The 114,618-nt window shown below is 46.1% G+C and carries 123 protein-coding genes, 1 pseudogene and 1 riboswitch (2 of these 125 running past the window's edge); of the genes and pseudogenes, 54 read left to right on the forward strand and 70 right to left on the reverse strand.

The genetic code is table 11. The annotated features are described in order from the left end of the window. The 4 genes from WH95_RS00820 to WH95_RS00830 all read left to right on the forward strand — a co-directional run. Nucleotides 1–252, forward strand: partial view of an amino acid ABC transporter ATP-binding protein gene (locus WH95_RS00820; protein WP_046501701.1) — the 3' end only. The gene continues 471 nt to the left of window position 1, outside the view; the window shows 252 of its 723 coding nt (coding positions 472–723); the start codon falls outside the window, past its left edge; it ends in the stop codon at nt 250–252. A 71-nt stretch (nt 253–323) separates the two neighbouring features. After that, entirely contained in the window at nt 324–1,220 is an 897-nt protein-coding gene (locus tag WH95_RS00825) for a dihydrodipicolinate synthase family protein (protein ID WP_046501704.1), read from the forward strand. A gap of 284 nt (nt 1,221–1,504) precedes the next feature. Beyond that, nucleotides 1,505–2,086: a hypothetical protein gene (locus WH95_RS21430; protein ID WP_204247645.1), complete on the forward strand. Its 582-nt coding sequence runs from the start codon at nt 1,505–1,507 to the stop codon at nt 2,084–2,086. After that, nucleotides 2,050–3,069 (forward strand): L-serine ammonia-lyase, iron-sulfur-dependent, subunit beta, encoded by a 1,020-nt coding sequence (locus WH95_RS00830; protein WP_204247647.1) that lies wholly within the window; start codon nt 2,050–2,052, stop codon nt 3,067–3,069. The genes WH95_RS21430 and WH95_RS00830 overlap by 37 nt, the downstream gene beginning before the upstream one ends. Before the next feature lie 31 nt (nt 3,070–3,100). Here WH95_RS00830 and WH95_RS00835 read toward each other — a convergent pair whose 3' ends face one another. The 4 genes from WH95_RS00835 to WH95_RS00850 form a co-directional block, all read right to left on the reverse strand. Next, nucleotides 3,101–3,508: a VOC family protein gene (locus WH95_RS00835; protein WP_046502138.1), complete on the reverse strand. Its 408-nt coding sequence runs from the start codon at nt 3,506–3,508 to the stop codon at nt 3,101–3,103. Between the two features lie 238 nt (nt 3,509–3,746). After that, on the reverse strand, nt 3,747–4,268 hold the full coding sequence (locus WH95_RS00840; protein WP_046501707.1) for a PAS domain-containing protein: 522 nt from the start codon (nt 4,266–4,268) through the stop codon (nt 3,747–3,749). A gap of 236 nt (nt 4,269–4,504) precedes the next feature. Beyond that, nucleotides 4,505–5,026: a PAS domain-containing protein gene (locus tag WH95_RS00845; protein ID WP_046501710.1), complete on the reverse strand. Its 522-nt coding sequence runs from the start codon at nt 5,024–5,026 to the stop codon at nt 4,505–4,507. A gap of 142 nt (nt 5,027–5,168) precedes the next feature. Beyond that, nucleotides 5,169–5,894, reverse strand: coding sequence for a hypothetical protein (locus tag WH95_RS00850; RefSeq protein WP_046501712.1), 726 nt, complete (start codon nt 5,892–5,894; stop codon nt 5,169–5,171). Between the two features lie 377 nt (nt 5,895–6,271). On the opposite strand from WH95_RS00850, the gene WH95_RS00855 reads away from it, so the two are divergent. Together WH95_RS00855 and WH95_RS00860 are read left to right on the forward strand one after the other, a co-directional pair. Then, nucleotides 6,272–6,820 (forward strand): DUF1190 domain-containing protein, encoded by a 549-nt coding sequence (locus WH95_RS00855; protein ID WP_046501715.1) that lies wholly within the window; start codon nt 6,272–6,274, stop codon nt 6,818–6,820. A gap of 60 nt (nt 6,821–6,880) precedes the next feature. Further along, nucleotides 6,881–8,050 carry a glutathionylspermidine synthase family protein gene (locus WH95_RS00860; RefSeq protein ID WP_046501717.1) on the forward strand — a complete coding sequence of 390 codons (1,170 nt, stop codon included), beginning with the start codon at nt 6,881–6,883 and terminating at the stop codon, nt 8,048–8,050. Nucleotides 8,051–8,141: 91 nt separating this feature from the next. Here the strand turns inward: WH95_RS00860 and WH95_RS00865 are convergent, their stop codons facing one another. Further along, on the reverse strand, nt 8,142–8,921 hold the full coding sequence (locus WH95_RS00865; RefSeq protein ID WP_046501720.1) for a HalD/BesD family halogenase: 780 nt from the start codon (nt 8,919–8,921) through the stop codon (nt 8,142–8,144). Nucleotides 8,922–9,213: 292 nt separating this feature from the next. Between WH95_RS00865 and WH95_RS00870 the strand changes: the two genes are divergently transcribed. Further along, nucleotides 9,214–9,789: a hypothetical protein gene (locus tag WH95_RS00870; RefSeq protein WP_046501722.1), complete on the forward strand. Its 576-nt coding sequence runs from the start codon at nt 9,214–9,216 to the stop codon at nt 9,787–9,789. Nucleotides 9,790–9,930: 141 nt separating this feature from the next. On the opposite strand, the gene WH95_RS20265 is transcribed toward WH95_RS00870, so the two are convergent. The 6 genes from WH95_RS20265 to WH95_RS00900 form a co-directional block, all read right to left on the reverse strand. After that, nucleotides 9,931–11,529: a sensor histidine kinase gene (locus WH95_RS20265; protein ID WP_052741670.1), complete on the reverse strand. Its 1,599-nt coding sequence runs from the start codon at nt 11,527–11,529 to the stop codon at nt 9,931–9,933. Between the two features lie 135 nt (nt 11,530–11,664). After that, nucleotides 11,665–13,080: a cryptochrome/photolyase family protein gene (locus WH95_RS00880; RefSeq protein ID WP_046501725.1), complete on the reverse strand. Its 1,416-nt coding sequence runs from the start codon at nt 13,078–13,080 to the stop codon at nt 11,665–11,667. Between the two features lie 257 nt (nt 13,081–13,337). After that, on the reverse strand, nt 13,338–13,619 hold the full coding sequence (locus WH95_RS00885; protein ID WP_046501727.1) for a hypothetical protein: 282 nt from the start codon (nt 13,617–13,619) through the stop codon (nt 13,338–13,340). 192 nt (nt 13,620–13,811) lie between these two features. Then, entirely contained in the window at nt 13,812–14,231 is a 420-nt protein-coding gene (locus tag WH95_RS00890; protein WP_046501729.1) for a hypothetical protein, read from the reverse strand. A gap of 164 nt (nt 14,232–14,395) precedes the next feature. Beyond that, a complete protein-coding gene (locus WH95_RS00895) occupies nt 14,396–14,860 on the reverse strand; it encodes a hypothetical protein (protein WP_046501732.1) in 465 nt (154 codons plus the stop codon). Nucleotides 14,861–15,027: 167 nt separating this feature from the next. Further along, nucleotides 15,028–19,113, reverse strand: a complete 4,086-nt coding sequence (locus WH95_RS00900; RefSeq protein ID WP_046501734.1) for a VCBS domain-containing protein — start codon at nt 19,111–19,113, stop codon at nt 15,028–15,030. A gap of 632 nt (nt 19,114–19,745) precedes the next feature. On the opposite strand from WH95_RS00900, the gene WH95_RS00905 reads away from it, so the two are divergent. Both WH95_RS00905 and WH95_RS00910 read left to right on the forward strand, forming a co-directional pair. Then, on the forward strand, nt 19,746–20,801 hold the full coding sequence (locus WH95_RS00905; RefSeq protein ID WP_046501737.1) for a hypothetical protein: 1,056 nt from the start codon (nt 19,746–19,748) through the stop codon (nt 20,799–20,801). Nucleotides 20,802–20,890: 89 nt separating this feature from the next. Next, nucleotides 20,891–21,619 carry a DNA/RNA non-specific endonuclease gene (locus tag WH95_RS00910; protein ID WP_046501740.1) on the forward strand — a complete coding sequence of 243 codons (729 nt, stop codon included), beginning with the start codon at nt 20,891–20,893 and terminating at the stop codon, nt 21,617–21,619. A gap of 92 nt (nt 21,620–21,711) precedes the next feature. Here the strand turns inward: WH95_RS00910 and WH95_RS00915 are convergent, their stop codons facing one another. Then, nucleotides 21,712–22,860, reverse strand: a complete 1,149-nt coding sequence (locus WH95_RS00915; RefSeq protein WP_046501742.1) for a helix-turn-helix transcriptional regulator — start codon at nt 22,858–22,860, stop codon at nt 21,712–21,714. A gap of 766 nt (nt 22,861–23,626) precedes the next feature. Here WH95_RS00915 and WH95_RS00920 point away from each other — a divergent pair. Continuing rightward, nucleotides 23,627–24,178 (forward strand): pyridoxamine 5'-phosphate oxidase family protein, encoded by a 552-nt coding sequence (locus tag WH95_RS00920; protein WP_046501746.1) that lies wholly within the window; start codon nt 23,627–23,629, stop codon nt 24,176–24,178. Nucleotides 24,179–24,193: 15 nt separating this feature from the next. On the opposite strand, the gene WH95_RS00925 is transcribed toward WH95_RS00920, so the two are convergent. Together WH95_RS00925 and WH95_RS21650 are read right to left on the reverse strand one after the other, a co-directional pair. Beyond that, complete coding sequence (locus WH95_RS00925) at nt 24,194–24,904, reverse strand: SDR family NAD(P)-dependent oxidoreductase (RefSeq protein WP_046501748.1); 711 nt, start codon at nt 24,902–24,904, stop codon at nt 24,194–24,196. Between the two features lie 36 nt (nt 24,905–24,940). Beyond that, nucleotides 24,941–25,786 (reverse strand): annotated as a pseudogene (locus tag WH95_RS21650) (fumarylacetoacetate hydrolase family protein). A gap of 548 nt (nt 25,787–26,334) precedes the next feature. Between WH95_RS21650 and WH95_RS00935 the strand changes: the two are divergent. Then, on the forward strand, nt 26,335–26,790 hold the full coding sequence (locus WH95_RS00935) for a MerC family mercury resistance protein (RefSeq protein WP_046501750.1): 456 nt from the start codon (nt 26,335–26,337) through the stop codon (nt 26,788–26,790). Between the two features lie 78 nt (nt 26,791–26,868). After that, nucleotides 26,869–28,155, forward strand: coding sequence for a threonine/serine exporter family protein (locus WH95_RS00940; protein WP_157845843.1), 1,287 nt, complete (start codon nt 26,869–26,871; stop codon nt 28,153–28,155). Between the two features lie 234 nt (nt 28,156–28,389). Here WH95_RS00940 and WH95_RS00945 read toward each other — a convergent pair whose 3' ends face one another. The 4 genes from WH95_RS00945 to WH95_RS00960 form a co-directional block, all read right to left on the reverse strand. Next, complete coding sequence (locus WH95_RS00945) at nt 28,390–29,307, reverse strand: manganese-dependent inorganic pyrophosphatase (RefSeq protein WP_046501754.1); 918 nt, start codon at nt 29,305–29,307, stop codon at nt 28,390–28,392. A 260-nt stretch (nt 29,308–29,567) separates the two neighbouring features. Then, on the reverse strand, nt 29,568–30,332 hold the full coding sequence (locus WH95_RS00950) for a substrate-binding periplasmic protein (RefSeq protein WP_052741671.1): 765 nt from the start codon (nt 30,330–30,332) through the stop codon (nt 29,568–29,570). Between the two features lie 370 nt (nt 30,333–30,702). Beyond that, nucleotides 30,703–30,960 (reverse strand): helix-turn-helix domain-containing protein, encoded by a 258-nt coding sequence (locus WH95_RS00955; RefSeq protein WP_455349744.1) that lies wholly within the window; start codon nt 30,958–30,960, stop codon nt 30,703–30,705. Next, nucleotides 30,944–31,477 carry a hypothetical protein gene (locus WH95_RS00960; protein ID WP_046501756.1) on the reverse strand — a complete coding sequence of 178 codons (534 nt, stop codon included), beginning with the start codon at nt 31,475–31,477 and terminating at the stop codon, nt 30,944–30,946. The genes WH95_RS00955 and WH95_RS00960 overlap by 17 nt, the downstream gene beginning before the upstream one ends. 306 nt (nt 31,478–31,783) lie before the next feature. On the opposite strand from WH95_RS00960, the gene WH95_RS20270 reads away from it, so the two are divergent. Next, nucleotides 31,784–32,284: a tetratricopeptide repeat protein gene (locus WH95_RS20270; protein ID WP_052741672.1), complete on the forward strand. Its 501-nt coding sequence runs from the start codon at nt 31,784–31,786 to the stop codon at nt 32,282–32,284. Between the two features lie 62 nt (nt 32,285–32,346). Here WH95_RS20270 and speE read toward each other — a convergent pair whose 3' ends face one another. The 3 genes from speE to WH95_RS00980 form a co-directional block, all read right to left on the reverse strand. Further along, a complete protein-coding gene (gene speE, locus WH95_RS00970) occupies nt 32,347–33,174 on the reverse strand; it encodes a polyamine aminopropyltransferase (protein ID WP_046501758.1) in 828 nt (275 codons plus the stop codon). A 108-nt stretch (nt 33,175–33,282) separates the two neighbouring features. Continuing rightward, entirely contained in the window at nt 33,283–34,608 is a 1,326-nt protein-coding gene (locus WH95_RS00975; protein ID WP_046501760.1) for a flavin monoamine oxidase family protein, read from the reverse strand. Next, entirely contained in the window at nt 34,601–35,308 is a 708-nt protein-coding gene (locus WH95_RS00980) for an ArsR/SmtB family transcription factor (protein ID WP_046501762.1), read from the reverse strand. The genes WH95_RS00975 and WH95_RS00980 overlap by 8 nt, the downstream gene beginning before the upstream one ends. A gap of 85 nt (nt 35,309–35,393) precedes the next feature. On the opposite strand from WH95_RS00980, the gene WH95_RS00985 reads away from it, so the two are divergent. Next, nucleotides 35,394–36,356, forward strand: coding sequence for a DMT family transporter (locus WH95_RS00985; RefSeq protein WP_162199366.1), 963 nt, complete (start codon nt 35,394–35,396; stop codon nt 36,354–36,356). Between the two features lie 139 nt (nt 36,357–36,495). On the opposite strand, the gene WH95_RS00990 is transcribed toward WH95_RS00985, so the two are convergent. The 3 genes from WH95_RS00990 to WH95_RS01000 all read right to left on the reverse strand — a co-directional run bounded on the left by WH95_RS00990 (nt 36,496) and on the right by WH95_RS01000 (nt 38,741). Next, on the reverse strand, nt 36,496–37,221 hold the full coding sequence (locus WH95_RS00990) for an anti-sigma factor (RefSeq protein WP_046501768.1): 726 nt from the start codon (nt 37,219–37,221) through the stop codon (nt 36,496–36,498). Next, nucleotides 37,218–37,760 (reverse strand): sigma-70 family RNA polymerase sigma factor, encoded by a 543-nt coding sequence (locus WH95_RS00995; protein WP_046501771.1) that lies wholly within the window; start codon nt 37,758–37,760, stop codon nt 37,218–37,220. The genes WH95_RS00990 and WH95_RS00995 overlap by 4 nt, the downstream gene beginning before the upstream one ends. A gap of 129 nt (nt 37,761–37,889) precedes the next feature. Next, nucleotides 37,890–38,741 (reverse strand): DUF4394 domain-containing protein, encoded by an 852-nt coding sequence (locus WH95_RS01000; protein WP_046501774.1) that lies wholly within the window; start codon nt 38,739–38,741, stop codon nt 37,890–37,892. A gap of 449 nt (nt 38,742–39,190) precedes the next feature. On the opposite strand from WH95_RS01000, the gene WH95_RS01005 reads away from it, so the two are divergent. Further along, nucleotides 39,191–39,934 (forward strand): 5'-methylthioadenosine/adenosylhomocysteine nucleosidase, encoded by a 744-nt coding sequence (locus WH95_RS01005; RefSeq protein WP_046501776.1) that lies wholly within the window; start codon nt 39,191–39,193, stop codon nt 39,932–39,934. A gap of 278 nt (nt 39,935–40,212) precedes the next feature. Here WH95_RS01005 and WH95_RS01010 read toward each other — a convergent pair whose 3' ends face one another. Next, on the reverse strand, nt 40,213–40,953 hold the full coding sequence (locus WH95_RS01010; protein WP_046501777.1) for an SDR family oxidoreductase: 741 nt from the start codon (nt 40,951–40,953) through the stop codon (nt 40,213–40,215). Between the two features lie 240 nt (nt 40,954–41,193). Between WH95_RS01010 and WH95_RS01015 the strand changes: the two genes are divergently transcribed. Both WH95_RS01015 and WH95_RS01020 read left to right on the forward strand, forming a co-directional pair. Beyond that, nucleotides 41,194–41,793, forward strand: a complete 600-nt coding sequence (locus WH95_RS01015; RefSeq protein ID WP_046501779.1) for a TetR/AcrR family transcriptional regulator — start codon at nt 41,194–41,196, stop codon at nt 41,791–41,793. A 95-nt stretch (nt 41,794–41,888) separates the two neighbouring features. After that, nucleotides 41,889–42,275 (forward strand): VOC family protein, encoded by a 387-nt coding sequence (locus WH95_RS01020; RefSeq protein ID WP_046501782.1) that lies wholly within the window; start codon nt 41,889–41,891, stop codon nt 42,273–42,275. 78 nt (nt 42,276–42,353) lie between these two features. Here WH95_RS01020 and WH95_RS01025 read toward each other — a convergent pair whose 3' ends face one another. Next, nucleotides 42,354–43,139 (reverse strand): substrate-binding periplasmic protein, encoded by a 786-nt coding sequence (locus WH95_RS01025; RefSeq protein ID WP_046501784.1) that lies wholly within the window; start codon nt 43,137–43,139, stop codon nt 42,354–42,356. 292 nt (nt 43,140–43,431) lie between these two features. Here WH95_RS01025 and WH95_RS01030 point away from each other — a divergent pair, with 292 nt between their 5' ends. Next, nucleotides 43,432–44,127: a substrate-binding periplasmic protein gene (locus WH95_RS01030; protein ID WP_157845844.1), complete on the forward strand. Its 696-nt coding sequence runs from the start codon at nt 43,432–43,434 to the stop codon at nt 44,125–44,127. A gap of 19 nt (nt 44,128–44,146) precedes the next feature. Here the strand turns inward: WH95_RS01030 and WH95_RS01035 are convergent, their stop codons facing one another. Further along, the gene (locus WH95_RS01035) at nt 44,147–44,788 is read right to left on the reverse strand and encodes a helix-turn-helix domain-containing protein (RefSeq protein WP_046501786.1); all 642 of its coding nucleotides are present in this window, start codon (nt 44,786–44,788) and stop codon (nt 44,147–44,149) included. Nucleotides 44,789–45,165: 377 nt separating this feature from the next. Here WH95_RS01035 and dctP point away from each other — a divergent pair, with 377 nt between their 5' ends. The 5 genes from dctP to WH95_RS01060 all read left to right on the forward strand — a co-directional run bounded on the left by dctP (nt 45,166) and on the right by WH95_RS01060 (nt 49,873). Continuing rightward, entirely contained in the window at nt 45,166–46,233 is a 1,068-nt protein-coding gene (dctP, locus tag WH95_RS01040) for a TRAP transporter substrate-binding protein DctP (protein WP_046501788.1), read from the forward strand. Nucleotides 46,234–46,366: 133 nt separating this feature from the next. After that, complete coding sequence (locus WH95_RS01045) at nt 46,367–46,936, forward strand: TRAP transporter small permease subunit (RefSeq protein ID WP_046501791.1); 570 nt, start codon at nt 46,367–46,369, stop codon at nt 46,934–46,936. After that, a complete protein-coding gene (locus WH95_RS01050; protein ID WP_046501793.1) occupies nt 46,933–48,249 on the forward strand; it encodes a TRAP transporter large permease in 1,317 nt (438 codons plus the stop codon). The genes WH95_RS01045 and WH95_RS01050 overlap by 4 nt, the downstream gene beginning before the upstream one ends. Before the next feature lie 396 nt (nt 48,250–48,645). Beyond that, on the forward strand, nt 48,646–49,182 hold the full coding sequence (locus WH95_RS01055) for a carboxymuconolactone decarboxylase family protein (RefSeq protein ID WP_046501795.1): 537 nt from the start codon (nt 48,646–48,648) through the stop codon (nt 49,180–49,182). 262 nt (nt 49,183–49,444) lie between these two features. Further along, entirely contained in the window at nt 49,445–49,873 is a 429-nt protein-coding gene (locus tag WH95_RS01060; RefSeq protein WP_046501798.1) for a hypothetical protein, read from the forward strand. 110 nt (nt 49,874–49,983) lie between these two features. Here WH95_RS01060 and WH95_RS01065 read toward each other — a convergent pair whose 3' ends face one another. The 3 genes from WH95_RS01065 to WH95_RS01075 all read right to left on the reverse strand — a co-directional run bounded on the left by WH95_RS01065 (nt 49,984) and on the right by WH95_RS01075 (nt 52,019). After that, nucleotides 49,984–50,616, reverse strand: a complete 633-nt coding sequence (locus WH95_RS01065; protein ID WP_052741674.1) for a LysE family translocator — start codon at nt 50,614–50,616, stop codon at nt 49,984–49,986. A 194-nt stretch (nt 50,617–50,810) separates the two neighbouring features. After that, the gene (locus WH95_RS01070; RefSeq protein ID WP_046501801.1) at nt 50,811–51,230 is read right to left on the reverse strand and encodes a VOC family protein; all 420 of its coding nucleotides are present in this window, start codon (nt 51,228–51,230) and stop codon (nt 50,811–50,813) included. A gap of 108 nt (nt 51,231–51,338) precedes the next feature. After that, the gene (locus WH95_RS01075; protein WP_204247657.1) at nt 51,339–52,019 is read right to left on the reverse strand and encodes a helix-turn-helix transcriptional regulator; all 681 of its coding nucleotides are present in this window, start codon (nt 52,017–52,019) and stop codon (nt 51,339–51,341) included. A 176-nt stretch (nt 52,020–52,195) separates the two neighbouring features. Here WH95_RS01075 and WH95_RS01080 point away from each other — a divergent pair, with 176 nt between their 5' ends. The 3 genes from WH95_RS01080 (at nt 52,196) to WH95_RS01090 (ending at nt 54,854) form a co-directional block, all read left to right on the forward strand. Then, on the forward strand, nt 52,196–52,831 hold the full coding sequence (locus tag WH95_RS01080) for a hypothetical protein (RefSeq protein ID WP_046501804.1): 636 nt from the start codon (nt 52,196–52,198) through the stop codon (nt 52,829–52,831). Nucleotides 52,832–53,071: 240 nt separating this feature from the next. Beyond that, the gene (tmpT, locus tag WH95_RS01085) at nt 53,072–53,707 is read left to right on the forward strand and encodes a thiopurine S-methyltransferase (protein WP_046501805.1); all 636 of its coding nucleotides are present in this window, start codon (nt 53,072–53,074) and stop codon (nt 53,705–53,707) included. A 220-nt stretch (nt 53,708–53,927) separates the two neighbouring features. Beyond that, nucleotides 53,928–54,854 (forward strand): RDD family protein, encoded by a 927-nt coding sequence (locus WH95_RS01090; protein WP_046501807.1) that lies wholly within the window; start codon nt 53,928–53,930, stop codon nt 54,852–54,854. A 9-nt stretch (nt 54,855–54,863) separates the two neighbouring features. Here WH95_RS01090 and WH95_RS01095 read toward each other — a convergent pair whose 3' ends face one another. Further along, nucleotides 54,864–55,355, reverse strand: a complete 492-nt coding sequence (locus WH95_RS01095; protein WP_046502159.1) for an AAA family ATPase — start codon at nt 55,353–55,355, stop codon at nt 54,864–54,866. A gap of 192 nt (nt 55,356–55,547) precedes the next feature. On the opposite strand from WH95_RS01095, the gene WH95_RS20275 reads away from it, so the two are divergent. Genes WH95_RS20275 through WH95_RS01115 form a run of 4 tightly spaced genes read left to right on the forward strand, consistent with a single transcriptional unit; the run spans nt 55,548 to nt 58,893 of the window. Beyond that, on the forward strand, nt 55,548–56,654 hold the full coding sequence (locus WH95_RS20275; protein ID WP_052741676.1) for a DUF2157 domain-containing protein: 1,107 nt from the start codon (nt 55,548–55,550) through the stop codon (nt 56,652–56,654). Beyond that, the gene (locus WH95_RS01105) at nt 56,647–57,819 is read left to right on the forward strand and encodes a DUF4401 domain-containing protein (RefSeq protein ID WP_046501809.1); all 1,173 of its coding nucleotides are present in this window, start codon (nt 56,647–56,649) and stop codon (nt 57,817–57,819) included. Before WH95_RS20275 ends, WH95_RS01105 begins: the two co-directional genes overlap by 8 nt. Then, the gene (locus WH95_RS01110; RefSeq protein ID WP_046501812.1) at nt 57,810–58,277 is read left to right on the forward strand and encodes a GDYXXLXY domain-containing protein; all 468 of its coding nucleotides are present in this window, start codon (nt 57,810–57,812) and stop codon (nt 58,275–58,277) included. The genes WH95_RS01105 and WH95_RS01110 overlap by 10 nt, the downstream gene beginning before the upstream one ends. 49 nt (nt 58,278–58,326) lie before the next feature. Further along, a complete protein-coding gene (locus WH95_RS01115; protein ID WP_046501815.1) occupies nt 58,327–58,893 on the forward strand; it encodes a hypothetical protein in 567 nt (188 codons plus the stop codon). Nucleotides 58,894–58,906: 13 nt separating this feature from the next. On the opposite strand, the gene WH95_RS01120 is transcribed toward WH95_RS01115, so the two are convergent. Then, on the reverse strand, nt 58,907–60,046 hold the full coding sequence (locus WH95_RS01120) for an alpha-hydroxy acid oxidase (RefSeq protein ID WP_046501817.1): 1,140 nt from the start codon (nt 60,044–60,046) through the stop codon (nt 58,907–58,909). A 132-nt stretch (nt 60,047–60,178) separates the two neighbouring features. On the opposite strand from WH95_RS01120, the gene WH95_RS01125 reads away from it, so the two are divergent. Then, nucleotides 60,179–60,982 (forward strand): FCD domain-containing protein, encoded by an 804-nt coding sequence (locus WH95_RS01125; RefSeq protein ID WP_046501820.1) that lies wholly within the window; start codon nt 60,179–60,181, stop codon nt 60,980–60,982. Nucleotides 60,983–61,036: 54 nt separating this feature from the next. Here the strand turns inward: WH95_RS01125 and WH95_RS20280 are convergent, their stop codons facing one another. Next, a complete protein-coding gene (locus WH95_RS20280) occupies nt 61,037–61,912 on the reverse strand; it encodes a LysR family transcriptional regulator (protein ID WP_052741677.1) in 876 nt (291 codons plus the stop codon). Between the two features lie 102 nt (nt 61,913–62,014). On the opposite strand from WH95_RS20280, the gene WH95_RS01135 reads away from it, so the two are divergent. After that, entirely contained in the window at nt 62,015–62,884 is an 870-nt protein-coding gene (locus tag WH95_RS01135) for a DMT family transporter (RefSeq protein WP_046501823.1), read from the forward strand. 37 nt (nt 62,885–62,921) lie between these two features. On the opposite strand, the gene WH95_RS01140 is transcribed toward WH95_RS01135, so the two are convergent. From WH95_RS01140 to WH95_RS01165, 6 genes are all read right to left on the reverse strand, one after another. Next, nucleotides 62,922–63,383, reverse strand: a complete 462-nt coding sequence (locus WH95_RS01140) for an RES family NAD+ phosphorylase (protein ID WP_046501826.1) — start codon at nt 63,381–63,383, stop codon at nt 62,922–62,924. Then, nucleotides 63,384–63,803 (reverse strand): type II RES/Xre toxin-antitoxin system antitoxin, encoded by a 420-nt coding sequence (gene parS / locus WH95_RS01145; RefSeq protein ID WP_046501828.1) that lies wholly within the window; start codon nt 63,801–63,803, stop codon nt 63,384–63,386. It abuts the gene before it with no gap. Nucleotides 63,804–63,930: 127 nt separating this feature from the next. Continuing rightward, entirely contained in the window at nt 63,931–64,749 is an 819-nt protein-coding gene (locus tag WH95_RS01150; protein WP_046501831.1) for a substrate-binding periplasmic protein, read from the reverse strand. Between the two features lie 196 nt (nt 64,750–64,945). Continuing rightward, nucleotides 64,946–65,479 carry a hypothetical protein gene (locus WH95_RS01155; protein WP_046501833.1) on the reverse strand — a complete coding sequence of 178 codons (534 nt, stop codon included), beginning with the start codon at nt 65,477–65,479 and terminating at the stop codon, nt 64,946–64,948. A 141-nt stretch (nt 65,480–65,620) separates the two neighbouring features. Continuing rightward, complete coding sequence (locus tag WH95_RS01160) at nt 65,621–66,169, reverse strand: hypothetical protein (RefSeq protein WP_046501835.1); 549 nt, start codon at nt 66,167–66,169, stop codon at nt 65,621–65,623. Nucleotides 66,170–66,252: 83 nt separating this feature from the next. After that, entirely contained in the window at nt 66,253–67,779 is a 1,527-nt protein-coding gene (locus tag WH95_RS01165) for an ABC-F family ATP-binding cassette domain-containing protein (protein WP_046502167.1), read from the reverse strand. Nucleotides 67,780–68,131: 352 nt separating this feature from the next. On the opposite strand from WH95_RS01165, the gene WH95_RS01170 reads away from it, so the two are divergent. Beyond that, nucleotides 68,132–68,776, forward strand: coding sequence for a hypothetical protein (locus WH95_RS01170; protein WP_046501838.1), 645 nt, complete (start codon nt 68,132–68,134; stop codon nt 68,774–68,776). A 27-nt stretch (nt 68,777–68,803) separates the two neighbouring features. On the opposite strand, the gene WH95_RS01175 is transcribed toward WH95_RS01170, so the two are convergent. Genes WH95_RS01175 through WH95_RS01190 form a run of 4 tightly spaced genes read right to left on the reverse strand, consistent with a single transcriptional unit; the run spans nt 68,804 to nt 72,525 of the window. Then, nucleotides 68,804–69,766 carry a Rossmann-fold NAD(P)-binding domain-containing protein gene (locus WH95_RS01175; RefSeq protein WP_046501840.1) on the reverse strand — a complete coding sequence of 321 codons (963 nt, stop codon included), beginning with the start codon at nt 69,764–69,766 and terminating at the stop codon, nt 68,804–68,806. Next, nucleotides 69,763–70,887 (reverse strand): aminotransferase class I/II-fold pyridoxal phosphate-dependent enzyme, encoded by a 1,125-nt coding sequence (locus WH95_RS01180; RefSeq protein ID WP_046501842.1) that lies wholly within the window; start codon nt 70,885–70,887, stop codon nt 69,763–69,765. Before WH95_RS01180 ends, WH95_RS01175 begins: the two co-directional genes overlap by 4 nt. Next, nucleotides 70,880–71,884 carry a threonine/serine dehydratase gene (locus WH95_RS01185; protein ID WP_046501845.1) on the reverse strand — a complete coding sequence of 335 codons (1,005 nt, stop codon included), beginning with the start codon at nt 71,882–71,884 and terminating at the stop codon, nt 70,880–70,882. The genes WH95_RS01180 and WH95_RS01185 overlap by 8 nt, the downstream gene beginning before the upstream one ends. After that, nucleotides 71,881–72,525 carry a helix-turn-helix transcriptional regulator gene (locus WH95_RS01190; RefSeq protein WP_046501849.1) on the reverse strand — a complete coding sequence of 215 codons (645 nt, stop codon included), beginning with the start codon at nt 72,523–72,525 and terminating at the stop codon, nt 71,881–71,883. The genes WH95_RS01185 and WH95_RS01190 overlap by 4 nt, the downstream gene beginning before the upstream one ends. A 346-nt stretch (nt 72,526–72,871) precedes the next feature. On the opposite strand from WH95_RS01190, the gene WH95_RS01195 reads away from it, so the two are divergent. Next, nucleotides 72,872–73,228, forward strand: coding sequence for a helix-turn-helix domain-containing protein (locus WH95_RS01195; RefSeq protein ID WP_046501852.1), 357 nt, complete (start codon nt 72,872–72,874; stop codon nt 73,226–73,228). Between the two features lie 27 nt (nt 73,229–73,255). Here the strand turns inward: WH95_RS01195 and WH95_RS01200 are convergent, their stop codons facing one another. Further along, nucleotides 73,256–73,957 carry a helix-turn-helix domain-containing protein gene (locus tag WH95_RS01200; RefSeq protein WP_046501855.1) on the reverse strand — a complete coding sequence of 234 codons (702 nt, stop codon included), beginning with the start codon at nt 73,955–73,957 and terminating at the stop codon, nt 73,256–73,258. A 9-nt stretch (nt 73,958–73,966) separates the two neighbouring features. Then, the gene (locus WH95_RS01205; protein WP_162199367.1) at nt 73,967–74,539 is read right to left on the reverse strand and encodes a GNAT family N-acetyltransferase; all 573 of its coding nucleotides are present in this window, start codon (nt 74,537–74,539) and stop codon (nt 73,967–73,969) included. Between the two features lie 1,071 nt (nt 74,540–75,610). Between WH95_RS01205 and WH95_RS20285 the strand changes: the two genes are divergently transcribed. Beyond that, nucleotides 75,611–76,204 carry a DUF6151 family protein gene (locus tag WH95_RS20285; RefSeq protein WP_052741678.1) on the forward strand — a complete coding sequence of 198 codons (594 nt, stop codon included), beginning with the start codon at nt 75,611–75,613 and terminating at the stop codon, nt 76,202–76,204. 382 nt (nt 76,205–76,586) lie between these two features. Here the strand turns inward: WH95_RS20285 and WH95_RS01215 are convergent, their stop codons facing one another. The 4 genes from WH95_RS01215 to WH95_RS01230 all read right to left on the reverse strand — a co-directional run bounded on the left by WH95_RS01215 (nt 76,587) and on the right by WH95_RS01230 (nt 81,044). Then, nucleotides 76,587–77,504 carry a hypothetical protein gene (locus tag WH95_RS01215; protein WP_157845845.1) on the reverse strand — a complete coding sequence of 306 codons (918 nt, stop codon included), beginning with the start codon at nt 77,502–77,504 and terminating at the stop codon, nt 76,587–76,589. A 426-nt stretch (nt 77,505–77,930) separates the two neighbouring features. Next, the gene (locus WH95_RS01220) at nt 77,931–79,616 is read right to left on the reverse strand and encodes a methyl-accepting chemotaxis protein (RefSeq protein WP_046501864.1); all 1,686 of its coding nucleotides are present in this window, start codon (nt 79,614–79,616) and stop codon (nt 77,931–77,933) included. A 51-nt stretch (nt 79,617–79,667) separates the two neighbouring features. Further along, a complete protein-coding gene (locus WH95_RS01225) occupies nt 79,668–80,333 on the reverse strand; it encodes a hypothetical protein (RefSeq protein WP_204247659.1) in 666 nt (221 codons plus the stop codon). Between the two features lie 201 nt (nt 80,334–80,534). Beyond that, complete coding sequence (locus WH95_RS01230) at nt 80,535–81,044, reverse strand: DUF1499 domain-containing protein (RefSeq protein ID WP_052741679.1); 510 nt, start codon at nt 81,042–81,044, stop codon at nt 80,535–80,537. Between the two features lie 269 nt (nt 81,045–81,313). Here WH95_RS01230 and WH95_RS20290 point away from each other — a divergent pair, with 269 nt between their 5' ends. Next, nucleotides 81,314–81,733 carry a hypothetical protein gene (locus tag WH95_RS20290; RefSeq protein WP_052741680.1) on the forward strand — a complete coding sequence of 140 codons (420 nt, stop codon included), beginning with the start codon at nt 81,314–81,316 and terminating at the stop codon, nt 81,731–81,733. Between the two features lie 58 nt (nt 81,734–81,791). Here the strand turns inward: WH95_RS20290 and WH95_RS01240 are convergent, their stop codons facing one another. Both WH95_RS01240 and WH95_RS01245 read right to left on the reverse strand, forming a co-directional pair. Further along, complete coding sequence (locus tag WH95_RS01240) at nt 81,792–82,064, reverse strand: hypothetical protein (RefSeq protein WP_046501867.1); 273 nt, start codon at nt 82,062–82,064, stop codon at nt 81,792–81,794. 103 nt (nt 82,065–82,167) lie between these two features. Beyond that, nucleotides 82,168–82,503, reverse strand: a complete 336-nt coding sequence (locus WH95_RS01245) for a DUF3969 family protein (RefSeq protein WP_046501868.1) — start codon at nt 82,501–82,503, stop codon at nt 82,168–82,170. Nucleotides 82,504–82,781: 278 nt separating this feature from the next. On the opposite strand from WH95_RS01245, the gene WH95_RS01250 reads away from it, so the two are divergent. Beyond that, complete coding sequence (locus tag WH95_RS01250) at nt 82,782–83,363, forward strand: NAD(P)H-dependent oxidoreductase (RefSeq protein ID WP_046501870.1); 582 nt, start codon at nt 82,782–82,784, stop codon at nt 83,361–83,363. Between the two features lie 82 nt (nt 83,364–83,445). Here WH95_RS01250 and WH95_RS01255 read toward each other — a convergent pair whose 3' ends face one another. Beyond that, the gene (locus WH95_RS01255) at nt 83,446–83,838 is read right to left on the reverse strand and encodes a helix-turn-helix domain-containing protein (RefSeq protein WP_046501873.1); all 393 of its coding nucleotides are present in this window, start codon (nt 83,836–83,838) and stop codon (nt 83,446–83,448) included. Between the two features lie 446 nt (nt 83,839–84,284). Here WH95_RS01255 and WH95_RS01265 point away from each other — a divergent pair, with 446 nt between their 5' ends. Then, nucleotides 84,285–85,817: a DEAD/DEAH box helicase gene (locus WH95_RS01265; protein ID WP_082113927.1), complete on the forward strand. Its 1,533-nt coding sequence runs from the start codon at nt 84,285–84,287 to the stop codon at nt 85,815–85,817. A gap of 91 nt (nt 85,818–85,908) precedes the next feature. Here the strand turns inward: WH95_RS01265 and WH95_RS01270 are convergent, their stop codons facing one another. Next, complete coding sequence (locus tag WH95_RS01270) at nt 85,909–86,211, reverse strand: hypothetical protein (RefSeq protein WP_157845846.1); 303 nt, start codon at nt 86,209–86,211, stop codon at nt 85,909–85,911. 166 nt (nt 86,212–86,377) lie between these two features. On the opposite strand from WH95_RS01270, the gene WH95_RS01275 reads away from it, so the two are divergent. The 3 genes from WH95_RS01275 (at nt 86,378) to WH95_RS01285 (ending at nt 89,582) form a co-directional block, all read left to right on the forward strand. After that, complete coding sequence (locus tag WH95_RS01275; RefSeq protein WP_046501880.1) at nt 86,378–87,409, forward strand: homoserine dehydrogenase; 1,032 nt, start codon at nt 86,378–86,380, stop codon at nt 87,407–87,409. Between the two features lie 13 nt (nt 87,410–87,422). Then, a complete protein-coding gene (locus tag WH95_RS01280) occupies nt 87,423–88,691 on the forward strand; it encodes an MFS transporter (RefSeq protein ID WP_052741681.1) in 1,269 nt (422 codons plus the stop codon). Nucleotides 88,692–88,916: 225 nt separating this feature from the next. Then, nucleotides 88,917–89,582, forward strand: a complete 666-nt coding sequence (locus tag WH95_RS01285) for a type 2 periplasmic-binding domain-containing protein (protein WP_157845847.1) — start codon at nt 88,917–88,919, stop codon at nt 89,580–89,582. A gap of 34 nt (nt 89,583–89,616) precedes the next feature. Here the strand turns inward: WH95_RS01285 and WH95_RS01290 are convergent, their stop codons facing one another. From WH95_RS01290 to hglS, 3 genes are all read right to left on the reverse strand, one after another. Beyond that, nucleotides 89,617–89,850, reverse strand: a complete 234-nt coding sequence (locus tag WH95_RS01290) for a hypothetical protein (RefSeq protein ID WP_046501886.1) — start codon at nt 89,848–89,850, stop codon at nt 89,617–89,619. 73 nt (nt 89,851–89,923) lie between these two features. Beyond that, entirely contained in the window at nt 89,924–91,402 is a 1,479-nt protein-coding gene (locus WH95_RS01295; protein ID WP_046501889.1) for an FAD-binding oxidoreductase, read from the reverse strand. Nucleotides 91,403–91,534: 132 nt separating this feature from the next. Then, on the reverse strand, nt 91,535–92,959 hold the full coding sequence (gene hglS / locus WH95_RS01300; protein ID WP_046501892.1) for a 2-oxoadipate dioxygenase/decarboxylase HglS: 1,425 nt from the start codon (nt 92,957–92,959) through the stop codon (nt 91,535–91,537). A gap of 307 nt (nt 92,960–93,266) precedes the next feature. Here hglS and WH95_RS01305 point away from each other — a divergent pair, with 307 nt between their 5' ends. Further along, on the forward strand, nt 93,267–93,668 hold the full coding sequence (locus tag WH95_RS01305) for a hypothetical protein (protein WP_046501894.1): 402 nt from the start codon (nt 93,267–93,269) through the stop codon (nt 93,666–93,668). Nucleotides 93,669–93,719: 51 nt separating this feature from the next. Then, nucleotides 93,720–93,965, forward strand: a complete 246-nt coding sequence (locus tag WH95_RS01310) for a DUF6434 domain-containing protein (protein ID WP_046501896.1) — start codon at nt 93,720–93,722, stop codon at nt 93,963–93,965. 427 nt (nt 93,966–94,392) lie between these two features. Here the strand turns inward: WH95_RS01310 and WH95_RS01315 are convergent, their stop codons facing one another. Beyond that, entirely contained in the window at nt 94,393–94,737 is a 345-nt protein-coding gene (locus WH95_RS01315; RefSeq protein WP_157845848.1) for a hypothetical protein, read from the reverse strand. A 79-nt stretch (nt 94,738–94,816) separates the two neighbouring features. On the opposite strand from WH95_RS01315, the gene WH95_RS01320 reads away from it, so the two are divergent. Beyond that, nucleotides 94,817–95,050: a hypothetical protein gene (locus WH95_RS01320; protein WP_046501902.1), complete on the forward strand. Its 234-nt coding sequence runs from the start codon at nt 94,817–94,819 to the stop codon at nt 95,048–95,050. 178 nt (nt 95,051–95,228) lie between these two features. Here WH95_RS01320 and WH95_RS01325 read toward each other — a convergent pair whose 3' ends face one another. Both WH95_RS01325 and WH95_RS01330 read right to left on the reverse strand, forming a co-directional pair. Next, nucleotides 95,229–95,750, reverse strand: coding sequence for a recombinase family protein (locus WH95_RS01325; protein WP_046501903.1), 522 nt, complete (start codon nt 95,748–95,750; stop codon nt 95,229–95,231). Between the two features lie 6 nt (nt 95,751–95,756). Beyond that, a complete protein-coding gene (locus WH95_RS01330; protein WP_052741682.1) occupies nt 95,757–96,305 on the reverse strand; it encodes a helix-turn-helix domain-containing protein in 549 nt (182 codons plus the stop codon). 200 nt (nt 96,306–96,505) lie between these two features. On the opposite strand from WH95_RS01330, the gene WH95_RS01335 reads away from it, so the two are divergent. The 5 genes from WH95_RS01335 to WH95_RS01355 all read left to right on the forward strand — a co-directional run bounded on the left by WH95_RS01335 (nt 96,506) and on the right by WH95_RS01355 (nt 99,992). Next, complete coding sequence (locus WH95_RS01335; RefSeq protein ID WP_204247661.1) at nt 96,506–97,321, forward strand: AzlC family ABC transporter permease; 816 nt, start codon at nt 96,506–96,508, stop codon at nt 97,319–97,321. Continuing rightward, nucleotides 97,314–97,610, forward strand: a complete 297-nt coding sequence (locus tag WH95_RS01340; RefSeq protein ID WP_046501908.1) for an AzlD family protein — start codon at nt 97,314–97,316, stop codon at nt 97,608–97,610. The genes WH95_RS01335 and WH95_RS01340 overlap by 8 nt, the downstream gene beginning before the upstream one ends. 117 nt (nt 97,611–97,727) lie before the next feature. Next, a complete protein-coding gene (locus tag WH95_RS01345) occupies nt 97,728–98,177 on the forward strand; it encodes a hypothetical protein (RefSeq protein WP_046501911.1) in 450 nt (149 codons plus the stop codon). A 17-nt stretch (nt 98,178–98,194) separates the two neighbouring features. Continuing rightward, on the forward strand, nt 98,195–98,896 hold the full coding sequence (locus WH95_RS01350; protein ID WP_046501916.1) for a hypothetical protein: 702 nt from the start codon (nt 98,195–98,197) through the stop codon (nt 98,894–98,896). Between the two features lie 196 nt (nt 98,897–99,092). Next, nucleotides 99,093–99,992, forward strand: a complete 900-nt coding sequence (locus WH95_RS01355) for a hypothetical protein (protein ID WP_046501918.1) — start codon at nt 99,093–99,095, stop codon at nt 99,990–99,992. Nucleotides 99,993–99,998: 6 nt separating this feature from the next. On the opposite strand, the gene WH95_RS20295 is transcribed toward WH95_RS01355, so the two are convergent. From WH95_RS20295 to WH95_RS01385, 6 genes are all read right to left on the reverse strand, one after another. Further along, complete coding sequence (locus WH95_RS20295) at nt 99,999–100,949, reverse strand: lysozyme inhibitor LprI family protein (protein WP_157845849.1); 951 nt, start codon at nt 100,947–100,949, stop codon at nt 99,999–100,001. Between the two features lie 158 nt (nt 100,950–101,107). Beyond that, nucleotides 101,108–101,401 (reverse strand): LysE family translocator, encoded by a 294-nt coding sequence (locus tag WH95_RS01365; protein ID WP_052741684.1) that lies wholly within the window; start codon nt 101,399–101,401, stop codon nt 101,108–101,110. Between the two features lie 122 nt (nt 101,402–101,523). Further along, nucleotides 101,524–103,248, reverse strand: a complete 1,725-nt coding sequence (locus tag WH95_RS20300; RefSeq protein WP_052741685.1) for a tetratricopeptide repeat protein — start codon at nt 103,246–103,248, stop codon at nt 101,524–101,526. 99 nt (nt 103,249–103,347) lie between these two features. Next, nucleotides 103,348–104,193, reverse strand: a complete 846-nt coding sequence (locus WH95_RS01375; protein WP_245622924.1) for an ABC transporter permease — start codon at nt 104,191–104,193, stop codon at nt 103,348–103,350. After that, nucleotides 104,186–104,953 carry an ABC transporter ATP-binding protein gene (locus WH95_RS01380; protein ID WP_046501922.1) on the reverse strand — a complete coding sequence of 256 codons (768 nt, stop codon included), beginning with the start codon at nt 104,951–104,953 and terminating at the stop codon, nt 104,186–104,188. Before WH95_RS01380 ends, WH95_RS01375 begins: the two co-directional genes overlap by 8 nt. Nucleotides 104,954–105,066: 113 nt before the next feature. Next, nucleotides 105,067–106,095 carry an ABC transporter substrate-binding protein gene (locus WH95_RS01385; RefSeq protein WP_046501926.1) on the reverse strand — a complete coding sequence of 343 codons (1,029 nt, stop codon included), beginning with the start codon at nt 106,093–106,095 and terminating at the stop codon, nt 105,067–105,069. 286 nt (nt 106,096–106,381) lie between these two features. Between WH95_RS01385 and WH95_RS01390 the strand changes: the two genes are divergently transcribed. After that, entirely contained in the window at nt 106,382–107,275 is an 894-nt protein-coding gene (locus WH95_RS01390; protein WP_046501929.1) for an NAD(P)-dependent oxidoreductase, read from the forward strand. Between the two features lie 45 nt (nt 107,276–107,320). On the opposite strand, the gene WH95_RS01395 is transcribed toward WH95_RS01390, so the two are convergent. Next, on the reverse strand, nt 107,321–108,211 hold the full coding sequence (locus WH95_RS01395) for a tetratricopeptide repeat protein (protein ID WP_157845850.1): 891 nt from the start codon (nt 108,209–108,211) through the stop codon (nt 107,321–107,323). 123 nt (nt 108,212–108,334) lie between these two features. Beyond that, nucleotides 108,335–108,553: riboswitch (cobalamin riboswitch) on the forward strand. Nucleotides 108,554–108,574: 21 nt separating this feature from the next. Between WH95_RS01395 and WH95_RS01400 the strand changes: the two genes are divergently transcribed. Further along, complete coding sequence (locus WH95_RS01400) at nt 108,575–108,898, forward strand: hypothetical protein (protein ID WP_082113928.1); 324 nt, start codon at nt 108,575–108,577, stop codon at nt 108,896–108,898. A 21-nt stretch (nt 108,899–108,919) separates the two neighbouring features. On the opposite strand, the gene WH95_RS01405 is transcribed toward WH95_RS01400, so the two are convergent. Next, nucleotides 108,920–109,171 carry a hypothetical protein gene (locus tag WH95_RS01405; protein WP_046501937.1) on the reverse strand — a complete coding sequence of 84 codons (252 nt, stop codon included), beginning with the start codon at nt 109,169–109,171 and terminating at the stop codon, nt 108,920–108,922. Here WH95_RS01405 and WH95_RS01410 point away from each other — a divergent pair. The 3 genes from WH95_RS01410 to WH95_RS01420 all read left to right on the forward strand — a co-directional run bounded on the left by WH95_RS01410 (nt 109,170) and on the right by WH95_RS01420 (nt 112,364). After that, complete coding sequence (locus WH95_RS01410) at nt 109,170–109,985, forward strand: ABC transporter ATP-binding protein (protein ID WP_046501939.1); 816 nt, start codon at nt 109,170–109,172, stop codon at nt 109,983–109,985. The two genes, WH95_RS01405 and WH95_RS01410, sit on opposite strands and share 2 nt — an antisense overlap. Nucleotides 109,986–110,041: 56 nt before the next feature. Continuing rightward, the gene (locus WH95_RS01415; protein WP_046501941.1) at nt 110,042–111,040 is read left to right on the forward strand and encodes an ABC transporter substrate-binding protein; all 999 of its coding nucleotides are present in this window, start codon (nt 110,042–110,044) and stop codon (nt 111,038–111,040) included. A 187-nt stretch (nt 111,041–111,227) separates the two neighbouring features. Next, the gene (locus tag WH95_RS01420; protein ID WP_204247663.1) at nt 111,228–112,364 is read left to right on the forward strand and encodes a FecCD family ABC transporter permease; all 1,137 of its coding nucleotides are present in this window, start codon (nt 111,228–111,230) and stop codon (nt 112,362–112,364) included. Between the two features lie 139 nt (nt 112,365–112,503). On the opposite strand, the gene WH95_RS01425 is transcribed toward WH95_RS01420, so the two are convergent. The 3 genes from WH95_RS01425 to WH95_RS01435 form a co-directional block, all read right to left on the reverse strand. Continuing rightward, nucleotides 112,504–113,100: an antibiotic biosynthesis monooxygenase gene (locus WH95_RS01425; protein ID WP_046501943.1), complete on the reverse strand. Its 597-nt coding sequence runs from the start codon at nt 113,098–113,100 to the stop codon at nt 112,504–112,506. Beyond that, nucleotides 113,097–114,098 carry a glutathione S-transferase family protein gene (locus tag WH95_RS01430; RefSeq protein WP_046501944.1) on the reverse strand — a complete coding sequence of 334 codons (1,002 nt, stop codon included), beginning with the start codon at nt 114,096–114,098 and terminating at the stop codon, nt 113,097–113,099. Before WH95_RS01430 ends, WH95_RS01425 begins: the two co-directional genes overlap by 4 nt. Nucleotides 114,099–114,385: 287 nt before the next feature. Next, nucleotides 114,386–114,618, reverse strand: the end of a protein-coding gene (locus WH95_RS01435; protein WP_052741686.1) for a VOC family protein. 556 nt of this gene lie beyond the right edge of the window; only the last 233 of its 789 coding nucleotides appear in the window; the start codon falls outside the window, past its right edge — the gene reads right to left on this strand; the stop codon is at nt 114,386–114,388.

Consider the following 114,618-nt stretch of genomic DNA (forward strand, 5'->3'; position numbering starts at 1 on the left):
ATGCTTTTTGACGAAGCAACTTCAGCACTGGACCCGGAATTGGTGGGCGAAGTGCTGGATACAATGCGACTTTTGGCCGAAGAAGGCATGACCATGATCTGTGTTACCCACGAAATGGGCTTTGCCCGTGATGTGTCAGATCGTGTTGCCTATTTTCATCAGGGCGTCATGGAAGAAGTGGGTCCACCAGAACAGATTTTTGGTGCCCCCCAGTCGGTTCATACACAAAAGTTTTTAGCAAACGTCCGATAAGAAGTATTCTTCTTTCGGATATCACACACGACCCCTTAACAGTTTTTTATAATCAGTACAGGAATAAGACCATGTGGAAAGGCGTTATCCCAGCCGTCACGACCAAATTCGATGAAAACGACAATCTGGATCATACAGAAATGAAACGCTGTTTTGATTATCAGATGGACGCAGGTTGTGATGGCCTGATCGTCGCAGGTTCTCTTGGCGAAGGTTCTATGCTTTCCAAGGAAGAGAAAATTGCTGTTCTTAAAACAGCAAAAGCGGCCACAGGTGACAAGCCTGCCATCATGACCATTAACGAAGCCGCAACCCGCGACGCCTGTGCCATGGCCCAGGCATCACAGGAAGCGGGCGCAGATGGAATCATGCTTGTCCCTAGCCCGATCTACCACACAGATCCGCGTGAGACTGTCGCCAGTATGCGTCAAGTTGCCGAAGCAAGTGATCTACCGATCATGATCTATTCAAACCGTGTAGCTTATCGTGTAGATGTCACACCGGAAATCATGGAAGAACTTGCCGACGAAAAGCGTTTTGTTGCGATCAAGGAAAGCTCTGATGATATTCGTCGCACGACTGAGATCATCAACAAATTCGGTGATCGTTTTGACGTTTTCACTGGCGTTGACAACCTGGGTTACGAAGCACTCAGCGTTGGTGCTATCGGTTGGGTCGCGGGCCTTGTCGTTGCTTTCCCGAAAGAAACCGTTGCCATCTATCGCCTGATGCAGGCTGGTCGTAACCAGGAAGCGCTTGAAATCTATCGTTGGTTCCGTCCTCTGCTTGATCTGGATGTTTCCACGTACCTTGTTCAGAACATCAAACTGGCTGAACAGATTGAAATCGGTTCCAACGATCGTTGCCGTATGCCGCGTATGCCATTGATCGGTGCCCAGCGTGAAAGAGCAGAAAAGATTATCCGCGACGCAATCGCTTGTCGTCCGGAACTTCCTGTTCTCGGGTAAAAATCTCTTACTCTCCGGGTTCTCCCTATCACTTGAAATACCTTGGTGAGAGTAACTTGGCTGGGCGAGTTCTGCTGGCCCGCCCAGCTCTTTTTATACATAAACGACAAAACCAAAACTGGAATAAGATCATACAAAATGATCATATAAAATAACCGCTATTTTTGCCCAGACTTTAAAGAAACTTCTGATTTTGAAGAAATTAAAGTCGCAACAAAATACAACCCAAATGTTTTGGGACAAATAATGGGCAACACAGGATCAGGTCAGAGACAGGTAATACCATGGATAACTATTTCCCCTCTATTCTCAATGATGCCATTGGCCCTGTAATGCGTGGTGCGTCCAGCTCGCATGTGGCCGCGGCCTATCGAATTGGCCGACTGGGCCGCGATTATATGGGGCTTGATCATAAAGGCGGCAATTTATCCAGAGTTCTCATTGAATACGATCCCAATGGATCGCTAGAACCCACCCATGACAGTCAAGGTTCAGACATGGGGCTTTTTACCGGTTTAATGGGGTGGGACATCACAGATGACCGTATGGTTGATGCCAGAAAACATCTTGAAGCTAACGGTACAGATGTTCAAATCGCCATAACAGACTATGGCGCGATACACCCGAACACTTATAAACTTACCCTGACGAGTGACACGGAAAGTTGCTGTATTCTGGCTATTTCAATTGGCGGCGGTATCGTCGAAATTATCGCGATTGACGACATCAAACCTCCCTCTTTGGCGATTACCACGAGACCTTTATCTGGAACGACGATCCCACCCTTGATCAACATCTTAAAGAACTTCCCTGCGTCGATAGCCTTCACGTGCATCACGGACTACAGGGGCGCGTCCTGCAAATAAAGGGACAAAAGAGACTATCGGCACAGGATCTGCCCGTCGGCATAGATATAAAGGCCTTTAAAAATCTCAAACCTGTTCTACCTGTTGGTAGCTCTACTAAAATGGATCTCCCCTTCACAATTAGTGAAGAGATGATGTCATATAACAAAGATAAAAATCTGTTGCTTTGGGAACTAGCCCTGAAATACGAAAGCGCCCGGGGCAACATCTCTGAAAAAGAGGTCCTCGAGAAAATGCGCGATATTGTACGTATACTCGAAAAATCAATTTCGGACGGCATCAAGGGCACGCAATACATGGATCGGATTTATCCGGCACAGGCCCCTGCCTTCAAAGAAAAACAAACGGGTAACAGTTTCCTTAATATGGGACTGTACAACGATGCAATTCTTGCCGTGACGGCCCTGATGGATGTCAAAAGCTCTATGGGTGTTATTGTTGCGGCACCAACCGCGGGTTCTTGTGGCACGCTTCCGGGAACTTGCCTTGGTGTCGCCACCGCCCTCAATATGACCGAAGATCAAAAGATCAAGGCCATGTTAGCCGCCGGGCTCATTGGCGTTTTCATTGCCCGCATGGCCACCTTTTCTGCGGAAATAGGCGGATGTCAGGCTGAAACAGGTTCCGGGTCTGGTATGGCAGCGGCCGGGCTGGTAACCTTACTGGATGGATCGCTGGATCAATGTATTGCCGCTGCGTCCATGGCCTTGCAAAACACCTTTGGCCTTATTTGTGATCCTGTTGCCAATCGCGTAGAAGCCCCATGCCTTGGCAAAAATGTAATGATGGCTGGCAACGCCCTGTCTGCTGCCAACATGGCACTGGTAGGCTTTGATCACCTTATCCCCCTTGATGAAGTCATCATCGCAATGCACAAGGTCGGGCAATCCCTTCCCTGTGAACTTCGCTGTACAGGCAAAGGCGGTTTGGCAATGACACCCACAGCAAAAGCGCTGGAACAGAAATTAACATCCCAGCCATAAGGGAATGGTGTCTTTAGTAACTTATAAAAGGCTAAACCTTAATGTTCCTTTTGTGCCATTCCTTATCCTCAAAATTCTGGATTTCAATTTTATACCCATGCGGGCTTTCGAACAGAGAACTATAGACCGAAAATTTTTCTGAATGCCCCGGGTTCTTGATGTACTTTACGCCCTTGGAAGTCAGAAATTCATACCAACCATCCACATCACTGGATACGATGGTGATCATCACCCCCACCTGTGATCGAGGCCGATCGGGCAAACAGCAGACCCCCAGAAAGCTCAAATCTGTCAGGCGATAGATATGGCAAGCCCCCTGATCGACAACAAACTCCAATTCCATGGTTTCGCGAAAAAACCTCGACGCAAGATCAAGATCGTCGCAGTAGGTAAAAACAATGGATTGATTGATCTCGGGGCGCGTAGGTGTCTTTTTCATTTTGTTGGCTTCTCGCTTTTTATCAATTTTTTTAATCATTTTTATCTGCTGGCAAACAAATTCTGTCAAACCTGTGATTAGCTTTACACCATCTGCGATTATAAACCTATAATCATCGACCAGAAACACGATGGCGCCTTAAACATAATTGAGAAAAAACAATAAATGCAAAGATTTGGGGTAAAATCAGTTCATCTGATCGTCACAAAAACTATCGAATAGTAAATTTGATTATCCATCACGCAATCTGGCTTCGGGATTTAATCTCCCAATGATGTCCTCTGAATTCCTGATCTATCCGATCTGCCCCTGAAAGACGTGATAACGCCCCGAAGATAAACTTAACATCCCCCTCATCATCAACCATCGGCAGATGAATAGCCTCTATCAATATTCTCTTCTGGCTGGACGAGTGAACTTCCTCTTGCGAGACATAGGCCATTCGTTTGGTCGCGGCCTCTTCATAATTGGCAAGAATAGTTGCAGCACTATCGCCAAAAGTACTTTCGTCAACGTATTTATCTGTAAAATGTTGCCCCAGCGAATAGTTCAAATAGGTTCCCTGTAAACGAACCAACGCAGAAAAAGGATTATATTCCAGCTGGACGAGAAAGATATGGGGTAAAAATTCTGACGGAATTCCAATAGGGTCAAGCGCTGATTTCATGGGCAATCCCTTACACTGGGGTAAAGATCGCCAATAGTCATAGATACCTTTAACAGGATCAGTCAGCTTGATTGGATTATTGGAACTTTCCACGACGCAACATCCTATAATCGCTTTCTATCTCAAAGTATGGAACACGATACTTTGAGATATGATTAACTATAAATCACATCCCATAATAATGAAAATTCCGTTACAAAAAAAACAGTGAATAAATACCTATCGCACATTCACTTTACAAATGGGAAGCACAGCCACAGCCCTCAACGCTATCACGCGTGACCACAACAACCTGATACCACGCCCAAAACGGCTGAATTTCATTCGGATTAAGCTATATTGCTAACCGCCTTTACATCCCAACGACGGCCTCTGAATTCATGGTCATGATTTGTCGCCCCGGAAATTCGCGACAGGGCACCAAGGAAATAATTAACATTACCCTCTTCATCTACCATCGGCAAATGAATGGCTTCGACAAGCATTATTTGCCCTGATATGCCATAGACCTCTTCATGGGAAACATAGGCAACGCGTTTCTGTGCAGCCTCTTCGTAGCCCGCAAGAATAGCCGTCGCGCTTTCCCCAAAGGTACTTTCATCAATATATTTATTCGTAAAATATTCACCAATAGAATGATTGATATAGGTCCCCTGCAACCGGATCAAAGCCGCAAAGGGATTTTCCTCCAACTGCACAAGAAAAACATGGGGCAGATGCTCGGTAGGTATATCAACGGGATCAAGAGAAGATTTTAACGGCAACCCCGCGCACTTCGGCAAAGTAAGCCAGTATTTATATACCCCCAGAACCGGAGGTGACAGATTATCCAGATCTGCATATTGTTCCACAATGAAACCCCATACCACCCAAAAATAGAATCACCATGAGAGTAATATAGGTAATAATTGGATTTTATAAAAGTTAAAATTCAACTATAGCGATACATACTTATTTATTGAAAAGACCTGTACTTCCGAACCAGACCTGATCCTAAATGATGTTTTGCAGTATTACCTTACGAACATCGTCTCTTTGCTGATCATCCGGGGAAATGTTTGGATCTTTACCACCTGCCAGGTTTTTATCATTCAATTCGCGTCCAAGATTGAGGTTCGCCTGTAGCTGATTGTTATCACCATTTTCGACATCAGTTTCATTTGCAGGGGTAAAGTTTTCTGCAACAGAATTCTTTACATTTTCATCGATTAACTTGGCGATTTTTTCTTCTATTTTTTTACGATCTTCCGGCGACATGTTTTTAAGATCTTCTTCGGTCAACCCAAGAGATCTCAATACCTGGGCGCGCATTCTCTCGCCCGGTGTCTGCCCGATAATATCCTTGAAAGCCGCAACAGATTTATCATATGCACCCTCTTCAGGTTCTACCGGGTTTAGATATTGACTAACGTCTGCGTCCGGTACCGCCGTAGCAATCTGTTGCGCGTAGAAAAGCGTTTGTGAGGTCTGTGTTCGCGCAAGGCTAATCGCGTCTGTTGTCGTCGAAACCGGATCGTTGGTGCCGTCGGCAATATTTTGAACGGTTAAGTCTTTATAGGATTCAGCAACGCTTTTTGCCGCACTCTCATTTGAAGAGTAGGCAGTTTTTGCCAGATTGTAATCTCTGGCCGCCTGCACCTTGGTCAGCTTCAGTTGCTCTTCAACCTGGCTAACCCGGCGGTTTGCTTCTATCACAGCGTTTGTTCGACTTACTAACATTGCTCTTATCCATCAGAATGAACAGAATACACAGGAATTAACAAGCAATTTATATGCCAATACATCAACCCAAGCAGTGTCAGTCGGCAAGCAAAAGCACAACATCTGGTGGAAACGGATCGATCAAAGGAGAAATATAGCCCTGAACATTCAGCAGAATAACCTTCAAACCAAAGGCCACCAGTACCCAGACTGGTGGCTAAACCAGTCGCCAAACTAGCTATGGTTAGATATCTTCTTTTTCATGAATGAACTTATCTCAAATTTCAGGTGCTTTGATCTATTTTATCCTTGCAACCTCGGCTGTAGATCCTAAATTGGCAGACATAAATAACAATAAATAACTCTTAGCTTAAAATTTTGCGGAATTTCGTTTCATGAAAAGATCAAAATCCCTGAAGCTTGCCCTGATGGGTGCAAGCGTTCTAGCCCTTAGTGCTTGTGAAGAACCCCAGGACGTGGCCATCTTTGAGAATGTGGATCAATGCTCTCAACAGGATGGTTTTGATCGAAATGCCTGTGAAGAAAACATGAAACTGGCCCAGCAAGAACATCTGAGAGTTTCCCCCAAATACACATCCGTCGAAGATTGCGAAGCTGACTTTGGATCAACGCAATGCGAAATTGCCCCTGTGCAAACATCTAGCGGCGGATCAGTTTTCATGCCCTTGATGATGGGGTATATGATGGGGAATATGCTGAGCGGCGGGTCACGTGTTGCGACACAGCCCCTGTATAGATCTTCGGATGATCCCAAAAACTTTAGAACTGGTGACAACCAAAAAGTTGCTGGAAAAACTGGTATTTCCAAAGTTCCGGCCAACGTTGCCAAGGCCCCGACGACAAAAACCAGCACCATTCGACGGGGCGGTTTCGGGGCAAGTGCGCCAAAGATGTCATCATCGCGTCGCAGCTTTGGCGGATAATCGCTCGTTCACGACAAACCTTATCCCCCAAATAAGACACTCCATTCAGACAGAGAATAAATGCAACGGATTTCACTGGAACAACGGGATGACTGGAAAGCACAGGCAGAAAGCATGGGCTTTAACTTTCACACAATTGATGATGCCCCCTATTGGGATGAAAGTGCCTGTTACCGTTTCAGCCTGGATCAAATCGAAAATGACATCGAAGATCCCAGTGAAGAGATTGAAAATCTGTGTTTCGAAGTCGTACAAAGGGCAATCAACTCTGAAGAGATCCTGACAAAACTCGCCATCCCCGAAGATTTTTGGGACTATATACGGGCAAGCTGGTTCAATCAGGAGAAGAACCTCTATGGACGTCTTGATTTTTCCTATGACGGACAAAGCCCGGCCAAACTGCTGGAATACAATGCCGACACACCGACATCACTTTATGAAAGCTCGGCCTTTCAGTGGTTATGGCTGGAACAGGCCATGGAACGCGACCTGATCCCCAAAGGATGTGATCAATTTAACTCCATTCACGAACGGCTTGTAGAAGCCTTTCAGAATATGCGCGTCAACAAAGACATTGATGGCAAGCTACATCTTGCATCATGTCAGAATACCCCCGAAGATGAAGGAACGGTCAGATACCTTGAAGAATGTGCCGTCCAGGCCGGATTGGAAACAAGCTTCCTTTATATGGAAGAAATTGGCATAGATGAAAACGGCCATTTCACCGATCTTGACGATATGGGCATTCGCACCCTGTTCAAACTCTATCCATGGGAATGGATCATGACGGACGAGTTTGGAAAATCAGTTCCCAAAAGTGGTGTGACCTTTATCGAACCGGCGTGGAAATCAATTCTTTCCAACAAAGGGCTTTTGCCTCTTTTATGGGAAATGTTCGAAGGGCACCCCAATCTTTTACCATCCTTTTTTGCCAATGATCCACGCGCTGCCGATCTTGATGGTGGTTACGTAAAAAAACCACTATTTTCCCGTGAAGGCAGCAATATTGAAATGGTCCGCGAAGGGGAACAGCCCCTTAAAATCGATGGTCCCTATGGGGAAGAAGGACACATTGTCCAGGCGTTACACCCCCTACCCGTTTTCGAAGGCAACCACACGGTCATCGGGTCATGGCTGGTCGCCAGCAAACCCTGTGGCATGGGCATACGTGAAGATAACTCGCCCATTACCAAAGACAGCTCTCGATTTTTGCCGCACGTTATCTATTGAATTTAGCCTGCCCCCCTAAAATCCAATAAACCTGTCACCTTTTGAACAGGCAATTTTACTAATCGACTTTATTAATTGATTGCGCCGTTTCTTACCCAAGCCGCCCATAAAATGTCATCCGTGCCGCTTCGGAAAGGGCTATTCCAGGCTCTGAATTATAGGCAAGAACCACTAACATTCGGGTCCGCTTACCTTTTACAGGGGCAACCCGATGAATAGCATTTCGACCACGGAAAAGAACAAGAGCCCCCGCCCCCATAGAAAGCTGATTAACCGCGGTTTCGCCATCAAGGACCTTGCCCACACCATCAAAATTCATATCCCCGCGATCAGCATCGCGTAAATCCCCCACATACTCAAAAGTACCACCAGCTTCGGGTTCTTGTATCATTAATGTCGTTGCAAAAGACGAATTATCGAAATGCCACCCCAATTCCTGCCCGGTCCGCGCATAATGCAAGTTAATTGACGAGAGGGGATCAGCATATTCATACAACGCCTTCTCGTTTAAGACAGCACACAAAAACTTTTGGAATTCCGCATCATGGTAAAGTGTCTGCAAAGGAGAATTTTGGGGAATTTGATCATCCGTAATACACCCTTTTGACGAAGTAACAAGACGGTTCAGAGGATGATCATCTGCTAAATCCGGATCTTTGGGGCTCAGGTAAACGGTATGTTTTTGCTCACAAAAATAAGCATGGGTTTCCTGTGCCTCTCCTTCGGCCTTGATTTGCTCCACGGCTTCAGGTGACAAAAAACCCTCTAGTACCAAGGCTCCATCCCAATCAAGTGTTTGCTGACAGGATTTCACAAAAGCTTGATCCGAAATCGGGTGTTTCTGTAAATCAATAATACTGACTAAACTCATCCTCTAACTCCTGCTTATGCTACTCCGTCACTGTACTGCACATCATGCAAAGAACAAATTACGGTAGGCAAAAAATAGTTCCAGTAAATATATCAAACGCACAGAGACATTTGAATGAATACAATAGCATTCATTCAAACAAACAAATAAAAAATAATATTATTGATAATTCTTACTACATGATCTATGAGGATCACAGATAAAAACAAATAAAAAACACATAAATTATTTACGAATATCTGGATCACGTATCATCACCACATCTATACAAATACATTAATTACGGAAAATCATGGTAAACATTCAACGCTACATCCCGTTTTTGCCTGCTATCTTTTTTGGCATCGCAACTATTGGCAATGCCACGACTTCAAATGCAAACGAACTGTCGCCATCAGACTGTCCGGTGCAGATAGATACCCAGTTTATCGATAAAAAATCGCGTCAATCCTGTAAAAAACACACGGCGAATGATAATAAAAGCAACTATTACCTCAGCTCTTGGGTTTCAAAGGAAGAGGCCCTTTTTAGTAGCATTTATTATCAGCCTATCGGCGGTTATCAATATTGGGCCAAAAGGCCAAAAATTGAAAAAAAACATGTAAAGAAATGGACAATTTTTGAGAAAGTTGAACTAAAGGATATCACGGAAGTATCTTGTAAAGATCACACCTGTTTTTCGTTTGAAATGCCCGACGATTTTGCCGAATGTCTATGGTTTGACAGAAATTTGAACAAAACGGGTCGGCTGTCAGGTCATGGAAATAAAAATGGCGTCCTGCGCGGCTTTATTTGCCGAAGCAAAACAGACAGCCTTTATACGACAGAAGAAGCAATGAAATTTCTAACAGCTATTTCTGCCAAATAATCTATTCAAAAGTGAGAAGGTTTCAGGTCGTCACTATCCCGTCATCTTCTCACTTTGCCGTATTCTCTTGAATGTGACCAACGTAATTAACTCAGGATCTCTCGCTCAACTGTCTTATTCCGGCATGACACAGCACAAAAATTACATGGTATTTGGCTTTGGCACTATTCTTTCAGCTGGAAAGGTTACTGTTGCAACTGTCCCTTTGTCGGGTTCACTTTCCAACTTGAATTTCCCGTTATGATTGGCAACCAGCGCCTTTACAATTGACAGGCCCAACCCCGTACCTTCGTGGTTTCGTGTCATGCTGCCAGCAACCTGTCCAAAGGCTTCCTGAACTCGTTCAATATATTCCGGGGAAATACCAATCCCCCTGTCCTCGACTTGCACACAAAAACCATCCTGCACACTTTCCAGGCGAACAAACACCTTTCCACCGGGGTCAGTAAATTTTATGGCATTGGTCAAAAGGTTCAACAATATTTGCTTGAATTGCCGACTATCCAGCAAGGCATATAAATCAGTTGTGTTATTCTCTGTAACGATATCAATTTTCCCTGCCTCTGCCCGATCTTTGACAAGGAAAAGAACCGTCTCGATAGCTTTTTCGACTTGAATTACCTCTTCATCGGTTTCCAGCTCACCCGCTTCAATCCGTGAAATATCAAGAATGTCATTAATTAATTCCAGCAAGAATTTTCCGGACTTCTGTATATCAGCCACATATTCAGCATTTTTTTTGCTTCCCAACGGTCCGAAAACCTCGTGGCTCAGTGTCTCTGAAAAACCGATAATTGAATTAAGGGGCGTTCGCAGCTCGTGACTCATATTAGCCAGAAATTCCGACTTGGCCCGGCTGGCCATTTCGGCACGATCCTTTTCCAGCATAAGTTCTTCTGTGCGCTCTTCAACACGAGCTTCCAGGTTTTTGTTTATCTCTCGCAAAGCTTGGGCAGAGATATCCCGTTGAATGCTAACAGCAACAGCAGAACGAAGCGTCAGGAAAACAACAAACAATAACCCAAGAGCAACACACCCCAAAACGAACGCTGATAACAGAATAAGTCGATCAATCTCGGTCATTCGGTTGGTGACGTCATAATAGATTTCAAAGGCCCCCCAAAAATGCCCTGGATCATCAGCCCGCATCAAGGGGACATAAGTCTCAACAACATCCTGCGCAACAATCTCATTTTCCAAGCTCAGCTTATCTTTGCGCACAAGCTTGGTAAAAACTCGACCTTTAGCCACAATGTCGTGAAAATAATCGTTATCATTAACTTTCCCAATGTCCGTCGCATCTGTCGAATAGACCGTTGTCCCATCCGGGGCGAACAGTTTAAGCTTGATCAGCCCTAACCTCTTTACAAAAGACGCAGCCCCCCGGCGCATATCTTCGGACAGGGAATCTTCGGTTAAATCCTCGTTATTCTGTATAATCAGATCTTCGACCAGATGGTTCGCAGCACGAACGGCTTCTTCTTCGGTATGTTGAACAACAAATTTGGAAAATAGTGGCAGGACAAGAAAGTATTCGGCCAGCGGAAAAATGACCGCGATTAACAAAGAAACAATAAAGATTCCTCGCAGATACCCAGTCCTGAAAACTGTCTGTATCTGAGACCTCAGTCCGCCGGACTTATTGTTGTTAGCACCGGACGTGTTGTAAGCTATTGTATCAGGCTTGGCTGTATCATGCCGGGCAATATGTTGCTTGGATGTATTACTTTTTTCTGCCAAAAAGCTGTTCTCCGATATTTACTCTTGCCCCCTCGAGAAAACACAGAACACACTTAATAAATTTTATGACCAAGGACTTTAAAAAAGATGAAGAAACGCCCGTAAAATTATCTGGCTAAAAAAAATCCCCCCTTATTATCCTGCCAAATCCTTGTACATCGACAGTGCCTTTTCCCTTGAAGCCTTCAGACTTGTAATTGGCTCTGGGTAATCCCGGCCCAGTTTTAAACCAACTGATTCAAGCACCTCGACAGGTGCTTCCCAAGGGGCATAAATATACCGTGTCGGCAGCTTCGCAAGTTCAGGAACGTAGGTACAGATGTAATCCGCATTCTCGTCAAATCGCTTGCTTTGTGTCACCGGATTGAAAATTCTAAAATAAGGGGCCGCATCTGCACCAGAACCAGCAACCCATTGCCAACTGGCACTATTACTGGCCAAATCCGCATCAACCAAAGTATCCCAAAACCATCTGGCCCCTTCGCGCCAGTGAACGCCAAGGTTCTTGGTTAGAAAAGAGGCAACAATCATTCTTACCCGGTTATGCATGTACCCAGTTTGCCAAAGTTCACGCATGCCTGCATCGACGATGGGAACACCGGTCATGCCCCGTTGCCATGTCTTTAGGTCCGCTTGTGACCCAAACCAGTTAAACCCATCAAATTTGGGTTGAAAGTTTTCATCAGGTAGCTTGGGAAAATGGTAAAGCAAATAATATGAAAACTCTCGCCAGGCGAGTTCAGAATAAAAATGATCCCTGTTTTCACCCGCGCTTTGTTCCAGGATCTTATCCAAAACAAAATTGGGTGATATCTCTCCAAAATGCAAATGAGGCGATAACCTTGAAACACTTTTTTCCGACGGATAATCACGCCCCTTTTTGTATCTGTCCAATCCGTTAGAAATAAAATCACTTAACGCATGCTGCGCGGCTTTTTCGCCCACATCCCAATGGGAATGCATCTGAGCCACCCATTTTTTCTGTTTGGGTAGCAGCCCCATATCTTCAAGTGACAAAGCCTCGTCATCTTTTAAAGCTGTGATCTCTTTTGGAACGGGAACTGGTTTTGCGGGCAATGTTCCGGCGCGACATGCGCGAAAATAAGGTGTAAAAACCTTATAGGGCGTTGCGTCTTTCTTTAAAACTTCCCACGGTTCCCACAATAGCGATCCATTGAAACTTTTTACGACAACATTGGCATCATTAAGGGTCTTCTTGATATTGGTATCACGCCCTATACGCCAAGGTTCATAACATCTGTTCCAATAAACAGCCCCAGCACCAAGACGTGCCGCAAGCGCGGGCAGTATTTTTTCAGCATTCCCCCTGTAGAGCGACAGTTTACCTGCCAATGAATGATTAAGCTTATCCAGCGAGGAGTTCAACCATACCCGACTGGCAGCCCCCATTGCCCAGTCACCGGCATTTTCATCATCCAGGATATAAACAGGGTAAAACTGCCCTGATTTGACCGCAGCACACAGTGCCGGATTATCTTCCAGTCTGAGATCCTGTCGAAACCATAGAATAGAAACAGTGTCTGAGGGCATGTTCTTTAAACTCTTGATCCATTTTTCGTACCCCATTCTTATAGCATTGGAACGAAGGCCTCAATCCTTACCCGGAGCCTTTCCAGACAAGGCAGAACGTGTCCTCTTTTCCCACACGCCATTATCCCAACTGCTTTTGACATACTCTGACTAATGTTCCATCCAGATGGCGGCCTGTAACCCGAACATAAAAAAGGGGAGAGAAATATTCTCTCCCCCCATTACAAGTCTGAAATAACCTGATTTCTATAGCTGCCTTATTGCTTTTCAGCCCAGGCAATAAATTCATCATATAGTGTACAGGCTTTATCTGTATCTCCACTACTCAACGCAGTACCGGCTTCATTCAGCTTACCGGACTCTGCTGTAAATTCATCCGGATCAACGCCATTACCAATCTTTGATGCAACCTGTTCCATCAGGGATGAAACCTTTTGCGTTTTCTCGGTTAGTTCATCTGTAGAACAACCAGCATAGGCATAGCTTGATGTCATACCAAGAAAGGCAACAGTTGATAGTACCGTGATAAACTTTTTCATTACTCAATTCCTGTTTATAAGTTGAGTTATCTAAAATGGATTAATTTGCGCCATCTGTTGATGGCTGTATCTTCAGTCCTGTTTGACCTGTAATATTCTCATTCCCCAATACTGTTTTCTGGTACCAATACAGTTCTTTGGGGGTTTCAGAAAACTGCACACCGGAATACAAAATAAAATCAGGATAAAGGACTAGAGAAAGAAAGTACTGGCTACAAATCCCCAAATCCCCAGCGCGATTGCGGCAAACCCCAGATTAATCTGGTGACCAACCAGTTTGTCGCGCAGAACATTCGCTTTGGACTGAAGTTCCGGATTTGACCCCGTCACATATTTGTTGATCAGGCCAAAACCCAAAAGGAACCCCAGGATTGCCGTAATTACAGAAACCGCTATCCAGGTCATCCACCAGATCGGAAAGGACGTCAGCAAGCCCATATTCAAAAGTGCCTGAATAATTCCCCAGATACCCCAGATACCAAAAATAACGCCGATAAAACCCTGAAAGGGAACAATCCGGTCCAGTATCTGTTGTGCTGCGGGTTGTTTTCTGACAACAACCGGATAGGCAGCAAGCGCGCCTAAAATAATCAAACCAATGGCATAAAACATATGATACGAACTCTCTTATCTGTTACAAAATCACAGTCATTGACGCTTGTGGGACGTTCCAGAAGAAATGTACCCGAACGAAATGCCTGAAATGTTCGCGAAGATACTAAAATCACAGCGATAAAAGGCGCATACCCCAAAGGGGGTACAGATCGTTTTTTAGCTTAATTTTTTTTCATCGATCCGAATACCAAGGAAGAAACTACCAGAATCAACAATCCCCCAAGGCTGGCAAAAATCAGAATATATCCCCCTCCGCCAATCAGATAGGAAACCAGAAAACCCTGTTCATCAAATGGAAAAGGATAGATAAAAATCCCCCTGATTTTATGGACCATGTAGATCAGAAAATAGCCACAGCCAAAAACCGTGGCACCAGTACCGAAAGCTCTTTTTCTTGAGCACGGAAAGGTCAAATATTTTGGGAAGACAAAAAAGCCAGAGAATAGCAAAATTGGAACAAACCAAAGATCCCAAATCGAAAAGAGATCAAGAAATCCCCGCTGCAAAGTGCTGTCCATACTTTGGATAAACGCTCGTTGTGATAAATATTCTGGAATATGGACAAGGGCATAAATCCCGCCACCACCAAACAGCGTAATCAGGCTCAGATATAATCGGGACATCATCAGAAAGTCTTTATTATAACTCCAGACACAACACCGTCCTTACACAACACAAGAGAGAGAGAGAGAGAGAGAGAGAGAGAGACACACACACACAACAACAAGTCTCTCCCCCGGTTCCCTGTAAGTAACACCACCTGCTATCTATAGGTAATACAGATAATAATCCCTCACGAAGGGTCAGTAACAAGCGCCTGCTGATCAAGAAGATTATTGATAATCTGGATATCAGACAAACTTCCCCCCTGTGTCAGATCAATACCCTGAAGCAAAATCTCTTTATCCGTTCCACTGCCATCGCCATCTACATCTATTTCAATGCGGGTATCAGCCCCCGATTGGGTAAAATGCAAATAGTGATCAAGATTCTCACTATTCTCGGCTGACAACAGTTCGCCAAGGTGAAGGATATCGCCCTGATCAACAGAAAAATCAGCAATGATATCATTATCGGTTTCACCACTTCGAAAGATAAAGACATCGGCACCTGCCCCGCCGTTAAGGGTATCATTGCCACGGCCACCTTCGATAAGGTCATCGGCTTCGGTACCTGCCAGAATGTCATCGTCCAAAGTACCAATAACGTTCAGCCCCGGCGCGGTTCCGATAACAGAAACAGTCGTAGAGATAGCATCACTCTCATCGGTTCCATCATTGACTGTTACGTTGATCGTACGACTTGATTGAAGACCACCGAGGTCAGGGTTATCCAGTATGCTGTGATAATTTATATGCTCAAGAACAGCTTCATATTCAGACGGGCTGGCTGCACCAGTCAGCATTAAAACACCATTGGAACTGTCATAGCTCATATTCAGACCTGCTGGCAGGCTATAGCCCCCAAGATCAAGTACATCCCCAACCACAAAGTCAGTTATGGTCACGGTCGCCGAGATAATACTGTCCGCTGTATCAACATCTTCAAGATCAAGATCACTGAAAAGCGCGACCGGATCGCCCCCCTCGGTAAAGGCATAGTAAGTCAAACCATCTTCGGTATTATAGTACGAACGAAGAGACCCATCAGCGTTATAGGTTTTGCTGACGATGTCGGTTCCCCTTGTCATTGTTACAACCCAGCCACCATCTGCCAGTCCGGCAACAGAAATCGCCGCATCCCCAAGGTTGCCATACAATATGGTAACTGTATTTTCTTCGCCATACCGTGACCCATCAGCATTGAACATCTGGCTCTTGATACTAAGAACCCCCGGATCTGATTCTGTATCTGATACCCAGCAAGCAACCCACCCCCCATCCGTCAAAGAAGCGGTTGCAACATGTTGCTGATTACCCTCGCCAGCACTGTTCACCTGAAATTCTGCCCCCCTTTGGGTACCATCAGAATTGTAGGCCTGTGCATATATGCCATATCCGGAACCATCCAGATCATTACCGCTGTGCCATGCCACAACCCAGCCACCATCGTGAAGAGCTACGACAGAGGTATTTGCCTTAATCCCTTCAAGCTGACTATTAACCATGGTTGCATCTGTGACAGGATTGCCATTTACGTCATAAACACGCATGAAGACATTTGACGAAGATCCATCAGGCTGATTACCGAGTTCATGCCAGGTTACAACCCAGTTACCGTTCACAAGCGTTGTGATTTCTGTCGCGTAATCAATTCCCAATGAAAGCTGATTACTTATTTCAACGACTTCTGTGCGCTCTGTACCATCTTCATTATAAACTCTTGCCTGAACTCTGCCTTGCCCCATTAACGTGACCCAGCTAACAACCCAACCACCATCGTCCAACGCTGTGATCGCAGGATTGACATCAATTCCCAAATTTTCATCCGAAATACTTATGATCTCGCCAGCAGTACCATCCGGCTCATAAAGGCGTCCGTAAATCGTTCTGGGATCGTTTTCGCCCCCCTTGCCAATCCAGCTTACAAACCAGCCACCGCCATTCAGGCTTGTCACATCAGCTTGGTGATATTGAAACCCTTCTTGCGCAGGAAAAACCTCAAATCCGTCATGTCGCGGGCTGCCATCTGCATTAAAGACCCGCCCCTCGACATGTGTTGACCAATCAGAAGAACCATCTGCCGGCTTGTAATACATCCAGACAGACACCCAACCACCATCGGGCAAATGACTGACAGACGGAAAATACTGCACATCTTCTCGTGCTGAATTCACCCTCAACTCGTCTGTTATCGGCGTATCATTAACAAGAACGGGCGCATCATTACTGCCATTAATGGTAATAACAACTTCCTGTGTTGATGCCGGGCCGTTCCCATCTCTGATGGCAATTTGATAGCTTTGCGTCAGAATATCACCTTCGGACAAGTGCTCCAGATCGGCATCGTCAACAGTAAAGGTCCAGCTCACAACCTTGTTGTCCTGATCCATCACCGGTATAAAGTGCCCCAAATAGCTTTCCCCGCCCTGTCCCAGAGAAAAGGTCACATAGTGCTGATCGGACAGGTCATCATCAGTAAAGGTGATGACCCCTTCTGTACGCAGTTCGGTATTGTTTTCCCCTTGTTGGTTATCAGCAATTTCATTAACAGAACCATTTGTATCAGCAGTGGTAATAACTGGCTGATCATTTGTCCCTTCGATGGTTATAACAACCTCTTGGCTAACACTGCCGCCATTGCCGTCTTCGATGGTAACTCGATAGATTTGGGTCAGGCTTTCTCCCTGTGCTAAATAATTCAGGGCAGAATCTGCAACAGAGAAAGTCCAGTCGATTGTACCATCCGACTGATTTAAAACCGGTGAAAATCGTCCAAGGTAATCGTCCTGATCCGCTGTATAGCTAACGCTGTGCGTATCGCTTGTATCCGCATCGGAAAATGCAATAGTCCCCGTCGCACGATGCACCATTTGATTTTCGCCAATGGCACCATCACGCATTTCAGTGACTGTTCCCCCCGATGCTTCGGATGTAATGACTGGCGCATCATTCGTTCCATGAATAGTAATGATCACATCCTGTTGCGCTGTACCACCATTCCCGTCATCAACGGTAACGCTGTAAACCTGGGTAAGGCTTTCCCCTTCGGCCAGATATTCCACCACAGAACCCGCAACCGTGAATGACCAGTTTATCGTTTTGCTTTCCTGATCAAGAACAGGTTGAAACTCGCCAAGATATTGTTCACCACGTGCGTCAAAACGAACCGAATGTGTGTCAATCAGATCCACATCTTCAAAGACAATATGCCCGTCGCTGCCAAGAACCTCATCTTCCTGTCCGTCAACCGCTTCGATTACGTCCCCCTGACCTGTCGCAGAGGTAATTATAGGGCCATCATTGCTGCCCGTTAGGGTAATGGTAAATTGCTCGGTCACAACACCGCCATTACCGTCATCAATAACAACCCTATAATTTTGCATCAGCCGCTGGCCTGCGCCAAGAAAGTCGAGATCTGCATCCTCAACCTCATAAAGCCACAGAACACCTTTCATCCCGTCATTGCGATCTGGCGGGGTTATCAGCTCATGCCGAACACTGCCGAAATAACCGCCATCTTCTGCCACGATAGAAATCACATGATTATCGCCCAAATCCGGATCAACAAAAATGACGCCGCCTAATGTGGAATGGGTAAAGTCATTTTCACCTTCCCCGCCATCTGAAATTTCAACTAGCGGCGAATCATCCATTCCGGAAAGAATAATTGTCGGTGAAACATTGTTGTTCACACCGCCTTGAAATGTCTCACTCTCGGCTACTTCTGCAAGGGGAAAGGATGATTGCGTTACGAGCTCTGTCCCGGATAACAGCGCGCCCTGTGTTCCTAGCATTTCGAGCAGGTCGTCAACATCATCGCGATATTCACTGCCACCACCGCTTTGATTGACTGACTGGGTTTCGGGCCCCGCCGCAGTTTCTATACTGTTGTTTCCGTTCTCAAATGCCAATACTTGCGATATTAACTCACGGGATGACACCTCAACACCATTAATGACTAACAGAGGGGCATTTCCAGAACTCGCCAGATCAACCAGATCCAGGAAAATAATCCGGCCCGTCTCTTCACCTGTTTCACCCGCACCGTTATTCGCAGACAGAACAAGGTTTCCATCCTCAATCGAAAGCGTCACACCGGACATATCCATGTTTAAAACAGCTTGCTGCCCCAACGCCAATTTATGTTCAACCGTTTGACCGGATCGCCCCGGAAAACTGATGACAACAAAATCCTGACCATTGTTAACAGCTGTTTCTGCGTCTTGGGTTTTGGCTATCTGCCCGCTTTTCGCAACTTTCCCGCTTTTCATCGACATCAACTTTCCTCACACAAACATAAATTCACGAATACAAGCAACCTGTCCCGAACGCAGTCATGCAGACGGAAATTGACAAGTGAACAAAGCATTGAGCCTGAAAATTAAGTCAGAAAATTTTTCCTGCGCCTTAACTGCTCAACATTTCTGAAGGCGACAATAGACAAGGGGCATAAAAGCGTCATACCGCATATGAGGTAGCAAAAAGCCTCAATCAGACAAAACATGGATGTGTCTTTTAAAGTTCTTATAGTTTGTGAAAAATACAACCCATAACCATCTGAAGAATAAAGATAATTATTTATAATTTAAGCTTAATTTTATTTTTATTTATCTAAACATAACAGGTATGAATTCAAAGCATGGTCGTATCCCTCACACCTTTTTAATCGATCATAATATTTCTGAAGACAAAATTACGAAAAATGATCCGTTATCAAAACAACCCCTCCCTCATATGAGGTATGACGGGTTATCTCCCCTTCGATAGATTGATACCAGTCGATTGCTTTGGTGATCATTAATTAATCAGGCGATCGTCCCCTAAATAGTAGCTCCAAATAACGGCTAAGGCTGATTTATTGCAGCAATCCCTTTTTAGAAATTTATTAACAACACAGGAACTGGTCGCCGTGAAAAAACAAATTACAACTGGAACATCCTGCATGGCTCAATACACAAATAGATGTTCTGCTAGAAATTCTTGGGAGTTTGCCTTTGTTACGTCGCTGGCTTTTGTCGCGTCGTTTGGTATGGTTGTCAGCTTCACAACACCCGGTCATGCAGACGACGGCTGGTGTGGCTTTTCAAATAATGAAATACTTGAAGGTGGTATCAACAGGGATAGCAGCTGTCGAATTGACACAGCCAAAGGCGAGCTTGTTCTGGTTGAGGGAACGAAGAAATACAATGCCTCTATCACCAGTTGGTTTACAGGGGCTGAAAACCCCCATGCTGGCGCCCAGCTAAATGAATGTCGTGGTCCCAAACGGAAAGTCTTGTCCGGCGATACTTTACTGACGGCCCCCAAAATGCGTTTTACCTGTTCCCGATTGAAATCAGGTGACCATGTCATGCTTGACCGCAACGGCATGAAAGCCACCCTGCACTGCGATCAATATGTTGCAACGAATATTACCCTTGAAGCCGAAGGTAAAAGCAAAAACTGTGCGATTCCAACTATCTTACAAGAATTGCCAGCCCATCTGAAAAAAGCGAACGCATGGTATGGCCTGACCCCGGATGCCATTGAAAAGAAAGAGATTCAAAAAGACAGTGTCTGTGAAGTAACCGCAGATGATCAAAGCTATCCTGAAAAGATGCAGTTTTCTTTTATCTGGGGCCGGAAATCCTGTCAGGCACTTAAATACTATTCTGACAGACACAGTTGTGGATGGTTTGCCCATAATCAGGGACTAACCGGCAAGCGGCAATCCGACTATCTCCATGTTCCCAAACTGAACGAACTGTGCACTGGCAAAACCAACGAAGAAGTCCTTGTCACAGAACCCTTCTGGCGCAAAGACCATAAATCCACACCGAACATGAGTGAAATGAACGGCTATATTCAGTGTGAAAATGGTCAGGCCAAAAACGTCAGGCTTGAAATCAAGCCATTAGCCGGGGAAACTGCGGGAAAAACCTGTGCAATCCCTCAGGCACTCCTTGATGACAAACCAAATATCTGATCAGACAGAAACGTTGAAACATAACACCCTTTGAAAGTACTGAAGGGGTTTAACACAGGAAAGGCCACACTAGTGGGAAGAGAAAACAAATGGCATTCGAAAAGATATTCAAGGCAGGGTGTTTTCTTTTCCTCGGTCTTGTTACGATGACCCAAGAGGTAAGCTCACAGGATTCAGATGCAGATTCAGTATTAATCCATCCCTTTCCATTACACTGCAACTTCGGGTGCCCCGTAAAAAAAGGTGAAAAGCACCCTGAAATTTATCCAAATCAGCTTTTTACAATGGGGCTTCTGGATGATGGAAAACCGGGGCATTGGCTTGCCTATTACGTAACCACCACTCTCCTGAAAGAACGGGATGAAAGAAGAGCAGAAAACAAAGACCCTTCTTTGTCAATTCTGTCGGATACAACCACCCTGACACCGGATTTCTTTTGGGGGAACAAATCACCCGCTTGGAACAAATTGCTTGTTATGGAAGAAAGGCTGGCTGAAGAACCGGGAATTGCCAACGCTTTTGTAATCACAGGAACACTTCGTCATCATACAGACGTGGTCAGCGCAGAAACCGGGGGCCCATCTCAAGACAGCTTGTGGAAAATTATCTCCATCAACACAACGGCACATGCCTTTGTCAGTGCCTTTATCTTTCCCAAAGGATCAGAAGAAGCCGAAAATTACTGTTCCTATCTGGTTGATGTCGCCGAAATTGAACGCGAAACGGGTTTACTCTTTTTCCCGCTTTCAAACCTGATTGACCCCGTGCAAAGCCCGGACTATTTCAAAAACCTTGCCCCGCATATTGAATGCCCCTAAAGCCTTTATACCGAGAATCCCAAAGGGCTTAACGGAACCGGAGGGTATAAGTATATATATGCGGCATAACACCAGCTGAAGGCTAACTTTATTTACAGCGCCTGTGGTACGCTTACTCTTAAAATCAGGCGCATTAAATCAGATCGTTTTTGAGTACCTGTTTTGAGGAAGATGGATTTGATCTGTGTCCGGGTCGTCGCAATTGAAACTTTGCGAATTTCTGAAATTTCCTCTGTACTATATCCCTCTGCCAACAGGGCAGATATTTCAATCTCTGCTTTCGTAAGGCCGTAGAGACCTTCCAGATTGTTACAGGTAATCCCCCGACGACAGGCCGGATCAGTCAGAAATAAAAGTGTCCCATCAGAACGCGATAGATCCTCAATCTGTCCGCAAGCTGGCGATACCTCTAGAATAAAAGCATCACCACCAGAATGACGCTCGATAAAAATGGCCCCCCCTGATGCAATACCATTGGCCGCTATCGTTTCTTTACACCCGGCCAAAAGCGATAGAAAAACCGATTGAATACCAGCATTTTGGATGCATAGACACTGTTGTCTGTTTCTTTTAATACCATCCTCTAGTGACAAGATCCGCTCAGCTTCGTCATTTGAGAAAAGTATCTCTCCCTTCTTCGATACCAGAACAGCACCGACTGAAAGGCGGTTCAAAGCATTGAGGGAACTCTTAACAGAACTTTCAAGCTGGCACAAAGGCTCTGCCAGTCGCAAAGCCCTCACCAAATGCGGGGCAAAAATCTTGACCAGTTCCTGAATAAAGACCGGATCAACTCTGCTCCCCTGATCACTGTAAAAAGTAACCAGGTCATTATAGCCATCCCGTTTGCCAAGGTTTGCAAAATACCTGTTTCCCAAGCCAAATACATCGGCTTTCCATACTGATGCAGGTGCTTGAGAATTTTCATAGCTGTCAATACTTCGACATAGATCCTGCTCTGCAATCAAGGCATGCGGGACAAACTTTCCAATTCCCCCAAGAACCTTGGCCTCGTCAGAAGCAAAGTCTTTGGAAAACTCTTTATGCGCCTTTTGATTTAACGGATAACTGCGCTGCGTAATTTGCAACACGCTATTTGTTGGGTCCACCCGCAAGATATTAACCGCCCCCACACCGGCCATCCTAGCAAGCTTACCAAGCTGGCTTGTCCATGTTTCATGGTCTAAGACAGTATCATATGTTTCAGATATGAACTTTAAATGTTCTTCTGTTATTCGCATTACCAACCTGCCGAAAAGCGACTAACCAAGTCACAGTACTTTATTTGTACTTCGGCCCAAAATAATCACGTGAATTTGGTCTTTGACATACAAAGATAGCATAAAGAAACAAATTCACTTTGATCAAAACTGGGTTAAATTAAATATTTTGGACCTCTACCAGTCAAATATATCCCTAGATAAAACCGAATATATTTTCCAATCGCAATTACAAAAAAGCTCATTCAATTAACCAGAAAGCTTTCACAAAAAAACTGTTTCGGCAAATCACCGGATAAAAAATATTAGCCAATTTCGTTTCCTTACTCTGTACAAAACAACAGTTACTGCACCAGAGTTCCCCAAACCATCGATTTGAAAAACAACAATTAAACACAAGCAAGCAAACTAAATTACGGATCAGAAATACACCTTCTCAAAAATCATCTTGATGTCACGCCAATCCCTTATTGCACCTTCATTATACCAAAGGAAAAGCTATCAAAGATCCATCAGCTTTTCGATCCCTTTGTGCAAGTCTATACAACTTCTACCCTTGTTTCATTTCGCCCATCGCCCCGCATCCCCCAAATGGGGTATATCCATCGACTATTGTTCAGGATTTAATTTAAATTCCATAGATCAGCAACATAGCCTCTCTACCATCAGGCCCCTTATGTTAACGCCCACAAATCAAGGTTCGGATGAATTTTATTCCTTGCTATTAGAGCACAAAATGTTCACTATACGTTCTAATCATTGGCGGGCTAGATTACAGCGAGTTCAAATGGCAAAATCCGATAAACTATCCGACAAACATTGCGCTTTTATTCAGCAACAGCCTCTATTCTTTGTTGCAACAGCGGGAAAGGACAGCCGGGTTAATGTCTCTCCCAAGGGGCTGGATAGTCTGCGTATTATAAATTCAAATCGCATTATCTGGCTTAATGTCAGCGGCAGCGGCAATGAAACAGCGGCGCATCTGCGTGATATCAATCGTATGACCCTGATGTTCTGTGCCTTCGAGGGCGATACATTGATTTTACGTGTTTATGGTCAGGCCAAGATAATTCACCCCCGCGATGATAAATGGGACGAAACACTTGCTCTCTTCCCCAAGGTCGCGGGCAGTCGCCAAATATTCAACATGACCATAGATCTTGTTCAGACATCATGCGGAACTGGTGTCCCGGAAATGTCTTTTGTCAAAAGCAGGGCCGAAGACGAACTTCTGCCCTTCTACGAAGAAATGGGACCCGAGGGAGTTGAAAAATATTGGGCACGTAAAAACACCAAAAGTATCGATGGTCACCCCACGGGTATTTTTGAGAATGAGTAAAGAGTTTTTATAAACTTAATAGGGGATAAGCTGTCCGTCCCACGCAAAAATCTGACCACTATCTGCTGGCGTTACACCTTTGATAACCGACAATAATTTTTCTGCGGAATAGTCTGGCGTAAATAATTTTCCCTGAGGAACGTTTGATTGAAAAGGTTTAGAGAGATCACTATCAACCGTTCCCGGATGCAGACCAATAACTGCTGAATTTTTATGTGTTCGTTTCTGCTCAATGCTCGCTGTTTTAAGAAACATATTCAGAGCTGTTTTTGACATTCGATAGGCATACCATCCCCCCAAACGATTATCCTCAATTGATCCAACACGCGCGGATATTGCTGCAAAAACGGACCGCGACTTCCTGTTCAGTTTAGGCAGAAAGTACTTCGCAATCATTGCTGGTCCGATCGTATTCACGCTATAGAGTTCCATCATCTTTTCATAAGATAGGTCCCGCAATGATTTTTCAGGACTGCATCCCTTGCCATGCAGTTTTCCCGTCGCAACAATAACAAGATCAATGGGGTCTTTGATTCTGGCTGCGTTATTTTCAAGCTGGTCTTCATTCAGAAAATCCAGAGTATAAGTCGTCATGTTAGAGAGTGAATAGGCAGGAATATTTCTGGAAAATACATGTAACTTTGCCTGTGGATTTTCATTCGAAAGCTGTTTTACCAAGGCCTCCCCAATGGCGCCTGAACCACCAAAAACAACAATGTTATTCATGTATTTTTTCTTTCTTTTCCATATCTTTTGAAAAATTCAGGGCCACTTAATCTTGTTACTTAGTATCCCGATCCCGTCGATTTCAACAGAAATTTCATCACCAGAAACCACTGCGGACGTTTGTCCGGGCGTTCCCATAAAAATCATGTCACCCGGTTTCAGCGTAAAATACTGACTTAAATAGCTAATGACCTTTTCCGGTTTGTGGATCATATGGGCTGTGGTTTCCTGCTGAACGATTTTTCCGTTCAATCTGGTTGTTAATAACAAATTATTCCAATCTAACCCTGTTACAACCGCCGGACCAACCGGACCAAAACCATCGCTCGCCTTGGCCCGCATCCATTGTAAATCAAGACTTTGCCATGACCTTTCTGTCAAATCATTTCCAATGGTAAGTCAAAAGATATAGTCCCGGGCATTTTCTTCGGAAACATTTTTGGCCTCTTTACCAATAACAATAACCAGCTCTCCTTCGAAATGAACATTTGTTGCATCATCAGATACAAGAACGTCTTTTCTATGCCCAATCAAAGAGGACGGTAATTTCAAGAAAAGCGGGGGTGGCGCGTCTGCACGAGAAGACATATGACTGACAAAATTCATACCCACAGCAAAAACCTTTTCAGGTTCTGATGGCGGCAAAAGAAGAACATCATCTAATGCAACGGTATCTTCTGTTGTTTTGGACAAGGGGAAAATCCCCTCTTCTAACCGCGAAATTATCTGTCCAGATAAGAGCCCATAGTGTTTCTGTCCTTTAAATTCGTACCGCACATAACGCTCTATCTGCATATTACTGCTTTGAGCGACATTACCCGTCCATATAAGCCCCAAGCCGATACCCAGACCTATACAAAGGCATATTTGAAAATATCGCATCTTTTTTCGACCTGTTCAGTTCAAAGTACTTCAGATTTTTCAAGTATAGCTGTTTCCTTGCTTAGACAGAGAGGTATATTTCAAAATACGTTCATGTCCCTTTGAATTATATCTATTTTACTTAGCTGTCTTGTAGTTTGCTAACTGCTTGAACAGTTGAATTCGGCCTCAATAGCAAGAACTCTCAGCAGCAAGAAAAATGAAAATCGAAATGCTTTCAATGAACCCTCATTAATAATGATAAAACTCTTCTTAAGCATTGGCTTAGAACAATACACGACGACTACCTACATTATTTTAAGGTAATAGTTGAATAAAGGCATTTACTTATCCCTTATTCTAACTGTAATATCCCCGCCACAAAATAAGAAGCCGTGCAGCAAAGCCAAACAACACAATAAAATCTCTGCGGTAAAGGCTCACCCTAATAACACCGACATTAAGACAGTTATTGACAAGCTCTTGAAATCATAATGATTTTCGGAGCTTTTCGCCTATATAAACCTTTTGAAACTAGTGAATAAGCATCCGGGGGGGGGGTAGGTATCGTGAGCCCTGATAGCAGCGACGGTCAACAACCTGCTTTGAACAACGAAGCCAATAACAAGGCTTTGGAACAAAACAACTATCTGCACCCTTTGGATTCAGGTAATAAACGCCCGCGGATAAGCCTTATCGCTTCGGCGGCGACGACTTGTTCCATCATCCTTTGTTATGGCACTTTGATGCTTATTAACCTGTTGGGGAAAATGGGTTTTGAAATCACTGTGAACGAAACCCTGTGGGCTGGTGCGATAACAATCGCTTCTTTTTTTGCGCTTCTTGGATTGTTTGTAAATCTCTATCGCCACAAACACGTGTTACCAGTGGTCATGGGCAGTCTGGGGTGTGCCCTTATCAACTTTGTGATGCACTACAACTATAACCTTATGATAGAACTTACGGGCTTTGCCTGTCTCTGTCTGGCGGCCGTTTTCGACTGGCGGGCCTTAAAAAATAACTAATTTGTCTCATCATGTCACCGACGTGATCAAAATCTGATATCCTGTCCAAATGAATTATCGAATTGGCCACTCAATACCGTGACACAAAAGACACCTTCAGTTCCCAAGCCCGATCAAAACGAAACAATGTCCAGGCGTCGTGACGATGACCCGGCTTATAATGATGCCTGTCGTTTTATCATTAAGCTGGGAACCGCCGTCCACAGTTATGGACCATCGGCTGCGCGCCTTGAAGCCTATCTTAATGGCGTTACAGAGACATTAGGATACCGGGGTGTTTTTCGTTCTACACCGTCTGAAATAACCTTTGCCTTCTCCAAACCCGGTCAGCTTTGGCAACGTACCCATATCGCGGCAGTTCCCGTGGGCGGTTACAACATGGCAAAGCTGGCCTATGTTGGCGATCTGGTCGAAAAGCTTGTATCGGGGGAATACAATCTGTCAGAAGCTTATGAGCGTCTGGACGAAATCGAGAATATGTCAGATCCCTGGGGTGTCACCGCCTATGCGCTCAGCTTTGTCTTTGTAGGTATTGGCTTTGCCGGCCTCATTCAAGGTAACCTGTGGGATATTGGTATTTCCGGGCTACTCAGCCTGGCGGTTTATATCATTGTTGTTATTGCTGATAAAACCGGGGGGCGCTTTGCCGATGCCCTGCCTTTTGTTTCGGCCTATTTTGCCGGGGTAAGTGCCGCCGGAATCAAGCTGTTTTTACCCGAACTCAACCACACTGTCGTTACACTCTCTGCAATTGTTATTCTTATTCCCGGCTTTATGGTCTCGGCGGGCATTATTGAAATTGTCGAAAACCATGTTGTTGCGGGCTCTGCGCGCCTTATGGCAGGGCTGGTGTATCTGATCAAACAGTTTACGGGGGCATGGCTTGGCATCGCGACCATTGGTTTGCTTTGGTCCTCGGAAAACGGGGCGGGTGGTACACATTCCACGGGCAATGAAATCTGGCTGTATATTGCTGTTCTCTTTCTCGGGTTGTGTTTTGCCTATCAGACCCTGCTACGGGATTTTGTCTGGGTCGTCATCAGCTGTGCCCTGTCATTCGGTGCCGTTAGCATTAGCAGTACTCTGTTATCGGCTAACCTTGGCACTCTTTTCGGGGCACTGGCCGCCGGACTTTTTGCCAACCTGTGGGCCAGAACCACCGGGCGACCAACGTCCATAGTGCTCATCCCCTCTATCACTGTTCTTGTTAGTGGATCAATCGGCTTTCGGGGGCTGGTTGTTGCCGCTGCAGGACAAACAGATCAAGGCATTGACCAGTTTATACAGATGTTCGTTGTTGCACTGGCAATTGCGGCGGGGCTGTTGGTCGCCAACACGATCCTGCGCCCCAAGGTAACACTCTGACGCCCAGGATAACATGCTCTGTGCCACAAGGTAACGCGCTATGACACAGGGGGGCTATTCAAACATATAACTGAACGTGTAAAAGCCCATAAACAGCTTCCGCCATGGTATTGGAGGATATATCCCCCAATACAAAACAAAGGAGGCAGAAAGATCATAGCAAATCTTTCTGCCTCTCAATGTATAAGGGTGCCACGTCGGCACCCTTTCCTGTCAATCAAACGGGACGGGTTATTAGATCGCCAAGTTGGGAATAATCTGTTTTTTACGGGATACAATACCGGGCAAGACAACACTATCGCCAGAAACATTCACGCCAAAAGATTTTTCGGCAACCTGCTTCACCAGATCATTTGCAACAAGCAATGTTGCTTCTTCTTTCAGAATATTCACCACAAAAAGAAGAACCTGATCAATTCCGTCTTCGGCGGCAACCGTAGCCATCGACGACATTAAACTGTCCTTGCGGGCAAAGATCGTTTCCGGGCTGGTAGTTTCCAGAACTGAAACACGGAATTTTGTATCACCGATTTCATATTTCTTACTGTCCAGACGCAGCAACTCCGCATCGGAAAAATGAGAAACATCAGATTTCGCCGCGAACATTTCCCCTGCGTAAGCCGAAATATCCAGCCCCAGATCAGCCGCAAGATCTGCCGCAAGCTGGCGATCAACATCTGTTGTTGTCGGGCTTCTGAATTCCAGGGTATCGGACAAAATACATGACAGCATCAAACCTTTGATGCCTTCTGGTGCCTTGGCAATATCATCCCCCATCATGCCAATCATAATGGTCGCAGTAGATGCCAGCGGCTTGATGGTAATATTAATTGGCTGTTTTGTTTTGATGCCACCAACCAATAGGTGGTGATCAATAATTTCAATGATATTGGCATCATTGATATTCTGCGGAAGTTCGCCCGGGTTGTTGGTATCAACAATAACCACATCCTGACCGGCCTCTAGATCCCCCAGAAGGGCAGGTACATCAAAGCCCCAGCGCTTAACAACAAACTGTGCCTCTGTATTCGGCGCTTCCAGAACAAAGGCTTCTGCCGCCTGCCCTTTGATTTCGTTAAGATACCAGGCCCAGATAAGGGCCGAGCAAGTCGCATCTGTGTCTGGTGCCAAATGGCCAAAAATTTTGATCATGTCTAAACAGTCGTCATTTTTATCAATAAAAGGTCGGATTCATACGCTGTTATAATAAAGCACAGGGCGTCTGTCACGATCCTTTCCCCTCGAACGTAAATAGCCGGTTCACCGCAAAAGCAATACCCCATGAAACAAGGCATACTGCATCAGGGAAATTACGGAAAACTCCGGTGACAGTCTGACATTTAAGAAGTTGAAGTAAATACGAAATTGTACAATGAACTCAACACAGTACCAAGCTCAATTCAAAAGAGCCATTAACTCGGATCATTGTTTTTCGTTCCATGAAAACCATACTCTGCCAAAATTTGATCATACCGCCCGGTTTCTTTCAGAATCTCAATGCCCCGATCAAAAGCCAAGGTCAATTCCTGTTTGCGGAAAACAGCATATTTGTGCCCCGGTAAAAACACCTGATGAATGGCAATAGGTTGGGTTGTATCAAGCCCAGTGCGAAAACGGGCATTTTTGGCAAACCATGCCAGAATATTTTTATCCCCAATAACCAAATCGACATCCCCGGCATACAATCGGGTAATCTGTTCACGCTGTTTGGCAACTTCCTGATAAAACTCAAACGTCGGAATAAGTCGGGCAAAATCTTTACCCAAAACCTTTGAAGCTGTCTGAAAAGCGACAACCCGCATTCCTTTCAGATCCGATAGACGGTTAATCGCCAGACGGTTATCTGCCAGCGATATGGCAACGTTTTGATAGGTGATATAGGTCTTGGAATAAAATCCATCCAACTCTTCCAACGAAGAAACAGTTATAGCCCCGTCGGTCACGCCGTCTAGAAATTCGGTATTTCTACGTTTGTTCGAAACATAAAAGGGAATAATCTCGTACCCTTCCAGTGCCATGGCTTCCCGCACGATATCTAGCTCTGCCCCCCGGTTCTGGCTTGTTATTACATAGGGGGGCACAGAAAACCCGACACTGATGTGAATAATCTTGTCACTTTTGGGCGTAACAGTCGACTGCGCCCAAAGCGATGCGGGAAACACGACCAGAAACCCCATCGATAATCCCAACGGTAGAAGCAAACACCGAATAAGAGAATATAGAAGAAGTTTCGAGGTCACTTTTCCAACCTTCTTGATTCTGAATTATGTGACAGCTAATGACCCGCCCATATATTACGTTTTCAATCTTTGGATCGTACCATTTAACAGTCCAGATTAGCCCGTTTGTACACAACACTATACAATACAGCGTAAAGAAATACTTACCGACAACGGGAAAAATCACCTATAACAAGAAAAATCCCACCTAAACACACCTGAAATTGTCGCCTATTATCTAGGTAAATTTTGCAAAACGTCGGGGAATAGGGTCTCTGCCCAGATTAATAACTATTCCCGTGCACGTATGCGCGCCAAGAACGTGATGTTATCCATAGTCCAGAATATCACCCGGCTTACAATCCAGAACCTCGCAGATTTTTTGCAAGGTATTAAAACGTATCCCTTTGACTTTGCCGGATTTAAGAAGTGACAGATTTTGAACTGTTATACCAACCAGCGCTGCCAACTCATTTGATCGCATTTTTCTTTTCGCCAGCATCACATCCAGCGTCACTATAATTTCTTTTTGCGGGCTATCTGTGTTTGTAGCTTTGTCATTCATTGCGTTAAACAATCTTTCCATAATCTTCGGCGATTTCCCCTGCACGCATCATAACCGATGCCATAAGCCACAAAAGAACACCAACCAGCAAAAGAACAAAGGCAACAGGTGCCGTCGCTGCATCCAGATCGAGTGTGATCATGCGCTGCCCCACAGGATTGTTATAGGTCAGGGCAACGCTCATCAATGCCTGAACCACTGGTATAGATAGCGTGAAGACCACTAACGACAGCCCAAAACGCCGCAGCAATTGACTGAAAGAAGGCAAGTACCATTCAGCTTTGTCAATCTGGGTAAAAATCCGCGACACAGCCAATAATCCAACGGCCAAAATCATCAGATGTAGCGTAGAAATAAGGCCGCCCAACAATCGATTGCTTATATCAACATTAAAATTGGCATCACTCAAACCGGAATAAGCACGGGCGGGAAACTCAACAAGATCCGGGCTCATCCACAGTCCAATATTTGCGATAAGGAACACGATCGCCAACAAACGCGAAAAAAAGGCCAAAAAGGGGGTAAAAGACAATGACATACCAAACATTCCTAATTTATTTAACTTGATAAACAATTATCGTTTAACATTAATTTTGTCAAATAAAACATATATGGATTCGAAAGCAACCCTCGAAAATGCCACCTGCCAAACGACGGTTTCCCCCCGTATACAAGATTTATAACATCCCGGTTTTATACCGTCCCCTCGATCAGAAAGTTAGATCTCTTGGGAAAAGAGTGTTTGATCTCAAGAAAAGATAGGGGCATGATCTTTCCCAGACACCTAATCCAATTAGGTGAGATGTTATGCCCTGTCCATCTACCCGAAAATCGAGGGAAAATCGTGATCCGTTTGTTTCTTTATTTTTTACTGTCACTGACACTTTCTTTTCCTGTGCTCGCCGATGATCTGGAAGACGCGAAAACAGCGGTTAAACAACGCGATTACAATACGGCATTTAATCTGTACCTTCCCCTGGCGGAAGAGGGAAACCAGGAAGCCCAATACGCCTTGGGGCAAATGTACAGCAAGGGTCTGGGCACAAAACAAAATGTGACCACCGCCGCTAGCTGGTATGAAAAGGCCGCAGATCAGGGGCACCTGCTGTCACAGGTTCAGGTCGGGCGTATTTACTTCCTGATCACCAACGAGCTGGTCAAAGCACACAAATGGCTGAATGTCATTACCCTGCGCAAAATCGAAGGTGCCAAGAAATTACAACTCTTTGCCAAACAAATGCGCAATGACATTGCCAAGGAAATGACGCCCGAAGAAATAGAACAAGCAGAAAAAGAAGCGAAGGACTGGATCGCTAAGCACGAGGAAACCGGCCAAACCAAATAACAGCAGCCCCTTTGGTTCAAGCTAACGTCCACAGCACAGAACACAATCAACAACTGGCCTGCTTACGCATCAGGCTCCAGATAAAAAGCCGCCTTGTGTATTCGCTCGCTGTAGTAACGGGTGCAAAAGTCTGTTGCCCTTAAGCCGACGGTATTTTGTTCTGCCAACGCCGCCAGATCAATTCCATCACTCCCCCATGCAAAGGCATGAAGCCCGCCAACATAGGTCGGGATTGCCGCATGATAGAACCCTCCAAAGCCAAACAGAGACAGCATTCGGCCTCGCATATGTTTCAGGATTGAAGGTTGATAAGACGGACATCCTGCCTGCGCAACCATCACTCCGTCTTTGGTTAGACGGTCTTTGCAGTTTTGGTAAAAATTGTTTGTAAACAGGCTGGTTGAATTATCATCTGGATCGGTGGAATCAATAATAATCGCGTCGTATTGATCTTCACAGGAAGCCAAAAACCCTGCCCCATCCCCGATAATCAAATTTAGCCGGGGATCGTCATACGCCCCATCAAGAAGCGTTGCGAAATGATCCCGACAAACCTTGATCAGGGCACCATCCAGTTCGACCATTGTCACCTGTTGTACTGTTTTGTGTTTTAGTACTTCGCGCAGGACCGTGCCGTCCCCCGCCCCAATAATTAACACGGCTTTTGGGTTTGGGTGAGAAAGCAAAGGGATATGACTAATGCTCTCGCTATAGATCTGCTCATCATGCTCTGTTATCTGAATGGCATCATCCAGAACAAGGACCCGTCCCAACAGATCATTAGCAAAAATTTCGACCTGCTGAAAGTCTGTTTTACCTTCGAAGAGCACCTGATCCCGGCGAATTGATTGCCGTATCTCAGGATGAATTCCTTCTACGAACCAGGACATTTTTCGAGAACTTTCAATAGCTTAAAATATAGCTATTAGTCATAGGCTCTCTAACGGGAAAAGTCCATGACATTCCCTTTACCCTTCGCTTTATCTCGCCAAATTCCCTTATGAAAGCAGGACATCAATGATTTCATTTGCGGCCTGTTGCCCTGTCAGATAGGCCCCCGGTGCCATGGTTGCCCATTTGCCGTGCAATGCTTCACCAGCAAAGAATAGTCGTTCGGCCACGGGCCGACGTGCCGTTTCCCTTAGATGGTTTTTGCCAACATTGGAATAGGCATAGCCCCCGCGTGCAAAGGTATCCGCTAACCATTTTGTTGCATGACCCTTGCGAAAAAGCTTTTTGACATCACTCCCTAAAACAGATGCAAGTGACGACAACGCAAAGTCCTTTGCGGCCTCTTGGCTATCCGCCGAGATATCCCGCGCCAACTGTCCGCCGACGAACATCGTGCTCATGGCCTGCCCAAAGGGACACAGAAGGTGACTGTGCCAGCTGTCGATCTGGTTCATCCCTTGTGGTGCTTCGATATAGGCTTCATTGGTATCCGCATCGGGCACAAGCGATCGAAAGGCCGGATCGAACTGAAGAGTTATTTTATCCAGCACAGCCATCGGCAGTTCATGAAATGCGGCCATTTTGTCCGCTGGTAATGCCGGTAAGAATTTCAGGGTCTCATCGGCAATGATTTCGGTGGGCACCGTTACCACAACCGCACGACAAGTTATCGTGCCTTGGTTGGTTTGCACCTTGATCGTTGGTCCCTGCCAATCAACCTTTTCGACGGTCACACCCAACGTAACCGGCACCGGCCCCAGAGTCTTGAAAATCCCCGCGGCAAAACCTTGCGGTACCATCCATTCCGTTCCGGTTTCATACTGTGTTTGGTAATCAATGACCGACAAACGATCAGAATGCACACCGGCTTCAAATGGCCCTTTTCGAAGTTGTGCCAACGCATCCCATTTATTTTTAGGTGGACGCAAATCGTGGATGGAAATATCGCCATGGGTAACAGCATCATACGCCCAGAGATCGTCATAGAGCGCATCTTCTGCCTTCTCGATATCAATGACTTCCTGCGCTGTGGCCCTTCGCCCCGTTTGGTGTCCTGTCTGATTTTCTCGGACAAAATAAATTGGCTCTCTGGCCCCAAAATCAAAAATATCATATCCCGCCTGATCCCGGATTAGGGGAGACAGGGGATTAACATCAGCAGAATGCAACCATGTACAGCCGTGATCATAGGGTACACCAAAGGTTTCCTGTTCCGTATAGGCCCTGCCCCCGATACGATCCCGTGCTTCAAGAACAAGCACCGACACCCCTTGTTGCATTAATGTCCGGGCGGCTGTCACCCCCGCTATTCCAGCGCCGATGACAATCACATCAGGGTTTGATAGCTCCCCGGTGACTTTATCGTTACCCATAATCAAAACTATTCCATTGTTTGATACCCAGCTTTTGGCCAAGTTGTTGGCGACCGAGGTCAGTCAGTTTAATAATTCGGCGATGCCTTGTTCTTTCAATCCATTTCAAATTGAAAGCCAGCAGTGTTATCGCGGCCCCCAGTGCCCCGGCCACATGTGGCTTGCGCTCACTCCAATCCAGACATTGGGGCGCGAACTGACGTCTTGTTTTTCGTAAAGATCCCAGATCAATTCCCAGTTCAGCAAAAAACTGCTCTCCCTTCGTCGTTACATTATAGTGACGGTCTTCTATACTGAGGTATCCGTGTGCGACCAACGCTGTCGTTATTGAAACGCCTAATTCCCCCGCCATATGGTCATAACACAGACGGGCACATCTTATCTGTTTCTGTTCCGATGATGCTTGACGAATTGGTGCAGGTTTGTGGCGCACCAGATGTATCAAAGGTTCCAGTGCTTCGGCGACGTCTTCCCCCGCCAGCTTATAGTAGCGATGGCGACCATGTTTTTCGCAGACCAGCAAACCGCCCGTAACAAGTTTGGACAGATGTTCACTTGCCGTCGCAGCAGAAACACCCGCAGCTTGCGATAATTCTGTCGCGGTCAGCGCCCGTCCATCAAAGAGTAGCGCCAACATCGCCGAGCGCGCTGGCGATCCGATCAACGCCCCGATAGAGGCCATAGAAGGTTCTGCATCCATATTTCGGTTTTATCCAAAACATATCGACAAAGCAAGTGATATGGTGTTTACATTAAACAACCATCGCGTAGAAAAGCCCCCACCTATGACAACTCAAAACACGTCAAAAGCAACAACTTCAAAACCCCGGATCAATGCAGATCAAAACACGGTCAAAGCAAGCACCAGCGGCGCAATAGATCAGGAAAATACCGCGCGCATAAAAAGGGGCATTCTTCTTGTCGTTTTATCCGCTACGCTTTTCAGTTTGGCTGGTATTTTCACCAAAAGTATTCAGGCAGAAACCTGGTCTATCATTGCGTGGCGCGGTATTTTTGCAGCTCTTTTTCTCTTTCTCTGGATCGGCTATCAAAAAAGCTTTACCCGCAGCTTCCTGCAAATGGGCCGAAGCGGGCTTTTGGTCGCTATAATCGGTGCAATGGGAACAGCAGCTTTTCTATCCGCATTCAAACTAACTTCTGTCGCCAACGTTTCCCTGATCTATGCCGCGGCCCCTTTGCTCGCTGCGATTATCGCATGGATCTGGCTCAAAGAAAAAATCACCAAGCCTGTTGCATGGGGGTGTTTCGGGGCAATTTCCGGGGTGCTGATTGTGGTCAGTGGCTCGCTGGGGCAAATAAATCTGAAAGGCGATCTTCTCGCCCTTATCATGACCTGTTCCCTTGCCGTGATCATGGTGATCTATCGCCGCTATCCGAACACACCATCCGCGGGGCCGACAGCCTTGTCATCACTGTTATTAATCCCCGTGTGTTTTTACTTTGGGTCCCCCCAGAACATAGATTTACCAGAACTGATCCCGTTGGCTCTTTTCGGGTTGATATTTGCAATTGCAGCAATATCCCTGACTGAAGGGGCTAAACTGATTCCATCGGGCCAGGCCGCACTGGTCAGCTCCCTCGAAACCCCAATCGCCCCATTTTTGGCATGGCTAATCCTGTCAGAACAACCAACACCACAGGCTGTCATCGGGGGATTTGTAATCATGACTGCGGTTATTTACAGTCAACGCACGCATCCCCACACACAACGATCCAAAGAAAACTAGGACATCAGATCATTAGCACGACCTTGGTCGCTCTATCCATTTCAAGATAAAAGCCAGCCTACAAAGAGTCTGTTCGGTAGGCGCAGGATCGTACGTTAGTGCTGGCATCCGTTCGCGGGCGACGCGCCGCGAAAAACTCTCAACCCGGTTGAAATAAATCTGCGTCAAAGAACTCGTCGGTCGCCAGGATGGGGCCCGTAGGCACACCGGTCGGCGAGCCGCCCTCTGGTTCGTCCGATACAGCTAATACGCCGCCATTGATCAAGGCAGCAATTTCTGGCGTGATTTCAAACAGGCTTTCGCGATCCGCCGGAACCACCCCCAGGGACACGGGCGCATCGGCATTCGCACTGATCACCCAAAGCTCAAAAACCCTACCCGCCGCTGGTACCCCCTGTTCAGGGATCACTTTGAACAAGTTTCCGTTCGGGGCGTAGCCTGCCTCAATATGCACAGCGCCGTCCGCCGAGATCAGCGTCGCATGGTGTGTCGGGTCGAATGCCGGGTCACGCAGCATAGGGCTGAAGACAAGGAATGCGGCAACAGCGAATGCGGGGAAGGCAAACCACCCCCAAAACCCGCCCCACCCAGACCCTGCACGCCCGAACCTAGAACGCCCGGATCTTGCTTTTTCGCCGTTCAGTTCGGCGACAAGCTTCGTCTTGACCGAAGGCGATGGATTGTCTGAAGGTAAATCAGTGGCTAGGGCTGCAAACTCCCTCTCCCAAAAGCGCAGATGCACACGCAGGTCCGGTTCGGCCTGAAGCCGCGTTTCAAATGCCCGCTCCGCATCTGCGTCCAGCAGGCGCAAGACGTATTCGGCGGCCAGTGCCTCGTCTTCGCTCATGTCCTGTTGGTCGCTCATCGCGAAAGGCACTCCTTTAAAGATATCAGGCTGCGACGCAGCCAGGTTCGCATCGTGTTCAGCGGCACATCAAAGCGGTCCGCAAGCGCTTGATAGGTCGCACCGTCTAGATAGGCAGCACGGACAGCATCGGCGCGGTCTTGCGGTAACTCCTCGAAACAGGTGCTGATCCGGCGCTGCTCTGACGTGGCAATAGATGTAGCTTCAGGTCCTGGACGTTTTTCGACAAGCTCACCAACGCTGTCGAGATCCACGTGGTTGCTTTTCCTCGCGCGCAGCCGATCAATCGCCAGGTTACGCGCAACAGTGATGAGCCATGTCATCGGACTATGACCCGTGACCTGATATCGGTCAGCCTTGGCCCAGATCCGAAGGTACACGTCCTGTAGCGCATCTTCGGCTTCCGGCCTGCTCTTCAAAACACGCAGACAGATACTGAAAAGTTTCCCGTTTGTGGCATCATAAAGCACAGTCAGCGCAGTCTTGTCGCCAAGCGCAACCCTGCCGATCAGCTTTTCAATGTCCTTGCGGTCGGTCATACGCGTTCATAAACAGTTCGGGTAGTTTCTTCTTCCTGCCTGTCTAACAGAAATGGCCCGGAACAGCAATCTCTCACTACCGGGCCATTTGCATAGGTACTAATAAAATCTAGACTTAATCGCCGAAAGTTACATGCCGATCGATGCCGCAAAACCGGTAATGCCACCCATTCCGAGGTCAGCTTTCATCGTGGCCGCACCTGTTTCGAGGTCAATCTCGTAAAGACCTGCTGACGCGGCGCCTTCCATTTGCAGGATGGCAAGTCCCATGTTCTCACCTTCCGCTCTCGAGACGATATCAAAACCTCCCATCGGGGCCAGATCGACGGGTACACCGTCAACGGTAATCTTGCCTATGGTTTCCAGCGTACCTTTGTTGTTGGCCAAACTGATCAATGTATCAGTGGCTGCATCAAGCGCATACTGGAATGTCGCGCTGGCCTTTTTGCCATTGATGGCGTTTGTATAGGCGTTGGCAAAGACCATCGGAGAAGTACCTGCCATGGCATCACCCTTAGCATAAGCCAGGTCAGTGAAACGGCGCACCGACCCCGCACGCTTATCATTGTCACCAAAGCCTTCGGGGAAATAGACAAGGTTATCGCCCGCGGACGTCACAGCGCGTACGGCGTCAATCTTGTTGTTGAAATCAAACGCAACCATCTTGCCGTCGCCAATCATCGCATCATCCATAAATGTCGCACCCAAATTCGTCAGATCACCCGACATCGGGTCAATCGTCGCGATCATACCGTCAGAGAAGCCAAGAAGTTCACCCGTAACCGGACGCCAGGCAATCGCTTTCAGAGGAGATGCCAGGCTGTAGGTCATCACGTCACCAGGGGCATGCACGTCACTCATCACGACAAGCGTTGCGCCATCATCTGCCAGTGCATAGCCGGAAACCGATGCGTGACCATCTGCAAATGCCGGGGTAGCCGCCAGTGCGATAAGAGATGTCACAAGAGTCTGGATTTTCATTATTTTTCCTTTCAAGTTGGTCGCAGTGCGCACGTGGTCGGGTGCGCTCAATGTTCAACCACGAAAGGCAATGCTGAATAGTTTCATCGCGGTGTAAATATTTTTGGATTAGAGGGCAGTGATGCCCGAACCAATGCGTAAGCCGGGCCAAAGTGGACTGTTTTACACACTGCCTTCGTCCGCAGAATGTCTGTTCAGACAACGCGCCGCGCCTATTAATTGGGCAGGATATTCAAAGTGCCAATCAGGAAAAAGCTCAAAAGGGTACAATCCCTGTCGCTCTACAAGCTTTCAAAAGCACAATGCTTTACTATTCCTTTAGGTTGATACCCTAAACTTCTTCAGTCCCTATTTTGGTGTGTATGTTTATGGCCCTCTAAATTCGGCCTGTTTTCAGGGAACAAGCAATAGGTCCGTACCAAGCAATAGGTCCGTACAAGGAGATCACCATGTTAGGCGTTATTGGCGCAATGAACGAAGAGGTTCAATTGTTGCTGGGGCAACTTAGCGATATCAGTGAAAGTACTCATGCCGGCATTACCGTAAGCACAGGCAATTACAAAGGAACTGACATTGCCTTGGCCCAGTCTGGTATAGGCAAGGTCAATGCCACGATCTGCACCCAGATGATGATTGACCTTTTCAAGCCAGAGAAACTGGTTTTCAGTGGTGTTGCCGGCGGGCTGCTACCTAATATGCAAGCGGGTGATATTATCATCGCCAGTCACGTCGTTGAATATGATATGGATTTGACGGCTTTCGGGCGGCGTCATGGGGAAACCCCGGGCAGAGAACGCCTGATTGAATGTGATCCCGACCTTGTCGGCAAGGCCACCACGGCATTTGACACTGCCTTCGAAGGCGTCGATGGTGCCCCCAACCTGATGCTTGGCACCATTGCTTCTGGCGATACCTTTGTACAGGACCGCGACAAACTACGGTGGCTCCAACGGGAATTTGCGGCCCTTGCAACCGAAATGGAAGGCGCAGCCTTTGGCCAGACATGCCGCCTCAACGGTTTGCCCTTTGTGGTTATTCGGGCCTTGTCTGATTCATCTTCGGACAGTGCCAGCGAAGATTTTGAAGCAAACCTGCACCGTGCCTGTCGTAATTCTTTTGAGCTTATGGACCTGATGATCCCAAAGGCCCTAAAAGATTGGGACCAGGTCGATCGTAGAAACAGTAGGGAATAACAGCACTACCAACCTGAACAGCAAAGGTAAAATAACGTCCTGCCCTCTATTACAGCGTTGATCACAGCACATGCGGAACAGAAGATACAAACAGGGTGTGAAGAACTGATCTTTCAAATTCATCACACCTGCTGTTTATTATTCCAGACCTCAGCTTCAAAAGCCGATTTTCAGTTATATGATCAACATTGAAAATCACTTTTTAAAACCTGTGCCACTGGATCTTTACTCCTCGGCAAAATAGTTTCACCTCTGGGTGACTATCCCTCTAGAGGTCATTATTCTGGCAACATCTCTCCGACCTGTTTTTCCAACGCTTTAGGATCGCTTAGGAACCCTGCGTGAAAGTCAACGGACATAGGATCGGGGTAAACATCTTCGATACCATTCTCCACAGCATTCAGAACTTCTTTTGCCACAATGTTCGGCGCTGTTTTGTCCAACGGCACACTCGCCGTCATGTCCGTATCGATTGGTCCGGGATATACACCAACAACATGCGTCCCCTGCCCAGCCAGTTCGGCCCGCACCCCTTGGGTCAGGGAATGAACCGCAGCCTTTGATGCAGAATAAGATCCCAAAACAGGAAAGTTCAAATAGCCCGCAACTGAAGAGATATTAACAATGGCCCCACCATTATTTTCTTTTAGAACCGGGGCAAAGGCACGAATCATATTCAAGGGCGCAAAATAGTTTGTTTCCATTTCATCACGCGCGTCATCCAGCGATGGTGCCGTCATGAAGCTTGTAAAGCGGGCGATCCCTGCATTGTTAATCAACAAGGCAACATCTTTAAAATCATTGGCAAGTGTCTTGATGGTTTCAGCTTGGTTTACATCCAGCGTAACCGGAATAACCTTGCCTTCATTTTCCTGAACCAAATCTGACAACTTATTTGCGTCACGCGCCGCGGCATAAACCTTGGAAGCCCCGGCCGCAATCAGCTCCTCAACAAAAGCTCGGCCAATGCCACGATTAGCCCCGGTTACAAATGCGACTTTACCCTTAATATTACTCATTATTTTTTCCTCAAAACCATGCTTGTGTTTTTCAGGCAAATTAAATACCGATAAGTATTAAAATATAAACACGAGATGAAATGTCAAATTAAAATACCATTCGGTATTAATTTAAATGGTTATCCTATATTGTGCCTCATACGACTCTGCCCCTCGTCTTGGCTTAACTGATTTGAGACTTGAAGAAATAAGCTCACCTGATAAAATACCATTCGGTATATATATTTGATCGAGATGACAATGGGACGCGGCCGACCACGTAAAACAGACCCGGAAGAAGTGCTGGACACAGCAATGAAAGTCTTTTGGAACAAAGGTTTCGAAGGCACATCCATGAGTGATCTTGTTGACGCAACAGGTATGGCAAAACCAGGACTATACGCCTGTTTTGGTGATAAAGAGTCCCTCTATAAAAAATCTCTTACGCGCTATTTTAATAGCCTAGGCACACCGTTGTTAGATGATTTGGAATGCTCTGACGATCCTTTGCCCCTTGTTGTGCGTCGCTTTTTGGAAACAGTCGCTCATTCCATGCTGGATGACAGCTGCCCCAGCGGCTGTTTTGTCGTCAACAGCCTTATCGAAGGCGCATCACAACACCCTGCTTTACAAGCCATCGGTAAAGAATACGATCAAAGACGTCGGGATGTTTTTGCCCAACGATTTGCAAAGGCCCAGAAGAACGGCGAACTGCCGCCACAGGTTGATGCCCAAGCACTTGCAGAATTTTTTGCCGCACAATCCCTTGCCTTGGGGGTGATGGGGCGGACGGGCACAAATAAACAAGAACTGAGCAACTTCATCAACGTTGCCATGACTGCTTTGCCTGCAAATCATTAAAAACAACCCTGTCCGAAATATTCAAGACCAGAAAATATTTCGCCTTTAATCTGAGTTTCATATTTAATGACAGCATCAGATCAAAGGAGAAACAGGTGCAACTCGCCTATACCATTCTTTATGTCCAGGACGTGGCCGCAACATTGCAATTTTACCAAAAAGCCTTTGGCTTTAAGCAGAAAATGCTTCACGAAAGTGGCGATTACGGGGAACTTGATACGGGGCAAACAACCTTGTCTTTCTCATCTCTTTCCCTCATGAAGGAACTGGGTAAGAACCCATCATCCCCGCAAAAAGAACATCCCTGTTTTGAGATCGCATTCACCACGGATAATGTCTCAGAAGCATTTGATCGCGCTTTACAAGCTGGTGCAGTACCCGTGCAAGAACCAGCAGAAATGCCATGGGGGCAAACAACAGCCTATGTAAGCGATCTTAACGGGTTTCTGGTGGAAATCTGTACGCCAATAATAATTCAGTAATCACAAACACCGACTTAAATCAGAATATTTTAATCTACGACAAAAATTTCTATTCTCACCATCTATAATAAGTATCTCTTATTGCAGGTACTTATTATAGATACGATGATACGTTCCGTCTTCACGCATCTCGGACAACGCCGCATTAAAAGCGGGTAAAATGTCAGCATAAGAAGAATCTTTTCGAATGAGAAATCTGAATTCAACTTCGTCAAAGGGATAGGTGCCCTCTTCGAGTATTTCACTGTGTTCTTGGTTAAGCTTCCCCTCTTTGATCAGGCGATTTATGTTGTATTTCAAGATAAAGTCGTGCTCGATCATCCCATCAAAAGATGAACCTCTTTGAACCAACATAATTAAGGCCTGTGTAAATTTGGGTGCATAGGTCACTTTCAAATTTTTCAAATTTTCTTCGGCCCAACCATTTCCCAAATATGACAAAAGTCTAAAATCCCTAAGATCAGCTGCGGTTCGCGCTTTCAACAGAATATTTTTATTTGGATTTTTTTTATTTGCAAACAATCGCCAGGTAAATGTAAAGACGGGATCACTCGCGGACAGGTACGATAAGCGTTCAGGAGTTGCTATTGTCAACATTGCGTCCCCCTTCTTGCTCTTAACCAAAGATTGCGTCCGTTTCCAGGGGTAAAGTTGAATAGTCAACGGCTTATCCAGCCGATTAAAAATTTCTGAAATAACCTCTATAAACAAACCTTTTGGGCGATTATCTTCTCCATTGTATATAAAGGGTTCGTAATCTGAATCATCCAACCAAACAAAACTTTCAGATGCCTGGCTTTTCCCGATTGCACCACTCATCATGAACAGGAAAATACATATTGAGAAACTTAATCGACTAAACATTAATGTTCCTGTTCAAATACCTAAATCTTTTTGTGGTTACAAAATTTTATCTAACTAAGTTCTAAACATTCATTAATGAGTTGTTGATTTTTATTGGAAACAAAAAGTTCAACACAAATATAGTAATTATAAGTATTTCCCGTATAAAGTTTATGTTAACATGTATTTTTTTAGGAAAGGATAGTCAGGGCGATTAGATATTGAATTAATCACCCCAGTCAAAATGTGGAATAGATCACACCTTATAAAAAATCTGTTCTCTCTTATACTCACCCTGGTAATCTACGGGATAGTGTTTCCCAGAGCCGTTTTTGCTGAACAAAGTAAAATCACAATATATGCTGTTAACTACCCCCCCTATTCTATTGAATTTCCGCCCAAAAATGAATTACGCGGATTTGATGTAGAGGTTGCCATCGCCGCTTTTGACCAGGTCGGTATAAAAGCCAGCATTGAATACATGCCGTGGTCCAGAATTTTACTTCGGGCGAAACAAGGTAAAATAGCCGCCGTATTATCCTGTGCCAAAGCAGCAAGCAGAGATTCATTCCTTTATTTTTCAGCCCCGATCAGCAACGCAACCAACAGCTATATTGCGAAACAATCCTATACAGGAAAAATCCCGCAAAGCCTGTTGGACGGTCAGGGTAAAAAAATTACGGCTGTTGATGGGTATACGGGGGCATTGGAACTAAAAAAAGCAGGTATTCCCCATCACTCTGTGACAAATGACGAAGCTGCACTCAATATGCTGTTAAAAAGGGACTTTGATTTTTTCTATTCTAATCGGGAATTCATCGAATACATAGCTGTTAGCAAGGACCTAACTTCACAGCTTAAGTATTTTGACCTGAAGCAAAAAAACTTCCATCTTTGTTTTAGTCAGAAGTGGCCGGACGCTAAAATTCTTTTGGAACAATTCAACAAAGGCCTATCCATAATAAAAGATGACGGTACATACGACAGAATTCATGCGAAATATAAATAGTCGCGTTACCACAAAGAACCTAGCCATAGCCAGATTGAAAAACGTTCTGTTGCCGGGATACCTTGGCAAAGTTTCGGGGACTTAGGGAAAACCACTGTTTGAATTCCCGGTTCATATGTGCCTGATCTGAAAAACCGTGATCAAAAGCAAATTCAGCAAGAGAATTCGCCTGTTCTATATCACGTCCAGCCCGGCGTACACGGGCCAACCTGTGCCAGAAAACCGGGGATTTTCCGGTTTCTTTTACGACATAGCGCTGTAACGTTCTGGAAGACACACCAAGATTTGTCGCCGCTTGTCCAACAGTCCCCACACCAGATGCCAGACACAACAACGCATCCTCTGTTTGCATTCGGTAGATCGTATAGTCATTGATCAAATCAACAATATTATCACTGTTTATGGGGCATTGCCCCGCGACTGCCCTCAAAAGTTTTTCCATATCAACGGAAGTACCGGGCCTTAATCGATAACCTTTGAAAAAGTCCCCTTTGAACATAGGTACTGTTTGCGTCGTTTCCGCCAGATGAGAAAGAAACCACACGGGTTCTTGCCCTGGTCTGAATTTGAAAATCAAATCACAACAGCCATCAGGAATAACAATCGCCTGATCATCATTATCAGTTGTTGCATCCCAGATATCCAAAACGTTGTTGTGCATGGCGGTGAATTATTTATTTAAGATACAAAATTCGTAGATAGCATAGATCTAAGTATATCAATACCTTCTAATAATCTCATCCCCTATTTAACCAGTTAAACACACAAACGACTCGTATACTTAATATTTAATATTGAATATTGTATACAATAATTGCTATGCTGCTTTTACTGAGTGGTTGAAGATAACAAAGCAGACTTTAAAGGCGCTAAGTTTTATCCGCTTTAAACTGAGTCAGTGAATTCAAAAACAAACAACCGCTTAACATATCAATTAGGTCGCACGACACAGTATCTGGTGGTTGCTCTAGACCAAGTATTGGGTGTACGGCCCCAATCAAGCCCCGAAAAAAGGGGTATGTAATAGTGGAGGACTTCATGTTAAAAAAGTTTATTACCCCGGCTCTTATTGCGGGTTCCATCTGCATAGGCACAATAGCAAACGCGGCTGAAATCACGTGGCGCATGCCAGCAGCTATTTCCGAAGGATCTTTTTTCTATAAAAACTTTATGGAACGCTTTGCTGCAAATGTAGAAGTCACAACAGGTGGCAAGCTAGAGGTACAGCCCTTTGGTGCCGGGGTTATTGTTCCAGCCTTTAAAGTATACGAAGCTGTTCAAGACGGTTTGGTCGATGCAGGGCACTCCACCCCTTCATATCTTGTCAATCAGGACCCCACAAATGCCATTTTTGCGAGCTTCCCCGGCGGCATGTCAGGCGAAGCAACCCTGCACTGGGTGTATAATGGCGGCGGCGAAAAGATGCTACAGGATTTCCGCCGCGAAAAAATGGGCCTTCATTCCATTGTTGTAGGCATTGGAACATCCGAGTTTATGGCACATTCAAACAAGGAAATTAAGTCAACAGCTGATCTCAAAGGTCTGAAATACAGAACATCTGGTGCGTGGGCTGCTGTGGTGAAAGAAACTTACGGTGGCATACCAACAGTGGTTCCAGGTGGTGAAATTTACACCTTGCTTCAAAGGAAAGGTGTTGATGCCATTGAATGGTCAACTCCCGGTGCGAACCTGAGTGAAGGTTTTCACGAAGCTGCCCCCTATATCATTATGCCTGGCGTACACCAGCCATCTTTCCTTTGGGAAGTCTTTGTTAAAGCAGAAACATGGGATGCTCTTTCAGATGAACTCAAAGCTCAAATCGAGGCAGCTGCAAAACTAACGACTTACGAAAGCTATGCCCATTTTGGCAACACAGACATAGAAGCTATGGCAGAGTACAAAAAAACAAACGTTAAAATGATCACACTCGATAATGTTGTTGTTGAAGAACTGCGTGAATCTGGTCGCAACTGGGCACGTAAAAAGGCCAAAGAGCTTGCAGATGCAGGTGATACCTCTATGCAGACAATTATGGAATCATACTTTGCGTATCAAAAAGCCTGGGCAGAAAACTCTGAATATCGTGTCAGAGATATCGTGAAATAAGACGCTGTTCTTTTCCGTAGTTCACATTGGGTGAGCCTGCTTCATGCAGGCTCACTTAAAGCTCCTGTTCAACAGGACAGTTAAAAAAGTTTGATCAAATAACAAACTAATCCATATACAATCGGGGTAAACCATGACCTCTTTTCTGTCTTTCATAGACAGGGTTTCCAACTTCTTTGGTAGCATCTCAAAGTTGGTAATACTCTGTCTGGTTATATCAATGATCTATGAGGTCGTTGCACGTTATATCTTTGATGCCCCCACTCTATGGGCTTTTGATATTTCCTATATGCTCAATGGGACAATCTTTTTACTTGGCGCCGCGTTTACATTGCAGGCAGATGCCCATGTCCGTATCGACTTTCTTTCCAGACAATTGAGTCACAAAACACAGCAATATCTTAACGGCTTTGTTTACAGCTTCCTTTTAGGGCCTTGCTTCTGCGTCTTTACCTACATTGCTGGAACGAAAACTTATAAAGCCTTCATTACCAATGAAGTTGAAAATGTAAGCCCATGGGCACCTGTGGTCTGGCCCTTTTACAGCGTCATTGCGGTTGGGCTTGGCATTTTTGCACTTCAGTTCTTCTGCGAAGGAATAAAATACCTCAGGCGTGAAAAAATTCCCGGCGAACATGCCGGAGAAATAGATAATGTCGAAGTTGGTAATATTAAAATTGATAATACAGGAGAAAAGCCATGAATTTTCTTCCTATTATCATGTTCCCCGCCCTTTTTGCACTTGTCTTCATGGGCCTTCCCGTGGCCTTCGCGCTGGTTCTGATATCTGTACTTTTTGGATATATCGTCTTTGGCGATATGATTTTCCTTCAACTCTATGGCCCAATTCTGTCAACAAGTTCTAACTTTATCCTTGCAGCAATTCCGCTATTCATCTTTATGGGGGCCATTCTGGAAAGATCCGGGATAGCGTTACGTCTGTTTAAAGCACTACAGCTTTGGGTCGGTCGACTTCCCGGCGGTATTGGTATTGCAACGATCTTAATGTGCTCCGTATTTGCAGCGGCATCAGGTGTTGTTGGCGCGGTCGAGATTGTCGTAGGCCTTATGGCAATACCGGCAATGCAGCGGTATAACTACAACGGAGAGCTTATTGCGGGCACAATATGTGCGGGTGGATCACTCGGCACCATTATACCACCTTCTATTGTTGTTGTTGTCTATGCATCAATCGCACAGTTATCCGTCGGACAGCTTTTTGCGGCTTCTCTTATTCCTGGTTTGCTTATGGTAGCCTTCTTTTTGGGGTACCTGTTAATAAGGGCAATTATTAAACCTCAAGATGCACCGTCTATTCCCGTTGAAGATCTCAATATTTCACTTTCAGAAAAGCTAACCATAACCCTCAAAGCTCTTATTCCGCCTTTAGTATTGATCTTTGCGGTTTTAGGGTCCTTACTTGCCGGGGCAGCGTCACCAACTGAAGCCGCCGCAGTTGGCGCAATTGGTGCCCTGTTGCTTGCAGCATCGTTCAGAGAACTTAGCTTTGAAACATTAAAAGCATCATTGGCTGTAACCGTTCGTGTTACCTCTATGATCATGTTGATTGTTGTTGGCGGCACAATGTTTACTGGCATATTCGCACTCGCCGGTGGTGGTAATCTGATTAGAGATCTGGTTGACTTTATCGGGTTTGGGAATACCGGATTAATTGTCTTCTTATTGCTAATCGTCTTCATAGCCGGGTTCGTTCTGGATTGGATATCAATCGTCCTGATCTGTATTCCTATCTTTGCCCCTATAGTGAAATCAGCTGGCATTGACCCTATCTGGTTTGCTGTGATGGTTATGGTTGTTATCCAAACATCTTATCTGACCCCGCCAATGGCCCCGTCAATCTTTTACCTGCGGTCCATAGCGCCACCAAGTTTGACTTATCAGCATATGTACAAAGGCGTTATTCCCTTTGTTATCCTACAGCTACTTGTTTTACTCGTCGTCGCGCTTATTCCCGAAACGGCAACCTATCTGCCCTCATTATTAGTGGGATTATAGAGTTCAGTTAACGCGCTCAATCACTCAGGACTGCTTTAACCACAGTCCTGAGTTCGCCGTTAAAAAAGTACTTCAACAATCCTGCACACGTAAACCAAAGATGTCAGTTCAACGTAACTATCAAGGGTCAATATCGCTGTTAAAATACAAGCAACCAGCTTGTTTCCTCTCCGAAAACCCATGACCCTTTAACTGGTTAATCCCTATACCCATCTCCTTTTATTGAAACTGTTACTTTCTGTAAGAATAAATACCGCGTTCACAAAAGCGTGATGTTCTCTGATATTTTATAGGTTCTCATTGAAAATAGAACAATCGGTCTAAATATGTTTAAAACCGATCGGTACTAATTTAAGCGCTGATCGAAAATTTTACTATTTTCTAAGGACTATAAACATGAGCTTTACCCTGCACACAAAAGAAACCGCCCCTGAAAAAAGCCAACCGCTTCTTGATAATGCACTAGAAGCATTTGGCATGATCCCGAATTTAATCGCTGTTATGGCCGAAGCTCCCGCCACTTTGGAAGCGTATCAAACCCTTCATTCCCTTTTTCAGCAAACCAGTTTTGATGCCGAAGAGCTGACGGTTGTCTGGCAGACGATCAATGTGGAACACGAATGCCATTATTGCGTGCCAGCACATACCGCCATTGCCCATATGATGAAGGTCGATGCAGGCATTATTGATGCCCTCCGCAACAAAACAGACCTGCCAACAGAAAAGTTACAGGTACTACGTCGAACAACCCTCGCCCTGGTTAAAAACCGTGGCCGCCTTGCTCCATCAGATGTTCAGGCTTTTAAAGCTGTTGGCTATGAAAACAAACAGCTTTTGGAAATTGTACTTGGTATTTCCCAAAAGGTAATCAGCAACTACACAAACCACCTTGCCGAGACACCTGTGGATGAACCCTTTAAACAGTTTGTTTAACAGTACTAACCACAAAGGCCTGAACCAAATCGTTCAGGCCTTTTGTTTTTTTGGCGTTTCAGCTACAGACGTGCTTCAAGGAAAATCAGCTATCTCCGATGAAAAGCAGGCAATATTGTGTTTATCCAAAGTGTGTTTGGCAAGATCAAATAAGTAACTAGCCAGTTGCCCATACAAGCCTACAGTTGCAACTTAAAGCAAAACTAGATATATAAATTACAACAAATAAGATCTTTTTCGTTTGTTCTAGCAGAGTATAAGTATGATTGTATTACAAACACTTGGTGGATTAGCAGCTTTCATCGGAGTTTTATGGGCTTTTCTGGCCTTTAATAATCATTGTGCTGAAAAATTCGAATATCAATTTTTTACAAAATTGTCATTTATCATAGTCGGAATTGCTGTTGGTTTATTATGGATTGGTAATGAATGGCGTTTAAATTCGATCGCAGAAAATGGCGACATTCTAAACGGCACTATTCTTATGATTATTGGGGTGTGTATAGGCCTCTTTTTAATCATCCAAAATTTTAGAGCAACAAACTTCCTTTATGGTTTCGGTGGCAGTATTGTACAAATCTCAGTATTCAGTATTTTGGCATATTTTGGCGTAATTATACTTATATTAGGCGTATTCCTGAGCGTTATAGCCAGTCTAGGAGCTAAACGAGTCCATGTAGTTAATCAATAAAATCGACTCTGGTGTCTCATTTCAGTAATGTTTCAATCCTACTTATATTTGGATATAATGTGTTTTTTTACAATCCAATACAAGTTGCGAAAAACCTAACCGCCCCATGTTCATGATCGTTTAGTTATCGCTAGGGCAACCCCAGTAACGACCAGTAGAACACCCGTTATTTTATTTCTTATCGCGGCCCGTCGTGCGCCCAAAAGATAGGGGCGTAAACGGCCCGCCAGAAAAGCATAGGTCGTGTCCAAAAATGCAGCAACAAAAAGAAAAGTGACACTCAAAACAAAAAGCTGTCCCGGTGCGGATAGGCTCGGGTCCATAAACTGAGGGAAAAACGCAGCATAGAATATAATTGTTTTCGGGTTTGTGATCGCCACAACAACACCCTGTAGGAACAAAGACTTACCGGGTTTAGTTGCCTCTTGATCTTCCAGTCCCTGTCCCTTGCTACGCCATGATTTTATGCCGAGATAAATGAGGTATATTGCCCCTGCAAGTCGCAGAACATCAAACCAGTTCGACAAGGCCGTCAGAACCCACGCCATTCCCAGACCACCGATGAGAAAAAGCACGACGTTTCCCAAAACCGTGCCCATCACATTGGCCACACCTGCACGGGTTCCCTGATTGAGGCTATTGGCAATCACCAGCGTCACAATCGGCCCCGGAATAATAGCCAACACAGCAGTGGCCAAAACAAAAGCCAGCCAAAGGCTAGGATTTATCGCAATATCTAACATGCCCTTATTCTTTCCTTTTCAAGTGATCACCCCAAGCAAAGAACCGAAAGAGAAAAGAAGTCAAGAGCCTGACAAACAAAAAAAGCCTAAAGGTGCTATTCTTGCAGTTAAAGCGCCACGGCAAGACAAAAAAAGCCCCAGATAGAGGCTTTTTTTAATCATCGGATAAACCAGCTAAATGAAACTACCGAGTTCTACCAGCTACCGATATTTTCCATGGATGCCCAGGGTTCTTGAATTGGCAAAGATCCGTCCGCATGCAAAAGCTCAATGGATATCCCGTCGGGGGATTTGATAAAAGCCATGCGTCCGTCGCGTGGCGGACGGTTAATTGTCACCCCTTGATCCATAAGCTTTTGACAAAATTCATAGATGTTATCAACTGCATAGGCCAGATGGCCAAAATTACGACCCCCGAACAGTTCTTCAGGATCATAGTTATAGGTTAGCTCCAGCTCGGCTTCCTGTTGGCCCGGTGCTGCCAGCATGACAAGGGTAAACCGCCCTTCCGGATTATCAAACCGCCGCGTCTCGACAAGACCCAGCTTGTTGCAATAAAAGTCCATGGACTCTTCCAGATCAGTGACCCGCACCATGGTGTGTAAGTATTTCATCCCTGTTTCTTTCCTTCATCGTTACCCAGCATTCAATTTATCCAGCATGCTATCCATAAAGATCCCTTTTGGAAACAGAGAGATAATCACTAAAACGCGATACAAAAATCATAACCTCTTGAGGTAATCGCGGAATTCTTTACCTGCTTCCCTGCGAAAGCTCTTTCCGGTTCGCCGGACACTTTGCAAACGGTCAATCCGAAAAGACCGAAAATCATCACTTTTTTCGCACCACGCGGTCAACAGCCACACCTTGTCAAACGCCGTAAGCCCCAGAGGGCGAACAATACGCTCACTCGCTTGATCCTTTAAGTCCAGATAACCGATCTCCAGCAACGCCCGGTCACGCACGGCTGTTCTTACCGGGCTGAGGAAATCAATGGTTTCTTCTTCGGATTTTGGTTGCACGGAATAGGCCAGCAAAGGCGCATCATAGTAACTGTCTTCCATATCTTCGGGCAGCACAGCCGATATTTTGGCCGATGCCCGTGTTGCAGCATCGGCAAGTGGCTTGTCCCCACGTGCTGCCACCAACCGCATGCCGATAATAATAGCGTCCAGTTCATCCGCATCAAAATGCAAAGGCGGTAGGAAATAACCCTTTTCGATCTGATAGCCAATGCCCCCTTCGCCGCGTACAGGTGCCCCCATGGACTGTAACGTTACCATGTCGCGATAGATCGTCCGCAGCGAGACGCCGAGTTCGTCGGCAAGACTTTCGGCCGAGACAGGCTGTCGCCTTGCCCGTAAACGGTCGAGGATGGAGAAGAGTCTTTGAACGCGCATCATTTTTCCAGATTAGATAAACTACCCTGACATAAATTGTCAGGGGTATCCAGTATAAGTCGTTTCACAAGCCCATGTGCCAAACCCAACATCCAATCCCGGGAGGCAAGTGGCAGCACGCCATCAGCACATAAATTACTGATGCGAAACACTTATATCGATAGAAACGGAAAACAGGCATGTTCAAAAAAGATCTTGGTTCCCTTAAAACAATGGGCTTTGCCCGCTATGAAAAGCGCGATGGTGTCGAAACCGCAGAAATTATCGAAGCAGCGCTGAACTGGCGTCATGATTTCCTGTCAACACAGGAAGGTATCGCCACGCATTGCTTTCTGGGTAATGACAAAGGGCATTTTGCCGACGCCATCATGGCGCGTGATCACCAATCATTCATGGCGATGTGCGAAGCTCACCCACAAGCCAAAAGTTCACAGGAATTCATGGCCTTACTAAAACCCGACAGCATTCGTCTGACCGCCAATACTATCCTGAAAGAAAACGTGACGGCTCCGACAAATTTTTCCTCTATTGAATTTGGCACCTTCAGTCCAAAGCCAGAGGTCTTTGATGAGGAAAAAATGCTGGAGATATCAAACCGAATTGAAGAGAACTATTTAAACCAGTTTACCGAAGCACGCGCCCACTTCATGGGTAAAATTGATGACACAACCTATTCTGAAATCGCCTTTGTCGAGAACCTGGGCATGGCCCGCAGAATTTGTAATGGCTATGTTCAGGATGATACCTGTCTGGAACTTCTGGATATTTTTGACCCGGAAAGTGTCGATCTGGACTTCTGGTTCAAGCTGGCCTGATCAGATCACATAATCATCCCAGGGGTATGGCCCCATACTTATAATACCATGCTTCGAGCTTTGTTGGGTAAAGCCCAGAGCATGGTATTAATTTTCATGCTACTCACTCTACTGTTGATTTCCATTAAAAATCGTAGCTCTATTATGTCTTCTTTATTTCTGCCCGTTATTTCTACTTGACCTCAAGCTGACTTGATGAAGTAGAAATTATCCACCTTCAATCAGGAACAGGTCCCGACAATGGAAGAAGACTTTTGGCATGACAGATGGCAAAACAACCAAATAGGGTTTCACGAAACCAAGCCCAATCCCATTCTGATTCAACATTTTCATAAACTGGATTTAAAAGATCAAAGTCGGATTTTTGTTCCTTTGTGTGGCAAAACCCTCGACATTCAATGGTTGCTTTCTCAAGGTTATCGGGTCGTTGGTGTCGAATTAAGCGATATTGCTATCAAACAACTTTTTGACGGTCTCGGTCTGGTACCTGAAATTAAACAAACAGAGGCTTTTAAACATTATCAGGCAAAGAACATTGATATTTTTGTTGGCAATTTTTTTGATCTGACATCATCAATTCTAGGTCGTGTTGATGCCATATACGACAGAGCTGCTTTGGTGGCCTTACCTGAAGATATGCGCAAAAAATACACTAAACATCTAATAGAAATTACCCATAAAGCACCCTATTTATTGCTAACCTACAGCTACGATCAAAGCCTTACCAACGGCCCACCCTTTTCCGTTGATGAGCAGATGGTGCAAAACTATTACAGCGCTCATTATTCAATCAACTTTCTCGACGAAATTCCCGTTCCCAACGGGCTTCGCGGTCAATTTCCGTCAACACAGAGTGTATGGATCTTAAAACCATGATTGCCCGTATCTGGACTGCCCGTTTTCACCTTGCAAAGTCTGATGCGCTCATAAATCGTTGCCTTTACCAGTAACGTCAAAGGGGGATGCCGATCTTTATCCCTGATCTAAAGCTCACGTCCATAGGCCATCGCTATAGCCAAAACGGATATAATCCATCATAAAGATCAAGCATCGTCACCCTTCTTTCAAATCAGGTCTTTCAAAATCAGGCAGACTTATGGAAACATGGTACTACTGGGCAGAAAATCAGGAATTTGGACCTGTAACCAAACTGGACCTCTATAAGCTTTACAAAGCCAACGTTATTGCGGGTTATAGCTTTGTGCGAGCAAAGGACAGTGATACATGGCTTGCCTATAAAGAACTCAGGATCCGCAGAAGTGATTTCACTTGGGATGAGCTAAACGGGCCAAAGTCCGATGAGCGTGAGCTAAACGGGCCAAAGTCCAATGGGCGTGAGCTAAACGGGCCAAAATCAAATGATAAAGAGATAAACGGCGATAGGTTAAGGGCAAATGATGATCAACAATCATCAACCTCTGACGCCGCATCAAAACAAGGGCCTAATGATCACCCGAAAGGGATCTGGAACGATGTCTCTCCGCATCCCTGGCGACGGTACTTTGCCCGTTGGGTTGATATATCAATCTATGCAAATCTGATCTTTTCACCTCTGTTGGCAAAATTTACGCCCGCTGATCTGAATAAATACTCTGAACAGCTTTCTCTTTTGGAATTGATTGCCATCCTGATCATCGTACCTGTGATCTTCTTTGGTGTTGTTGCTATCGTAAACACGGCACTAATCGGGGCCTTCGGCACCACAGTTGGTAAATGCCTTCTGGGGATCAAGGTTTTGGGCAAGGATAACAGGGGGCTGACTATCCAGAGCACAGCCAAACGCGAAGCCTTGGTGTATATCAAAGGCTTTGCCCTTGGCCTGCCCGTCCTATCCCTCATCGCACAGATGTACGGTTATTTTGATCTGACCATGGATAAACAAACCCTTTGGGATAAAGAATTGAATACCACAATTGCCCATCGGACAAACAACAGTCTTCAATTCTGGATCGGTCTAATTGTTATCGGTGTATATCTTTATTTTTCCCAAAGCCCCTACTCCCCCTATATCGCGTGGCTCTAATCCATAACTTCACGCCACGATAACAGCCAACTTACGCTCCTCTGCATCCATCGGTTCAAAGATGGTTTCACAGAAATCAAAAATCTCGCGGGACACCTCGAATTGAAAGGTTTCTGTCTGCGCTTCGTTCCGATGGCGCACGCGATCCCAGCGGGTTTCTTTATCCACGTCCAGATAGTGCACCTGAAATTCGCAACCATGATCTTTCAGGAAGTCCGTGACCCTTTCGCGCTGGCTTTTCGCAAAGAACCCCAGATCCAGAATAACCGGAATCCCCTTGTCCACCACCTTCAATGTTTCCGCAAGCTGTTGGCTTTCACACCGCTGCGTTCGCTCCAGCGCCCATGAATAAAGTGGCGGATCAGGCATATCCATAAAGAACAGGGTTTTCATCCATTCATCAACGGAAAAGATGATGGCATTTTCCCGCTGGGCCAGCTGCGCCGCATAGGTACTTTTGCCCGCCCCCGTGTTGCCGACAATCAAATAGACACACGTCAAAATAAAATTCCCCAAGTCAGTAATATAAACCAATAATATAGATAAGTCCGTTTTTAACGACTATTCAGATACCAGACAACATTGATACAAAAACAAAATTGACCTTCGTTCTGCAACCATCGATGATAAAAGAGCTATTTATATGAAATACCGTGTACAGTCCTTGATAGATTATCAAATCTAGAGAAACATATGAACACCACCGAGCAAATAGAACCCCCACCGCAATCACTGGATCAAATTCCGGTTACCCGTGCCTTGATTGATCAGCTTTACAGCTATGGCAAAATCAATCGCCAAGCGCGTAACGCGGCATTACAGCACCTGATCCCCCATACACAGTGGGGGATTTGGGCATCACGGTTGCTATTGGGGCTTGGGGTTTGTCTGGTCCTGTCCGGCGTCATATACTTCTTTGCCTTTAACTGGGCCAAGCTGTTACCCGCCCATAAACTTGGCGGTATTCAGTTTGCAATTATCGCCAGCATTATTGCCGCTTGCGTCTGTGGTCTGCCCCGTCTTTCCGGCCAACTCGCCCTGATATCAGCCAGTGTTTTTGTCGGAGCTTTTCTGGCTGTCTTTGGACAAATTTACCAAACCGGGGCCGACGCCTATCAGCTTTTCATGGTCTGGAGCCTGTTGATATTTGGCTGGACGATCCTCTCAAGATTTGCGGCCCATTGGGTTCTCTGGCTTGTGATTTTTAATGTATTCCTGGGTCTTTGGTGGGAACAGGTCCCCATATCTCGATCATGGATTGGACCGGACTGGTCGCCATTGATTTTACCGCTTCTTGCCTGTTTCAACGGTCTTGTCCTTTGCACACGCGAAATCCTGTCAAATAAAACGTCCTTTCGCTGGCTCGCCGCAAAATGGACCCGCTGGATTATTCTGATCCCGATCCTTGTTCTTTTAAATATTCCCATCCTTCTATTAATTGCCGATCCTGATCAGGCCTATGAAGGCGTTTTTATTGGCTCTTTTGTCGGGGCAATTGGTCATATTTGTGTTTATGTCTATTACCGCAAAATTGTCAGGGATATCTGGTCGCTGGCGGCCATCACCATTTCGGCCCTGATCATTGTTGAGACCCTCGCCATCCGCGTACTATTCGAAATACTTATGGACGAAGAAGAACTTGGTTTATTACTGATGGGCATCGTCACCATCGGCATTATCACAGGTTTTACAATGTATCTGCGGCACTTGACCCGCGTGCTCAATGAAGAAGACAAAAAACAGAGCACAGAGAAACCCGCCATTTCAGAAAAAGAAGATATGGGGGCCTCTGATGCCTAAGCCAGATACAGTGCAAAACCAGCAAAAGAAAATCTCTGCTGCAGACCTTGTTGATCATCTTTCAAGCGAGAATCTGATTGCCGATCCCGAGGGCATCAACACCTTTATTCAAGCACAGCAACAAATGCCGGACATTCCCATCTATCTGAAGATTTTATCCGGCATTGGGGCCTTTATTGCCTCTGTCTGTTTTATTGCGTTTTTGGTCCTGATCGAAGTCATCAACTTTAACAACCCTGTCGGTGCTTTGACGACCAGCGTTATTTTCATTGTTGCAGCAATCGGGCTGTACACTGCTACGTCAGATGATAGCACCACCGGAAAAAACTTCTTTCTACAGGTTTCCTTTGCCCTGATGGGCACTGGTAAATTCCTTTTTATCTTTGCAACGCTGGAATCGTTTGGCGAAGACTTGCTTGCGATAGCCTTGTCTTCGTGTCTCATTACCGCGCTGACTTATCCCTTTTATCGGCTTCATGTCGAACGTTTCATGTCCTGTTGCGGGGTGTTATACGTTATTCTGCTCAATATCCTCTGGGGAGATAAACTCGGGCTGCCAACCGATATTGCCTTTAACCTCTTTATTCTTGGTCAGCTTGTCGCGGCGGGCTGGCTTCTTTTCCACCCCAGAGTACCCGCCTTTTTTCAGCCCTTGTCACAGGCACTAATTGTTGGCCTTGCCGGCTCGGTTCTCTTTCTGTCTTCACACACAGAATTTAACTATCTGGACAATCCGCTTGTTATCTCTCCTTCGATCAGCAACATCTTGTTTGCCTTGGCCCTCATCTTCTTGATCATCTGGGCGGCTGGCGGAAAGGAACACATGAAGCGAGAGCCTGTTATTGTTGGCGTGATCGGGGCCATCCTCCTCGCCGTTCTATCGGCACCGGGCATCCTGTTGTCGCTTGGCCTGATGATTTTTGGATACGCCCGCCATGACCGGCTTTTTACCTTGTTTGGCTTCGTACTCTTGCCTGTTTTCCTCTGGCTTTATTATTATAACCTCGACATTTCCCTGCTACAGAAATCAATTATTCTGGTCACCAGCGGCATTGTTATGATTGCGGGTAAATTTTATCTGAAACTCAGGGGATGGGACCGGGCTGCCCCCCAGGAACCACTCAAAAATGAGATAGTTGATAAGGGGGATACATCATGCGCTTGAAAATCATGATCGGCCTGACGGTTCTTATCCTTCTGGTCCTGAATTATAGCATTTATCAAAAGGAAGAAATTATAGACAAGGGCGAGACCGTCTTGCTGGAACTGGCCCCGGTTGATCCACGCTCTCTTATCCAGGGGGATTATATGCGCCTGCGCTATGTAATCGAAAATGTCGCGGGCGATGCCAATGCATCACCAGATGTCAAAAGCGGTTATATGGTTATCAAGGTCGATGCCCAACAAATAGCCCGCTTTGTCAGGTTTGATGACGGCACCCCACTGGCCGAGGATGAAAAACACCTCTATTACCACCGATCCTATCGCGGGCTAAAGATCGCCCCGGACTCTTTCTTTTTTCAGGAAGGTCACGCCGATCGCTATGAAAATGCGCGGTATGGTGTCTTCAAGTTTGATAACAGCGGTAATCACATCCTGACCAATCTGGTTGATGAACCATAAAGCACCATCTACCCTACTTTAGTACTATCTCAAGGATCAGAAATAAAGAATGTTTTACGATTGGCTATTTGAAGATTCCATAGCGAGTGGAGTTTGTAGTAATGCATCCTTTTGCATAGCTCATTTTCAAACTTTGATATCTGGCTCCTTAGCTGTTATCGCAGCAGTTTGTACTGCAGGAGTAGTTTATTGGTCTGCATCAATGCCAATTAGACAACAAAAAGAAAGAGACAAAATCAAAGATAAACGCATAAAAACTGTAATAGATTTAGAATTTAGATCAGAAATGAATAAGATAGCTAAAAGAGCAATAACTATCAAAAGCACTATAGTTGCTTATAGAGCCGCTAACACTGAAGTTAACGACAACACACGGCCAAAGCTGTTTTTACCTGAGCCCGAACTTGCTCAACAAAGAGAGCTAATGGCTTTCTTAGGACCGAATACAACAGCTAACTTCTTATCTTTAATGTTACAAATCTATGCACACCAAGATAATATAAGGGATACCAATACTTTTATGGTAGATGCTTATTTTGAACAAGTTACAAAAAGATTAGAGCTTATTGGAAATTCAGCTCAATCCTTAGCTAATAAAGAAAAAGAAGATATTTAAATATTCAATTACGTTAATACCTCTTAAGAATAGATTGATCCACATCCTTGATATCACGCTTGCCGCACAGGGCCATAGTGATGTCCATTTCGTTGCGGATAATTTCCAGCGATTTGGTCACGCCTTTCTTGCCCATAGCCCCAAGACCATAAAGGAAAGGCCGCCCGATATAGGTTCCCTTGGCCCCCAGCGCCACAGCTTTCAACACATCCTGCCCGGACCGAATACCGCCATCCATATGGATTTCAACTTTATCCCCGACGGCCTCTACAATTTCCGGCAGCGCTTCGATAGAAGAAATCGCCCCATCCAGCTGACGCCCACCATGGTTGGAAACAATGATCGCATCCGCCCCGGTTTTCAGGGACATTTTGGCATCTTCGGGATCAAGAATACCTTTGAGGATCAACTTACCGCCCCAGCGTTCCTTAATCCACGCGATATCATCCCAGGAAAGTTTGGGGTCAAACTGTTCTGCTGTCCATGAAGAGAGTGAACTCAGGTCTTCGACCCCCTGTGCATGGCCAACGATATTGCCAAAGGTACGGTTCTTGGTGCCCAACATGCCAAGACACCAGCCCGGTCGCGTTGCCATCTGCCAAATATGGTGCGGTGTAAACTTGGGCGGTGTGGAAAGACCATTGCGCAGGTCTTTGTGGCGTTGTCCCAAAATTTGCAGATCAAGGGTCAAAACCAGCGCAGAACAGCCCGCAGCCTTGGCACGATCAATCAGGCGTCCGGCAAAATCCTTGTCCCGCATGACGTAAAGCTGGAACCAGAAGGGCTTGGTTGTTTTCTCGGCAACGGCCTCGATAGAACAAACTGACATGGTGGATAGCGTAAAGGGAACTCCCGCCTCTTCACAGGCTTGTGCCGCCAGAATTTCGCCATCTGCGCGCTGCATTCCGGTCAGGCCCGTCGGGGCAATAGCCACTGGCATGGATACATCCTGCCCAACCATCTGACTGGCAAGGCTCCGGTCTGTCATATCCACCGCAACTCGTTGGCGGAACTTGATTTTTTGAAAGTCGCTTTCATTGGCGTGATAGGTTCCTTCGGTCCAGGACCCGGAATCTGCATAGTCGAAAAACATTTTTGGCACACGACGTTGCGCCAGCTTTTTCAGATCGGCAATTTCCAGAACCTGTGCCATAACACGTTTTCCTTATTTTGGGGCATTCTTCACGAACAGATGAAATATTGACATATTGGATAAATAATTTTACCAATTATGTAAAGTGGTAAATTATTATTACCAAATCATCATAAAGCGTGTTCAGGCAAGATGGCACTTAACAAAATACGATCTGAAAAACTATCGGATACCGTGGCAAAACAGCTGGAAAACTATATTCTCGAAGGTGTTCTGCCACCGGGCGAATACCTGCCCGCCGAACGTGATCTGGCAAAACAACTGGATGTTTCCCGCCCTTCCCTTCGTGATGCCTTACAAAAACTGGAATCTCAAGGCTTGCTGGAAACCCATCAAGGCGGCGGTACGCTGGTCAAAAACTTTCTGGGGCCTTCCCTGACCAATCCTCTAACAGCGATCTTTCAAAACCACCCCGATACCGTAAATGACTTTATGGAATTCCGGGCCATTTCCGAAGGCAATGCCGCCTACTATGCCGCCCAACGGGCCACGGATGCTGATCGGGAAATACTCACCGCCTGTATCGCCGATATGGATGCGGCCCATGAAAAGGGTGATCTGGAACTGGAAGCCAGCATCGACGCAGATTTTCACATGAACATCGCCGAAGCCGCCCACAACGTTGTACTTCTGCACGTTATCCGTTCTTTGGTCGAAGTTTTGAAACAAGGCGTCTTCCTGAGCCGAAAGCAACTCTATACCCATCAGGGATCGCGGGATCACCTGCTTGCCCAGCATCACGCCATCTATGACGCGATAATGGCTGGCAACCCGGAACAGGCCCAAAAGGCATCACAGGATCACCTTGCCTATGTCCGGCAAGCCATCCGCGACTTGGAACGCGAAGACCACCGTATCGAAGTTTCAAAACGACGGCTGGAACGTTTTATGGCTAAACAGCGTCAAGATACCAAGAGCACCAGGAAAAAATATTAAATAACAACAGGGTTAGATTGTATCTTCGCTAAATTATCGCCTCTGCTACCTATCCTAACTGTTAAAAAGAACCTTGATCTTTTCTATTACCTGTATTGTTTCCGGTGACATTTCGCGATTGGGACGGATAAGTGTATAACCTTGTGGCAATAAATGACCTGACAAGTTGAGACAGGCAAGATCATCGGGCAAGGGATGTAATTCCTGCATCCAGAGGGCAACACCCAGTTTCTGGATAGCCCCATCAATGGTTAACCCGTAATCCCCCAAAATCCGGTCTGTACGCTTGTTACTTAACGAGATCCCTTCTCGCTTGCACCAAGAAGCCCACAACGAACGGTCAGTATTGTGCAATAAGGGAGCCGTTTTAAAAAACGTATCTGGCTGATCTTTCCATTTTTCGGCAAGACTTTTATGGACCACAGGACGATAGGTTATCTTTTGCGAGCAGACCTCAAAAACGTCACTCCACCCGCCAATACCAAACCGGATGGCCAGATCATGGTTACCCTTTTCCAAATCCTGAACCTCTTGCGAGGTAATCAGGCTTAAACGCACGCCCTTTTCTTCGAGCATACTCAACCGTGGCAAAAGCCAAAATCGTGCAAAAGAAGATGTGGTTAAAATACGAACAGCACCAGCCGCAGGCTCCCTCCCCCTGCGATCAATCAAGCCATCCATATCATTTAGAATTTTACTCACGCGGCTCAAAAAACGTTGTCCGTCCTCGGTGGCCAGAACCCCCCGTGCTTTGCGCTCAAACAAGAGGTAACCACACCAGTTTTCAACAACAGCAACCCGTCGACTGATGGTCGCATGCGTCAAGTTCAAATAATCAGCTGCTGCCGAAAAAGATCCTGTTTTCTGGGCAACAAAAACTGCCTGAAGGCAGTCAAGCGGCGGAAGAGAACCAAACAAATTGTGCGTCATATGCACAGAAATATCACTATCTATGCACTAACTCAACAGCATCTACTGTGATATCCCCCTTGGTATTCCAGTAATACACGCCCCACCAAGGAAGTTATCACGATGCCTTTAGCCCTGTTCGCTGCCTTTGCAACGGTCCTTTTGTGGGCCAGTGCTTTCCCCTTTATTGGATTGGCTTTGAGAAGCTTTGATCCCATTGCCTTGGCCAGTTTGCGTTTTGCCGTTGCGGGCATCTTGCTGGGGGGCTGGTTAGTCTGGAAACGCCCGTCTTTACCAAAGATCAAAGATGGATTGCGGTTTCTGCTTTGTGCTGCGATTGGCATTGCGCTCTATAATATTTTACTCAATTCCGGGCAAACCACCGTTTCCCCCGGTGCAGCAAGCTTTATTATTAACACCGTACCAGTGATCACTGCCATTTTGGCGATCTTCTTTCTAAAAGAGCGTTTTGGTATCTGGGCCTGGGTGGGCACCGGGATCAGCTTGCTGGGTGTTGGGTTGATTGCTTCGGGACAAACGGGGGGACTGTCCTTTGGGGCCGGAACCACGCTGGTCCTCGCCGCGGCCTTGTGTCAGGCGGCCTATTTTGTGCTTCAACGACCTTTGATACCCAAATACGGCGCACCAGTTTGCGCCTCTATCGTAATGGTTCTTGGCGGCTTTTGTCTTGCCCCCTGGCTACCATCAGCTTTGGTACAGGCAAGCAGTGCGAGCACAGAAAGCTTCTTTGCCGTTTTATACCTGGGCATCTTCCCCGCCGCAGCAGGCTATGCAACCTGGACTTTCGCTCAGCAAGCTTTTGGTGCCAGCAGGGCCAGTAACTTCCTCTATCTCGTACCGTTTGTGGCAACCGCCCTTGCGATCCCCATCGTTGGGGAATGGCCAACCTTGCTCACTGTAACAGGGGGTGCACTGGCTATCATCGGGGTTATTGTTGTCAACACAATCGGACGCGAAACCAAAACTGCCTGAGCCCTTTATCCCCCCTCGACAGGGAAGGCCAGTATAATTACCTGATCATCCTTTGAAGTCGCGGATCGTAATAGAAATCGGCCTCATCAACGATTTTTATAGTATTCGCGTCGGGATGATTAGGGTTTATCAACAGATTGTATTCGTCTTTTACAATTGCCGAGGGGATCTGTAACCCGGCCGTTTTTTGGCCTTCCAGCCAAGTGCTGCCAAAATCTCTGGATACAAAAGTATCCGGCAATTGATCCCAACCCTTGGGCAGTTGTTTTTCCGTATAGTGTTTGACAGTAAAATTATCAGGCACCCAGATTGTTAACATTTTTAGCCGGGGCAATGTATGTGCTGTTTCATGAACAAAACGTTCCAGCGCAGCAAGCGAACGCGACGACGCCGTATAGAGAACGGGATACCCCTTGTGATGCCAGCGCCCCGCCCCATAATTTCCCCCTTTACCAGACAAGTCTGCAAACTTTGCATGGGCCAGACGATAAACCTCCATTTAGGCAGTCATCCCAAACTTCATCCGGTTAAGAACATCATTTACAAAGCTGATCCCGGACATGGTATCCAGATACTCAAAAGCAGTTTTATTTCCGAAAATCACCTGTGGTGTTTTCATCCAGTTCAAGGCGATCTTCTGGTCCTCAAAATACTCTGTCGCATTGGTAAGAACACTGATAATAGCCAAAGTGTGCTCACTTTGCTGGGGGGTAAGGTGATCGCTATCTTTTTTACGCTGCAAGCTGCGTAAATTGGCACCAATCAAAGGCACTAACTCGCCTTTTGGCAGATGCAAAACCGATACAGCCTGATCCACCATGCTGACAGGCAGCCCCTTTCGAATAACATTCAACGAGCTCTCTGTTGTACTCATAACCTGCGTATCACCACCAAGCAGAGCATATTCAGTTGCGTACATAACAACCTCCTCTTCACCTCTACAATATAGCGACAATTGACGCATTTTCAAGTGACAAATGTCGCCGCAATTTAGTGAAAAGAAAAATCACGGCCGATCACAATGATCTAACCCTATTTAAACAGCGCTAGAATGACTTGGCTTCGTCATTGACATTATTGCCCAGCTCGGACCAGCTCTGCCCTAATATATCTTTATAGAACTTGTCCAGTCGTCCATCTTCTGCCCGTACACGTAACGCGTTTTCAAACTTTCGATATAGATTTTCCCGTCCCAATGCATAAGCCAGATAATTTTTCTCAGACGCTATGGCGGGCTTTAGCACTTTAAGATTTAGATCATTTTCCTTAATAATCTTTTCCGAGAAAATAATATCTTCAAGAAAAGTATCTCCCTGTCCCGTTTCAATCATGGTAAAGGCATGTGGTACAACATCAGGATTATCGCCATTAAAGTACCCGACTTTTGAAACCTTCCAATATGGATCAAAGTTCCTTATTTTTTCAGGATACTCATAATCTAGCACCTGCAAAACTTTCTTTCCCTTGAACTCTGACAAGCCCGTAATATGGTTTTTGGGGTAATCTTTTTTAACAACAGCACCGATCTGCCATGTTACCAATGGTGTTCGCCCCATAAGGACACCGGTCGTAGAACCAGTAACCATAAGAATGTCAATCTTGCCCTGAGAAACTTGCTTCATACATCTTTTAAAGGGCAAAAGGCGGAATTGAATTTCAAATCCCGTCTCACTAGCAATCTCGTTTAAAAGCGTAACAACAACGCCGCCTGCTTCATACTCGGAATTTGCGTAATAAAACGGTTCCCAACCATCATAACAAGCTGTGATTTGCTTACTTTCCGCTTTTGTATAGTGCGGGATAACCCCGAGAAGAAAAACAAACCAAAAAATAGAAAACAACTTAACTTTATTAAATAATACCATGATACTAACGCACGCAATTTTTTACCGAGATCACATTAAATTTCCCGCGTTAATATTTTACTACGGCTGGATATAAATAAAAGACGAACTTACGGCTTAGCTTTAGATCGCCCCTTCTGCTTCTTTCGCTTGTGTGACTTCTTCCTTGAACTTTCTGGCTTTGAAAATCGGTTTCAACAAATAATCTGGAATAAAGTCAGTCTTTAAACATGGCCTTGAGCTTTTCCAGATCAATATCCTGTTCCGACAGGCTTTCCGGGTCCCATTCACTGCGCTCTGCTTCGAAAAAATCACCGCCATATACATGGATTGCCCCGGTCAATTTTGTGATCGGGTTTGCCACGGAATGGATGATATCATTTCCCAGCGGCGTGTAATCCCCCGTGCTGAGAGACGCGGCCCCGGCGGCTTCTATGCGTCCATCCGGGTCATCTTTAATACGTCGCCAAAATATATTGTCTTCGCGTCCGCCATAAACACCAATCATCGCCCACATATTATGATTATGCGGCGGGATTATCATCGACGGTTTCCATACCAGGTTGAGAATAGCCACATCCGAAGAACAATAGATCGGCGTTATACCAGCCTTTTCCGGTTCCCCCAACGCAGCCGTAATGGCCGAGGGATCATGAAAGGCACGATCAAATATATCTGTGACACTCTTATGCGTTTTATCCGTCCGCACCGCGGCACAACAGTCTTCGACAAAACGTTCCAGACTAAACATCGTATTCCCCTTGCAGTTCAGCAACTAACTTTGTATCGGCAAATACACGTCAGTCACAAAGTTACCCACAGCGGGACAGGAGCAATCACAAGTATTGCAAAATTACGACGATAAATCCAGAACACCCCCGACCAGAGATATTTAGTCTTGTTTAAAACTTTGGATCAATTGATCAAATCCCTTTTGCACCAACTCTTTTTCTTCATTGGTCGTTTGCGTAAAAATAATCACGCGATCAGATTGAACCTTCATTTCATAAAAATCTGCGGTATGGGGAACCTCGACATCCGCAAGGGTTATAGAAAACTGATTCCGAAGTGCCTTTTCAACTTTGTCGGTTTGATCAACTTCAAACTCTACGATGTCACCTCTGTCTCTTGATCCAACCGGCAGTAAATCATTAAAACTGTCAATGATCAGATTGACATAATCCTCTAGATTGAACATTGCACCATTGCTGAAAACTGAAATTCCGGCGACCGCATCGGTGGATGTTGCGATATCGATATAACGAAATCCCTCTTCCCTCTCCTCACCAACAACCTTCCAGTTCCCCGGTAAGATAAAGCTTACACCATCCTTTTCATAGGATTGGCTGTTCGCAAGATCAGCAGGTTCATCACAGGCAAAAAGAACAAAAACCAGTAACAACGAACAAATATTTTTCCACATACCAATAGATCTTTTCATCAAAAAAATAAATCCAGAGCAAAGACAAATACACCCTTTACTATGAGACACAGGGACACAGGGACATCGGGAACAGGTACTTCTTACCCGGATGACTGCTCCCCCAATGAAGCTGCAAAGAAATCTTCCGGGTCATCGACTTCTTTCAAGCGTTTGTTTTCAATTAACCAGTATCTGGTGCCCGTGTTGCGCACAAAGGCCCGATCATGACTAACCAGAAGACAGCTGGCATTATGGGCCTGTAATTCTTCTTCCAGCGCTTCCTGTCCCTCAATATCCAAGTGGTTGGTTGGCTCATCCAACAGGTAAAAGTTTGGATTGCGCAATCTTAGATCCAGCATCGCCAGACGGGATTTCTGTCCGCCAGACAGCGCACCAATGGGCTTGCTTTGCATATCCAGATTAATACCCGCCCCGGCCAGCAGTGCAATGGCGCGCTGATCTCCAACATCAAAGCGTTCCGTAATCACCTCTGTTGGCGTTGCTTGATCGTCCAGCTGAGACAAGGCCTGATCAGAATAGCCCATCACAACGCTTGGCGTGGATTTGATCGTCGGGTGTTCCCCGGTCACGGCCTGTTGCACCATCCGGATCAATTGGGTTTTCCCGGTTCCGTTTCGGCCCAACAAAACAATACGATCCCCCCGTTTGATCCAAAGAGGCGGTATCTTGAACAACACTTTCCCGTCGGGTGCCGTGACCTCCCCCTCTTCCAATGTGATTAAAGCCTTGGCATGGGTATCGGAATTGACAAGCTTTATGGCACCCGCTGACTTGTCCTTATAGGCCGCTTGGGATTGCTGCTCAATCTTGTCTGCGCGTTCTTTGAGCTGTTTGGTTTTCGTGATCAGCAAATCACTGCCCGAATTGATCCCGATATTTTTCAGCTTGGCGGCCTGACGACGAAGCTGCTGCGCTTTGCGACTATCATTTTCAAACTGACGCTCTTTCGCGGCATCACTTTCATCCAAAGCCGCCCGCGCAGAACTATAAGAAAGCGCAAAGCTTTGCGACTGATCTTCCCGCAGAAAAAGCGTACGGTTGGTCACCGCATCCAGAAAAGCACGATCATGGCTGGCCACCAGTATGGGCGTGTCCCGTGCCACAGTGCCCAACCAGTTTTGCAAAAAACCAATACGCGAAAGGTCCAGATGGTTGGTCGGCTCATCCATCAGCAAGAGATCAGGTTCCCCCACCCATACACGGGCAAGCAACATCACGCGCTGCCAACCGCCCGACAGTTCCCGAACCAAACGATGGTGTAATTCCACAGGCACCGCAAGATCATCCAGCACAACATCAACGCGCCAGCTTTCGTATTCTGCCTGTTCTGTGGGTAAAGCAGATAGCACCGCATCATAGAGGCTTTGTTCCATAAGGTCGCCCGGAACATTTTGTTCCACATAGCCAACTTTAAGTCCCCGAGCACGGGTGATATCACCTTCGGTTGGCTCCATCCCTCCGGCAAGGCAACTCAACAACGTGGATTTGCCACGACCATTGGCAGCAACCAGTCCGATATGATCACCTTTGTTGATGGAAAAGTTCAGGTTTGTGAAAAGCGGCATACCAAGGGTAATGCCCAGATCTTTGGCATTTAGAAGTGTCATGACTGTCTCAAGAAGCGCAACAGAAAAGAATTGTAGCACTACCTTTACAACATAAGCCCTTCGCCCGTGAGATAGCCTCCAAAACTATTGGAAAAGACTGGGAAAGGTAGAATTATTGAGCGAGCATGCAATCATATCTTATATAAATCAAGAAATATAAACTAAATAGATCAAAGAACTACAATAACGCTCTACACAGGCCCTACGTTGTATATCTAAATAAATAACAATCTATAAGCATAATTTATTTGATTTAAAATTACATAGCATGTACTCAACCAAAGGAACCAAATAAAATCAATGCATTCAACTATAAGTTAAGGGCACTCCTAACCGTTTGAAGGAATATTTTATGCGTAAGCTTGTTTTTGTTCTTGCTTTATTTTTTGTTTTGACAGCTTGCTCATACCAAGCAACAACCAGCGTTAGTCCAGCCTATAACGTTTATTCGAGTTACGAAGATAAAATCCCCGGTTCATTTGCGCTGTATGTAGATTCAGATGAAATGAAAGGAACATACAAAGTAAGGGGCTTTACTTGTTCTGCACATAAATTCCCCATCGACGCACAAAAATCCTTTGAAATCTCTGTACTCAAAACAACACAAGATTTATTTGAAAACATCGAACTTGTCACGAAACCGCTATCAAAAGAACAATTGGCCTCTTTAAATTACGATGCGATTGTTATCGTCGAAGCTGAAGATATTGATGTCAAAATCTCTGTAATTCAAGGGTTCTGGTCCGGAGAAATTGAAGCTGAAGTTGAAATAGTTGCAAGTGTCATAGTGGACTCTAAAAACGAACGTATACTTGGCGCAACAGTAACAGCTGAAAAAGATTCACTTCATCCAGCAGGAGCAGCCTGCTCAGGAGGAGCAAATGCATTAGGAGAAGCAACAAATGAAAGCTTAGAAGAAACAATGAAAAGACTGGGCGAAAAGCTAACTAACTCCAAGAAACTAAGAAATATGAACACATCCCCCAAAGCAATTTAGTTATCTTAATCAAACGCTGATAAGAATTTATCCCCCCCTCCGCTGCTCCCAGACCAGTGATGCTACGGCGATGTCCTGGGCGGCAATGCCCGTCAGGTCGGCGATCGTTATATCATCAGCATTTAATCGTCCCGGTTTCTCTCCGGCCAAGACAAGCCCCAGTGAAACGGCACGGTCTTGTGAAATTAATCCCTCACGCACTGCATGCCCCAGATCACCGTGATGGACACATTGAGCAAGATCATCGACCATAATACCCCGGGCCTGTGCAAACAACGCAGGGTCCAGCTCCTGTTTGCCCGGATTGTCCGTTCCCATGGCGACAATATGGGTACCGGGTTGCACATCATCCTTCAAGACCAAAGCTTTTGAAGATGGGGTCGTCGTGATGATGAGATTACATTGCCCCAAAAGATGTTTGATCTCTGATGCTATGCTGACATCATAGCCCTGTGTTGTCATGTCATCGACGTATTGCGCTACCTGTTCAGGGTTGCGCCCATAAACCACGACAGACTTTACCCCCAACAAACGACAGGTCCAATGTGCCTGTAACCGCGCCTGTTCTCCTGTGCCGATAATTCCCACGGCCGTTACTTTATCCGGTGCCCCGACCTGTGCCGCCAAAGCCCCCGCCGCTGCGGTGCGAATATCCGTCAACCAGCCTTTGTCGTCCAACACACAGACGGGTGCACCCGTTTGCGCGCTCAGGACCAGCATCAAGCCGCTATTGGGGGACAAGCCAAGCTTGCCGTTATCCCGAAAACCGCTTGCGACCTTTACCACAAAGGTATCTGCCCCCTTTTGGTTGCCATACTTGATGTGGCATTCCCCCACGGCCGGATGATCAAGCTGTAAAATACCCGGCGGCGGCGAATTTACATCGCCACGCCCATGGGAAATGAGGGCTTCTTTTACAGCCGAGAGGATATCATCATCGCGCAAACAGGCTTTGATTTCATCAAGGGGTATGATGGGCAATCTGTTCATGTGTTACTCTTGAGATAAGCGCGGAAAGCGGCCAGACCTTCATCAATATTTTTACGACCAAAGCCAATCCGAAAACGGTTCCAGCTCACAGGCAACAGATCAGATTTGTAAATGCGTGGCGGCAACAGTAACACGCCAGATTTGTTGATCAGGTCTTCGCAGAAATCATCCGTTGTTCCCTTGCCTTTGTAGGCCGGAAAACCGACACAGCCACCATCAGGCACCTGCCAGTCAAACAGGTCCGAAAACTCATCAAAAAATGCCGTCAACTTGCCCGCGTTCTCTTTGACCAGTTTACGATTATTATCCAGTATCTGTTCACGCGCCCTCAGGGCGATAATGGACAACCACTCGCTCGGCCCGGAATTACAAATGGACAGGTAATGTTTGTAACATTCCATCTTTTTCAGAAGATTCCGGTCCTGACAGGCAATCCAGCCGATACGCAAGCCCGGCAGGCCATAAGCCTTTGACATTACATTTAATGACAGTGCCTTTTCATAAACGTCTGCGGCCTGTGGCAATCGCAAATTCTCTTCACGTTCTACGCCCCGATAAACCTCGTCACTGAACAGGTAAATACCATGTGCCCGACAAAGTTCAATCAGGTGATAAAAAGAACTGCGCTTTAGAATAGCGCCCGTAGGGTTATTGGGAAAATTAATGGAAATAAGCTTTGTATTGGGCCGGATTGCGTCTTTCAGTGCATCCATATCCAGCGACCAGTTATCATCCGGATCAAGGGGAACACCTGTCACGTCACAGATATCAAGCGGCACTGTTTCCGCCGCCTGATAATTGGGCACAACAACAATGGCATGATCACCGGGTTTCAACAGAACCCGCATGGCCACATACACACCTTCCTCGGCCCCCGCAAAACACAGGATATCTTCCGGTGCCAACCCCGTGTAGCTGTTGGCAATTTCCTGCCTTAACAGGGGGTGCCCAAAGGTTTCTGTATAGCTTAAGGGCAGATCATAAAACGCGTCACGATCTTCTTCGCTTGCCATTGCCAAAAGCTCATTGATGGTCATGCTTTGAATATCAGATGCCGTCATGTGATACCGGGCTTTGAACTCCCAGTCAGAAAAGAAAGTCTCCAGTGAAAAATTACGCATTTCTTTTCTCTCCCTCTACCGAGTTAAGCACATCACAAAATGTTTCGTAGCCAATGTTACGTCCACAGATCACAACCGCGATCTTTTTCCCCTGATAATCTCGTCCGGTCTTGAGGGCCGCAGCAACGGCAACACCGGCAGAACCCTCAATAATAAAGCGTTCATTGGCCGCAACATCGCGCATGGCCTGTGCGATTTCGTCCTCGCTTACCAACTCATGGCGATCAATGACTTTTTGACAAATCGGAAAGGTAACAGTGCCCTCTTCCACACCACCGGCGGATCCATCGGCAAGGGTATCTGTTTCCCACGCGTCATAAATCTCGCCCTTTTCCAGACAGTGATGCATCGATGCCGCATTTTCAGCCCAGCAGCCGATAATATCCACATCGGGTAAACGCGATTTGAGATAACTTCCCACGCCGGAAATAAGCCCGCCACCGCCAACACAGATATAAACAGCGGCAAGATCGGGGCATTGCGCCGCAAGCTCCAGGCCGATTGTGCCCTGCCCGGCAATGACATCAAGGTCTGCATAGGCAGAGACATAGGTAATGCCCTGCTCCGCTGCGGCTTCTCTCGCCGTGTGTTCACTATCCACACAGGTGCCTTTGACCAAAATTGTCTTGGCCCCCATTCGGGTAATATTTTCATGTTTCAGGGGCGAAACTGTATCCGGCAAATAGATCGTGGCCTCAACATTTCCAACACGGGCGGCCTGCGCCGTTGCCATTCCGTGGTTTCCCGTTGATGCCGTGGTTATCCCCTTTGCACGCTGTTCTTCAGTCAAGGTCAGAACCTTGTTCATGGCCCCACGCATTTTGAAAGAGCCCGTGCGCTGTAGATGCTCACCCTTGAGCAAAAAGCTCGCGCCCGTCCGCTCACTAAAAGATGGCGCTTCGTCCAAGGGCGTTTCCCGCACACCGCCATCCACAGCTTTAACACGCTGATTGGCCGCAATGATTTCATCGACCAGATTACGATCATCTATGATCATACCGATCCCCTCTGTTCTTTTAGATATTTGTAAACGGTGGCACGCCCAAGCCCCAGACAACGGGCGACATAGTTGGCTGATCCCTGCCCCTGAAAAGCCCCTTTGGTTTCCAGCGCCAAGACCAGATCACGCTTGTCACTTCGGCCAAGCGCTTGCAGGCTCAACCCCTTTTCCTGCAACCATTCCTGAATAAAAATATTAATCCGCTCATGCCAGTCATCGCGAAAGATTTCTGCAACCTTGTCGCTTTGCATCCCGCTATCTTCCGTTAATTGGTGGCCTTCTGCCTGCGCCCCGAGCATCATTCCCAGAACCTGATGCATCCGGTTCATGTCCGACATATCCAGATTTATGCAGATCATGGCCTCTGCCTGACCGTTGCTATTCCGCATCACAACACTGATCGATTTCAGGACCTTGCCATCCCAGTTCACCTTGCGATAGGGGCCAAGAACCCGATCACCTTCGGTAAATTCCACCTCGTCCATATGGGACGGGGACCCGATTTCCCGATTGGAATAGTTATTCGCCAGATAAACAATCTCTTGGCGTTGCAAATCATGTATGACGACTTCGGCATGGGGATACATTAGCGCTGCAACCCCATCTGCCATTGATTTATAATTGTCTAAATTTTCCATAAATAGACATATAGTCCATATTTAGAATGTGAGTCTATACCTATTTTACAAAAAATAAAGCGGCGCAAAAAACACTGGTATTAATTCTTTGGCACCAGTTCTCTGGAGTTAATTTTGGCAGGACAAAAAACAGGGGACAAAATACGATATAGAATCAATCTACAAGCCCGTCCGGAACCTCGCCGGGATAAACTTTTAAGTTGTGTAAGTCCAAAATAACAATATACTAATAATACATTGTTATGTGAATCCCTCATAATAACAATCCGTCGGTTCAACCTTCGGCTTCATCATAATTATTTACTGCTGATCATCCCGATTGGCTGATGGCTGATGGATTTTTTACGTGCCAAGTACCCGCAATATAGATGATATTCACACGCGCAATACCACTATTGGCGTCAACATTCGCTATGCCCGGCTCTTGAAAAACATGTCCGAGAGCGATCTGGCACATCAAGTTGGTGTCAATTCGTGCTACATTCAAAAATGTGAAGCCGGACAGATCGAAATTCCCCCACCCTTGCTACAAGATATCGCCAATATACTCGGGGTGACGGTTTCAAGTATTGCCCACACAACAAAGCGCGCCCCGGCCAGTAACAAAAGCTACCTGTCGAAAGCTTTGGATGCGGTTAATCAGCTAGAGAATTTTATTGAAACCAAGCAAGGTAAATTGGTTAAGGTTGGTACGCCCACTTAGCTTGTGGGTTAATAGAAAGGTCCCCGCTTAATCCGAAACTTTTTTCCCAAGCTGCTTGATAATCGCCCCCGTGAAGGTCGTCACCCCTTCTTTTTTGGCAATTTTCTTGTGGTGCGCAAACAACGTGTTCACAGAAATTCCCAGTGTTTCTGCCATCGCCGCGTTGGATAATTCAGGGTGATTAATCTGTAGTTTCAAGATCTTTTGCTGTATCGGCGACAGTGTAATATTCTCTCTGCTCAACTGCCGCAACAATGGATGCCCGGGATAAAGCTGTTGGTCCAACTTGTCTGCGGCCAAAGCCAACACCCCGGAATACTCGCTGTACAAATTCTCAACGGGTCCCTCGGTTGTCAAAATCAAAGCAGATTTCAAATTAGATCGGCCGGAAAAAACGACAACGCCATCCCCCATACCAAAAAATTTCCATAAATTTTCTGCAACTGCGGCCTGCTCTCTACCTACCGAAATAGCGTTCCGTGCCTCGGCAAAGGTATAGCTTCGATGCCATTGATGAATAGCGCGTGCTACAGGGCAAAAACGATAAATTTGTGCAGCGTAATAGTGTTCCTGAAACCCTTTGGCGAGATGACCTTCCCAGTTATCCATCATCTCTGGGTACCAACGCTGAAAAAACAGACCATTGAACCCCAGATCTATGATCAGATCCTTGGTCTCTCCAGGCGTTTCCGCCTGGAGAATATTTTGGGCAAATCTAAGCTCTTTCACACTTAATATTTATCCTTGAGCCTGAGCGTCTTGTACTTGGGCAAAAACATCCGGAAAGGCACGAACAGCCTGTCGCAAAGTAACTGCGTGTTTCATAGTATCTTCGTTTTTCCTGACCGCCAAAGACAATTTAATCGGGGTATATTCATGACCACGGTAATTCAAAGGCTTTTCCCCGGTCGGTTTAAAGCCATAAAGCCGCCAGAACCGCATCAATTTAGGATTTTCAACAATACCTAGAACAGTACGCAGGCCCATGAATTCCGTGTACCGCTTTGCATTTAAGAGCAGGGATCGAAAAATCCAGGGATTTTTCTCTCGGGCATTTTTCTGAACCGCCAACCGTTCCCACATGGCTGTTCCGCCTTCGTCCATGGAAATGATACGAATGCGCATCGTCCCACAAACCACTCCGTCCCACTTCGCGATCAAATGCACCGAACAAAAATCATTGCCATCAAACTGCTCGTCTTCCGGTTCACCACCTTCATCCATAAAAACCTCCCGTCTTATGGTATAAGCGAGTTCCAGTTCCTCAAGGCTTTTAACAATAGCGACATCAATAGCAGACTTGGTCATCATTTTATCCTAACGTTTAAAGTGAACGAACACCCGTCAGGATAATGGTGAGAAGAAATTTTCTCGCGCTAAAGGTGTTAAAGCAGGTTATAAAACACCCAATAACCACGATAAATTTAAGCTAAAAAGATCATCTTTGGCAAAAACGATATCTGATTTATTTGCTCAAGTTTCCGTATTTTTTTATGCAAATTTGCTTCGTGTCTGGCAGCAGGAATTCATCTTGTTTTCATAGCGACACCAAAAAACAAATATTTTTCCCTGAAAGAACAACGCCCTGCCTCACCTTATTCCAACAAAAACCCACACGAACTTTGCACTATATCAAACAGGTACTTAACCCCAAATATAGCCCCTTCAAAACCACCGCCATACAACCACTATTACAATTATGTGAAATTCTTCTTCTCAAAAGACGTATTTTCGGGTTATAGTATTTGGAAAGTTGTTGACGTAAGTGCGTTACCTGAGTGTTTAGCAAGACCACTAGGGGGGCCAACAGATGACTGATCATAAGAATTATCACACCGGATATCTCTCTCGGGATCTGACAGAGTATAACCGTTTCCATGATCAGAAAGTTAGCGCTTCCAATATTGGCTCCTTCAGGCTTTGTTTTTTATACGCGCTTATAAAAACAGTTTCTATTTTCAAAGATTTTTCTTTTAGCACTTTCTGTACAGCACTGGTCGTTTGCATAAAACATTTGGTTCTTCACCATATTATTAAAATTCTATGTGGTCCTCCCTCAACATTTTGGGTTTTCCGTCAAAAAGCTCCGATTTGCTGTCATTTAAATCACCATTCTCTTTTAAGCCATAAAACCTCCCTACCCTGAGCAAGTATAGTTTGTGTCAACTTGCTAACTTCCCCGGCCTCCCTTAGCCGGGGATTTTTTTACCCCGTCCTTTGGATCAGTCATTTCCCGACCCGATAATTACGCCTCAAAATCACCCCTCAAAATTTCAGCCCAAATTACAACAGGCAAAAACCTATTGTTCTGCCAGGCTGAATCTTTAATATTTCCCAAATTGCATTTACATCAGATAGTTAAAGCAGGGCCAAAGGCAAACCATGACTGATATCCCGTTAAAATGCACCTGTGGCGAGGTAAAGGGCATCGCACGTAATATATCGCCGCACACCGCAAGGCGTGTGATCTGTTACTGCCAGGATTGCCAGGACTTTGCGCGAAAGCTTGACCGTGCAGATGATATTCTCAATGCCTTTGGCGGGACTGATATTATTCAAATAACACCTTCACAGGTCGAAATTACCCTCGGAAAAGATCGTTTGCGTTATTTAAAACTGTCCGAAAAAGGAATTTACCGTTGGTACACGGACTGTTGTAAAACACCCGCCGGGAATATGATTGGTCCCAAGTTTCCCTTTTTAGGTGTTGTCCATAATTTCATAGCGCAAAATGATGCCCCAAACGATATAAGAGGCAAAATTTTAGGGCCTGTCCGATATTCAATAATGGAAAAGGATATCATCAAACCACTTGTTACGCCGCCCCCGGAAATGCCAAGGGCAGAGCATTCGGCAGATAAATTTCCCCTTGGTCTGATGATTAAAATTTTCACACGGTTATTTCTTGATACCCTTAGCGGGAAAAACAAACCCAATCCCTATTTCAAACCCGACGGAACACCTATTTCAGAATAGATATTTCCCCGGAAACAGCTACACACGAATAAATCAGGAAATAATCGGCCTATTTTCTTTTCTGTTCCCGTACTTTTACTGAAACACGACAAGGAATTTCGGATTTTGGAACGTCAAAAACCCGGGTCAGGCCTTTAAAAAAAGTAAGCAGTGGTTTTAGTAATACCATTACGGTCTTCCTTATGAGTTTGCTTTTTATCTGTTCCCACGTTTTGGAACATTCTTTCCGGGGTCGCCTGTTGGAACTTATCCAAACCCCTTTACCTTGCGAGCAAATTTATCAAGGAGCACCCTTAGCAATGAGTGTGTTTACAGACTATATTTTGCCAAAGAGTCTTTAAAAATAATTTAACAAATAAATCAGATTACGTATGAAAAGGATCTAAAATGGCATCCCCTCAGCGTAATCACGAAGAGAAATATCCGCATCAAATCCAAAGGTGATTGCAGCAATTTTTCTATCCGTTTCAGGGTTAAAAATCGGCACTGTTACCGAAACCAGAAACTTACGCGCCGAGCTATCGAATTGAATTCGAGAAAAATTTATTGGCTCACTATCATCAAAAATACGACGGTACTTTTCTTCGTCTCCCTGCCAGTAATCCGACGTAATCTGGCTAAGGCCCAATATATATCCCTGATCATCAAAAACAAAAACTTCAGAAATTTTACCCTGCGACTTTTGTTCCATTTGCTTTAATTTTTTAGATAATGAATTCGCCAAAATGGATTTCATAAAAGGGGTCAGAGTTTTTTGTTGCCCTTGTCTGGCCTCTATCCACGCCACGTCCTGTTGTCGCCTGGTAATCATTTTGCCGGTAACAGCTGTGTGGTCGCGGTCGCTGCTTTCGTTAGCCTGCTTAACAATAATATCTTGTAAACCCTCAAAAGAAGCAAAGGCCATTGCTAGATCAGCAAGTCTTTGCTTTTCAGTTACCGTAGGCTGTTTTTCATCTGCAGGACAGAGATCAATTCGACCATTAAATTCATCTAAAAATGTAGGGTTAAGTGCCAGAAAATCATATGAAAAATGAGCAACAAGGGGAACATAGCGCACAAAGGAAGATCCAACATTCTCCACACTTAAGTCATTTTCTTTGGCGGCTTGATAAAAAGCGGCCTCATCAGCCAAAACATAATCAACCCGTTTATTTAACAGAACTTTGATCAAGCTCTTCATATCACTGGAAAAAGCAGTCTTCTCAAATCGATGTTGCGACAACCAACTTCCTTCATTCGATCCAAGAACACTACCTATTCTGTCACTAAGATTAGGTACGGGATCAATGGATGTATCCAACGGCGCCAAAAGGCGAAAAAATTTCCACCTTTCCAGGGCCAGTGGTTCTGTTGCAATTCCCATTTTGTTCAATTCAACATTGGGAGTATTCAGAAAAAGACCATCCACCTTTCCTGTTGCCATTAGGTGCCGATTTCTGTTTGGCGGGGATAGAATAATTTCATAATTACGGCCCATTTGCGTCAAGACACATCGGACAACCTGTACACCTGTTCCTGTTAACTCTTTACCAATCAAAAGCTGATAGGGCGGATGCAGATGCGTCCTGAGCTGAATAATAGCATCGGCATCTGCGGCATAACCAACAGCGGCATAAAAAAAAGACTGCCACAAACACCCTGTAAGGGAACAAGCGATACATATCTTTCTCAGAAACACTTTATCTCCAATAATTACAGCACTAACAGCCCATAGTTCTGGTTCTAACTACAGGGCTTTCACCTCTGTCAGAAAGATCGAAATATCCTGTTTTAGCGCATCGTTATTACGCCCCATTTCCCCGATAACGCTTTGCTGATTTTCAGCCAGATTACCGGTTTCTTCAGCTGCTTTTGCGACCTTTTGAACAACGCCTGCAACTTCATTTGCGCCTTGGGCAGCTTCTTCGACATTTCGGGCAATTTCGCTGGTCGCGGCACCCTGTTCTTCAACTGCACTGGCAATAGCAGCAGTCAGTTCATCAATTTTTCGAATGGTATCACCAATACCCAACACCGCGTCTGCGGCCGAGGCTGTTTCACTTTGAATTTCATTGACCTTAATGCCAATTTCCTCTGTGGCCTGCCCTGTTTGTGTTGCAAGGTGCTTGACCTCACTCGCCACAACGGCAAAGCCTTTGCCAGCGTCACCTGCGCGGGCAGCCTCAATGGTTGCGTTTAACGCAAGCAAATTCGTCTGTTCAGCAATGTCACTGATAATCTGAACGACTTGTCCAATACTTTTTGCGGCATCATTCAGTTCCACAACTTTGGAATTTGCCTGTTCGACCTCTGTCACGGCAGCCTGCGAAGCCCCCGAAGTCTGGTTCATCTGACGCGAAATTTCACTAATCGAAGACGTTAACTGTGTCGTTGCAGCTGAAACCGTTTGAATATTTGCCGATGCCTCTTCAATCGCCGCCGATGCTTCTTGTGACAGTGTTCCGGTTTGGGCAGCATTACCAACCATGGTTGTTGCTGACTGCGCAACCTCTGAAACCGATTTTGAAACGACCTCCAATCCACTACCCATTGTCGCATCAAACTCTTTGGTCAAACGTTCCATGCTTTCGTGGCGTTTTCTCTCTGTCTCTTGCTTGGCTTCTTCCTGCGCACGCATTTCACGTTGTTCAATGGCATTTTCTTTAAAGACCTCTACCGCACGGGCCATGCCGCCAACTTCATCCTGACGATCAGCGCCCTGAATTTCAACATCCAGTTCACCGCTGGCCAGTTCACTCATTTTTTGAGTTATGCGACCAAGCGGAGTGGAAATTGCCCGGGTCAGGGTAAAGGCCAGGAAGATGGCCGCCAAAGCCAACACAGAAATCGAAACGATAATTGTTATCGTAAACTTGTTAAATGCCCCTTCTTTCACAGAAGCCGCATCAATGGAAATTTGGTTCAACAAATTGTTGAGATCTAACGCAACAGCATCAAATTCTGCTATTGTTTCTTGCGGTAACCCGGAAACTTCAATGGCTCTCGCCTGATTAACGGTCAGGTAATTCCGCATGAGCTGAATTTGAGAGCTCGCAAACTTATCAACCCAGGTCTGGTAATGAACTGACAATAATCCCACAGCCCCGGTCAATTGATCTTGCCCCGCAGACAACGCTTTCAATTCAGCAAAATATTTTTCTGTTGTAAGGGAAAAGTCATTAAATTGCTGTAACCCCGAACGATCACCCGTCAAAAGATAATAAAGCAGTCCCTGACGCTGATTGGAAAATGATTCTTTATACTGGTTATAGGCAAGCTCAAGTTTATTGGCTTTTTCAATTTCCTCGTCTGCTGATTTGATATCATTAATCGCCGAAAAAGAAACCACAGCCATCAAAAGAGTAACAGCAACAAGTAGAGAAAAACTGAGAATGAGTTTATGAGCGATCTTTAAATTACGAAACAACTGCATCGGAAAATCCTTTTACTACGTCAAACGAATTGGCTAACGGTACGAAACGGTTTAGTTATCCGCACGTCGGCGTGCCAATTCCGTTAGATTGTATTCAACAGTCACAGCACCTATTGGCTTGTTGCCAGCGTCAGAAACTGTCAGATTTACCTGGGTTCGCCATGTCTTGGTCGCTTCATGGAATTCAGGATCATCCACAAATATTGCATCAGATCCATTGGGATAGGTCTTGCTAAATTTTGCCTCGTCCCCTTGCCAAAAATCAGATGTAATGGCCGATTGCCCAACATTCAGACCTTTTGCATCCATAATAAATATCTCGGTAAACAGCCCACCCGACCCGGCCTGAATTTGTGTAAGGTAGTTTGATAACGGGCTGCTCAGTGTTGTGGCGATCAAGGGCTGGTCTTCTTTGTCCCGCTCTGCACGCCACTGTTTATCCAGGGCATCGACTTCGCTTTGCGAGATCGCCGCGTATTTTTTATTCTGGGCATTAATTGAAATTTCGACGACCGCGTTCTCAAGCCACTTTCTGATTATCTCAACCGCGGCATCATCAATCAAATTTTTCGAAGGTGCTTGGGTTTCAGCATAGACAGGTGTGCCCGAAAAAATTGCAATGACCAAACTACTACACACACTGGCCCCAACCCCTGCTTTAAACCAGATAAACAAAGCCTTGGCTCTGTCAAAAAAAATGCCGAAAAACATGCTCATAACGTTCCTTTCCCAAAAACGTTTTCTCTATGGCAACGTATTTCCGTGTATGGCCAGGCTTTCGTCAGTTCATTCTGATCTTGTGTGACTTAATGTGAAATATCCCAACCATAGATTGCCAAACATATGATAGTATGAGCCAAGGCATTAAGAATTATTTAAGCATGCTTCATGGTTAAAAAAATAAAACAACAGACAGATCTATAGTTGGGACAACCAGCTTTTTATACGCTGTTCATTGAAGCCAAAATCACTTTGCCCATAGTGGGAACGACTATAGATCGCCAAAGTTGATGTTGTCTGATCAATCGGAATAAAACGAATAGTAATGCTATCGGGATACCGCATCCATTCAGTGCGCTGAATAAAATCGTACTGTAATTTTCCGTTATTTATAGCCCCTGTTTCAGTGCGATTTTCTATACGGGGCTGTTTTTCAATAAATGACAGCCACTCGGCCTTTAGCTCTGTCACCGAAAGATTATACACCGGGCTTTCCAAATGACTTTGCGCCGTACAAAAATCTTTTGGACAAACCAGAAACTGATTTGGGGTTGGGGCAAGCGACAGAGTAGCAAAATCGATATTCTGGTGCTCTACTGAACCAAAGATCAAGGCAAGTCCCTTGTCTCGACCAATAAAGATCAACGCCACCAATAAAAGAAGACAGGTTCCAAACAAGGCCCCCATAAGCAATTTCATAAACTTCATGATGCCCTTTCCTTTCCCCTATGAATTTACTCTGTTGCGCCCTTATTTGTTGTACCTTTATTTATTGTAACTGTCTTTTCCTGATGCCTTTGTGGGTTAGGCTTCGATACCAATATCGCCGATTTCGCCATTCTTCACACGAATTGAGCACTCATTAACCCTTTGTGCGTAGGATATAGCAAAGGAAGATCAAAAAAATACCAAAGAAAACATCAGAACAATCCAGTAAAATACAATAACTAAAACAGGATAGTGAGGAAAACACCCCGATGTCACTAAAATTCCCACCCCACTATTCCCCCGATACAAAACCTGCCTATCGCGAGGATTCATCCGATATCTTTAGCCGCGGCAGTTTGATGTTCACCTATGAACTTTTGCGCAAACAAAACCCGGAACTTGCGTTAACTATCCGCAATATCGTTCACACGCAACCATTGGAAAAGTCAGCCCTGGGTATCAACAATAAAAACACCGACCATTTTCGGGTTCACTTAAACCCGGATCAGGTACGCACAATTGTCGAAGGCCTGATTACACAAGACATTCCCTCACCGTCTCCAGAAAACATGGGCAAGGTTATCATGGCAAAAGCCTTGATTGACGAATGGACAAAACTCGCCCGCACGATGATACAGGATAAGACAGGCCTATTAGGAAATCAGTCCGATGGGCCTGTTTCTAACTAATGAAGTTATTTTCGATAAAGACTATAGTTGTTTCACCTTCTTGAGACTAATCATTCCGCTATAAATTATCTCTCCATTTTTCTCGATAAACTTCCTCTATTTCTTCGAAAGAATACATATACTCCCTAGGTGACGTTTGAAGATCAATTCCCATAAGATACATTACTCCCGACCATAATAATTCTTCATCTTCAGCAGGGGAGAATTCTAGCTCTTCGTAATCAAATGCATACATCTTTTCACAGGCCCAACTGTCAACTTCTTCTCTGGAAATTTTCCCTGCTAGAAGTTTTGAAAATATATCAACAACTTCATCCTTCGTGATTAGCATCTAATCTTAACTCCATAATTTTTTGGTTGTAGTTGATATAACTACTGTTTAAGAGCGCAAAATTATGAACACTGTGAAAAATACCAATAACGAACAAAGACACTCACGCTAAATGTTTTTCAGTCCACCTGGGAATATCGGTTTTTATAGGAGGCATTTTCTTTATCGCGTTCATGGCATTCATTGTAAGCTCGGTTAAAGAATCATCAAACTTACTTGGCACCAAATCTGTGATATCGTCCAGCTCTGAACCTAAATGGACCAAATTAATTATTTCCTCACTAAATTCACATTTTTCAAGCAAAGACAGTACTCGAGGCGAGTACAATAAAAACTCTGCATCGCTAATTTCCAATGCCCCCTCTTTAATGCTTTCAGTAATTCCTATGCTTAACAACAACATCACTTTTTCAATACAATTTCGTTCTTCTGAATTCATTATCTATCACTCCAATTTAGTATACAGGCTAAACACTTCCCCCATTGTTATGATATGAGTTATTAAGACTTTAATATCTAAAGTACTGCTTCATAACTTAATATGCTTATTCCAAATGTTAGGGAAGATCTTTGATGTGGTAAAAGCACTAAGGAGCTGTTTTATGAAAATTTCAAGCTTTGACAGCACAACATCAAACACAATATTGCAATTCCATAAGATTAATGCACACATACTTGTAATATGAAGCCCCACATCTCTTAATAAAGGAAAATACCGTGAAATGTCTGGTCGTTATTGCACATCCGTTGGAAGACAGTCTGTGCAAACATCTTGCGAAGGAGACGATTGCACATTTGAAGGCCAAGGGGTATGAAATTAAGGTCAAGGATCTCTATGCGGAGAACTTTGCACCCGCCCTCAGTCCGGCCGAGCGGCAGAGTTATTTTACGGAAAACTTTGACAGCAGCGCCTTGGAACTTGACCTGGCACAGCTCAAAGAAACGCAGAGCCTTGTGCTGATCTTTCCGACCTGGTGGTTTAGCTTTCCCGCAATCCTCAAGGGGTGGTTTGATCGCGTGTGGGCGCCGGGGCATGCCTATGATCATGCCGATAACAACAAAGCTATTTTACCCAAGCTTGATAATCTGATCGAAATGAAGGTTATTACCACTCTGGGGTCCCCAAGGTGGGTTGATCTGTTGGTTTTGCGCCAACCGGTTCGACGGGTTCTGAAAACCGCAATCCGGGGTACCTGTGCGCCCAAGTGCCGATTTCAGATGCTTTCCCTTTACGACAGCGAAAGCCTAAGCAAAGAAAAAGTGGATCGCTTTATCGGAAAAATCAGAAAGCAGTTTTAACCAACGCTTCCCTCTTCCTATTGATAAAACAATCCACTTTGGATTAATACAATTTCTAAATTACAAGATGACAGGTCAGTGCTTAAAGTTGCTCCGCATCCTGTTCTGCCTGATCTTCCTTGATGCCGCGCTGAACCCGGTTCACTTCGCTGGAAATTTCAAAAAGAAGTTGTACCATGCGTTCGTGCATGGACTGTAAACGGTTGATTTTGCTTTGTAGATCAGCAGTTTCAACAACTTCTACATTTGGTGGCAGACTGCTATTGTCATCGGACCCTTCCAGCAACCAAATCATATTCACACTCAACACACCTGCCAGCGCGACAAGCTTGTTCGCGCGAGGTTCAGAACGATCACTTTCCCAGTTGTTCATGGTTGAGACTTTAACGCCGACACGGCGCGCAAGTTGCGATGCACTTAATCCCTTACTTTTACGTGCCGCCTCAATACGTTCGCCCATCGTGATATATGTCATAAAAAATTCCCAATATTATTTAACAAAACGCTCAATTTGTGCCTTTGTGATAACCACTTGAACAAACGAAAACATCAAAAGTGTATCCCTTTGGCACTACCCAAAGGGATACACTTTTAAGGTGGCCATCACAAGGGTAAGTTTTGACATCGGCATTAACAACCACCATAAAATACTGATATTACTTAGTTATTTTTTATTATTTTCTTATTTCAATCAGACAACAGACCTTGAACCGCATTTACAAAAAACAGATCACCATCTTTTCCCTTTCTTTACCTATCCGATCTATTCTTACGCCCTTACAACACGTGACTTTCACATGCTGTTCCCTTTTCTGCCTGTAATACGTCCCCTGACATGGCTGCCCCGCAGCATCGTTGATTGACAGGGGGGATATTCAGCTATAGTGAAACCGCATTCTATTAATTTGATATTTGGCGATAATGAGCAATTTTTCCGATCTCGGCCTGCGTGACCCTATTCTTCGTGCAATCAAGGAAGGGGGCTATGAACAAATGACCCCAATCCAGTCACGGGCTATTCCCAACATTATAGAGGGAAAAGATCTGATCGGGGTTGCCCAGACCGGAACCGGAAAAACCGCGGCCTTTTCATTGCCATTGATCCAATATTTGCTCAAAGGCGAAGGCAAGCGTAAGGCCAAGACGGCAAGGTCCCTGATACTGGCCCCGACACGCGAGCTTGCGATCCAGATTTCAGACAACGTCCGCGACTATTCCAAATATCTGCACCTGCGCAGCACCATCGTTTTTGGCGGCGCATCGGAGAAGCCGCAAATCAAGGCCATGGCCCCCGGTGTCGATATCCTGATTGCCACCCCCGGGCGCTTGCTGGATTTGATGTCACAAGGCCATATCAAGTTAAACGAAGTTGAGTTCCTCGTCCTTGATGAAGCAGACCGCATGCTCGACATGGGCTTTATCCGTGATATCAAGAAAATCATCAAAGAGCTGCCTGAAAAACGGCAAACCGTTCTGCTATCGGCCACCATGCCCAAATCAGTCACTGCACTTGCCAACTCTATCCTGATCGACCCGGTTCGTGTAGAGGTTGCCCCGGCGGCCACAACTGCGGAAAAGGTTGAACAGCATGTCATGATGGTGCCCAAGAACCGCAAACGTGATTTGTTGGCATATGTGCTTAAAGACAGCGATATCAAACGCGTTCTGATTTTTACCAGAACAAAACATGGCGCGAACCGCGTTTCCGAGTTTCTTGAAAAACAGGGTGTTACATCTGCGGCCATTCACGGCAACAAATCACAGAATGCCCGCCAACGCGCGCTGAATGAGTTTCGCGATGGCAATATTCGCGCCCTTGTTGCCACCGATGTTGCCGCACGGGGAATTGATGTTGATGGCGTCACCCATGTCATCAACTTTGAACTGCCGAATGAACCCGACAGCTATGTTCACCGTATTGGCCGTACAGCCCGTGCAGGTGCCACAGGTATATCCTATTCTTTTTGCGATCACGAAGAACGCGCCTATCTAAAAGATATCGAAAAGAACATCCGCCAAAGCGTTCCCGTCTTTGAAGATCACCCCTATCACAACGAAGGGATGACCGCCGCCCCGGCTGGTGAGAAAAAAGGCGGCAATAACCGCGGACACCCAAACAGAAAGGGGCGCAACGGAAATGGCAAAAACCCAAATCGCAACCAAAGCAGTAACAAAAACAAAGCGGGCAGCAACAACAGGCGTTCCGGCTCTCAAAAAGCATCAGGTAACACAGCAAACAAAACACAGAAAAACTCGGCTGGAAAAGCTGTGGAAAACACAGCTGAAAAGCCAACCGGCCACCCCAACCGCAAACGCGCGGACAATAAGCCCGGAAATAAACAGGTGAATAAACAGGTGAATAAACAGGGAAATAAACCGACTAATCGTTCTGGTAATCGCCCTGCGAATAAATCAAGAAACAGATCTTCAGCCAAAAATCCTGACGCAGCCTGATCCGATATAATTTATATTCAATCAGGATAAAAAGTTGCATGGCACATTACAGGTGCGCCTAACCTAAAAGTGACACAAAAACCACCACCCATCAAGTTAGTAACAGCCCTGTTTCATGCCAGTGATAAACAACCATACTGATCGAGACCGGGTTAATAGCAATCGCCAACAAAGATCCCACGACAGCAGTTGTTTTGGAATAATAGGTCCCTGTGCGCAGGCTCTGGGGGAACACAAAACGTATGGCCTTTATCCACAGCTGCCCCCACCATTTACAAATTTTCCAGAGCGAGAGTACAACGATCTCATAAAAAATTCCAACAAATACCCTGCTGATAACGTTCCAGAAAGCGACCATTGCAATCATAAACAGGGTAGAAAAAATACTTTCCAAATTTAACGCCCTCCCAAGCCTCATTCAAAAGTCGCCCTGTTTTCATAGATTGCAATCAAAATCACACACGCAAAGCTTGCAAAGATAATTTTTAAAGTGTTTCATTCCCAATATCTTATTTAACCCCGGTATATTATTTAACAAGATTCCCTTGAAAGCATTTTCCATGATGATCAAAACGGCCCTTGTCGGTCTGGGCTCTGTGAACAAAAACCTTTTAACAATCCTGATCAACAAACAGGAAAGACTGCAACGCGACCACGGTATCTGTTTTCAGATCGTTTGCGTTTCAGACAGTTCCGGCGTTGCCGTTGATCCCGACGGGTTTGAAGCACAGATGATTATTGATCGAAAGAATGCAGGTGAACGCGCCTCTTCCTTTAAGGGGTTTAGAAAAGGTGCATCGGTTGAGAACGTTTTGGAAGACACCAAAATTGATCTGGTTTTCGAAGCGTCCCCGGTTGATCTGCAAACAGGGCAACCCGGTCTTGGTATTACCCGCACAGCCCTGGCCAAAGGTATTTCCGTTGTCCTTGCCAACAAGGGGCCTGTGACACTTGCCTATGAAGAGCTAAAAAACCTCGCCCGTGGTTCTGGCGCAGCATTGGAAATGAGCGCAACGGTCTGTGGCGGCTTGCCAGTTCTCAATATTGGCAGGCGCGATCTGATCGCTGGTGATATCAGCAAATTGAAGGGCATTTTCAATTCCACCAGTAACTTTATTCTGGATGAAATGGCAACGGGGCGTTCCTATGATGACGCGCTGGCCGAGGCACAGGAACGCGGCATTGCCGAAGCTGACCCCAGTCTCGATGTTGGCGGATGGGATACGGCAAACAAGCTGGTCATTATTGCCAATGCTATTTTGGGCCAGACCGTTACCCTCAAGGACGTTGATGTCACAGGCATCGAAAATATTACCGAGGACGACCTGAAAAACGCCCGGGCCGACAACAAGCAAATCAAGCTGGTCGCCACATACGAAAACAACAAACTCTCGGTCGCCCCTATTGCCTTGCCACAAGAAAGTTTCCTCGCCCATTGCACGGGCTGGGAAATGGCGGTGGAACTCCACACCGATATCTATGGCATCATGTACCACAAACTCTGGGAACGCGAACCCGTTCCCACAGCTGCATCCATGCTGCGTGATGCGGTAAACATATTTGAAGACAGGGCGCGCAAAGCCTCTTTGTAGAAACGGTTTTACCATGCCCAGTCCCGATAAAGCTTCCCTCCCGGAAAAATACGCTGAAGCCCCTCATTCAGATGGTACACCCGTCAAGAATATTCCACTGAACAGGCAGGCTTACCTCATTTTATTGCTGCTTTTTACCGGGGTTTGCTGTAATGGCATGATCGTGCCCTTTATGGGCTTTTTCATCATTGATGAATTGGGGCGTGACCCGTGGGAAATCAGCATCTATGTCGGGCTGGTCAGTGTTCTGACCCTGGTGATGAACCGCCAGTTCGGGGAACGCTTTGACAAGGGGGCACGGGTACGCCCGCTTATTGCCATATCGGCCTTTGCCTTTTTAATCGCGACCGCAACCCTGTCGCTTTACCCCTCTTATTGGGTCATCATCGGCTTTATCAGTCTTTGTTTCAGCTTCTCAAATGCCTCTACATCCCTGATGTACAGCTTTGGGCGTGCCTATGCCGAAAGTCAGGGCATGGCGGTTACCAGCTACAATTCCTATCTGCGCAGTATGACTTCGCTGGGTTGGATGATGGCCCCGGCTCTTTCCTTTTTCATTGCCGGACAATGGGGAAACTCTTTTGTCTTTTATACCGCAGCTTCTCTCGGCCTTTTGTGGGTTATCCTCTGGTTCTTTGTTGTCCCCACAGATTTCACCGCGGCGGCCAAAGAACCATCCTCGAACCAACCATCATCGCAGTCCAGATCACTCAATCACGGATTATATCTGGAGGCCGCGGCCTGTCTCTTTATCGCCGCGGCGCATATTCTGACCAGTGCAGCCCTGCCGCTTTATTTTACACAAGAAGCCAAACTGCCAACCTTTGCACCGGGTCTGGCCTTTAGCATCAAGTGCCTGACCGAAGTGGCTGTGATCCTTCTTATTCCCTATGCCATGCAAAAGTTCAGCGCCAGAACAGCACTATATGCCGCGACCATCATCGCCATGCCAACCTTCTATATTCTCTCACAGGTGGACAGCATACCTCAGTTAGTGGTGGGTGCCGCACTTGAGGGGCTGTACTACGGCATCTTCGCCGGGGTCAGCATCACCTTCGTACAAAGCTTCGCCAATGGCCGCTTGGGCCGCGCCACCTCGCTCTATATGAACAGCCTTTTCCTCGGCGGCATGTTCGGCAACGTCTCCATGGGCCTGATCGCCAGCGCCTACAGCTATCAAACGGCAATCCAGCTCTCCCTCGTGATTATCACCATCGCACTGGTAATCCTAATAGCCTCCCGCTGCAGCGACCGGGCTGTCGAGGCAGGGCTGAGTGTTTAAAGGAAGAAAAGCAACCCACACGCCCCTCTTCCTCATCCGTTATTAAATCACTAAGAATTTGCCTGTATTCTGACAAAAACATGTTTCACTTGGGATCTTTGTTCAGGGCAAGAGATGAAGAAGCTATTTGCATTATATACGGTGTCAGTATTACTCCTGTCGTTTGCTTCATCCCCGTCATATGCAAAAAATTACAAGGTTTGCACTGTTGAAATTCCAGGCGGTATGACAGAGGATAAAGAGGGCCCACAGCCTCTGTTTAATTTCTATCAGGAAGTGATAAAGGACGTCAGCACAAAAACAGGTCACACCTTTGAGCTACAGTTTGCCCCCGCCCAACGGTGTCAGAACCTGTTTTTCAAAAAAGAAATTGATATCCTCTGGCCCTTTATCATTGCCGAGAAAAAAGAGCGCATTACTGATCAGGGCTATTCCTTTCTGCCAATCTATTCCATGCCGATTATCATGGGCGGCTATCATATTTTCACCAGAAGCGATCAGCCGATCATAAATGAAGTCAAGGATCTGGACGGAAAATCTGTCGTCAGCGCACGGGGCTATGGTGTTCCCTTTGAGTATGAAAAAAGCGATACGATCACAAAATCAATCACCAACGACAACGCTCTTATCCCAAAGATGATCACGGGGAAACGAGTTGATGCCGGTATCATTCAAACGGGGTGGATACCAACCCTGAGGGAACAAGGGCTTTTAGAGGGCCTGCACCACGGCGAGGTCATTGATTTCTGGGGTGGATCTTTTGTTTTCCATCCCGATCAGGAAGGCGTCGGCCTGATGAATTCCTTTTCAAACACCATTCTACGCCTTGTCACCCAGGGAAAATACCGCGATATGATGACAGGCGCGCCCTATTATATTCCCAATTATTAAGTAAATGGCCCAATTATTAAGTTTAATGCGTCCGTTAACTGTTTCCAAAATTCACCATCAAAATAACAAACCAGAGCATAGGATGAGAAATAAATCCGAGAATACGTCCCCATAATATTGCATCGTCAGCACCATTAGGTGAGTTCGAAAGCATATTTTCCATGAATCTAGTCGTTACAGTAAACCAGCCAAGCATCAAAAATTTTAATAGTGAAACATACACAAATTTTACAACAGCAAATACAACTACAAATAAAATAGCTTTCATCACACCCCCAATCAGCAATCATAGGGTGCAGATTAGCGCAGAAAAAAGCAACCAGATAAGACGCTAAAACTTTCTAACCCAGTTTGACATCGCCGAGGTCACCCGGTGACAAAACGTCCTTTATCTGCGCCGCCAGTTCCTTCACCTTGTTGGGCGTATAGCTATCATAAAATTCCTGATTACTGCGACCAATGGCATGTTCGGCTGAAAAACTGCCGTTGTATTGTTCCACAACCATTTTCACGACCCATTCCCGCAAGGACGGAATAAAAGCGGCATCGTTCAGACGCGGATCATCCTGTGGGATCGACAGGTTAAAGTGCAGACCGCCATCCCCCACATGACCAAAATCACAAATCCGCACATTAGGGAACTTTTCAGGGAGCTCCTGTGCCATAAAGGACCGGAATTTCATCAAATCGCCACGCCGGAATGACACATCAAAAGCCACCAGTTTACCCGCGTGTTTCACCCCTTCTGAAAGAGCATGTCGCAAGGCCCACATTTCTTCGGGGCGTCCGATAAAGGCATTTTCCAGCGGCGCCTCTTCGTCTTCCCAAATTTCGGCCAACACCACTTCCATCAACTCGTCCAGGCTCTGCTCGCTATCACGTTTGGCCCAGGTGCGGGACAGTTCGACCAACAGAACATAATCCGGAATGTCCCCACCGGGAAAGGGGTTGCGCAGCGAAGGCACATGGTCAAAGGCTGCACGGATCGCCTCGGCCGACATACCTTCGAAGGCTGTCAGGTTGCTATCACAGCGTTCTTCCATTTCCAGCAACAGCTTAAGCACCGCCGCTTCATCACGGGGCACCAACAACGCCGCCGTTGATTGCTGTGGCAAGCGGACAACATTCAAAACGGCTTCGGTTACAACACCCAACACGCCTGTGGTTCCAATGAACAGATGCTTCCAGTCGATGCCGGTATTGTCCTTGCGCAGGCCGGACATAAAATCTAGCTCGGTCCCGGTCTCATCCGCCAAAACGACTTTCACGCCCAAAGTGTTCTGACGCACATCGCCGTAACGCAAAAAACGCGCCCCGCCTGTGTTCGTCGCGATCATCCCCCCGATACGGGGATCTGCACCCAGATCAATGGGGAACACATAGCCTTTGGGCTCCAGAAAAGCATTAAGGTCAGACAGACGGACACCAGCCCCCACGGTGACAGAACGGTTTTCTTCATCAAAGATTATCTGCTTATGCGAAGAAGCGTCAGCCCCTTGTGTTTCTAACAGTCGATCAAAGCTGAGAACACCTTGCATGCCAGAGCTATCAGGTGTCGAAGCCCCGACCAGGCCACTATTACCGGATTGCGGCACAAGGGTAATTCCCCGCCCATAACAATAGGCCAGTACCCGGGACGTTTCCTGACTGTTCGCGGGGCGCACAACAAACGCAGCCTTTCCCGCACCATAACGGACACAGGTTTCATAAGGGACCAAATCATCCCCGCCACTACCATCACCGTGATCGGCTTGCATCAGTCCCTTTTCACCAACAATATCGATCAGGGCGTCAAGGTCTTGTGGGGTCGGGCTTGTCATGTAAATAAACTCTGATTTTTAAATATTCGGGGTGCCCCAAAACAGGATATGTATAAGGGCACCCGGTAAGATATAGAGCCATGTTATAAGCAGAGTTATATAACATGGCTATAATTTATTATGCCGCCAACTTTAAGCCGCGACAGGCGCTTCACTCTTCAGGGATTTTGCCGAAAGTCTCTCATAACAATCCGTCAATGAAGCCTGCTCCAACTCGGCATAGAGCGCCAGTTCGTCTAGAACCTTTGCCCCCAGAGCCTTTTCAAAAGCGGCCTGACTTGGGTTGCTGTACACAACCTCTGCCCCGCCATCACCGAGATTGGATTGGAAAATGCCCGCGGCTGATACCGGCAGGAAATCTTCGTAAACAATCGGGTCCATCCGCAGGATACCAGCTTCCAACAATCCATCAACGGTGCCGGAAATACCCACAGACTTGGCTATTTCCGCACCCTTTTCGCTCAGGGAATAGCGGAAGAAAGCCAACCCTTCGGCGCGCAGCTCCTCGTAACTGTCGGGGAAAGCCGCAAAGCTTTCGACCAGTAAGTCTTCATAAGCTCCTTCACCAGCGCGTACAGCTGCGCGGGTTTTATCCAGCAATTCATCATAGAGCGCTCGCCCTTTCGGGGTCAGGGCAATACCGCGCTGTTCAATCTCGCCAAAACGGGCGGTGTGCGATCCCTCTTCCCAACTTCCATCGGCCTGTTTGAAAAATACTTTCTCTTCCAGTGCCTTGAAGGATGTCTGACGCAACAAAATCGGACATTTGCGCTGGGGCGGTCCCTCAATCACCGCTTTGGGATCAATCCCGCGCTTGGGCATCCCCACCTGAACCGCATCAATATCCAGCGTCCTCGGGGTCAGGTGATTGATATGCGGACCATGGAAGCTGACGATATCGGCGATCAGACGATGTTCATCATGCAAACGATTATAAAGCTCTCTGTCGATGTTGGCTTTACTGTGCCAGCGAAAGGTTTCCAGTGCTTCTGTGACAAACTGCGCGGCGTCTTCGGCATTCAACCCGCCCTGAGCTTCGGCCCGGTCGATCAGGTTCAGGGCCGCAGTGGTGAAAATCTCGCGATTGTCCAGAACCTCTTGTGCTGCCGCCCGCAAATCTTCGTCTTCGATAAGTTCCAGACGCAACAGAGACGTAAAAATCCGGAAAGGATTTTGGTTCAAATCAGCCTCGTCCACCGGACGAAAAGCAGTGGAGTGCACGGGGATCCCCGCTACAGACAAGTCGTAATAGCTGACAGGCTCCATACCCATAACGGCAAACAGACGGCGCAAAGTGAAAAGCTCTTTTTCTGTCCCAACGCGAATAGCACCATGGCGTTCTTCGGTAATACGCGCCAGTCCGTCAGTATGGGTCAGTTGCTCGTGAAGATCTTTATCCTGTTCCAAAGACACCGCATTGACATCAGCCACCAGATCCATCAACGCGCCGTACGCCGGCACTTCTTCCTTGTACATGGCGGACATTGCCTGTGAAAACTGGGCGCGTATGTCATTCTTTGCTACAAAGGCATTGGTCTGAATGTTATCATTTGTCATTACTAAATCTCCGAACGCAACTATCGTTGCTTTTACTCGCCAAACGAGCTTTAACCTATGTTCAGGTTAGGAGATAGCACTTGTGCAGATGCGAAGAAAAACGATATCTTTTCATCACTTCATGAGTTTTAAGAATGTACTATCAATCCTCACATTGAATACAACTGGGTTTCTCCTACACGAAAATAATTCTTTCAATCCATGTTCACGGAACTATCCTGAACCAAAAGCCACTCATTTTGCTCTATACACATAAACGTCCATTCACTGGTGATAATCCCTTAGACACAATCATGGCGAAACAATTATGACTCTCACGTCCGATATGTTGAATAATCCTGTTGGTGCAGTGACCTATACGCCCAATAATAGCGCCAACGGCTCTCTCCATGCCCGTTGGGCCTTTAGCGCACAGGAAGATGTTCATATTGTTTGTCAGGGAACAGCGATCCGTCAGAAAACCGGGGCCACCCCGCCCCAAAGATCAGATGTAAACAGTGATACACCCACTTATGATCCCTTTATTGGAACCTACAGCATTGCCTATACTGGCCCAGATGGTCACGAGAGTGATCCGTGGGATCTTTTGATCACCAAAAGGGACGAGATTTATCACGCGATCTGGTCAAAGAATGATATTGTGCATTACCACGGTATTGGATTTGTTTCACAGGGAGATCTTATCTGCGGATGGCGTCCGATTACATAATGTTCCATCACACATAAAGAAAATGGATCGGTTGGCACTGAGGGGAAATAAATGAACAAAGATCAGAAAACATCACCTGAAAATATTAACTGGCATTCAGCGACGTTAACCCGTGAGACACCGATTACGGAAAGCTACAAACACACACAAAATGTCCGCCGCTTTATGAAACTGCAATGCGGTGAACACTTCAAATTTAATCGGGACTTTATGAGTTGGATCAAAAACGGAACGCCAAAAACACTCGGCGACGTGGCGGACCAATGGCTGCATCAAGAAATGACCAATAAAAAATAATCAAGAAATGGCCTTAAATATAACTTGTCGCTTTTTTTTGAGTGCGGCTATTTTTTGAGTACGGCCTGATGATCGTTTTTAAACTTCGCGCTAAACCTTGACCAAAATCTTGCCAAACGTATGCGCAATGGTAGAAACGGCACCAATGCCGCATTATCTGACGTTTCATCCCAAAACATTGCGCCTACTCCCTTTTTTGACCCTTCTCTTTTTTGATCGGGTCGTTGTTGTTTCTGCTTCCGTCTTTATTTCCCGTTTGTCACGGGCATCTAGTTTTCACGGCCATTCTGTTTTCGCTGGCATTTTTATGACGGCTTACCCCACGTATAAACTCTACGCCTGTTATGTGACTCTAATATTTCAGTTTTGTGAACTTGCACACTTTTCAACTAAAAAATCTTCGAAATTAAATAAAATCAAACACTTGTTAAACAGCCCCTTCTATCCCCCTCCCCCCAAGGGGAACAAGCCCTCTTTGCACCGGCAAAACATTAAGGATTTTATTAATATTTGTCCCTCTATACTGGCGGGATAACAGGAAAGATCTGGCCAAAAAAATTTCGGAAAACCGAATGTCATCATGACCAAAGCCAGATACACAAGATGCTTTTCCAAGAGATAAACCACCTCTGGGAACATCTTGTTTTATGTCATTTTTGGCATATCCCGGTACTCCGCTGTCAAATAGAGTACCATGTTCGCAAGGCTCGGATGCATATCTGTCGAACAAATGACAGACGGGAATATCAAGAGCCTTATCAGTGCGGTTCAAGTGTTGTGTTACCATAAATATTGTGTTGCCAGGGTTTAATCTCACTCTAGAAGAGTCCGGACTTAAAGGAGTTCTGATTGTGGCTTATAGTGCAAAAAATCTAAGCGAAGATTTGGGTAAGGAAATGGAACATGGCTATCGCGCGAGTAAAGTCGCAAAACTGGCCAGTCAAATTCATCATAATCATCGTCGGGAACTATCCCGCTATCTCGATTGCAAACTGATGCAACTCACGGCAATGGAAGAAGGGCCAGAGTTCGAGTTTTCCGAAGGCGAAATGCGACATCTGATTTCTGAATTACGCAGCCATTAAAACAAACGGGTTTCCCAAAAAAGAACGAGAAGGCGGCAAAAAGCCGCCTTTTCTCTTGGTACCCCTTAACTAATGCCAGGTGAAAATGATTGAACGTTGCCAGCTCTAACTCTTATTTCTGTCTTATCGCTTATTTCTATTTTATCTCTGGCCCCTATTGGACGCCCTATTTCTGAACCTAGTTCTGGTTTTGGTTTTTTGGGGCCTTCTGAACCTGCTCGGGTGAAGATAACATCACCATTGCCGCCTCGATATCATCTTGCGAGGGACCTTGCTGCTTCGCAGATTTTGACTTTTTTTGCCCGGCTTTACTCCGCCCTTGCCCTTTAAGAGTGCGCTCGATAGTCAAGTCGCGTTCATTGTCCGCAAGGGCCGCGATAAAACAATGAAACATCTTCCCCAGTGGCGTTCCCGAATTCAGCCCCTCACAGAGCGATTGAAAATAGATCCCCCGCGATTGCAAATCCTGTAGAAAAGTAATCAGATCAACCGTGCGCCGCCCAAGCCGATCTAACCGCCAAACCACAAGACTATCGCCAGCATCCAGTTCAGCCAACGCTTCTTCCAAGGCTAGACAGACAACCCGATTGGACGCCAGAATTTCAGAATAAACCTTGTCACAGCCCTCATCCTTCAGCGCTGCAATCTGCTGCTCCAAATTCTGCCCTTCCCCGGACGTCCGTGCATAGCCGATCTTCATTCTGTCCTATCCCGGGCTTTCCATGATCAGGATCAACATTGCCTTGTCGGACAGTGCTTCATATAAATGCTTGCTATCGGCGGGATAGCGATAATAATCGCCTTCGGATAGTTCCTGTAAATTGTCCTCGGGGCCAAGGCGGACCCGTCCGCGACAGACAAAAGCATGTTCAACCGTGCTTTGTGTATGGGGTTCGGCCTCTCTTACTGATCCGCTTTCAAGATAAACGCGATAGAGATCCCGGCGACAGGAAATGGGACAATCAGCCAAGAGAGTAGAAGACAAGGTTGATAGATCAGACGATAGCTGATCTTTTTCATCGGCACGGATGATGGTGAAGTCGGATTTGGGTGTTTCAAACAGAAAGCTAAGCGGAATATTCAACGCCGATGCAATGGCCCAAAGGGTTTCGAGACTGGGATTGCCTTGCCCCCCCTCTAGCTGAGACAGTGTTGATTTTGCAATACCCGCCTGGGACGCCAAGGCTGACAAGCTCATCTTTGCGCGGGTGCGTTCACGCTGTATTGCCTGTGCAATCAGAGAAACCGGGGTCATATCCTCAATTTAGCTCCCAAATGTGTTCTTTATAAGAAACGAATGTTCTATTTGACGAACACTTCTTCTTCGTTCATTATACAGAACAATAACACTATGTAACGAACAAAAATCATTTCTTTCTTTTTTCATGTCATCGACCCGTTTCGGGATTTCGAGACAGAGAGTAAGCGAAATGGTTTTTGTCAGGAGACCGCCGAATGAGCGACCAGACATATACAGAACACCCCCCCTGTGGCGGTATGCCAACACGTAACCCCGTGGGGGACAACAGCCCAAAAACGGTAATGGTATCGGACATTAAGGATGGCATCAAAGATGTCCTGCCAATTTTGATTGCCATTGTTCCTTTTGCCGCCGTTTTTGGTGCTGTTGCAATTGATAGCGGATTAAGCTTTGGCGAGGTCATGTTAACCTCGCTCTCCATCTATGCCGCCGCCAGCCAATACGTGATGATTGATTTGATGGGACAGAATGTGCCCGTCTGGTCCATTGTTCTTGCCGTCTTTGCCGTGAATTTCCGGCATGTGCTCTATTCCGCCTCTATTGGCCGGACAATGGGCGCTTTTTCATTTTGGCAAAAGGCCCTTGCCTTCTTTTTACTGGTTGATCCGCAATTTGCCTCATCCGAAAACCGCGCCACCAAAACAGGTCTGCGCCCCGCCTATTATTTTTCCTATGCCGCCATGATTTACGGTACATGGATGGCATCCAATGCCATCGGGGCCTTGTTTGGGGCGCTGATAGAATCCCCAGCCACCTATGGGCTGGACTTTATTCTGCCGCTGTATTTCACAGGCCTTGTTGCCGGTTTTCACAAACGCCCCAACTTTATTCTGATCCTGATCACAAGTGCGGGCGTTTCACTGGCGGCTTACCTTACAATCGGCAGTCCCTGGCACATTACCCTTGGCGGGATCGCCGGGTTGATCATCGCCGCAGCCTTAAGCAAGCCCAAAGACACAAATACTGCCAAAGCCATAAACACCCCCGAGGAAAGTACTGCCAATGTCTGATACCGTTTTCTTAATTTTGGCCTGTGCCCTTGCCACCTATGCGACCAGAACGGGTGGGCATTTGATCCTGTCACGCTTTGGTGCAACCCATTATCGCCTCGAAGCCGCGTTAGAGGCTGTGCCAACCGCCGTCCTGACCGCTCTGGTTGCCCCGTCACTGATCACCAACGGCCCCGCCGAAGCGATCTCCATTCTGGTGGGCGGGCTAGTCGCCCTGCGCTATTCCTTGGTGGTCAGTGTCATTTCTGGATTGGGGACTCTTATTATACTGCGGAGTGTTCTAACCTGATCAGAATTTACAGCCAGAGCATATTCTTTTTCTCGGTAATAAGTTATGGTAGATTCCCTCTAACGCCTTTCCCAATGGGACATATTCACACCGTAGAAACAGATAAGCGAAGGCCAAGTGAAAAAAGCAAAAAAACAGGAAACATTTCTGTTTAATTACTGGCGCGACTATTGGCAAAATACTGGGTCCAAAAGCTGGCTTTCTCTCTTAGGGAAACCGCCCTTGGAAGAACCAATATCTATGAAAGTTGCCCGCGGTTATACCCAAGCCGTTCGCGCCCAGGAATACAGCCCGGAAAATTTACTGATCCACCTGTCCAATCAACTAAAGCAGATTGACCAAATTCGGGATAGAGAAAATACCTTATTCGGGCGTATCTACAACAAAATGGCTGGTGACAATCCTCGCATCGTTACACTGGACGGCACCGTTATCCAACAGCTTTACGACACGGCTGAACAAACACCACCGATCATTATTGAACGACAGAAGCTCTATGAAATCGATCACGCCGAACTCAGAGAGCTTTATAAACAGGCGTCAAAAGTGATTTCACCAATATCCTGAGAACCGAATATTAAGAGATGGATATTAAAAAATATAATGATCCCCACGAAGACTCTGGTTTTTTGCGATATGCAATTACACATGGGGTAACCGAACTTCTCTCCACCGCAACCTATAGCCCGGACAACCTGATCATCGCGACTGAAAAAAAACTCGAGGCAATGCATGAAATTATTGATCGGGACAAAACATTTTGGGGGCGTTTTAAAAACTGGTTTAACGGCGAAAAACCGGACCGCATTCTGGTTGACGGCGGCATGTTGATTCAGCTGTTTGAATTATCAAAACAGAAATCTCCCTATACCTTAACCTCAAGCCATCAATACACTATTCCCTATTCTGATCTCTATGAACTCTACAAAAAGCTTTTGGTTGCCGTCGCTCCCGAGAAGGCTGTGAAACTTGATAAGAGCCAAACCATGACAATTGATATTGCTACCTTAAAAAGTGCCAGTGATAAAATTTTTGCTTACCTGGAAGAAGCCAATATTACCGAAATCCCTTTAGAGCATGATTTGCATTGGGTCATGAAGCATAAAGAAGCATTGGATCCAACGAAAGAACCTCGTTTTTCAGGCCTTGGGCAGCTCACCGACAACTATGATGCAATGGTAAAGATCGCAAACAATAATGATGAAAACGAGGATGATACCCCCATACCTTATAACTTTGTTTGGCTGGCAACTTTATTAGATTACATCGGACACAGAGCTTTGTAGGTATCCAAATAGAATGTATTGAGATTGAACTTCATCGCATATGCAATATACAAGCAATCTGTATTGCATTTTTTAACCAACCAAAACAATTCTGTAATAATGCGGGGCTATTGTCCAAAGTGATATAGGCCGTGATAGATACCGAATGTTTGCAAAAATAACGCAGGCATTTAGCTGACAAAAGAATGCCCCGCGAATGAAACCAAATCTGGCAGAACGCTTTTTACTGGATGAATGTAATCCAGAGACAAAACGGATATTGGAAACAGAAATCGATGAAATGATTTCCGGGCGTGGCCCCCGGTTTCGCGAACACCATTTCAATCTCTATGACATCAAGCTGGATGCGGTGCGCCGCAAGGTTGGCATTGTTGATATCTTTGACCCCAAGGAAAGTGGCCGGATAGAGCTGGAAATGTTCCACTTTCGCCTGCTCCTCAAACGATTAACCAGCCAATCAGCCCCGGATAACTATGGCAAGGGGGATAACTATGGCAAAACGGGTTCCGGGGTTCTGAATTTCCTGACATCAAGTGCCAAAAAACTTTCCCCGCGCAACAGCAGTATTGCCTTTAAGAACAAGGTTCTAAAGAAAAAGCGGGAAAGTTATAACCTTTATGAAACCACACCACCCTTGCCCCGGAAAATCATCACACTCGGCCTGATCGAAAATAACAAAAAGATCACTTTACTGATTCAGGATGATCCCAACGGCAGTGAAGAAATTCCGACAGAAGAAAAAGCCCGTTTTTGCATTAGTTTCCCCAAAGTCATCAGCTATCGCCAATCCACAGAAAGCTATCGCCTAAAGATGCTGGCAACCATGGACCCCTCCCTTTTGGCCTCTACGGGTTATGGGCTTTTTACAGTGGAAAATTCCAAATTTTTCAAATGGCTGGACAAAGAAAGCTACAACCGCTTTGAAAAACGGGTTCCAACCCACTACCTGTTGATCACGCACCACGAAGTTTACGATATCCTCAGCTACCAACCGCCAGAGGTAACAGAGCTTGAACCCGACACCCTGTCCCAACAGGATCATACCCAGCAAAATCATACAATGGAACAGGGCTTTTCAATCTGGGATCTGGTTTAGATTTATCTAGTCACTTGATGCAGTTCGGCAATTAAGTGTCTCGTTACGCCAACGTAAAGTTACCGTATCATCAAAAAAGGTTAGTTGATTCCCAAAGGCGCCTGAAAACAATCTGTCTTGCACTTCTGTCACAGCATAGGCCTTGACCAGGATATCCCTGCTATCGCCCCGCTCAACAATAACAACAGGCAGAATCAGATCCAGCTCGGTTGCATAGAATTCGTTTCGATCGTTGCCATCACATGTAAAACGGGTAGCTGGCTTATCAACTGTGGTAAGATCCCACTCTGCCTGTAATCTAACAATTCGATGTAAGTAGCTATCCTGCACACAGGCTTTGATTTCCTCTTGTTCTTTCCAACAGTCATTTCGCCCCTTGATCCAACCGCGTTGCAAAGCCATGAGTTTTGATTTTGCTGCTTGTTGTCTTTGCGAAGGTAACTTATTTACGGCATCAAGTGATGCATTATAAACGCCGTTCAACGTATGATCCAAAAACATCAAATCACGATCTGAACAAATTAGTTTTTCAACCTCAGACGTCACTTTTTCACACTTAAACGTGGGGCCAGAGGGGACACCGTATTCTTGCAAAAGGATGTTTTGTACCCAACCAGTAACACCAGAATAGAGATCGGCGCCTACCTGTGCTGTCTCCTTATGCTGCAAAAAAGAAACCTTACACCACACATTTTCCTTAGCGGTTTTCTTTTCATCGTCACTAAGTTTTAACCAGTCTTCATAAGAAAGAACCCCTGTGCAGCCCAGATTTTTCAATCCTACTGTACCGTTCGTAAAAACTGCTACCACAGAGCTTTCTGCATGAGCCTCAACCCGGATTGGTGCTTCCGATGACTTTACACGAAAAAAATCAGGGCCATCCGCTTCTGCCCAAACAAAACCGGGGATAAAAACAACAGACAAAACAGAAATAAATGATAAAAATTTCAAATACATAAATCGCTCCAACACCGATGAAACCATTAAGTTTAAGGTACCACGGTATCCTCTGAAAAACAGAAGTTTTCAAACAAGATGAATTCTTCACGCGAATTACTGTCCGCTTTGACAAACTCAAAACTGACAAGTATTTAAAATGCAAAGGTTATATCCCCTCACCCCCGCCAGCGAAGCAAGCGCTTATAGCCCAGCCATCCCAAATAGCAGGCTCCGACAATCTTCACCCCAAGGGCAAAGCTTGGCATTGCCTGCATAAGCTGACCAAGACCAAAAGCAACCAGTACTGTCAGGATAACACCCGCAACAAAAATCCCCAGCGAAATCATCAGGCCAAAACGAAATCCGCGCGTAGAAGAATAGGCCGTAATCAAAACCAGATCAGGCCCCGGTGCAATGACCACAAAGAAAATTGCCGTCAAAAACAACGGTAAAACAGATACATCAATCATCACCGGAACACCCCATCAGAAAAGACGGGCTTTATCTTTATTTGATAGCGCGCTTATGCACCAATGAAACTTACTCAGAACTGCTATAAAAAAACTAATCTTTCCAAACTTACTTTTCTTATCTAATTGATAAACTTCTCATAACTCCGACAAGCAATATCACTTCCAAACAAACAGCTCTCTTTATAATAAGAAATTGCTTTTGTTATGTTTTTCTCAACACCTAAACCTTGGCTACTTACATTCCCCATGTAAACGCATGATTCAACTATGCCACTGCGACAAAAACGTTCTTGTTGTTGGGCTAATTTTTTTTCAGGTTTTATGTGACCGTAAAGGTACAAGAAAGATAAACCATCACAACCTTTTTGTAATTTTCCATCACACGCCAATTTAAAAGCATTAAACGAGGCTCTGTAATCTCTTGTTACTCTCGTCCCCTGTTTAAAAGCTTCACCTAGATATAAGCAGGCAGCATATATATTTTTTTTACAGTCTTTATCAATCCGAGAAATTGAAACTGTTTCGTAATTCACTGATGTATCATCTGTATTATTTTTTTTACCCTTATAAAGGCCGGATAACTGTATACAACCAGAGGCATTTGCACCTACAAAACAAGATTTCCTGTAAGCATCTTCGGCAAGAGCATAACTCTTTTCAACACCTTTTCCACTTATATACATCTCGCCAATTTTATCACACGCCTGATAAATATTCTCATCGCAAGCTTTGTCATAAAGAGTTGCTATTTTCTCCGCTTCGCTATCAGATCTATTGAAACGCCTCAAAAAACCCGCCAAATTATAACAACCGATAGGTTCATTTTGGTCACAAGCTAGTTGAAAATAACGGATAGCTTTTTCTTCATCACGCGCAACAACATTCCCCAAAATATGTTTGGTTCCGAGATATGTACATTTTATTGCATCACCATTTTCACACTGGGTTTCATAATTTTGTATGTATTTCAAAGCTTCCCGTTTTTTACCTGCTTCGTTCATATTTGCGATCGAAATCTTCGTATCGAACTTATCCTCACCAAGTGAATTAAGCCTTTTCAAAGAAGAACAGCTGCGTCTATTTTCTAAAGCACATCCCTTCCTGTAATAAGCAACTGAATTAACATAATTTCGTTCAATCCCGAGACCTTGGATGTACATAAATGATAAATACTTACAACCATCACTTTCTGTTAGGTCACAAATTTGGTGTGTCTCGATGATCTTCTGATCACGCTTTTTCCCAACATCCATGCCCTTTTCATGAAGAAACCCCAAATACAAGCAACTGTCCCCACCACCTGCTTCACAAGAAGAGTTTAAAAGATCAACAGCCTTTTTCCTGTCTTGATCGACACCACGCCCAATAGAATAAAAGAAAGCAGCAGCTGCACACCCCTTAAAAAAACCACCGTCACATGCTTTTTTAAAATTAGCAAAAGCAAGATATTCATTACGGTTTAAGGCTTCGCCTTTGTTGTACATACTACCAAGATGAAAACAGTCTTCTGCGTTGCCATTTTTGCAAGATTCTGTATACAGAGTGACACGCTTTTTATCATTATCCCACTTCTGTTTAACGCTGATAGTTTTTTTACAAGCTAGCTGATAACCACTTTCACAAGCCAAATTAAAATATTCTAAGGCCTTACGAACATCAGGTAAGAGTCTGCTACCCGGAATGTATAATTCTCCTAGTTGATAACAGCCGACAGCGTCCCCCTGTTCACATTTTTCTTTTAAACTCGTTACGGCTGAATCTTCATATTTATTAGAATAAGACGGATTATTAATAAATAAAACTAATACAGGAATCAAAAAAGATACAAACTTGAATAATGGCATAAGACCATAGCCTTAATAGGAGAATTACAAATACAACAACTTACGTTAAGTAAATCAACTTCGATTGGCAACTATTGGCTCAAAGCTTTCATCTTCATCTCACCCCCGCCAGCGAAGCACGCGCTTTTCAATCAATCCGATGGCTGAATTCACGAACACACCAAGGATAGAAAGAATGGCAACACCTGTGAAAAGGCGTTCGAGGTCATAGAGTGATCCGGCCTGGAGGATATAGGCACCGATGCCGTATTCTGCGCCCAGCATTTCAGCGGCAACCAACAGGATAATGGCGATGGCAAGGGCAATGCGCAGGCCCGATAGAATGCCCGCCATGGCCCCCGGCAGGACGATTTTGCGCACGATGGAAAACCACGCGAGGTTAAAGCTCTGCCCCATGCGGATCAGGCCGCGGTCCACATTGTCCACGGCCCCATAGGTAGCAACGACCATGGGCGTAAAGGTGCCAAAGGCAATCAGTGCGTACTTGGAGGCTTCGTCAATGCCAAACCATATCACAAACAGCGGTAACAGCGCGATCTTGGGCACCGGGAAAAGCGCCGCGATCAAGGGAACCAGCCCGGCGCGAACATAGGAAAAGAGGCCAATGGCAATCCCTAAGCTGACACCCAGCGCCGTTCCGATGGCTGCTCCGATGACAAAGCGGGTCAAACTCGGCACCAGATGCGTCCACAACAACCCCGAGCGATAGAGTTCGACAAAGGTATTGAAAACATCCGATGGCTTGGGAATTGTCAGGGCCGATATAAGCCCGATACGGGTTCCGGCTTCGAGCACCGCAATCAGGACGGCAAACACGACAAAGCCCATCCACGGCCGGGACACCGGGGCAAAGCCACCACCCCGAAAGGCAACAGGCTGTTGCTTTGTCGCCAAATGAGAGCCGGGAGTTTGTTTCATATGATCAATATTTGACTTATCAGGCATTGATCAACTCCGCATCGGCGGCCATGGCCTCGTCCCGCATCATCTGCCACAGGGCATTTTGCGTCTGTTCCAGATCGGGGTCGGCGTGCCCGCGTTCTGACAAGGGCTTGTCAATCGTCACGATTTCGCGGATTTCACCCGGACGGCGGGACAGCACAACAATTCTATGCCCCAGACGCACAGCCTCGGCCAGATTGTGGGTCACATAAACTGCGGTAAAGGGCTTGCGGGTCCAGAGCGAGACAATATCGTCCATCAAAAGTTCGCGGGTTTGACTGTCCAGCGCCGAAAGGGGTTCATCCATCAACATCACGGCGGGGTTCACCGCCAATGCACGGGCGATGGCGACGCGCTGTTTCATGCCACCGGAAATCTGTTTGGGGAAAACATCGGCAAAATCGCTGAGTTTGCAACGCTCAAGCACATTATTGATGATATCCTGGCTTTCTGCTTGCCTCATCCCGTGATCTTCCAGAACCAGCGAAATGTTTCCCGCCACCGTGCGCCACGGCAACAGGGCAAAGTCCTGAAAGACATAGGTCAACGGATTGAGGCACCCTTCGGGGACATCACCGACCTGAAGAATATCCCCTGACGTCGGCCGTTCCAACCCGCCGATCAGACGCAACAGCGTTGATTTCCCGCAACCGGACGGTCCGACAATACAAACGATCTGTCCCGAAGCGATATCCAGATTTATATCGCGCAGAACTTCCCGATCGCCGTAACGATGATGAATGCCCGCCAGCTTAATATCCATAGTGCCAACTTTTCACAACTAAACAAAAGCAGCGGAGTATGAAACTCCGCCGCTTGAAATCAACAGCTGACAGGGCATTTCACATCACCTGTCAACAAATCAGCGTCATACCTTCAAAGGGTTTTGACATAACTACTATCAACCAACTGATCCAGACCGATTGTCCCGCTCACCAGCTTTTCAGATTTAAACCAGTTCAGTTGCTTTTCGATTGACCCAACATTCATTGCCACGCCCGGGTTCAGGCGCATGGACCCGTTAATGATTGACTTGGCTGCCTTTTCCCGTGGCTTGTCGGCATAAACATACTGGTGGATCAAATCGACCATTTCTTCGCGCCCTGCATCCCCCAACGTGCCATCAACCATAGCGGCGTTATAATCGGCGATGCCTTTGCTGTAGGCCGCGATAAAATCCCGGGTCATTTCCGGTTCTTCCGCCGCATTCTTTGCCGAGGTAAAAGCCGTCGTGACCTGATAGTTCGGCAGATAGTCAGACACATCACCAATAATGTGAACAGCCCCGGACCCGGCAAGGGGCTTGGCAATGTGCGGGACAATCGACCAGGCATCAATCTGTCCGGTTTTCAGTGCGCCGATAATAGCCCCGACCTTTTGAAGCGGCTTGAATTTCAGGCCGATACCTTCCTTCGCAGCAATCTGAGAGCCCATGTAATGAAACGAAGACCCGGCCGTGGTCATGCCAAAGGTTTTGCCATCCAGCTTGTCCGGTGATGTCACCCCGGCCTTGAAGGCCGCATCGGACACCAGTATTTTCTGACCATCAATGCCCTGTTCTTCTGACAGAACACCGCCGATAACCTTGATCGCGCCTTTGTCCGCCAGTGAAATCAAACCGCCGGAAATCGCCGTCACGGCAAAATCAACATCGCCGGATGCAATGGCTACTGCCATGGGGGTTGCAGCCTGAAAGAACTTCAGTTCAACATCCAGCCCCATTTCCTGAAAGTATCCCCGTTCCAGCGCAATGAAGCTTGCCGCATGGCTGGTAAAACGAAGTGCCCCAACGGTAATTTTACGGTTCTTGGCAAAGGCAGGTGTTGCCAGTGTAGATGCCGCAACAGAAGAGGCAGCCAAGGTGCCGCCCATCAAGGCAAGTGCTTCACGACGGTTCAGTTTCATTTTTTCAAGCCTTTGTTCATTGGTCGCAGCAATCTTAATTTAATATCATCACACCCCTTTTATAACAGGGAATGGATAATGACGAGACAACTGCAATTTCAGGTTATTTTTGACACAAGTCAGAATGAATTCAGGGGAAAGTTGTGCCTAACTTTCTGCATCTGGTCAAGTTATGCGGACTGAACCGTACCAATAAATCCTTGCACCACGGACAATGGCAGATAACTATTCACTTCTAACAAACGCAGTATTATGCATTACAAATCCATAACTTAGGGGTAACACTATGGCACGCATTGCATTTTTGGGAACCGGCCTGATGGGCACGGGTATGGCCGGGCGGCTTATTGATGCGGGACATGATGTGCATGTGTTTAACCGGACCCGCGAAAAGGCTATGCCCCTGGTGGAACGTGGTGCTACGCTGGCCGCTTCTCCCGCACAGGCGGCACAGGATGCAGATGCGATCTTTGTCATGGTGGGGGATGATGTTGCCTCTCAAGCCATGTGGATGGGACCTGACGGGGTGTTAAGTACCGATCTCAGGCCCGGTACTTTGGCAATAGAGTGTTCAACCCTGTCTCATGACTGGGTCGAAGACCTGTCCAGTGCTGCAAAAAACAAAGGGCTGGATTATCTCGACTGTCCTGTGACCGGGCTGCCCGATGCGGCGGCAAACGGTCAGCTCACCCTTTTTCTGGGCGGCGAACCAAGTACCATTGAAAAAGCCCGACCCTATCTGGAAAGCATTTCATCAAACCAGCTCCATTTTGGCGCTATAGGGTCAGGCACGGCCTATAAGCTGATCGTCAACCTTATGGGGTCGATACAGATCGCCGCAGCGGCAGAGGGCTTGATCACCGCCGAACGCGCCGGGTTGGACCTCAACCTTGTGGCAAAAGCCCTCGGCATGGGCGGATGCGGCAGCCCACAGGTCGCCCGGAACGCCCCCCTGATGGTTAAGGGTAACCACGAAAAAGATGTTCTCTTTTCAACCAAGTGGCGCCTGAAAGATACGGATTATGGCCTGAAATACGCCCACAAACTTGGCCTGTCCCCACAAATCGCTGCCGCCACTCTTGATGCGTTTCAGGCAGCTATGGACGATGGCTACGCAGCCTCGGCAGAAACCAAAGTTATTGATGCACTGCGAAAACGATTGCCTGCATCAAAGGGATGAGTTTGAACATTTCGTCGTCGCTAATCTGGGAAAATTATATAGTAACTAAAATACTTTTTGCTTCTTGCGCTTTTTTATTTCCTTTACCTTTTCACACGCCAAGGAAAAATCACCACGACAGGATTTTTGATATAATACATAGGCTTTGTCTTCATCGACAGGCACTGTAAGTCCCTGAGCATACATCCACCCCAGATTATTACATCCTGCTGCTAAACCACCATCACAAGCCCGCTGATATAGTGAAAATGCTTTGGTATAGTCATGTTCAACACCCCGTCCTTCTGCATAGGAAAGACCAAGCTTATAGCAACCTAAAAGTTCACCTTCCCGGCACAGTATCTCAAAGATTTCAACTGATTTAAGTTCATCTTTTTTAACACCGATACCTTGCTTGTATTTATTGGCAAGATGAAAACACGACCAACGTACACCATCAGCACATTTTTGTTCATAGTATTCAACGGGTTTACGTCTTAATTCTTGTTCTTTTTTTATATATTCTACGACTTTAAGATGATTTGGTGAAAAATCATCATTCTTAGGATAAGTCGCGGCAGCTGCATAGCAACTAAAAGGCACCTCTAAAGAACATGCCTCTTTGAAATATATAAAAGCTTTTGCAGGATATTTTCGAACTCCCAGGCCTTGAGAATACATTAGCCCTATATTGTAACAGCCGAAACCTTGCCCTCCATTACAAGCTTTAGAAAAGGACGTTAAAGCTTTTTTTCCATCCGGCTTAGGTTCTTCCCCGCCCAAATACAAAATACCCAAGTCAACACAAGCTCCTAAATCTTCGTTATTACAAAGTAATTGAAGTTCATTAGCTTTATCGCTAACCGCGCTAGAATTGCTAACTGTCTGACAAGAAAACAACAAAAGCGCGCCGACACAAATAAACAGCCTTGTCATTAGTTTTCGAAAATTAATCACAACACCCCCTGTTGATATTTATTCTAGTAATAGTTGCCTTGATAGCCAGAAACAAGCCTGAGTTGTTAAAGTTCGATTATTATACGGGTTTAATTTTTCACCTTGATTATTTCCCTACTTTTTGACAGCATCTGCGGCGATGGTTTCTGGATATCAAAGCTGAGTCCGGGATGAAAAGGGAACACGGTGCGGTGTAACCATCAGGTGCCAATTCCGTGACTGCCCCCGCAACTGTAAGCGGCGAGCTATTCTGAGATTAACCACTGCCCCAAAGGGGGCGGGAAGGTTCAGAAGATGCATCGACCCGCAAGTCAGGAGACCTGCCATCTTGTTATCAACGCGAACCGGGCGGGGTGCCTCGGAATGGGTGATAAAGATGGCTATCCGGCAATAACAAGCCGTGACCTCGTATCGCTGTTCGATCCTCTCTGCCCAGGCACGGAGGGTGCTGTGGAAAAGAACACGAAACAAGAGTCATCAGACACGTTTCTCAAAAACTGTACTGATATTATCGACGAGCCCAAGATTTTCATCAGGCCAGATATCTTCAACAATCAGGGTCACACCAATAAAAGAGCAAGAACACAGATTCTTCTTTTGCCCCTTATGCATACCCAACCAATGGGCGCAGCTATACCCTTGGGGGATTGCACTTTTGGAATACCCCCTGTAGAAACACTAAACTGAAACGTTATAACATAACAATTTCTAAATTTGATCCAAAATGAAACATGCATCTCTACAGGATACATCCGGTTTGACCACACCCGATTCAGACGTCTGCGACATCGCGGCAAGGCCAAAAACCCGAATACCAGAAAACGGAATACGAGAAAGCCGATCACCTGTGAACTTGTCATCAGAAAATTTGTCATTTGAGGTCCAATCAACTGAGGTCCAATCAACTGAGGACCAGTCATTAGAGACCCGGTCATCTGGGATCAGCCCCTCTGCAATCATGCCCGGCAATCCCCCTTTCCAAGCCCCCGAAGGTCAGAAATCTGCTTTGCTTGAGGCAAAAGAGCTTTCATGGGGACCAAAGGGCAAACCCGATCTGCTTTCAAACGTCAGTTTCCGCGCCGAACCCGGACGGGTTCTGGGTATTGTCGGGTCGAACGGTGCCGGAAAATCAACCCTGTTGCGCTTGCTCTATCGCTTTCACCAGCCTCGAACCGGGCAGGTATTGATAAACGACCAAGATATTTGGGGCATGTCACCGCGTTCAGCCGCGCAAAAAATTGCCGCCGTCCTACAGGAACAACCAACGGATTTTGCCCTGACAGTTTGGGAAATCGTTGCCTTGGGGCGTACCCCGCACCGTCGGGGTTTTGCCCAGGCTGGATCAGAAGATAAAGCGATCATTGAAAACGCCCTTGCGACCTTGAACCTACAGGACTTTGCCAAACGATCCTTTGGCACCTTGTCCGGCGGCGAACGCCAACGTGTTATGGTGGCCCGCGCACTGGCCCAGGAACCCCATATTCTTATTCTGGATGAGCCGACAAACCATCTGGATATTCGTCATCAGCTTGAAGTTCTATCGCTTTTGCGGCGTCTGAATATGACCATTATCACCAGCCTGCATGACCTCAACCTTGTGGGGGAACATACCGATGATGTTCTTGTTCTCGCCAATGGACAGTGCTTGGCCTTTGGGCCGTCAGATCAGGTTCTGACCGAACCTCTTGTGGATCAGGCCTTTGGGATCACCAGTCGCATCCAGCGCCTGATGCCCAGTGACCAACGCCACTTTACCTTTCACCTTGCCCGATAAACGCCTTTTTTACGAGAGGCACCTTGAAAATCCCTTCTTAATTACTGGATAAAAAGATGTTTAAAAACTTACTTTCATCTTCTCGCCCTTTCACATCACGTCTTGTTTCCAGCGGCGTTTTGTCAGCATCCCTGACAGCTGCGGCGGCTCTCAGCCCGCTACAAGCCCTTGCCGATCCGGTTACGATCCAAAGCTGTGACCGACAAGTCACCTTTGACAGCCCGCCAAAAGCCGCCGTGTCCCATGATGTCAACATGACCGAAATGATGCTGGTTCTTGGTTTGCGCGATAGCATGGTTGGCTATACCGGCGTATCCGGCTGGAAAACACTGGACGAAGAAATGCGGCGCAAGGTCAAGGAACTGCCTGAACTGGCCGCGAAACATCCCAGCAAGGAAACCCTGATCGGGCATGATGTTGATCTGTACTTTGCAGGCTGGAACTATGGTATGAAAGTGGGCGGTGAAGTCACCCCCGAAACACTGGCCCCGTTCGGCATCAATGTTTACGAGCTGACGGAATCCTGTAGCCACATTATCGACCGCCCAAAAATCACGATGGCCGATATGTACAACGATCTTCTTAATCTGGGGAAAATTTTCGGCATCGAAGAAAAGGCTGAATCCCTTGTCGCCGGGTACAAGTCTGAAATGTCCGAAATTCAGAATAACCTGAAATCACCGGAAAAACCCTTGCGCGTTTTTGTTTATGACAGTGGCGAAGACAAGCCCTTTACCGCTGGTCGCTATGCCATGCCCACTGCCCTGATCGAAGCAGCGGGTGGCAAGAACATTATGGATGATTTTGAAAAAAGCTGGGGCACAATCGGCTGGGAAGCTGTGGTTGATCGCAACCCCGAAGTTGTTGTGATCGTAAACTATGGCAAGGTCACAGCCGAACAAAAGATCGCCTTTATGAAAAACAACCCGGCCTTTGCTGATATTGATGCGGTGAAGAACGATCGTTTCGTGGTTCTGGAATACGTCGAGGCAACCCCCGGCCCACGGAACATCAAGGCCGTAAAAAAACTCGCCGCAGGTTTCCACGGATCATAATCCCTCAAAATCTGAAATCCTGATATCAGGGGCGATTGAACCTGTATTAAAGGTCCCTCGCCCCTGACGTTTATTCCGACACTACCCTATTCTGAGGGTATCAATTCTTGACGTTTCCGGCTTTGGGCGAACGGATGATAGAGGTTCGGGACTTTTGAGAAGTCATTCACTAAAGGAATATGAGAGTATGAGCAAAATATCCCGCCTTGAGGACGGCACCGCGGGCACAGATAGAGGGTGGAAAACCACGCCCCCTCATAACAAGCTGTCGGGGGGCAGATTATCAAGGTTTTCATTTCTGTTATCAGAACAGAAAATGACCGTTATGATCACGCTCGGGCTATTTTTTCTGGTTCTCTCTTTTTCCCTTGCGATTTCAATCGGGGCTATCTCTGTCCCTGCCCAAACAGTCTGGGGTATTGTTCTGAACAAGATTTCCCCAGACACGATTGAACAGACATGGTCCAAGGGGCGCGAGGCCATCGTTTGGGATATCCGTTTCCCCCGTGCAATCCTTGCCGGGTTTGTCGGTGCCGGACTGGCCATTGTCGGGGCAACGCTACAGGCCGTAACACGAAACCCGCTGGCTGATCCCCATCTGTTGGGAATTTCATCGGGTGCGGCATTCGGGGCGATTGTCGCCCTGTTACACACAGGCATGTTTCTGGGGTTGGCAACGGTTCCGCTTTTTGCCTTCTTTGGTGCGCTGGCTGCATCGGGTCTTGTGCTATTGGTATCGCGTCTGACGGCATCAACATCTGCCGATCGTCTGATCCTAGCCGGGGTTGCGGTGTCCTTTGTCATTATGGCCGGGGCAAATATTCTGATCTTTCTCGGGGATCAAAAATCGACCCACACTGTTGTCTTCTGGATGCTCGGCGGGCTTGGCCTTGCCCAATGGTCCCAGCTTATTTACCCCTTGGTCATCCTCACCCTTGGCGGCCTTTATTTCTATCTTAAATCCAGCGACCTCAATGCTATGACAGTTGGCGATGAAACCGCATCGACCCTTGGCATACCAGTGGCCCGTTTTCGGCTTATTATCTTTATCGTTGGGGCCCTGGTCACGGGCGTTATGGTTGCCTTTTCCGGTATAATCGGTTTTGTCGGGCTGATGATCCCCCACATACTTCGCCGTCTGGTCGGGGGGAATTACAGATACATCCTGCCGGGATCAGCTTTGGTCGGCGCGATCTTTGTAATCTGGTCTGACGTCGCCGCCCGAACCATCATGGCCCCCGAAGACATGCCCATTGGCATTATAACCGGACTGGTCGGTGGCCTGTTCTTTATCTGGCTTTTGGGCCAAGGCAAAAGGGGATAGTCCCCAGAAGACGAATATTGAAACAATACATTATACTCGGAAATCATTATGGCTTCCCACCACATTACGGTCCGCCCGATCACAGAAAACGATATCGATAGCTTCTATGACCTGATCATAACCCCATGATATCCCAACCTTACTTTGCCATTAGCCATGGCTTTAGCAATCGACTGAGCCATGGCATAACCGGCCAGGTCAGTAGAGCGGACAATACAACAACCAGAATGAAGTCCTGTAACAACCGGGGTAAAGACCCGATGTGCGGGCCAATAAGTTCCAGTAACAGTATCAGCATCGGGAAAACCCCGATCACACTTAACACAACGCGCTTCCAGAACGGGGGCAGATTTGGTTCGGTTCGCACCGAAGCCCCCCCTTGCGGATGATCAAACCATAACCCAAAACCCGATGACACCACCATATCTGCGGCGCCCCCGGTGATATCTTCGATTTGTCTCAACACGGTTTTAATTCGCGGATTATCGCGCCACTTTTTAGCCGCGGCCTCGTCCACCCATCTGGACAAAACAGTGTATTCCATCTGATGCGACTGATTATAGCGAACGGTATCAACAGACAAGAAACCATGCTCTGCTTTAAACAGTTGGTGCAGGTCATCAACCAATGCCTCGTACCGTACTTGTGCCGCCAAGGGCACATAGTCCGTCACGGCAAGGACAACTGGATTATCAGCAACACAGCGTCCTTCTCGACCTTTTTCCTGGTGGGTCATAAGACAGCCTCTGGACCAACAGGCACAATACCCGTTGGGTTCAACTGACGCAGGCTGACCCAATAGTGGATCTTGATCTGGTCAAGCTTCACCGTCTGGGCAACGGACCCGTGTCCATAGATCCGCCTTACCAACGCTGAAAGGTTCGGATAATCCGCAATACGGCGCAGATTACATTTGAACAGCGAATAATACACCGCATCAAAACGGATCAGGGTTGTGAACAGACGCAAGTCAGCTTCGGTCAACTGGTTTCCGACCAGATACTCAACACCATCAAGCCGCGTTTCAAGTACATCCAATGTATCAAATAACCCGCCCACAGCATCTTCATAGGCCGCTTGGCTGCCCGCAAAGCCACAGCGGTAAACACCATTGTTGATCTTTTGATAAACCAGATCATTTACCGCATCAATTTCGTCCCTCAAGTCATCGGGAACAAAGTTCGTATCATTGCCCGCCACACCCACAAAGGCAGAATTCAACATACGCATGATTTCGGCTGATTCATTGCTAACAATGGTTTTTAGCTTTTTATCCCACAAGACCGGTACACTTACCCGCCCCGTATAGGTCGGGTCAGCCGCAGTATAGATTTCACGCAAAAAGGACTTGCCAAACAAGTGATCGGGGTATTCCCCCCCAAAATCAGGAGCATTAACTGGGGTATTATCTGGGGTATTATCGGTAAACTCCCATCCATCATCCTTTAAAATCGGGCTGACAGTTGAGACAGAAATAGCATCTTCCAATCCCTTGAGCGACCGCATCACCAACGTACGGTGCGCCCAGGGACAGGCATCACTGACATAGAGGTGATAACGGCCCGCTTCGGGGATGAACTTTGTGTTGGCTTCATCCGTGCCGCGTTCGCCGCCATTACCTTTGGGCAAAATCCAATGACGAAACGACGTTTCCTCGCGACGGTACTGACCATCTTCAGATGCCTTGATGTCTTCTTCGCGGGTCCAGATACCATTGATCAATTTGCCGGGCATATTACCTGTTCCTTATTGTACACCGCGTAATTCTTATCCAAAGGGGCGTTGGAAATGCCAAACTCTGGATTGAGGAGTTACGTGCGACGAAATTATTTCTATAAATCAATACTCTGAGCGATGATGCTTATCTTGTGCAGCACCCCGCCACCTTTCTTGATTAGAAATATGGATCGGAAACTAATTTGGAACAAGTAAGCTAAATGAAAACTAATTGTTCCATTAATAGAACGGTATAAAATTCCCCGACGATCCCTTTCGTGCTTATGCCTATTATTATCAAAATACTAAGGAACTAAAGCCGTCGAGAGTTCCCCTAAAGAAACTTTGCACTCACCATGGGATCTTCCCAGAAATGAAAAGCCATCGAAACCAGCCTGGTCCATCAGAGTTTGAGCAATCTGCACTGCCGGATCTTCCCAATGCTGTAACTCAATCAGGCTATAAGGACGCCGCCAGAGCCATTCGCGATTGGCAACTGCTTTCAGATCCGGATCGGGCAGAGCTTCGTTATTCCAGC

It is taken from the genome of Kiloniella litopenaei, assembly GCF_000982415.1.
Taxonomy (GTDB): Bacteria; Pseudomonadota; Alphaproteobacteria; order Kiloniellales; family Kiloniellaceae; genus Kiloniella; species Kiloniella litopenaei.

Coding starts and splice junctions, on each gene's coding strand:
- WH95_RS01245 (WP_046501868.1), bottom strand. CDS start 82,503: ATGAATTCAGAAGAACGAAATTGTATTGAAAAAGTGATGTTGTTGTTA.
- WH95_RS01120 (WP_046501817.1), bottom strand. CDS start 60,046: ATGGCACAGGTTCTGGAAATTGCCGATCTGAAAAAGCTGGCGCAACGT.
- WH95_RS00995 (WP_046501771.1), bottom strand. CDS start 37,760: ATGACCGACCGCAAGGACATTGAAAAGCTGATCGGCAGGGTTGCGCTT.
- WH95_RS00895 (WP_046501732.1), bottom strand. CDS start 14,860: ATGATGTCCCGATTATATCTGAGCCTGATTACGCTGTTTGGTGGTGGC.
- WH95_RS00870 (WP_046501722.1), top strand. CDS start 9,214: ATGGTAAACATTCAACGCTACATCCCGTTTTTGCCTGCTATCTTTTTT.
- WH95_RS01115 (WP_046501815.1), top strand. CDS start 58,327: ATGTTTTACGATTGGCTATTTGAAGATTCCATAGCGAGTGGAGTTTGT.
- WH95_RS01355 (WP_046501918.1), top strand. CDS start 99,093: ATGAAACCAAATCTGGCAGAACGCTTTTTACTGGATGAATGTAATCCA.
- WH95_RS01255 (WP_046501873.1), bottom strand. CDS start 83,838: ATGACATATATCACGATGGGCGAACGTATTGAGGCGGCACGTAAAAGT.
- WH95_RS20280 (WP_052741677.1), bottom strand. CDS start 61,912: ATGACGCACAATTTGTTTGGTTCTCTTCCGCCGCTTGACTGCCTTCAG.
- WH95_RS00865 (WP_046501720.1), bottom strand. CDS start 8,921: ATGAGTTTAGTCAGTATTATTGATTTACAGAAACACCCGATTTCGGAT.
- WH95_RS01105 (WP_046501809.1), top strand. CDS start 56,647: ATGCCTAAGCCAGATACAGTGCAAAACCAGCAAAAGAAAATCTCTGCT.
- WH95_RS00850 (WP_046501712.1), bottom strand. CDS start 5,894: ATGTTAGTAAGTCGAACAAACGCTGTGATAGAAGCAAACCGCCGGGTT.
- WH95_RS01340 (WP_046501908.1), top strand. CDS start 97,314: ATGTCTGATACCGTTTTCTTAATTTTGGCCTGTGCCCTTGCCACCTAT.
- WH95_RS01015 (WP_046501779.1), top strand. CDS start 41,194: ATGGGACGCGGCCGACCACGTAAAACAGACCCGGAAGAAGTGCTGGAC.
- WH95_RS01205 (WP_162199367.1), bottom strand. CDS start 74,539: ATGATGACCAAGTCTGCTATTGATGTCGCTATTGTTAAAAGCCTTGAG.
- WH95_RS01060 (WP_046501798.1), top strand. CDS start 49,445: ATGATTGTATTACAAACACTTGGTGGATTAGCAGCTTTCATCGGAGTT.
- WH95_RS01325 (WP_046501903.1), bottom strand. CDS start 95,750: ATGAAGATCGGCTATGCACGGACGTCCGGGGAAGGGCAGAATTTGGAG.
- WH95_RS01425 (WP_046501943.1), bottom strand. CDS start 113,100: ATGACCCACCAGGAAAAAGGTCGAGAAGGACGCTGTGTTGCTGATAAT.
- WH95_RS01135 (WP_046501823.1), top strand. CDS start 62,015: ATGCCTTTAGCCCTGTTCGCTGCCTTTGCAACGGTCCTTTTGTGGGCC.
- WH95_RS01305 (WP_046501894.1), top strand. CDS start 93,267: ATGACTCTCACGTCCGATATGTTGAATAATCCTGTTGGTGCAGTGACC.
- WH95_RS01385 (WP_046501926.1), bottom strand. CDS start 106,095: ATGAAACTGAACCGTCGTGAAGCACTTGCCTTGATGGGCGGCACCTTG.
- WH95_RS00910 (WP_046501740.1), top strand. CDS start 20,891: ATGGCATTCGAAAAGATATTCAAGGCAGGGTGTTTTCTTTTCCTCGGT.
- WH95_RS00855 (WP_046501715.1), top strand. CDS start 6,272: ATGAAAAGATCAAAATCCCTGAAGCTTGCCCTGATGGGTGCAAGCGTT.
- WH95_RS20300 (WP_052741685.1), bottom strand. CDS start 103,248: ATGCCATTATTCAAGTTTGTATCTTTTTTGATTCCTGTATTAGTTTTA.
- WH95_RS01175 (WP_046501840.1), bottom strand. CDS start 69,766: ATGAACAGATTGCCCATCATACCCCTTGATGAAATCAAAGCCTGTTTG.
- WH95_RS01075 (WP_204247657.1), bottom strand. CDS start 52,019: ATGATGCGCGTTCAAAGACTCTTCTCCATCCTCGACCGTTTACGGGCA.
- WH95_RS01310 (WP_046501896.1), top strand. CDS start 93,720: ATGAACAAAGATCAGAAAACATCACCTGAAAATATTAACTGGCATTCA.
- WH95_RS20295 (WP_157845849.1), bottom strand. CDS start 100,949: ATGTATTTGAAATTTTTATCATTTATTTCTGTTTTGTCTGTTGTTTTT.
- WH95_RS01185 (WP_046501845.1), bottom strand. CDS start 71,884: ATGATCATAGATGATCGTAATCTGGTCGATGAAATCATTGCGGCCAAT.
- WH95_RS01410 (WP_046501939.1), top strand. CDS start 109,170: ATGCCCGGCAATCCCCCTTTCCAAGCCCCCGAAGGTCAGAAATCTGCT.
- WH95_RS00950 (WP_052741671.1), bottom strand. CDS start 30,332: ATGGGGTTTCTGGTCGTGTTTCCCGCATCGCTTTGGGCGCAGTCGACT.
- WH95_RS01350 (WP_046501916.1), top strand. CDS start 98,195: ATGGATATTAAAAAATATAATGATCCCCACGAAGACTCTGGTTTTTTG.
- WH95_RS00890 (WP_046501729.1), bottom strand. CDS start 14,231: ATGTTTTATGCCATTGGTTTGATTATTTTAGGCGCGCTTGCTGCCTAT.
- WH95_RS00925 (WP_046501748.1), bottom strand. CDS start 24,904: ATGAATAACATTGTTGTTTTTGGTGGTTCAGGCGCCATTGGGGAGGCC.
- WH95_RS01110 (WP_046501812.1), top strand. CDS start 57,810: ATGCGCTTGAAAATCATGATCGGCCTGACGGTTCTTATCCTTCTGGTC.
- WH95_RS01375 (WP_245622924.1), bottom strand. CDS start 104,193: ATGCCTGATAAGTCAAATATTGATCATATGAAACAAACTCCCGGCTCT.
- WH95_RS01295 (WP_046501889.1), bottom strand. CDS start 91,402: ATGACAAGCCCGACCCCACAAGACCTTGACGCCCTGATCGATATTGTT.
- WH95_RS01390 (WP_046501929.1), top strand. CDS start 106,382: ATGGCACGCATTGCATTTTTGGGAACCGGCCTGATGGGCACGGGTATG.
- WH95_RS00980 (WP_046501762.1), bottom strand. CDS start 35,308: ATGGATGCAGAACCTTCTATGGCCTCTATCGGGGCGTTGATCGGATCG.
- WH95_RS20290 (WP_052741680.1), top strand. CDS start 81,314: ATGTCACTAAAATTCCCACCCCACTATTCCCCCGATACAAAACCTGCC.
- WH95_RS01430 (WP_046501944.1), bottom strand. CDS start 114,098: ATGCCCGGCAAATTGATCAATGGTATCTGGACCCGCGAAGAAGACATC.
- WH95_RS01190 (WP_046501849.1), bottom strand. CDS start 72,525: ATGGAAAATTTAGACAATTATAAATCAATGGCAGATGGGGTTGCAGCG.
- WH95_RS00835 (WP_046502138.1), bottom strand. CDS start 3,508: ATGAAAAAGACACCTACGCGCCCCGAGATCAATCAATCCATTGTTTTT.
- WH95_RS00990 (WP_046501768.1), bottom strand. CDS start 37,221: ATGAGCGACCAACAGGACATGAGCGAAGACGAGGCACTGGCCGCCGAA.
- WH95_RS00945 (WP_046501754.1), bottom strand. CDS start 29,307: ATGATCAAAATTTTTGGCCATTTGGCACCAGACACAGATGCGACTTGC.
- tmpT (WP_046501805.1), top strand. CDS start 53,072: ATGGAAGAAGACTTTTGGCATGACAGATGGCAAAACAACCAAATAGGG.
- WH95_RS01125 (WP_046501820.1), top strand. CDS start 60,179: ATGGCACTTAACAAAATACGATCTGAAAAACTATCGGATACCGTGGCA.
- WH95_RS01230 (WP_052741679.1), bottom strand. CDS start 81,044: ATGAAGTTTATGAAATTGCTTATGGGGGCCTTGTTTGGAACCTGTCTT.
- WH95_RS01380 (WP_046501922.1), bottom strand. CDS start 104,953: ATGGATATTAAGCTGGCGGGCATTCATCATCGTTACGGCGATCGGGAA.
- hglS (WP_046501892.1), bottom strand. CDS start 92,959: ATGACAAATGATAACATTCAGACCAATGCCTTTGTAGCAAAGAATGAC.
- WH95_RS01065 (WP_052741674.1), bottom strand. CDS start 50,616: ATGTTAGATATTGCGATAAATCCTAGCCTTTGGCTGGCTTTTGTTTTG.
- WH95_RS01415 (WP_046501941.1), top strand. CDS start 110,042: ATGTTTAAAAACTTACTTTCATCTTCTCGCCCTTTCACATCACGTCTT.
- WH95_RS01220 (WP_046501864.1), bottom strand. CDS start 79,616: ATGCAGTTGTTTCGTAATTTAAAGATCGCTCATAAACTCATTCTCAGT.
- WH95_RS01090 (WP_046501807.1), top strand. CDS start 53,928: ATGGAAACATGGTACTACTGGGCAGAAAATCAGGAATTTGGACCTGTA.
- WH95_RS01420 (WP_204247663.1), top strand. CDS start 111,228: ATGAGCAAAATATCCCGCCTTGAGGACGGCACCGCGGGCACAGATAGA.
- dctP (WP_046501788.1), top strand. CDS start 45,166: ATGTTAAAAAAGTTTATTACCCCGGCTCTTATTGCGGGTTCCATCTGC.
- WH95_RS01055 (WP_046501795.1), top strand. CDS start 48,646: ATGAGCTTTACCCTGCACACAAAAGAAACCGCCCCTGAAAAAAGCCAA.
- WH95_RS01025 (WP_046501784.1), bottom strand. CDS start 43,139: ATGTTTAGTCGATTAAGTTTCTCAATATGTATTTTCCTGTTCATGATG.
- WH95_RS01365 (WP_052741684.1), bottom strand. CDS start 101,401: ATGATTGATGTATCTGTTTTACCGTTGTTTTTGACGGCAATTTTCTTT.
- WH95_RS01000 (WP_046501774.1), bottom strand. CDS start 38,741: ATGAAAATCCAGACTCTTGTGACATCTCTTATCGCACTGGCGGCTACC.
- WH95_RS21430 (WP_204247645.1), top strand. CDS start 1,505: ATGGATAACTATTTCCCCTCTATTCTCAATGATGCCATTGGCCCTGTA.
- WH95_RS01280 (WP_052741681.1), top strand. CDS start 87,423: ATGCCCAGTCCCGATAAAGCTTCCCTCCCGGAAAAATACGCTGAAGCC.
- WH95_RS01140 (WP_046501826.1), bottom strand. CDS start 63,383: ATGGAGGTTTATCGTCTGGCCCATGCAAAGTTTGCAGACTTGTCTGGT.
- WH95_RS01155 (WP_046501833.1), bottom strand. CDS start 65,479: ATGTTTAGTCTGGAACGTTTTGTCGAAGACTGTTGTGCCGCGGTGCGG.
- WH95_RS01150 (WP_046501831.1), bottom strand. CDS start 64,749: ATGGTATTATTTAATAAAGTTAAGTTGTTTTCTATTTTTTGGTTTGTT.
- WH95_RS20275 (WP_052741676.1), top strand. CDS start 55,548: ATGAACACCACCGAGCAAATAGAACCCCCACCGCAATCACTGGATCAA.
- WH95_RS01050 (WP_046501793.1), top strand. CDS start 46,933: ATGAATTTTCTTCCTATTATCATGTTCCCCGCCCTTTTTGCACTTGTC.
- WH95_RS00915 (WP_046501742.1), bottom strand. CDS start 22,860: ATGCGAATAACAGAAGAACATTTAAAGTTCATATCTGAAACATATGAT.
- WH95_RS00860 (WP_046501717.1), top strand. CDS start 6,881: ATGCAACGGATTTCACTGGAACAACGGGATGACTGGAAAGCACAGGCA.
- WH95_RS00880 (WP_046501725.1), bottom strand. CDS start 13,080: ATGCCCTCAGACACTGTTTCTATTCTATGGTTTCGACAGGATCTCAGA.
- WH95_RS01285 (WP_157845847.1), top strand. CDS start 88,917: ATGACAGAGGATAAAGAGGGCCCACAGCCTCTGTTTAATTTCTATCAG.
- WH95_RS01335 (WP_204247661.1), top strand. CDS start 96,506: ATGAGCGACCAGACATATACAGAACACCCCCCCTGTGGCGGTATGCCA.
- WH95_RS01080 (WP_046501804.1), top strand. CDS start 52,196: ATGTTCAAAAAAGATCTTGGTTCCCTTAAAACAATGGGCTTTGCCCGC.
- WH95_RS01160 (WP_046501835.1), bottom strand. CDS start 66,169: ATGAAAAGATCTATTGGTATGTGGAAAAATATTTGTTCGTTGTTACTG.
- WH95_RS01225 (WP_204247659.1), bottom strand. CDS start 80,333: ATGAGCATGTTTTTCGGCATTTTTTTTGACAGAGCCAAGGCTTTGTTT.
- WH95_RS01005 (WP_046501776.1), top strand. CDS start 39,191: ATGTTAGGCGTTATTGGCGCAATGAACGAAGAGGTTCAATTGTTGCTG.
- WH95_RS01265 (WP_082113927.1), top strand. CDS start 84,285: ATGAGCAATTTTTCCGATCTCGGCCTGCGTGACCCTATTCTTCGTGCA.
- WH95_RS00960 (WP_046501756.1), bottom strand. CDS start 31,477: ATGTCATTGTCTTTTACCCCCTTTTTGGCCTTTTTTTCGCGTTTGTTG.
- WH95_RS00985 (WP_162199366.1), top strand. CDS start 35,394: ATGACAACTCAAAACACGTCAAAAGCAACAACTTCAAAACCCCGGATC.
- WH95_RS01180 (WP_046501842.1), bottom strand. CDS start 70,887: ATGCGTAATTTTTCACTGGAGACTTTCTTTTCTGACTGGGAGTTCAAA.
- WH95_RS00825 (WP_046501704.1), top strand. CDS start 324: ATGTGGAAAGGCGTTATCCCAGCCGTCACGACCAAATTCGATGAAAAC.
- WH95_RS01290 (WP_046501886.1), bottom strand. CDS start 89,850: ATGAAAGCTATTTTATTTGTAGTTGTATTTGCTGTTGTAAAATTTGTG.
- WH95_RS01035 (WP_046501786.1), bottom strand. CDS start 44,788: ATGCACAACAACGTTTTGGATATCTGGGATGCAACAACTGATAATGAT.
- WH95_RS01400 (WP_082113928.1), top strand. CDS start 108,575: ATGGGTGATAAAGATGGCTATCCGGCAATAACAAGCCGTGACCTCGTA.
- WH95_RS01070 (WP_046501801.1), bottom strand. CDS start 51,230: ATGAAATACTTACACACCATGGTGCGGGTCACTGATCTGGAAGAGTCC.
- WH95_RS01165 (WP_046502167.1), bottom strand. CDS start 67,779: ATGACACTTCTAAATGCCAAAGATCTGGGCATTACCCTTGGTATGCCG.
- WH95_RS00885 (WP_046501727.1), bottom strand. CDS start 13,619: ATGAAAAAGTTTATCACGGTACTATCAACTGTTGCCTTTCTTGGTATG.
- WH95_RS01045 (WP_046501791.1), top strand. CDS start 46,367: ATGACCTCTTTTCTGTCTTTCATAGACAGGGTTTCCAACTTCTTTGGT.
- WH95_RS00955 (WP_455349744.1), bottom strand. CDS start 30,960: ATGGAAAGATTGTTTAACGCAATGAATGACAAAGCTACAAACACAGAT.
- WH95_RS01330 (WP_052741682.1), bottom strand. CDS start 96,305: ATGACCCCGGTTTCTCTGATTGCACAGGCAATACAGCGTGAACGCACC.
- WH95_RS20285 (WP_052741678.1), top strand. CDS start 75,611: ATGACTGATATCCCGTTAAAATGCACCTGTGGCGAGGTAAAGGGCATC.
- WH95_RS01170 (WP_046501838.1), top strand. CDS start 68,132: ATGCGTAAGCTTGTTTTTGTTCTTGCTTTATTTTTTGTTTTGACAGCT.
- WH95_RS01405 (WP_046501937.1), bottom strand. CDS start 109,171: ATGATTGCAGAGGGGCTGATCCCAGATGACCGGGTCTCTAATGACTGG.
- speE (WP_046501758.1), bottom strand. CDS start 33,174: ATGTCCTGGTTCGTAGAAGGAATTCATCCTGAGATACGGCAATCAATT.
- WH95_RS00900 (WP_046501734.1), bottom strand. CDS start 19,113: ATGTCGATGAAAAGCGGGAAAGTTGCGAAAAGCGGGCAGATAGCCAAA.
- WH95_RS01240 (WP_046501867.1), bottom strand. CDS start 82,064: ATGCTAATCACGAAGGATGAAGTTGTTGATATATTTTCAAAACTTCTA.
- WH95_RS01275 (WP_046501880.1), top strand. CDS start 86,378: ATGATGATCAAAACGGCCCTTGTCGGTCTGGGCTCTGTGAACAAAAAC.
- WH95_RS00975 (WP_046501760.1), bottom strand. CDS start 34,608: ATGGGTAACGATAAAGTCACCGGGGAGCTATCAAACCCTGATGTGATT.
- WH95_RS01010 (WP_046501777.1), bottom strand. CDS start 40,953: ATGAGTAATATTAAGGGTAAAGTCGCATTTGTAACCGGGGCTAATCGT.
- WH95_RS00920 (WP_046501746.1), top strand. CDS start 23,627: ATGGCAAAATCCGATAAACTATCCGACAAACATTGCGCTTTTATTCAG.
- parS (WP_046501828.1), bottom strand. CDS start 63,803: ATGTACGCAACTGAATATGCTCTGCTTGGTGGTGATACGCAGGTTATG.